Origin of the sequence: Chryseobacterium sp. BIGb0232, assembly GCF_024810195.1 — a bacterium.
Taxonomy (GTDB): Bacteria; Bacteroidota; Bacteroidia; order Flavobacteriales; family Weeksellaceae; genus Chryseobacterium; species Chryseobacterium pennae.
Genome location: NZ_JANUEH010000003.1, coordinates 346029 through 441717, shown reverse-complemented (window position 1 = coordinate 441717; position 95689 = coordinate 346029). Strand labels below are relative to the sequence as shown.

At 35.8% G+C, this 95689-nt stretch carries 80 protein-coding genes and 1 pseudogene (1 of these 81 running past the window's edge); 45 read left to right on the top strand and 36 right to left on the bottom strand.

Annotation, left to right across the window (positions count from 1 at the left end):
* Positions 1 to 475: 475 nt before the first annotated feature.
* The 8 genes from M2372_RS11490 to M2372_RS11455 form a co-directional block, all read right to left on the bottom strand.
* Positions 476 to 1612 carry a cytochrome-c peroxidase gene (locus M2372_RS11490; RefSeq protein WP_123319398.1) on the bottom strand — a complete coding sequence of 379 codons (1137 nt, stop codon included), beginning with the start codon at positions 1610 to 1612 and terminating at the stop codon, positions 476 to 478.
* 10 nt (positions 1613 to 1622) lie between these two features.
* The gene (locus M2372_RS11485) at positions 1623 to 3137 is read right to left on the bottom strand and encodes a DUF6850 family outer membrane beta-barrel protein (RefSeq protein ID WP_123319397.1); all 1515 of its coding nucleotides are present in this window, start codon (positions 3135 to 3137) and stop codon (positions 1623 to 1625) included.
* A gap of 1 nt (position 3138) precedes the next feature.
* Complete coding sequence (locus M2372_RS11480; RefSeq protein WP_123319396.1) at positions 3139 to 4359, bottom strand: DUF4876 domain-containing protein; 1221 nt, start codon at positions 4357 to 4359, stop codon at positions 3139 to 3141.
* A 20-nt stretch (positions 4360 to 4379) separates the two neighbouring features.
* Complete coding sequence (locus tag M2372_RS11475; protein WP_123319395.1) at positions 4380 to 7175, bottom strand: TonB-dependent siderophore receptor; 2796 nt, start codon at positions 7173 to 7175, stop codon at positions 4380 to 4382.
* 496 nt (positions 7176 to 7671) lie between these two features.
* Complete coding sequence (locus M2372_RS11470; RefSeq protein ID WP_123319394.1) at positions 7672 to 9627, bottom strand: T9SS type A sorting domain-containing protein; 1956 nt, start codon at positions 9625 to 9627, stop codon at positions 7672 to 7674.
* Between the two features lie 170 nt (positions 9628 to 9797).
* A complete protein-coding gene (locus M2372_RS11465) occupies positions 9798 to 10976 on the bottom strand; it encodes an acyl-CoA dehydrogenase family protein (RefSeq protein ID WP_115968945.1) in 1179 nt (392 codons plus the stop codon).
* Between the two features lie 128 nt (positions 10977 to 11104).
* Positions 11105 to 11893, bottom strand: a complete 789-nt coding sequence (locus M2372_RS11460) for an NrtR DNA-binding winged helix domain-containing protein (protein ID WP_123319393.1) — start codon at positions 11891 to 11893, stop codon at positions 11105 to 11107.
* A 17-nt stretch (positions 11894 to 11910) separates the two neighbouring features.
* The gene (locus M2372_RS11455) at positions 11911 to 13104 is read right to left on the bottom strand and encodes a sugar MFS transporter (protein ID WP_115968943.1); all 1194 of its coding nucleotides are present in this window, start codon (positions 13102 to 13104) and stop codon (positions 11911 to 11913) included.
* Positions 13105 to 13282: 178 nt separating this feature from the next.
* On the opposite strand from M2372_RS11455, the gene M2372_RS11450 reads away from it, so the two are divergent.
* From M2372_RS11450 to M2372_RS11425, 6 genes are all read left to right on the top strand, one after another.
* Positions 13283 to 16198 (top strand): TonB-dependent receptor, encoded by a 2916-nt coding sequence (locus M2372_RS11450; RefSeq protein ID WP_123319392.1) that lies wholly within the window; start codon positions 13283 to 13285, stop codon positions 16196 to 16198.
* Positions 16199 to 16209: 11 nt separating this feature from the next.
* Entirely contained in the window at positions 16210 to 17763 is a 1554-nt protein-coding gene (locus M2372_RS11445) for a RagB/SusD family nutrient uptake outer membrane protein (protein ID WP_123319391.1), read from the top strand.
* Positions 17764 to 17765: 2 nt separating this feature from the next.
* On the top strand, positions 17766 to 19190 hold the full coding sequence (locus M2372_RS11440) for a glycoside hydrolase family 30 beta sandwich domain-containing protein (protein ID WP_123319390.1): 1425 nt from the start codon (positions 17766 to 17768) through the stop codon (positions 19188 to 19190).
* A gap of 10 nt (positions 19191 to 19200) precedes the next feature.
* The gene (gene bglX, locus M2372_RS11435) at positions 19201 to 21423 is read left to right on the top strand and encodes a beta-glucosidase BglX (protein ID WP_123319389.1); all 2223 of its coding nucleotides are present in this window, start codon (positions 19201 to 19203) and stop codon (positions 21421 to 21423) included.
* A 69-nt stretch (positions 21424 to 21492) separates the two neighbouring features.
* Positions 21493 to 22302, top strand: a complete 810-nt coding sequence (locus tag M2372_RS11430; protein ID WP_123319388.1) for a family 16 glycosylhydrolase — start codon at positions 21493 to 21495, stop codon at positions 22300 to 22302.
* Between the two features lie 37 nt (positions 22303 to 22339).
* Positions 22340 to 23779, top strand: a complete 1440-nt coding sequence (locus M2372_RS11425; RefSeq protein WP_123319387.1) for a glycoside hydrolase family 30 beta sandwich domain-containing protein — start codon at positions 22340 to 22342, stop codon at positions 23777 to 23779.
* A 106-nt stretch (positions 23780 to 23885) separates the two neighbouring features.
* On the opposite strand, the gene M2372_RS11420 is transcribed toward M2372_RS11425, so the two are convergent.
* From M2372_RS11420 to M2372_RS11400, 5 genes are all read right to left on the bottom strand, one after another.
* Positions 23886 to 24446, bottom strand: a complete 561-nt coding sequence (locus M2372_RS11420; RefSeq protein ID WP_148060751.1) for a hypothetical protein — start codon at positions 24444 to 24446, stop codon at positions 23886 to 23888.
* 462 nt (positions 24447 to 24908) lie between these two features.
* A complete protein-coding gene (locus M2372_RS11415; protein ID WP_123319385.1) occupies positions 24909 to 26453 on the bottom strand; it encodes a hypothetical protein in 1545 nt (514 codons plus the stop codon).
* A gap of 3 nt (positions 26454 to 26456) precedes the next feature.
* On the bottom strand, positions 26457 to 28355 hold the full coding sequence (locus tag M2372_RS11410; protein ID WP_123320089.1) for a type VI secretion system Vgr family protein: 1899 nt from the start codon (positions 28353 to 28355) through the stop codon (positions 26457 to 26459).
* Positions 28356 to 28667: 312 nt separating this feature from the next.
* Positions 28668 to 29477, bottom strand: a complete 810-nt coding sequence (locus M2372_RS11405) for an enoyl-ACP reductase (RefSeq protein ID WP_089733984.1) — start codon at positions 29475 to 29477, stop codon at positions 28668 to 28670.
* A 120-nt stretch (positions 29478 to 29597) separates the two neighbouring features.
* The gene (locus tag M2372_RS11400; RefSeq protein WP_115968936.1) at positions 29598 to 29897 is read right to left on the bottom strand and encodes a hypothetical protein; all 300 of its coding nucleotides are present in this window, start codon (positions 29895 to 29897) and stop codon (positions 29598 to 29600) included.
* A 136-nt stretch (positions 29898 to 30033) separates the two neighbouring features.
* On the opposite strand from M2372_RS11400, the gene M2372_RS11395 reads away from it, so the two are divergent.
* The 4 genes from M2372_RS11395 to M2372_RS11380 all read left to right on the top strand — a co-directional run bounded on the left by M2372_RS11395 (position 30034) and on the right by M2372_RS11380 (position 33502).
* Positions 30034 to 30591 (top strand): DNA-3-methyladenine glycosylase I, encoded by a 558-nt coding sequence (locus M2372_RS11395; protein WP_123320088.1) that lies wholly within the window; start codon positions 30034 to 30036, stop codon positions 30589 to 30591.
* Between the two features lie 256 nt (positions 30592 to 30847).
* Positions 30848 to 32122 carry a hypothetical protein gene (locus M2372_RS11390; protein WP_123319384.1) on the top strand — a complete coding sequence of 425 codons (1275 nt, stop codon included), beginning with the start codon at positions 30848 to 30850 and terminating at the stop codon, positions 32120 to 32122.
* Positions 32123 to 32309: 187 nt separating this feature from the next.
* Complete coding sequence (locus M2372_RS11385; RefSeq protein ID WP_123319383.1) at positions 32310 to 32738, top strand: MarR family winged helix-turn-helix transcriptional regulator; 429 nt, start codon at positions 32310 to 32312, stop codon at positions 32736 to 32738.
* A complete protein-coding gene (locus tag M2372_RS11380; protein WP_123319382.1) occupies positions 32735 to 33502 on the top strand; it encodes a hypothetical protein in 768 nt (255 codons plus the stop codon). The genes M2372_RS11385 and M2372_RS11380 overlap by 4 nt, the downstream gene beginning before the upstream one ends.
* A 310-nt stretch (positions 33503 to 33812) precedes the next feature.
* On the opposite strand, the gene M2372_RS11375 is transcribed toward M2372_RS11380, so the two are convergent.
* Both M2372_RS11375 and M2372_RS11370 read right to left on the bottom strand, forming a co-directional pair.
* Positions 33813 to 34667 (bottom strand): nucleoside phosphorylase, encoded by an 855-nt coding sequence (locus M2372_RS11375; RefSeq protein WP_123319381.1) that lies wholly within the window; start codon positions 34665 to 34667, stop codon positions 33813 to 33815.
* Positions 34668 to 34687: 20 nt separating this feature from the next.
* Complete coding sequence (locus M2372_RS11370; protein WP_123319380.1) at positions 34688 to 35170, bottom strand: hypothetical protein; 483 nt, start codon at positions 35168 to 35170, stop codon at positions 34688 to 34690.
* Between the two features lie 228 nt (positions 35171 to 35398).
* Between M2372_RS11370 and M2372_RS11365 the strand changes: the two genes are divergently transcribed.
* The 3 genes from M2372_RS11365 (at position 35399) to M2372_RS11355 (ending at position 40732) form a co-directional block, all read left to right on the top strand.
* Positions 35399 to 37228, top strand: a complete 1830-nt coding sequence (locus M2372_RS11365) for a cytochrome-c peroxidase (RefSeq protein WP_123319379.1) — start codon at positions 35399 to 35401, stop codon at positions 37226 to 37228.
* Positions 37229 to 37524: 296 nt separating this feature from the next.
* Complete coding sequence (locus tag M2372_RS11360) at positions 37525 to 39690, top strand: alkaline phosphatase PhoX (RefSeq protein WP_123319378.1); 2166 nt, start codon at positions 37525 to 37527, stop codon at positions 39688 to 39690.
* 142 nt (positions 39691 to 39832) lie between these two features.
* Positions 39833 to 40732: a leucine-rich repeat domain-containing protein gene (locus tag M2372_RS11355; RefSeq protein ID WP_123319377.1), complete on the top strand. Its 900-nt coding sequence runs from the start codon at positions 39833 to 39835 to the stop codon at positions 40730 to 40732.
* A 2-nt stretch (positions 40733 to 40734) separates the two neighbouring features.
* Here M2372_RS11355 and M2372_RS11350 read toward each other — a convergent pair whose 3' ends face one another.
* The 3 genes from M2372_RS11350 to M2372_RS11340 form a co-directional block, all read right to left on the bottom strand.
* The gene (locus tag M2372_RS11350; protein ID WP_115968927.1) at positions 40735 to 41058 is read right to left on the bottom strand and encodes a translation initiation factor; all 324 of its coding nucleotides are present in this window, start codon (positions 41056 to 41058) and stop codon (positions 40735 to 40737) included.
* Positions 41059 to 41125: 67 nt separating this feature from the next.
* On the bottom strand, positions 41126 to 41449 hold the full coding sequence (locus M2372_RS11345; RefSeq protein WP_123319376.1) for a helix-turn-helix domain-containing protein: 324 nt from the start codon (positions 41447 to 41449) through the stop codon (positions 41126 to 41128).
* Between the two features lie 13 nt (positions 41450 to 41462).
* Complete coding sequence (locus M2372_RS11340; protein WP_123319375.1) at positions 41463 to 41885, bottom strand: transposase; 423 nt, start codon at positions 41883 to 41885, stop codon at positions 41463 to 41465.
* Between the two features lie 513 nt (positions 41886 to 42398).
* Between M2372_RS11340 and M2372_RS11335 the strand changes: the two genes are divergently transcribed.
* Positions 42399 to 43832 carry a lipopolysaccharide assembly protein LapB gene (locus M2372_RS11335; protein WP_123319374.1) on the top strand — a complete coding sequence of 478 codons (1434 nt, stop codon included), beginning with the start codon at positions 42399 to 42401 and terminating at the stop codon, positions 43830 to 43832.
* A gap of 621 nt (positions 43833 to 44453) precedes the next feature.
* Positions 44454 to 45218: a hypothetical protein gene (locus M2372_RS11330; RefSeq protein WP_123319373.1), complete on the top strand. Its 765-nt coding sequence runs from the start codon at positions 44454 to 44456 to the stop codon at positions 45216 to 45218.
* A gap of 298 nt (positions 45219 to 45516) precedes the next feature.
* On the opposite strand, the pseudogene M2372_RS11325 reads toward M2372_RS11330, so the two are convergent.
* Positions 45517 to 45621 (bottom strand): annotated as a pseudogene (locus M2372_RS11325) (DapH/DapD/GlmU-related protein); the annotation flags it as partial.
* 116 nt (positions 45622 to 45737) lie between these two features.
* Between M2372_RS11325 and M2372_RS11320 the strand changes: the two are divergent.
* The 6 genes from M2372_RS11320 (at position 45738) to M2372_RS11295 (ending at position 51758) form a co-directional block, all read left to right on the top strand.
* Positions 45738 to 46667: a DUF2268 domain-containing putative Zn-dependent protease gene (locus M2372_RS11320; RefSeq protein ID WP_123319372.1), complete on the top strand. Its 930-nt coding sequence runs from the start codon at positions 45738 to 45740 to the stop codon at positions 46665 to 46667.
* Positions 46668 to 46897: 230 nt separating this feature from the next.
* Positions 46898 to 48439 carry a 2,3-bisphosphoglycerate-independent phosphoglycerate mutase gene (gene gpmI, locus M2372_RS11315; protein ID WP_123319371.1) on the top strand — a complete coding sequence of 514 codons (1542 nt, stop codon included), beginning with the start codon at positions 46898 to 46900 and terminating at the stop codon, positions 48437 to 48439.
* 149 nt (positions 48440 to 48588) lie between these two features.
* Positions 48589 to 49566 (top strand): acyl-ACP desaturase, encoded by a 978-nt coding sequence (locus tag M2372_RS11310; protein ID WP_123319370.1) that lies wholly within the window; start codon positions 48589 to 48591, stop codon positions 49564 to 49566.
* A gap of 99 nt (positions 49567 to 49665) precedes the next feature.
* Complete coding sequence (locus M2372_RS11305; protein WP_115968919.1) at positions 49666 to 50097, top strand: BT0820 family HAD-type phosphatase; 432 nt, start codon at positions 49666 to 49668, stop codon at positions 50095 to 50097.
* Between the two features lie 84 nt (positions 50098 to 50181).
* Complete coding sequence (gene map, locus M2372_RS11300; RefSeq protein ID WP_115968918.1) at positions 50182 to 50991, top strand: type I methionyl aminopeptidase; 810 nt, start codon at positions 50182 to 50184, stop codon at positions 50989 to 50991.
* Positions 50991 to 51758, top strand: coding sequence for a class I SAM-dependent methyltransferase (locus M2372_RS11295; RefSeq protein WP_123319369.1), 768 nt, complete (start codon positions 50991 to 50993; stop codon positions 51756 to 51758). The genes map and M2372_RS11295 overlap by 1 nt, the downstream gene beginning before the upstream one ends.
* A gap of 132 nt (positions 51759 to 51890) precedes the next feature.
* On the opposite strand, the gene M2372_RS11290 is transcribed toward M2372_RS11295, so the two are convergent.
* A complete protein-coding gene (locus M2372_RS11290; RefSeq protein ID WP_115968916.1) occupies positions 51891 to 52223 on the bottom strand; it encodes a multidrug efflux SMR transporter in 333 nt (110 codons plus the stop codon).
* A gap of 566 nt (positions 52224 to 52789) precedes the next feature.
* The gene (locus M2372_RS11285) at positions 52790 to 53353 is read right to left on the bottom strand and encodes a Crp/Fnr family transcriptional regulator (RefSeq protein WP_123319368.1); all 564 of its coding nucleotides are present in this window, start codon (positions 53351 to 53353) and stop codon (positions 52790 to 52792) included.
* 367 nt (positions 53354 to 53720) lie between these two features.
* Between M2372_RS11285 and era the strand changes: the two genes are divergently transcribed.
* The 3 genes from era (at position 53721) to M2372_RS11270 (ending at position 57645) form a co-directional block, all read left to right on the top strand.
* The gene (gene era / locus M2372_RS11280; RefSeq protein WP_068943071.1) at positions 53721 to 54596 is read left to right on the top strand and encodes a GTPase Era; all 876 of its coding nucleotides are present in this window, start codon (positions 53721 to 53723) and stop codon (positions 54594 to 54596) included.
* A gap of 67 nt (positions 54597 to 54663) precedes the next feature.
* Positions 54664 to 55092 carry a DoxX family protein gene (locus M2372_RS11275; protein ID WP_123319367.1) on the top strand — a complete coding sequence of 143 codons (429 nt, stop codon included), beginning with the start codon at positions 54664 to 54666 and terminating at the stop codon, positions 55090 to 55092.
* 150 nt (positions 55093 to 55242) lie between these two features.
* Entirely contained in the window at positions 55243 to 57645 is a 2403-nt protein-coding gene (locus M2372_RS11270) for a S9 family peptidase (protein WP_123319366.1), read from the top strand.
* A gap of 70 nt (positions 57646 to 57715) precedes the next feature.
* Here the strand turns inward: M2372_RS11270 and M2372_RS11265 are convergent, their stop codons facing one another.
* Positions 57716 to 58405 carry an HAD family hydrolase gene (locus M2372_RS11265; RefSeq protein WP_123320087.1) on the bottom strand — a complete coding sequence of 230 codons (690 nt, stop codon included), beginning with the start codon at positions 58403 to 58405 and terminating at the stop codon, positions 57716 to 57718.
* Between the two features lie 75 nt (positions 58406 to 58480).
* On the opposite strand from M2372_RS11265, the gene M2372_RS11260 reads away from it, so the two are divergent.
* Positions 58481 to 59041 carry a Crp/Fnr family transcriptional regulator gene (locus M2372_RS11260; protein WP_115968912.1) on the top strand — a complete coding sequence of 187 codons (561 nt, stop codon included), beginning with the start codon at positions 58481 to 58483 and terminating at the stop codon, positions 59039 to 59041.
* 280 nt (positions 59042 to 59321) lie between these two features.
* Entirely contained in the window at positions 59322 to 59822 is a 501-nt protein-coding gene (locus M2372_RS11255) for a GNAT family N-acetyltransferase (protein WP_123319365.1), read from the top strand.
* Between the two features lie 53 nt (positions 59823 to 59875).
* Here the strand turns inward: M2372_RS11255 and M2372_RS11250 are convergent, their stop codons facing one another.
* From M2372_RS11250 to M2372_RS11205, 10 genes are all read right to left on the bottom strand, one after another.
* On the bottom strand, positions 59876 to 60694 hold the full coding sequence (locus M2372_RS11250) for a GLPGLI family protein (protein WP_123319364.1): 819 nt from the start codon (positions 60692 to 60694) through the stop codon (positions 59876 to 59878).
* Between the two features lie 68 nt (positions 60695 to 60762).
* On the bottom strand, positions 60763 to 62136 hold the full coding sequence (locus M2372_RS11245; RefSeq protein WP_115968909.1) for an MATE family efflux transporter: 1374 nt from the start codon (positions 62134 to 62136) through the stop codon (positions 60763 to 60765).
* 100 nt (positions 62137 to 62236) lie between these two features.
* On the bottom strand, positions 62237 to 63421 hold the full coding sequence (locus tag M2372_RS11240) for a sigma-54 dependent transcriptional regulator (protein WP_115968908.1): 1185 nt from the start codon (positions 63419 to 63421) through the stop codon (positions 62237 to 62239).
* A gap of 56 nt (positions 63422 to 63477) precedes the next feature.
* Positions 63478 to 64137 (bottom strand): YggS family pyridoxal phosphate-dependent enzyme, encoded by a 660-nt coding sequence (locus tag M2372_RS11235; protein ID WP_123319363.1) that lies wholly within the window; start codon positions 64135 to 64137, stop codon positions 63478 to 63480.
* Between the two features lie 124 nt (positions 64138 to 64261).
* Positions 64262 to 65122 (bottom strand): polysaccharide deacetylase family protein, encoded by an 861-nt coding sequence (locus tag M2372_RS11230; protein WP_123319362.1) that lies wholly within the window; start codon positions 65120 to 65122, stop codon positions 64262 to 64264.
* Between the two features lie 313 nt (positions 65123 to 65435).
* Positions 65436 to 66164, bottom strand: a complete 729-nt coding sequence (locus tag M2372_RS11225) for a DUF72 domain-containing protein (protein ID WP_123319361.1) — start codon at positions 66162 to 66164, stop codon at positions 65436 to 65438.
* 4 nt (positions 66165 to 66168) lie between these two features.
* On the bottom strand, positions 66169 to 69015 hold the full coding sequence (locus M2372_RS11220; RefSeq protein WP_123319360.1) for a heavy metal translocating P-type ATPase: 2847 nt from the start codon (positions 69013 to 69015) through the stop codon (positions 66169 to 66171).
* 178 nt (positions 69016 to 69193) lie between these two features.
* Positions 69194 to 69754, bottom strand: coding sequence for an AraC family transcriptional regulator (locus M2372_RS11215; RefSeq protein ID WP_123319359.1), 561 nt, complete (start codon positions 69752 to 69754; stop codon positions 69194 to 69196).
* The gene (locus M2372_RS11210) at positions 69751 to 70146 is read right to left on the bottom strand and encodes an acyl-CoA thioesterase (RefSeq protein ID WP_115968902.1); all 396 of its coding nucleotides are present in this window, start codon (positions 70144 to 70146) and stop codon (positions 69751 to 69753) included. Before M2372_RS11210 ends, M2372_RS11215 begins: the two co-directional genes overlap by 4 nt.
* 96 nt (positions 70147 to 70242) lie before the next feature.
* Complete coding sequence (locus M2372_RS11205) at positions 70243 to 70656, bottom strand: DUF6157 family protein (RefSeq protein WP_123319358.1); 414 nt, start codon at positions 70654 to 70656, stop codon at positions 70243 to 70245.
* 426 nt (positions 70657 to 71082) lie between these two features.
* On the opposite strand from M2372_RS11205, the gene M2372_RS11200 reads away from it, so the two are divergent.
* Positions 71083 to 71448, top strand: coding sequence for an RNA-binding protein (locus M2372_RS11200; protein ID WP_045496213.1), 366 nt, complete (start codon positions 71083 to 71085; stop codon positions 71446 to 71448).
* Between the two features lie 32 nt (positions 71449 to 71480).
* Here M2372_RS11200 and M2372_RS11195 read toward each other — a convergent pair whose 3' ends face one another.
* The gene (locus M2372_RS11195; RefSeq protein WP_123320086.1) at positions 71481 to 71981 is read right to left on the bottom strand and encodes a BlaI/MecI/CopY family transcriptional regulator; all 501 of its coding nucleotides are present in this window, start codon (positions 71979 to 71981) and stop codon (positions 71481 to 71483) included.
* An 8-nt stretch (positions 71982 to 71989) separates the two neighbouring features.
* Entirely contained in the window at positions 71990 to 72592 is a 603-nt protein-coding gene (locus M2372_RS11190) for a phosphatase PAP2 family protein (RefSeq protein ID WP_123319357.1), read from the bottom strand.
* Between the two features lie 296 nt (positions 72593 to 72888).
* Between M2372_RS11190 and M2372_RS11185 the strand changes: the two genes are divergently transcribed.
* From M2372_RS11185 to M2372_RS11135, 11 genes are all read left to right on the top strand, one after another.
* Positions 72889 to 73320, top strand: a complete 432-nt coding sequence (locus M2372_RS11185) for an NIPSNAP family protein (RefSeq protein WP_123319356.1) — start codon at positions 72889 to 72891, stop codon at positions 73318 to 73320.
* A gap of 316 nt (positions 73321 to 73636) precedes the next feature.
* Positions 73637 to 74638 carry a pyruvate dehydrogenase (acetyl-transferring) E1 component subunit alpha gene (pdhA, locus tag M2372_RS11180; protein ID WP_115968899.1) on the top strand — a complete coding sequence of 334 codons (1002 nt, stop codon included), beginning with the start codon at positions 73637 to 73639 and terminating at the stop codon, positions 74636 to 74638.
* An 84-nt stretch (positions 74639 to 74722) separates the two neighbouring features.
* The gene (locus tag M2372_RS11175; RefSeq protein WP_123319355.1) at positions 74723 to 76321 is read left to right on the top strand and encodes a pyruvate dehydrogenase complex dihydrolipoamide acetyltransferase; all 1599 of its coding nucleotides are present in this window, start codon (positions 74723 to 74725) and stop codon (positions 76319 to 76321) included.
* A 112-nt stretch (positions 76322 to 76433) separates the two neighbouring features.
* Positions 76434 to 77102: an ABC transporter ATP-binding protein gene (locus tag M2372_RS11170; RefSeq protein WP_115968897.1), complete on the top strand. Its 669-nt coding sequence runs from the start codon at positions 76434 to 76436 to the stop codon at positions 77100 to 77102.
* A gap of 13 nt (positions 77103 to 77115) precedes the next feature.
* A complete protein-coding gene (locus M2372_RS11165) occupies positions 77116 to 77694 on the top strand; it encodes a murein L,D-transpeptidase catalytic domain-containing protein (RefSeq protein ID WP_123319354.1) in 579 nt (192 codons plus the stop codon).
* 21 nt (positions 77695 to 77715) lie between these two features.
* Complete coding sequence (gene radC, locus M2372_RS11160; RefSeq protein ID WP_115968895.1) at positions 77716 to 78393, top strand: RadC family protein; 678 nt, start codon at positions 77716 to 77718, stop codon at positions 78391 to 78393.
* A complete protein-coding gene (locus tag M2372_RS11155; protein ID WP_123319353.1) occupies positions 78390 to 79301 on the top strand; it encodes a hypothetical protein in 912 nt (303 codons plus the stop codon). Before radC ends, M2372_RS11155 begins: the two co-directional genes overlap by 4 nt.
* 109 nt (positions 79302 to 79410) lie before the next feature.
* A complete protein-coding gene (locus tag M2372_RS11150) occupies positions 79411 to 80307 on the top strand; it encodes a phytanoyl-CoA dioxygenase family protein (protein WP_228455701.1) in 897 nt (298 codons plus the stop codon).
* Between the two features lie 36 nt (positions 80308 to 80343).
* Positions 80344 to 80856, top strand: a complete 513-nt coding sequence (locus M2372_RS11145) for a hypothetical protein (RefSeq protein WP_123319351.1) — start codon at positions 80344 to 80346, stop codon at positions 80854 to 80856.
* A 16-nt stretch (positions 80857 to 80872) separates the two neighbouring features.
* Positions 80873 to 81484, top strand: a complete 612-nt coding sequence (locus M2372_RS11140; protein ID WP_045496234.1) for an inorganic pyrophosphatase — start codon at positions 80873 to 80875, stop codon at positions 81482 to 81484.
* Between the two features lie 356 nt (positions 81485 to 81840).
* Positions 81841 to 84567, top strand: coding sequence for a sodium-translocating pyrophosphatase (locus M2372_RS11135; RefSeq protein WP_123319350.1), 2727 nt, complete (start codon positions 81841 to 81843; stop codon positions 84565 to 84567).
* A gap of 221 nt (positions 84568 to 84788) precedes the next feature.
* Here M2372_RS11135 and M2372_RS11130 read toward each other — a convergent pair whose 3' ends face one another.
* On the bottom strand, positions 84789 to 85928 hold the full coding sequence (locus tag M2372_RS11130; protein ID WP_123319349.1) for an aminotransferase class I/II-fold pyridoxal phosphate-dependent enzyme: 1140 nt from the start codon (positions 85926 to 85928) through the stop codon (positions 84789 to 84791).
* Between the two features lie 235 nt (positions 85929 to 86163).
* Here M2372_RS11130 and M2372_RS11125 point away from each other — a divergent pair, with 235 nt between their 5' ends.
* The 7 genes from M2372_RS11125 (at position 86164) to M2372_RS11095 (ending at position 92502) form a co-directional block, all read left to right on the top strand.
* Entirely contained in the window at positions 86164 to 87204 is a 1041-nt protein-coding gene (locus tag M2372_RS11125; RefSeq protein WP_123319348.1) for a M28 family metallopeptidase, read from the top strand.
* Positions 87205 to 87356: 152 nt separating this feature from the next.
* Positions 87357 to 87800: a GNAT family N-acetyltransferase gene (locus tag M2372_RS11120; protein ID WP_228455700.1), complete on the top strand. Its 444-nt coding sequence runs from the start codon at positions 87357 to 87359 to the stop codon at positions 87798 to 87800.
* A gap of 1 nt (position 87801) precedes the next feature.
* Positions 87802 to 88161, top strand: a complete 360-nt coding sequence (locus tag M2372_RS11115; protein ID WP_123319347.1) for a glyoxalase — start codon at positions 87802 to 87804, stop codon at positions 88159 to 88161.
* Positions 88162 to 88247: 86 nt separating this feature from the next.
* Entirely contained in the window at positions 88248 to 88748 is a 501-nt protein-coding gene (locus tag M2372_RS11110) for an endonuclease V (RefSeq protein ID WP_123319346.1), read from the top strand.
* 163 nt (positions 88749 to 88911) lie between these two features.
* Positions 88912 to 90087, top strand: coding sequence for an acetyl-CoA C-acyltransferase (locus M2372_RS11105; protein WP_123319345.1), 1176 nt, complete (start codon positions 88912 to 88914; stop codon positions 90085 to 90087).
* A gap of 65 nt (positions 90088 to 90152) precedes the next feature.
* On the top strand, positions 90153 to 91037 hold the full coding sequence (locus M2372_RS11100) for a leucine-rich repeat domain-containing protein (RefSeq protein ID WP_123319344.1): 885 nt from the start codon (positions 90153 to 90155) through the stop codon (positions 91035 to 91037).
* Between the two features lie 160 nt (positions 91038 to 91197).
* Positions 91198 to 92502: a T9SS type A sorting domain-containing protein gene (locus tag M2372_RS11095; protein ID WP_123319343.1), complete on the top strand. Its 1305-nt coding sequence runs from the start codon at positions 91198 to 91200 to the stop codon at positions 92500 to 92502.
* Between the two features lie 245 nt (positions 92503 to 92747).
* On the opposite strand, the gene M2372_RS11090 is transcribed toward M2372_RS11095, so the two are convergent.
* Positions 92748 to 95689 carry the 3' portion of a DEAD/DEAH box helicase gene (locus M2372_RS11090; protein ID WP_123319342.1) on the bottom strand. It continues 397 nt past the right edge of the window, so 2942 of the gene's 3339 nt are visible here — the last part of the coding sequence; the start codon falls outside the window, past its right edge; its stop codon occupies positions 92748 to 92750.

Below are 95689 nucleotides of genomic sequence, written 5' to 3'. Positions count from 1 at the left end.
TAAGGAAGTAAGGAAGTTGGAAGCAGGGAGAGGGAAGAGCTCGGGATTAAGGCTATAGCTGTACCTCAGTTTTATCAGTTCAAGAAAGTTTTAAGAAAGTAAGGAAGTTGGAAGCAGGGAGAGGGAAGAGCCAGAGATTAAGGCTATAGCTGTACCTCAGTTTTATCAGTTCAAGAAAGTTTTAAGGAAGTAAGGAAGTTGGGAAGTAGGGAGAGGGAAGAGCCAGAGATTAAGGCTATAGCTGTACCTCAGTTTTATCAGTTCAAGAAAGTTTTAAGAGAGTAAGAAGATGTAGGCTGGAAGAGGGAAGGAATTGTGGTTTACGGTGTCTCTGGATATTGTTTTAAGATAAGGAAGCCAGAAATTTTTGGGAGATTTTACTTATCCATTCAAATTAATGAAAAAAGGAGGCTGGAAGTGATTTCCTCAATCGCAACTTCCAGCCTCCCTCTTCCAGCTTCCAGTCAATAATTTCCTACTTTCTCGGAATTTCAGGACGTGGCATCTTGTAATAACTTCCGGATATGCTCTTCAGAAAGGCTACAATAGCCTCTGTTTCCTGATTGTTGAGCTGTAATGGTTTCATTCTCTGATCGGTAACCGGAAACTTAGGATCGGCTTTCTTTTCTTCCGGACTGGGGTTAATCATCAGCATTCCGCTATTGTATAAGTTGACCACACCGTGTAAGTCATCCATCAAGCCATTATGCATCCATGGAGCTGTATAACTCAGGTCTCTTAAAGATGGGGTTTTAAATTTGCCTACATCATCAGGATCTTTGGTGATATGATAAAGTCCAAGATCTTCATATTCACGCTGATAGTAGGTAAGTCCTATATTATGGAATGATTCATCAGTCAGATATTTACCATAATGGCAGTTCATGCATCTTGCTTTGGTGCGGAACAGGTGCATGCCGTAAATTTCCTTATCACTCATAGCTTTGTGATCACCATTGATAAATTTATCCAGTTTGCTCGGCTGACTTCTGATGGTACGCTGGAAGGTAGCCAATGCATTCGCAATGTGATTAAATGTAATTTTATCGGTATGATAAACCTCTTTAAAAAGCTGTTTGTATTCTTTATATTTTGAAAGCTTTCCGGCCAGCTTTTCCGGTTTCATATTCATTTCATTGTGAGCAGAAATAGGACCTATCAATTGTTCCTCCAGAGTTTTGGCTCTTCCGTCCCAGAAATAAGAGGTTCTATCCGCAATATTATAAAGGGATTGTGTATTTCTTTTTCCCAGCAAATGATCATTACCCAAGGCCACTTCCTGTCCGTCACTCCAGCCCAATTCAGGATTATGACAGCTGCTGCAGGAAACCTGGCTTGATGAGGATAGTTTGGGATCAAAGAATAATTTTTTTCCCAACATTACTTCGGGCAGTTCCTGGGTTTCATAATAATTGGAATCCCATTCTATAGATTCAAACTCTTTCCATTTTACATCGGCATCTACGGAAGGTTTAGGCCAGTACTGTATTGGCTTTTTATATTGTTCTATTACTTCTCCGTAATCTTTTTTAAATGTGGGTAAAGTATACTGCATGCAGAATAAAGCGATTATCCCGATCAGCAGTATTAATTTAATATTTGAAAATTTCATGTTTTTTTAATTAAAAAATACCTCCTATAGTAGCCGCAAAAAACATATTGTTGCCATTTTTGAAATCACTGTACACCATTTTACCGCCTGCATATGCATTCTTAATAACCGGAAGGCTAAAGTGAAAATTAACATCAAGTTTTGCCTGCCAGAAGTCTGAAGACTGATAGCTGTAGTTTTCCTGCAGCATTTGTTGAATGCCAGGTTTATTGGAAATACTGAACGCAGCATCTTTTTTATAAACATCAGTTACCGCAAGTCCCATGCAGACCGAAAGAGCGAGCTTGTCAGTGAATGTATTTATCCATTGATAATCCGCGCCATAGATAAGCTTATTTAAATCAATGAACGAAACAGGATTGTTATAGTTTTCTTTTTCCTGAAGCCATCCAAAGAAGGGGAGCAGTGATGATTTTGCTTTTTTATGCTCAAGTTCTAAGAATCCTTTTAATAAAATATCAGTTATCTGATGATTGTATCTTTGTGCAGAACCTATCTGTATATAATTCCTTGAATTGTCATTTAAAAACAGATTTTCAGTTCCTTTTCTGTTGATATGGTTTCCGTTTGCAGAAATTCCCCAGGAGATTCTTCCTGTTTCAAAAAACTTTCCTAATGAGAAATTAAACTGTTGTTCATCAATTCTGGAGGCATTAAGGTCTGTATATTCAGTCAGGAGTTTGTCAAGGTTGAGTTTTTTAATTCCGGCAGTAAGATACCACGATCTGTTTTCTGCTTCAAAAATCTGCAGACCACCTCCATACGACCAGCCTTCATAATATGCCTGACGAAGTTTCCCTGAAAGCAGTTCATTAGAATTACCCAGGCCACTCATATTGTAAATCATTGGAAAACCTTGGTTGCTTACAAAACTCAGATAATGCTTTTGAGTATACTTTTCAGCTTCCACATAAGCCCCGATTTTAAATTTTCCAAACATCATTTTATGAGCTCCCAGCGCCAATGAAAAATTAGCAGAGGTGTTCTTAGGCCTCGGATCAAGATCACGATAGCTCAAACTTGCTCTGTAGCTTCCTGTAATACCTATGGTGAATGAATTGAATTCCCTGGAATATCCTCCTGAAAACGCATAATTTTCAAACTTCATATCTCCACCTACACTGTCTGCTGCCACATAAGGGTAGATGATGTCATAGTCGGCATTTTCGTTCCATACTACCTGCTTGTTTTTCCCCTGTGAATAGGAAGCATTGCCCCAAACCGTAGTTTTTGGATCCAATATCTGATGGGTACGGGCTTCTGCACCCCAAATATTTTTCCCTTTGCCCTTTTGCTGTATTTCATTGGGAGTATTACTGTTTTGGGTGAATATATTAAAAACTGTAATATCATACTTCCTTGAGCCTAATACATTGGCAGGGTTGGAATTGATACTGCTTTTAAGGCTCCTTTCATAGCTGTATTCTTCATGAATCTTCTTCATGATGGTGTCATTATCCTGAGCATGCATTTCAGAACAAAGGAAAAGAACCGGCAGGATAAGTATGGATTGAAAATGTTTCATTTTAGTTGAATAATGATGGTTTTACACCGTGATCAAAATCCACAGTAGAGTTGTTGGTGTCTTTTAGAATATCTTTACCTTCTGAAGTTTTTCCAATCACTTTTCTACGGACTGCTTTTCCAAAACGGTTTTTATCTCCATCAAAAGATGTTACAGAAGTCCATCCCATATCTAAAGAAGGTGAAGTTACCAACCATTGAAAAGAATCCTGTACACTGAGATTAACTGCATCTGTGATCCATTCATTTGGAATCTTAACAGCTGTTCCGTCCATAGGATAGACATCTCCGCCAAAAGTGAGGTTATATGTGTAAGTGTATGAGTTCTGGCTTACTAACGCTTCATTGGTCATTCCTAGTGGCATACGAGCTAAAGCATAAGCATAGTATCCCTGGGTGTGAATAACCATTTTTTCAAATACATTAAGCATTTTAGGTACTGCAGGATTATCAATGTCATCAGAATCTTCCTTGAAAATCTGGAAGTTGGCCTGAGAAAGGTTAATAGAGGAAGAATTAAACTCCAGATGGTTGATAGCATCTTCTGCAATGATTATAGATGAACCTGGCAATACCGGATATGTACTTCCGTTACCGGGAATTCTGATGACCGCTCCGGCAGAGAATGTTGTTCCGATAATATTCGGGCTGTAATCCTGTTTTTCATTCGTCATAAAAGCTGACTGTATCAGCAGCATTCCGTCAGCATATAATGTTTTATCCGTATTATTTGTGATTTTAAAATACTGATCTCCAAAATACATGGCTCCCTGCGGTGTTTTTGTTCCTGCAAAAAACACCTCTTCAAGGATAAGATCACTGCTTTGCGCTTTCATTGAAATGTCAATGACTTTAGTCTGTTCAGTACCATTGATTACCACTCCGGTCTGAACTCCACCAACTTTTGCTTCTGTAGCCCCTGCATTATCAGTATACACAATACTTCCCTCTACAGTAATGTTATAAGTTCCTGTAGGAAGAACTGCTTTCAGAAGGTTGGTATTATTAAGCTCCTGAATAACTGTAAATCCGGTATTCAGTTCTTTAAAATTAACGGTAAGGTGTTTGTATTCTTTCACCTTAATGTTTTCCGGAACAACCTTCAGTTGAAGATTGAGCGTGGTCTGAGCCTGGGATTCCGGTGCGTCAGAGTCTGATGAACATGCTGCAAGACTTACTACAGCACACAGTAGTAATAGTGTTCTTAATAATTGTTTTAACATAATGTATTGAGTTGAAATTGTTATAAATTGAAATTGATTTCCATTCCGAAATAGGGATCATTTGCCCCTTTTCTGTTGATCGTGAATCCGTTAACACTATAAGGAGCATAATAGCTGAAAAGTCTGTTGGCAAACATAGAAACGATAACGGTTTTATGTCTGAAACTTTTGGTTACCTTCAGGTTAACATTGGCTTCGAGTGGCCTTCTGTTGGCGGTATATTTGTTTTCATTCTGGGCAATGATTAGCCTTTCAAGAATAGTTCCTTTGGCTGTATCAGGATTGAATGGCAATATATTCCCGTTTTGATCTACGTAGTGGCTGGGAGTTCCGTTCATAGGGTCCAGTTTTCTCATTGAATACCATGAAAACTGGAAAGAAGATGAAAATATAAGGTCCAGTTTAGGAATATAAGTATCCATCATAAGATTGGTATTCAGAATTTCGTTCACCGAATTAGGTTCCATTCCGTTGTAAAGCCCGAGGTAAGGATAAGGTCTTCCATTGAGCAATACATCAGATCTTTTATATATCGGAAGACTGTTGCCGTATGTTGTACGGAACCATGCACCACTAAGCGTAAATCTAGTGTTGATTGCAGGGATTCTGTTAGAAGAATACTGAAACTCAACACCTTCTTTATCTATTTTGCTTCCGTTTCGCTGTGCAGAATAAGTGAAGTTTTCTGTCATATCCTGATAGGGAAGTGTATTGACGTCCGGTGGAGAAGTGATAGCATCATGATTAAGTCCTGAGGTATCGTATTTTTTATACTGATAAACCGCATATTCATTCATACTACGGAATGCATTATGCATTTTTTCCCTGAAAACGGTCACAGATAATTGATGAAGTCCCAGACTGAAATCCATTCTTGCTTCAAACTTTTCATTAACAGCAGGTTCTATTTCTTTGTTTTGAGGGTTATAGATATTGGTTTTGTAGTTTACCCTTCTGTAATTCGGATTAGAGTGGAAATAATTCAATTGCTGAATATCCTTATAAACCAGTTCCGGATACAGCAGGTTAAGATCCGGGAATAAGCTCTGTTTTCCATAGCCAAGCGTTAATGTAAACTGGGCTTTTCTGTTCATAATATTAAACGCAGGAAGATCCCATTGAAGGTTGGCTCTCGGGTCCGCATAGATTTTTCCGCTCATTTTAAAATCAGAAGGCAGGTTCAGCATTGAATTTCCTCTTATTCCTAATGCTGCAGTAAGTTTATGCTTTCCGATATCTGCAGTACTTATGGTTTCAAAGAATAAAGCAGAAGTAGAATAAGCCGGAACATCACGATAAGGGCGGGGCCTGAATGTCGCTTTAGGATCTATAGGTTTATAAATGTCGAACAGCTGTCCCTGTCCCCAGTTTTTACTTAATTGCCAGTCGAATCCTGTATTGATTTCATTTTTAATGGTTTTAAAATCCCACTGGAAATTATTGATCATTTTTACAAAAATGTCAAGGGGCTTGCCATCTACGGTATAATCAGAAATATATCTGGCTTCAGGATAATATCCGTCATATTCACCTTCAATTCTGGAAAGTGGAAAGGCTGTTGCGTTTTCCAACTGAATGAATTTGGTCTGTTTTATTTTATCAAATCTTTGGTTGACTGTTGCCTGAATTTCTGTAGACCTGTAAAATGAAGGCTCGTTTTTTGTGTAATTAAAAACATTTGAAAGGCTCAAAAGGTGGTTGTTGACCTCGTAAGAGTTTAATTGCGACAAGTCAACATCCGGATCGGTCTTCGAACCATCCAGAGAACCTGTATAGCTAAGATGAGTTTGCCATCTGAAAGAGCTGTGGCTGTATTGTTTCTCCTTAGCCAGGGCAAAATTTGCTGTAATTCTTTTATAGTTTTCAAGTCTGTCTCTCGGATCAGATTTTGCATTCAGATAATCAATTCCTGTATTGATTTTCAGACCATACTTTTTATCTTCAAATCCTTTACTGACAGCAAAGAGTTTACTATAGCCATCTGCTTTAAATCTGGATTTCCATTGAGTATAGCCTGACTTGTTGGTGATTTTAACGATCCCTGAAGTTAAATTTCCATAGATAACGGAAGGAATTCCGCGCAATATTTCTACCTTCTCGATCTGATCTGTAGAAATGCTTCGCATATCAACTCCACTGGTAAGATTAAGCCTTCTTTTTAATCCATTATTGCTTTTGTCTAAAAAATCATAAGTATATTGAAGGTTTGCACCAGAATTCAATGGAGCGCCATCTACTAAAAATGTGGTTCCCATTGCAGAAGTGTTATAATCATTTCCGGGATTACCTGTTTCACGAAGGCTGATCTTATTCATCTGATTCATTACCGGATCTCCGGATCTCCCTCCAGGAAGTAATTCCAAAAGATCTGTAAAGCTTGATGGCTGTAAATGCTGCATGGCACGTTGACTGATAATAGATGAAGAAGTTAGTCCCTTACTTTCCTTAGCAGTAATAATCACTTCTTCAATAGAATTGATTTTATCTTTTAATGAGAAAGTAAATGCTTGAGAAGTTGTGATCACAATCTTCCCGGAATATTCAAGAATTCCGTTTTTGATAATCTCAATAGTGTACTGGCCGGGATTGATAGAGGCAGTTGCAATACCTTTGTCATTGGTAGATATCGAATATTTATGGTCTGTAGATAATATTTTTATTTCAGAATCTTTTAAAGGTCCCGCATGAATGGTCTTTACTTCAAATGAAATAGTGGCAGACCTGTCTTGTGAATGGACTGTTGAAAACGCACTGAAGAGAAATAAAAATGTGAGAATTTGTGTTTTAATAGGGAATCGTGGATCATTGCTTACCATCTGGTACTTTTCTTCCCGCAAAGGTAGGAGGGCTTAAATAAGATTTCTAATTTTATTTAGAATAATTTAAAATAATTGATAAAAATCATTTTACTTGCATTATTGATAATATTCATTTAGAGTTATAAATATATATTTATTTAGTTGATTTTTAATTATTTACATTTTGTTTAATTAGTGTATTTTAATATTTATTTCTAAGTTTTATTGTTGGAGTTATTTCCGTTTAAAGGATACCTACTTTCTTTACAATGGAATAATAAGAATAATTGAACGTATTTTGAGGAGGCAAAAGAGGAACCCTCTTATGAAGTTATCAAATAACTATATATTGTTATTATCAACGGCAAAGCAGAGTTTTTAGCTCACTAAAATGTAACATTTGATAATTTCATTTGCGTTTAAAAAAAGATAAAGTCAATTAGCCTTCAAAAAAAGCACTCCATTGCTGGAGTGCCAAAATTAACTTGAAAATGATATATAAAAAGGATTGATGCTATAGTTTAACTTTTTTATTGATCACTTTCCCATTGGAAAGAGTCATTTGTACCACATATACTCCGGAATCCATGTTTTTTGATTCAAATTGCTGGGAATTGACTTCCTGCTGAACAATTAAAGTTCCGGAAATGCTGTATATGCTGATATTTTTGATGTCAGTATTGGCTCTGGCTCTGATTTGTTTGTTTTGTGCAAATATATCTGTGCTGTTTACCAGTGTACGGCTTCCGATATTTTTACTGAACTGCAAATTATAATAGGAGGTCGTTACTTCGAATGTATATTTCTGAGCATCCAGATCCTGTATATTGATTCCGTCATTTTCCTGATACTGGTCTTTAGAAATCGTTTTAACAAGATTTTTATTTTCATCAAAAACATAAACTGCAGAAAGTTCATTCTGATCAATCTTCAGCTTTAAAACTGCATTATTGTCAGACTGTACAATTTCATTTTCAGCTACTTCATTAGGGGTGTTCTTAATGTATGGAAGCATTTTCTCCTGATTATTTTCTGATACTTTCAATAGATACACTCCATCTTTTAAAGAAGATAAGCTGTGGTCATCTGCTGATCGTCTGTTTGCTTTTTCTTTATTGAAATCAGTTACTTCAAGTAACTGCATATTTCCAAGGTCAGGTTTTATCTGGGATGAAAATAGAGTAGGAGTTTCTTGTGAAGCGTTTGCAGACTGTTTTCCAAAAACAGACCCTACTACAGCCCATTGATTGAACAATCCACCACTTCTTAAAGTATTGAATTTAGCATTGGATGCCAAAACAAAAGGAACAATGCCACCCACATGTCCAAGAGGACCCCAGTAAAAGGAATCCAGTTTGTATTTATTCAGATCCCACCATGCATAATAACCTCGCTGTACATCTATAGTTTTAGAGGTGTTTTCTGGCGGAATCGCAAGATCAACGGTAGAATGGCCTAATGTCATAGGGGTCTTATTATACCAGTCGTATACATCTTTAGGCTTCAGACACTGTCTGAATTTATGATTTGGATTGTTGGTAACTTCATTAACGAAATTGTTCGTGAAAAGTTTTTTCCATATAAATGGCCCCCACAACAAACCTCCGTTATCCTGAACAACGTGATAATTGTATTTGTCAAGATATTCTGCAGAAATAACTTCTGAAATATCATTAGTATAAGTTTTATAGCCCATATTGTTACAGCTATGAAGAACATTGGCAAGGAATGAGCTGAACGGATAAATATCTTTTTCTAAAACACCTTTCTTTAAAGTGGTTTCTGACATATCATAAGGTCCATCCCCCATATAGGCATACTTAAACTTTAAATTGCCTGGATTAGAGGTGTTTAACCTTTTTAAGGTTGACATAGCTGCATGTGCCCCTTGTGAATAACCCGCCAGGAAATATTCATCATAACGCTTTATTCCTAATTGTGCTAATGCTTTATTAGCTGCTGTTACAAAATCAATAGTTGCTCCGGATTCGGTAGCATAGTCTACGTAAGGATGTACCCCTTCTCCGTCTCCCATTCCTACATAGTCAGGAGCCATTAAAATATAACCATTGAGAACATAAGAGAGCTCAACCACAAATCCGGCTACCAAAGCTCCCTTAAAATTTGAAGGAACATTGTGTCTGCTATCGGTAGTCCCATGGTTGGATACGACAGTGGAAAGCTTCATATTAACATTGGGATACATGAGAAGTCCTGTAGCTTTTACAAGAACATTGTTTTCATTTTTGGTGTAATAGGTTATTTTATATCCCTTTAGTCCAACATTGAAACCATTGAGATAGCTTACAAAATCAGGGGAATTCTGTTCGCCAAGATTATTGGCAATAAAATTAACAACTCCCTGCGGTGTTAAATTCAGTTTCTGTTCGGCGCTTACAAGATCTCCTGCCTGCTGGCTGAAATAGAATGGGGCTACCAGTCCTATTAAAAAAGTTGTGATTTTCTTCATGTCGTGATTTTTTTACTAGGGTTAAGGTAATAACTTTAGTAAATTCGCAAAAATATTCAGACATTAATAACTATTCATTGAATATTAAATTCTCTGAAAGGTGAGTAAAATAAAAGAGTCTGATCAATGATCAGACTCTTTTATTTATATTTTTTCCTTTCTTTCTATTCTTAGAAAGCGTTGAGACCTGTAATATCTAAACCGGTGATTAACAAATGAACATCGTGAGTTCCTTCATACGTAATAACAGATTCCAGATTGGCTGCGTGTCTCATCATTGGGAATTCACCCATGATTCCCATACCTCCAAGGATCTGTCTTGATTCCCTTGCGATATCAATTGCCATTTTTACGTTATTACGTTTAGCCATTGAGATTTGTGCAGGAGTTGCTTTATGTGCATTTTTAAGATTTCCTAACTGAAGACATAATAACTGAGCTTTTGTAATCTCTGTTAAGAATTCAGCTAATTTTTTCTGTTGAAGCTGGAAAGAACCGATTGGCTTACCAAATTGTTTTCTTTCCTTAGAATACTGCACTGCTGTACAGTGACAATCAATAGCAGCACCAATTACGCCCCATGAAATTCCATATCTGGCAGAGTTAAGACAAGATAAAGGTCCTTTCAATCCTGTCACTCCCGGAAGCAGATTTTCTTTCGGAACTTTTACATCATTGAATACCAATTCTCCTGTTTTGGAAGCTCTTAAGCTCCATTTATTGTGCGTTTCTGGAGTCGTGAATCCTTCCATTCCTCTTTCAACAATTAATCCCTGTACTTTTCCTTCCTCATTTTTTGCCCATACTACTGCAATGTCGCAAAGTGGAGAATTGGTGATCCACATTTTAGCACCATTCAACAGGTAATGGTCACCCATATCCTTAAAATAAGTTTCCATAGAACCCGGATCAGAACCATGGTTAGGCTCAGTTAATCCAAAAGAACCAATCATTTCTCCTGCAGCAAGCTTTGGAAGATATTTTTTCTTTTGTTCTTCAGAACCGAACTCATTAATAGGAAACATAACCAAAGAGCTCTGTACTGAAGCAGCAGAACGTACTGCAGAATCTCCTCTTTCCAACTCCTGCATGATAAGACCATAAGAAATCTGATCTAATCCGGAACCTCCATACTCAACAGGAATATACGGACCTAATGCTCCAATTTTTCCTAATTCTCTCATAAGGCCAGGAAGGTCAGTATGATTTTGAGCTGCCTGATCAATCTGCGGCATTACAAAACTTTCAACCCAGTCTCTGACAGATTGGCGGATCAGTTTGTGTTCTTCAGTAAGTAAAGCATCAATTCCATAGTAATCAGGGATGCTTGTAAGAGGATAATATGACATGATTTTTTGATTTTGTTAAAAATAACATTTTTTGTGGTGTCTGGGAAATTTTTTTGAAAACTTATCTAAATGCTGGTTTTCAAATATATAATGCTGGTTTTTCCTGTTTGAGGGGTAAAACTTGTATTTTAACTCTCCTCATCATTGGAGATAGGGTACTGATTGGTTGCATTATGCACCTTGGTTTTAAATTTATACAGGTATGGCGCTTTATTGGCAGAACCGTCATAAAGCTTTTCCAGCCTGTCAAGGATGTTTAGGCTTAATATTTTTCGCTGGAAATTATTTCTCCTGAATTTCTGACCTAAAATAGTTTCATAAAGAGCCTGAAGATCCTTCATAGTAAATTTTTCCGGAAGAAGATTACTGGCGGCCACTTCGGTATTGATATTCATTCTCAGATATTCCAGACCGGTTTCTATAATTCTGTCGTGATCAAAAGCCATCTTGGGCAAATTATTCACTTCAAACCATTCACAGCTTTCATTAAAAGCATCCGGAAAAGTATTTGTCATAGAAAAATCAATAAGGCTGCAGTATCCTACAGTAATAAATCTCTGAAAGATCCAGTGATCCTCAGGGACTTCTATTCCTTTGTTTCTAAGGAGGATCTGGTGAACATTATTTTCTGTACGGTCTATTCTTCCAAAGGTGTGGAATTGTTTTAAAAACAGATCTTTAAGATGAGTACGCTCATACAAAACTCTTTCAGCAGCTTCCCTAAGGTCTTCATCATTGAAAACAAAACCACCCGGAAGTGACCACAGATCCAGATCATGATATTTTAATAATAAAACTTTTAAAATATTATTGTGAAAGCCGAATATCGTACAGTCTACAGAAATATGAGAAACAAAATCCTTTGTGTCGATCAGTTCCTGAAGTGTTTCTTTACTTTTTGTGTCTTTGATTTTCATGATTGTAAAAATAAAAACTATTTTCTATATTTTCTTTTTGAGACGTTAAAATACATCAAACTAATCACAAAAAGAAGAATTACAGAGCATAATATATATAATGGATAAAAGTTTAATAGTTGTTTTCCAAAGAGTACAGCCATAATAATAGAACTGACTGAACTTCCCAGAGAAGAAAAAATAACAATAAGAGAAGTAAACAGATTGATCTTTTCTTTGTCCACCAAAGTAATCATTTTTGAATTGACAACAGGGTAGAGTGGTGACAGGAACAATCCTATAACCGGAAATAAGAACAGAAGCATTTTTGAATCTTCAGAATCAAAATACTGAATTCCTAAGATCGCCAGCAATAAAGCGATGATTAATGAGATACATGCAACGTAATATTTTGATAATGAAAATCTACGGATGATATTAGCTGTAACAGTTCTTCCTGCGTATGAAAAAAGGGAGAGGAAGGATGTAGCCTGAAGGGCAAAAAATGAATTCACTTTCAGATGGTTCTTATAAAAAGAGGGAAGCCATGAATTAAATCCCTGTTCTACAAACACAATAAAGAAGATCACGGCAAGAAATAAAGCAACCACAGGAGTTGTAAATCTTGATAATTCAGCGAAAATATTTTTGCTTTCCGAGGGTTTCGATTCTGTTATTTCTATTTTTGAAAGAAGGAATATGGTAATGGCAGATAGCACGGCAATCAACAGAAAGCCAAATCTCCAAAATTCGGAATACTGACTGGAGATGAGCCATCCAAAACCTGTATTCACTACAAAGATTCCAATCATAAAGGAAGCTTCCACACTGTTCATGGTTTTGGCCAAAGATTTTTCATCCGAAATATTATTTCTTATAATTCCGAATACACATATTTTTCCAATTGCAAAACAAGCTCCAATGATGGCAAACCATACCTTGTAAAACCAGAATTCTTCTATAAACGGCAGTAAGCAGGAACAAAATCCTACAATAGCCAAAGCGGCGATTAATGCTTTTTTTGATCCTGTTTTATTGATGAAACCTACTGCAAAAAGAGAGATAAAAGCAATAGGCAGGTCTTTAAAAGATTCAAGAAACCCAAGCTCCCCATAGGTGATATTAGTGTCTGCAAGCTGTAGGATAATAAGTCCCATACAGTTTAACACCATAGAGAAAATAAGGAAGGTTAGTTTTAACGGGAGAGAAATTTTAGAAAGCTTAGCGGTCATTTCGGGAGTTAACTTTATTGAATTTTTATAGCTTTTTGTGAATAATTGATGCGAAGATATGGCTTTTAACCCTCAATAATAAACGAAATTTTAAAATATTTATTAATATAATGTTAATTAATTGAAAAAAAATATATTTTTATTGTCTCAATTTGAGAATTAAAACAAATAGCTGTATATGAATGTAAGAATATCGAGAAATTTAGGAGTGATTGCCGTCCTCTATTTTACGGCTAACTTCAGTGGCCAGACGAAAAAGGACACGCTTTCTAAAGAAAATAAAATAGATGAAATTGTAGTGATCGGTTATGGGACTCAGAAGAAGTCTAATGTAACCGGAGCTATTGCAAGTATTAAAGCCAGTGATATAGAAAACATACCCACCGGTAAGCCGGAACAGGTATTGCAGGGAAGGGCTGCAGGGGTTTCTGTAGTAACCAATTCCGGGCAGCCGGGTGCTGCGGCAACGGTGCGTGTCCGTGGAATTACCAGTTTCGGAGCTGGAAGTAACAGCCCGCTATGGGTGGTAGATGGTATTGTAGTAGACAATATCGGATGGCTTAACCAATCTGACATAGAAAGTATTGAAGTATTGAAGGATGGAGCTTCATCCGCAATTTATGGGGTTTCCGCTGCAAAAGGGGTAATTCTGGTTACCACGAAAAAAGGGAAAAAAGGAAAGCTTTCTCTTTCTTATAATGGATTTTACGGATTCTCAAATGCATCTAAAAAATTAGACCTTCTGGATGCCACCCAATATGCAAAAATTATCAATGAAGGTTTTGTAAACGATGGGCAAGCACCACGTTTTGCTAATCCTGAATCATTTGGAAAAGGAACAAACTGGCAGGATACTATTTTTGGAACAGGAGAAAAATCCTCTCATGAGGTAAGTATCACTGGAGGTAATGATAAATCAAGTTATTATACATCGTTTGGATATTTTGATCAGACGGGTATTGTAATGACTGATATATCCTATTATAAAAGAATCAATGCCAGATTCAACTCTACTCACAAGGTTACGGACTATTTAACTTTGGGACAAACCTTTGCTTATACCCATACCAAATCTCAGGGAGTAAGTGCCAACGAAGAATATGGTGGGCCATTGGCTTCAGCTGTTAACTTAGATCCTATTACACCGGAAGTGGTTACAGACTGGTCGAAGGTAGATCCAAGCGGGTATACCGATGAGTATATCATTCGTGATCCCAATGGCAATCCGTATGGGATTTCAAGGTATGTAAACAACGAAATGACAAACCCAAGAGCTTTCCGTACTATTCAGCAGGGAAATTACAACTGGTCTGATGATTTTGTAGGAAATGTTTTTGCTGAGCTTAAATTTCTTGATCATTTTACCTTCAAATCAAGTTTAAATGGTAAGAAATCGTATTGGGGAAGCCGCACTTTTACTCCTAAATATTATTTAAGTCCCAACTATAGAAATACAGGTTTCAATAGTCTGAATAAAGTGGATGAAAATAAGTTTGAATGGAGCATGGAAAATACATTGACCTATCAGAATAAATTTGGAGATCATAGTTTAAGCATTTTGATAGGACAAGGGGTATATCGATATAATGTATCAGGCGGAGCCAGCTTAACCTACAGTAATCTGCCTATTGATAGCTGGCAGGATGCTTCTTTTAACTTTGATATTCCTCAGGATGATATTACAGCCAAAGGATGGGATGGGATTCAAACCCGTAAAGCTTCTTATTTTGGTAGAATTATTTATGATTATGCCGATAAATATTTATTTACAGGAACCGTTCGTAGAGACGGGTCTTCAAAATTTGCAACAAATCAGCATTGGGGAACTTTCCCGTCTATGTCTTTAGGATGGAATGCTCATAAAGAAGATTTCTGGCCAGAAAATAAAGTGATTAATAGCTTGAAACTGAGAGGAGGATATGGTGTTTTAGGAAATGACGAAATGGAGAACTTCAGATTTGCAAGTTTTATGGTTTCAGGAAGTAACTATTCCAATTCTGGAAATAATATCATTATAGGATATGCGCCAAGTACCCTGGAAAATCCAAACCTTAAATGGGAACAGACCAGCCAGCTGAATATTGCAGCAGACCTGAAGCTATTCAATAATTTTACCCTTTCGGCAGACTGGTATAAGAAGAAAACTACTGATATTTTAAGACAAATCAATATTCCCGGCTATGTTGGGGTTCCTAATTTTCCTTGGTCAAACGTAGGAGATATGGAAAACTCAGGATTGGAACTTGAGTTGGGATATAAAAAGAATTGGGAAGACTTCAGTATATCTGTAAACGGAAATTTTGCAACCATCAAAAACAAAGTTTTGCGATTAGAGAATGATATTGATTATTTCAATCTTGCTTCTTTCCAGACCATGGGAGCTGTCTCAAGAGTAGCAGTAGGACAGCCTTATGGATCTTTTTACGGACAGACTTACAGTGGAGTGTTTCAGAATCAGGCACAAATTGATGCCTATGTAAATGCTAACGGTAGTAAGCTGTTACCTGGTGCTAAACCAGGAGATTTTATCTGGCAGGATAATAATGGTGATGGTAAAATTGATGAGGAAGACAAAGTGAATTTAGGAAGTTCTATTCCAAAATATACCTTTGGACTTACCGTTAACATGAATTACAAAAACTTTGATTTTATGATATTTGCTCAAGGGCAGGCTGGCAACAAAATCTTTCAGGGATTAAGAAGGCTGGATATTCTTGATGCGAATTATCAGACAAAGGTTTTAGACCGATGGACAGGAGAGGGTTCTACTAATGCAAGTCCGAGAGTTACCAGGGATGATTCTAACCATAATTATTCATGGATGTCTAACTACTATCTTCAGAAAGGAGATTATGTTCGTGTGAAAATTATTCAGTTGGGGTACACCCTTCCTCAAGACGTTACCAGCCGGTTTGGAATGAATAAAGTGAGATTATATATTACCGGAGAAAACCTTTTCACCTTTACAAAATATACTGGATATGATCCGGAAATTGCCGGAAGAAATAATTCTGAGCAGGATATTATCGGGGTAGACAGAGCTTACTATCCACAGGCAAGAACCTTCTTACTGGGGGCAAATATTCAATTTTAATACATAATAACATGAAAAATAAAAGTTTTATATATAAAGGACTTGCTGTAACTTTTTTGGCGGGTCTGAGTTTTAGCAATATGGCCTGCAGTGGTTCATATCTGGATGAAGTACAGAATTCAGGAGCTTTTAAAACGGAGACTTATTTTCAAAATGAGAGACAGTCATTTAGTGCTCTGGTTTCTGTATATGATATTTTAAGAAAATATTCCGGGGGATTTGAGAATACTGTTACCTTTTTTAATGCAGGATCTGATGATTTTTATTCCGGAGGTGGAAATTCTAATGATGGTGCAGGTATTCAGGGACTCAATAATTATTCACTGAACCCTAACACAATGCCTGCGAGCTATTGGAAAGATTATTATCAGGGTGTAGCACGTGCCAATCTTTTAATGGAGAGAGTGCCGGGAGCTAATATGGATGAAGGTCTCAAAAAAAGATACAGTGCAGAAGCTAAAGTTTTGAGATCTTTATACTACTTCGAATTGGTAAGAATGTTTGGAAATATTCCTTTGGTTCTTAAAAGTGTAAAATTTGATGATGATTATTGGAATATTCCACAGGCAAAGCCAGGCGAAGTATACACACAGATAGAAAATGATATCATTGCTGCACTTCCTGATCTGATGTTAACAGCTACAGGTAATGACAGAGGAAGAATTACACAGGGGACAGCCAGAGCAATATTAGGAAAGATCTATCTTTATGATAAGAAAATGCCGGAAGCAGCAGCACAATTTGAACAGGTGAATGGCACACCTGGAGGGACCAGCCAATATGGGTACAAATTGGTAGCAAATTATGGAGATCTATTTAAAGTAGGACCAGAAACGGTAGATCCTTATAAGTTTTCGACGGAATCTATTCTGGAAGTAATGCATACTAACAAAGGGAATTCTGACTGGGGTTTCTGGGGACAGGGAAAAGATGAAGGAAACTCTATCAATGCAATGCTTGGACCTCGTTCTTATTCCATTAACAAAAAAATTAAAGATAATGATGCTCCTGATTTATATCCGGGGTGGGCATTTAATACAGTGACTGAGGACTTGTATAATTTTATGCAGGATGACCCACGAATGAATACAACTATTTTCAATATGAAACCGTTGTTAGCAGAGGATAAAGTTAGCTATAGTCCTGCATTTTCGGATACCGGATATTTTTTAAATAAATATTTACCTACCAATGATTTGAAAAGCTCACTTCCCGGAGCCGCAGAACTCAACTTCAGACAAAATTATGTAGCCATAAGATTAGCTGATACCTATCTTATGGAGGCAGAGGCCTTAGGCGCAGCAGGAGCAAGAGCTCAGGCTTTGTTGGATGCAGTAAGAGCAAGAGTTGGTTTAGGATCAGTTCCTATTTCTATTCAGGCAATAAAAGATGAAAGAAGAAGAGAACTTGCCGGAGAAGGACACCGATGGTTTGACCTTGTAAGATGGGGAGATGCACCTATAAAGCTTGCATTCAAAGGGTTTAAAGCTGGTAAAAATGAAATTTTACCCATTCCGTTTAATGAACTGCCGAATACAGCGTTACATCAAAATCCGGGATATTAAATATGAAGTTTCACAACTTATATAGTTTCTTTAAAGGTACTGCACTGCTTTGCGGTGTGGTACTTTTTCCTTTGTCATGTACTACTGTTGCTCAGAAGAATGGTGATGAAGTTGAATATTGGCTTACCAAAGGAGATGAAAACATCAAATTACAGCCCCAGGCTCCCATCAGATTTGTAAATACATCTAATACCCTTCAGAATATTGAAATTGATGATACGCAAAAGTTTCAATATGTTGAGGGTTTCGGATATACATTAACGGGAGGAAGTGTTGAGGTTATTAATCGTTTATCTCCAGGCAAAAGAAAAGCTTTATTGAATGAACTTTTCGGAAGTGGTAAACATTCCATTTCCATCAGTTATCTGAGAGTAAGCATTGGAGCTTCGGACCTTGATGGAGAAGTTTTTTCGTATGATGATCTTCCGGAAGGACAGACGGATGTTTCTCTTTCTAAATTCAGTTTAGCAAAAGACAAGGCTCTGATTGCAATGTTGAAAGAGATTTTAGCTATTAATCCTAAGATTAAAATTATTGCAGCTCCGTGGTCACCTCCGGTTTGGATGAAAGATAACGGAAAATCTAAAGGAGGAAGTTTAAAACCTGAATTTTATGAGACATATGCCCGGTATTTTGTAAAATATATTAAGGAAATGCAGAATGAAGGGATTGTTATTGATGCCGTAACTCCTCAAAATGAACCCTTGCATCCTGGAAATAATCCGAGTATGTACATGCCATCTTATCAACAGAGGGATTTTATTAAAGGGCATTTAGGACCTGCTTTTAAGAACAATAAAATAAAAACCAAGATTGTAATATATGATCATAACTGTAACAAACCTGAGTATGCTCTTGATATTTTAAAAGATCCTGAAGCCTATCAATATATAGATGGATCTGCTTTTCATTTGTATGAAGGGGATATTTCAGCATTGAGTACGGTTCATGATGCATTTCCAGATAAAAACCTATATTTTACCGAACAGTGGACGGGTTCAAAAGGAACTTTCAATGAAGATCTGAACTGGCACACAAAGAATGTGATTATCGGTTCTATGAGAAACTGGAGTAAAACAGCACTGGAGTGGAATCTTGCCAATGACTCAAAGTATACCCCCCACACAGAGGGCGGATGTACGGAATGTAAAGGAGCAATAACCATTTCAGACAGTGAGAGCTTTACCAGAAATGTTGCCTATTATATTGTAGCACACGCCTCTAAGTTTATCCCTTCAGGATCTCAACGTATTGCTTCCACTCAGACCCAATATTTATCGACTGCTGCATTCAGAACTCCCAACGGAAAAACGGTATTGATTGTTCAGAACGATAGTAAAGAAATTGAAATTTTTAATATTAAATTTGCCGGAAAGATCGCTACAGTAAACATTCCTGGGCAATCTGCCGCCACTTATATTTTTTAATCGAATAAGTATGAAGAGAGTTTATTTCTTACTCGCATTCTCAACACTTGGAATGAATGTCTATGGACAGAAAACAACAGATCAGAGAGTTGCAGAACTTTTGTCTAAAATGACACTGGAAGAAAAAGTAGGGCAGATGGTGCAATACAGTGGATTTGAATATGCCACAGGGCCTCAGCATTCTAATTCGGCTGCAGTGCTGGACGAAATTAAAAAGGGGAAAGTGGGCTCTATGCTGAATGTTGCCGGAGCAGAAGAAACCAGAGCATTTCAGAAACTGGCCATGCAGTCCCGATTGAAGATTCCTTTACTTTTTGGACAGGATGTTATCCATGGATATAGGACAACTTTTCCTGTTAACATCGGGCAGGCTGCGAGTTGGGATCTGGGAATGATAGAAAAATCAGAAAGGATTGCAGCTACAGAAGCATCAGCGTATGGCATTCACTGGACTTTTGCCCCGATGGTAGATATTGCCAGAGACCCGAGATGGGGAAGAGTAATGGAGGGGCCAGGAGAAGACACTTATCTGGGAACTCAAATCGGATTGGCAAGAATTAAAGGATTTCAGGGGAAAGGATTAGGAAGCCTTGATGCGGTAATGGCTTGTGCAAAACATTTTGCAGCCTATGGTGCAGCGGTGGGCGGCAGAGATTATAATTCTGTTGACATGAGCCTCAGACAACTGAATGAAACCTATCTTCCACCTTTCAAAGCTGCCGCAGAAGCAGGAGTTGCTACGTTCATGAATTCTTTCAATGATATCAATGGAATTCCGGCCACAGCCAATCAATATATTCAGAGAAATTTACTAAAAGGGAAATGGAATTATAAAGGTTTTGTAGTTTCAGACTGGGGAAGTATCGGGGAAATGATTCCTCACGGATATGCAAAGGATGGCGCTGAGGCTGCTGAAAAAGCAGTACAGGGAGGCAGTGATATGGATATGGAAAGCCGGGTATATATGGCAGAACTTCCTAAACTTGTTAAAGAAGGAAAAGTAGATACTAAACTGGTGGATGATGCTGCAGGAAGAATTTTAACCAAAAAATTCGAGATGGGGCTTTTCGACGATCCTTACCGATTCAGCAATGAGAAAAGACAAAAAGAACAAGTTAATAACCAGGAAAATAGGAAATTCGGAAGGGAGTTCGGATCTAAGAGTATTGTTCTCCTTAAAAATAAAGATAATATCCTTCCCCTTTCAAAAACAGTAAAGACAGTGGCTTTGATTGGTCCATTTGGAAAAGAAACCGTAGCCAATCATGGGTTTTGGTCTATTGCTTTTAAAGATGATCCCCAAAGAATTGTTTCACAGTTTGATGGGATTAAAAATCAATTGGATAAAAATTCTACCTTATTATATGCAAAAGGCTGTAATGTAGATGATCAGGACAAAACAATGTTTGCGGAAGCAGTAGAGACCGCCAGAAAAGCAGATGTGGTGATTATGACTTTAGGAGAGGGACATGCGATGAGTGGTGAAGCAAAAAGCCGAAGTGCTATTGGTTTTTCCGGGGTACAGGAAGATCTTTTGAAAGAAGTTGCCAAAACAGGGAAACCGATTGTTCTCATGATTAATGCAGGAAGGCCTTTGATTTTCAACTGGGCGGCAGACCATATTCCTGCTATTGTTTATACGTGGTGGCTGGGAACGGAAGCAGGAAATTCTATTGCCGATATCCTGTTTGGAACCGTAAACCCAGGAGGAAAGCTTCCAATGACCTTTCCAAGAACTGAAGGACAGATTCCGATGTACTATAATCACTACAATACAGGCAGACCTGCAAAAAACAATACGGATAGAAATTATGTTTCAGCATATATTGATCTTGACAACGACCCGAAATTCCCGTTTGGATTTGGGTTAAGCTATACAGAATTTACCTATTCCGGTATGATTTTAAGTTCTGAAAACCTGAAAGGAGACCAGAAATTAAACATCAGTGTTACTGTTTCCAATACCGGGAAATATGATGGTGAGGAAGTGGTGCAACTTTATATAAGAGATCTTTTTGGGAAAGTAGTAAGACCTGTAAAAGAATTAAAGGGTTTTAAAAAAGTATTTATCAAAAAAGGAGAAGCTAAAAAAGTAGAATTTACACTGACTCCGGAAGATTTGAAATTTTTTGATGATGAACTGAATTTTGACTGGGAGGCAGGTGAATTTGATATTATGGTGGGAACCAATTCTCAGAATGTACAAACAAAAAGAGTGAATTGGGTGAAATAAATATTCTTTTAACCTGACCACAATAAAAAATATAAATGTCTTTAGCCAAAGCTTAATCATCATAACAATATGAAAATTAAATTCCGAAATACCATTCAGTTTTGTATAGCAGGAATATTAGCCTTATCTGTGGCGAATTGTGCTTCAAGCAAAGCAGATTCCAACAGAAAACTGATCTGGAGTGATGAATTTAACGGAAAAGGACTTCCGGATTCATTAAAATGGAATTACGATGTGGGAGGTGGTGGCTATGGAAATGATGAAGCTCAGTTTTATACCAAAAACAGACTGGAAAATGCCAGACTGGAAAACGGAAATCTTGTTATTGAAGCTAAAAAAGAAAATTGGGAAAAGAATAAATATACTTCAGCAAGATTGTTAACCAAGGGAAAATTTTCCTTTCAATATGGAACGGTAGAAGTTCGTGCAAAACTTCCGAAAGGCCGGGGAACATGGCCAGCCATCTGGATGATGAGTGAAAAGATGAAGAAATGGCCTGATGACGGCGAACTTGATATCATGGAACATGTAGGATTTAATCAAGGATATATCCATGCTTCGGTACATACTAAAAAATACAATCATATTCTGGGAACCCAAAAAACGGATACTTTGATGGTAAAGGATGTAAGTGAGAAATTCCATGTGTATAAAGCAGATTGGACCCCGGAAAAAATAGATGTTTACATTGATGATCAGAAAATTTTCACTTATGAAAATAAAGAAAAAGCCTATGAAGCATGGCCTTTTGACCAGCCTTATTTTATCATTTTAAATCTGGCCGTAGGTGGTTTCTGGGGCGGAAAAGAGGGAATAGATGACAGCACCTTTCCACAAAAGTATTATATAGACTATGTAAGGGTCTATCAAAATAAATAATGAAAAAGAGGACATACGGTCCACAAACAAAGAAATCATGAGAAAACTAATCGTAAGTTGTTTTGTAATAGGGATTGCCATCAATGTCAATGCCCAGAATTATTGGAAAAAACATGAAGGAAAAACAGCGAAGGTCATTCTTACCAACTCTAAAGTGAATGAAAGAATGGTAGATAAAGGTCCCGTAAAATTTGAGCAGTTCGGACAGCCAAAGGAAACGGAAGCCTGTATTTTTGTAGCTCCTGGTTTTAAATATCAAAAGCTGATCGGAATTGGAGGGGCTATTACAGATGCATCAGCAGAAACATTCTACAAAATGCCAAAGAACAAGCAAAAAGAAATTCTGGAGGCCTATTTTGGGAAAAACGGATTGGGATACACTGTGGTGCGTACCAATATGAATTCCTGTGACTTCTCCAGCGATTCCTATACCTATGTGGAAGATAACGACACTTCTCTGAAAACTTTCAACGTTGCCCACGATGAAAAGTATAAAATTCCAATGATTAAGGAAGCACAGAAAGCAATAGGAAATAATTTCACCTTTTACTTCTCTCCATGGAGTCCACCAGCCTGGATGAAGTCTAATAAAAGTTTATACAAAGGCGGAAGGCTGGAAAACCAATATTACCAGACCTGGGCAGATTACTATATTAAATTCATCAAAGAATACGAAAAAAGAGGAATTAATGTCTGGGGATTAACTGTTCAGAATGAACCTATGGCAACACAATCCTGGGAATCCTGCATTTATACAGCCGAAGAAGAAGGAGAATTTCTGAAAAACAACCTAGGTCCAACTTTATGGAAAAACGGCTATAAAGATAAAAAAGTAATGATCTGGGATCACAACAGAGACCTGATTTATCAAAGAGCAACTACCACCCTTGGTGACCCTGAAACTTCAAAATATGCCCATGGAATAGGCTATCACTGGTATGAAACCTGGAATAATAAAACCCAATTATTTGATAACCTTGCAGAAACCCACAGAGCTTTCCCAGATAAATTTCTTGCCTTCACGGAAGGCTGTAAAGAACAGTTTGCCATGGATAGAATTTATGATGTAAGCCTAGGTGAACTATACAGTAAAAATATGCTGAACGATTTTAATAAAGGAAATGCTTTGTGGACAGACTGGAATATACTGTTAGATGAGACCGGCGGACCCAACCATAAAGGAAACTTCTGTTTTGCACCCATCATTGCCGATACAAAAACAGGGGAGGTGTTCTATACTTATGAATACTACTACATCGGCCATGTATCAAAATACATCAAACCTAATGCACAAAGGATAGGTTCATCTTCAAACAGAGCGGCATTAACGTCTTCTGCTTTTATGAATGAAAACGGTCAATTGGTTACTGTAATTATGAACGATTCCGATAATGATATCGAAACTAATCTTTGGATTGAAGGCATGGCGGCTAAGGTAAATGCTCCGGCACACTCTATACAGACCGTAATTTTATAACTTCATATTAATATTATTTTAAAAGAATCGGCGGCCTCGAAGAGGCCGCCGATTTGAATTTTATTTCTTGGGTAAGGTGTTTTTTTTATAGTAAGTAGTAAGGTCTTTAAGTATATTTTTCAATAAATTGAAGATCAACAATAGATTGATGTGGAGATTCTTCATTATAATATACAGTTGTACTTTTCTGTATTTTCTTTATAAAGATTGTACTTTGTTTTGAAAAAGGGAGAATGATCTTTTTTAAAAAATCTTTTTTGCCTATTTTATATTTTAATTCTACCAAACTAAATACTTCCTCAGTTTTATTATCAACTATTTCTTTAAATGAAAAAAGAAACTCTTGAAGTATTTCAATATCTTCATTTCTTTGAGAACTTAATTCTGTAATGTCTTTTATTGCTCTTTCAAAATTAATTGTAATAGGAATACCGGTTTTTAGAAGTTTTTCAACCTGAATTTCATTATATTGAAACTCTTTTGTTGGGTTATTTGTATCTCTGAAATATTCATAAATAAAGACAAAAATATAAGGTAGTAAAAGAGGAATGGCTACATAAAGAATTTTAAGACTATCCCCAATTAACCCAAACAAAGTTAATCCTAGTAAAAATAATACTAGAAATAAAAGTTTAAGATAATCATGTTTCTGGGATGGAGTTTTCACTACTTAAATATATCTTTTATTCATAATAATAAAATGTAATATTCTTTTTCTCGCGGAATATTAACTAATATTTAATCTTGAAACTAAAATCAAACAAGAGAGTACGATGGAATGAACACCAGGTAAAATATAGTCCTCTGGATTGCTTAGATCGAAATTAAGTCCATAAACATAAATAAACAAAAACGATAATAAAAATGCAATAATTACAAGAACTAATTTATTACGTGTTATAAATTTAATTATTAACCCTAATAAAATGTATGTTGGAAGGGAAAATACTAAGCTATAAATAAAATAACCAATTTGATTATTCCAGTAAATTTGCTTCCCTTGTATGAATAATTCTATTAGTAGGATAATTATGGTTGTAATAAAAATGGTTAATATCCATAATAGTAAAGTATATAATGTGACGAATAAAAATGATTTTTTGTTCATAGATGAAATTATTTGCTTAATTTATTTTTCATATTCTTTTTCTTGCGGAATATTTCCAATTTGTAATGTAGGTGAAGTCGTAAAATTAGCATTAAAGTTCGCAAATGTTGTTCTAACAATTTCAGGTTCCATAATCTTTCCTGTACCTCCAAGCTTAATAATAAAATCTAAAACATTTTTCATATAAGTATTCCAAGTGTTATTTGCTATCGTTAAATAATCTTTTACTGTATCATCCATATCCCACGCATTTGCTAAGGAGGTTGCTCTTGATGGCCATACTCTATCAAGCGCTCTTGTATATACACGATAACATCCATCCTCGTCTTGGTGGATCCCAAATTGCCTGTGACCTGAGAAAGGTTGAGAATCACTTTTATCTGTGTATATCGTTGTAAACAACCAACACATATCACTAAATTCACTTACAACTACTGCACCATGGTCTACTAATGACTTTGCTTTGAGGTCATTAGAGCCAGCTTCAATATAAAAAATAGGATTTCCTACTTCGCTAAACCATTTTTCGACCTGTTTTTGTACATAATTAAGGTCATTTTCTTTGGGGTAAGGTCTAAATTTCCAATTCCCATTTACAACCATATCTAGCTGTCTTGCAACTATACCATGTCCTTTAAAGTCTAAAGAACCTGCTGATAATGTTAAAAAATTCTGTTTTAAAAGTTTGTACAATTGCATAACCCCTCCTTCTAATTCGGGCATTCTATCTATTCTTACGGAGAAATAATCCATGTTTACAATGGCGCTTTGTTTATCATCATTTCCTCTGATTTTTTGCTGTGTGGCTTCTATTTCTTTTAGAGATAAATTTACTGCTGATGAAACCTGATAATTTAATAAACGTACATAAATTTCTTTTATTACAGGAGGTTTAGGTTCTATATTCAAGTATAACTCTTCATCTTCAGGCAAGTCGACTGTTGCCCAATCATAAGAAACAGACATAAATAATTTTAGCTCACCTATCTCATTGAAATAAGATGACAAAGCATCACTTAGTTGAAACGAAATAACCACTTTATTGCCATTGGCCTTTTCTTCGTTATAAGGTTTTTTAGAATATTCTTCTTCCGGGTCTATTTTATCATTTTTATTTTTGTCTTCCCAGGTAACATACCTAATTTCTTTATCTTTTTGGGGTTCTTTATCTAAATATATTCTTGGCCCATAAACATACATATAGGCAATACTGTACATATTTCCAGTAAACTCATATAAGGAAAAAGTAACTTTTTGTTGCTTCTCTTTAGGAAGGGAAGCTTGTGGAAATTTATCTGTCATTTCAATTTGAAAATAAACTTTATCTCCAACTTTAGCTTTTGTTATTTTTTTATTTCCTTCATAATCTGAACTCCACCATGCTTTTTTAAAATAATGTCCGACAGATGGGGCTTTTTTAGGATTCCCAATATTAGTTCCTTTATCAGCTGTAAAATGACTTCCTTTTCCTGCGTATGCTGTAAATTTTTCTGTATAAACAATCCATTCTTCAGCCTCTATACTATTTTTACCTCCTATTATCCTTGTAATATTTCCACTTGCCATTTCTTAATGATGTTTAGAGTTTTCACCGCTGTTATTATCAAAAGTTCCTTTGGTGTGAATTTCATTTTTATTCTCAGAAGATATTGATTTTTCTTGAGATTGATCATGTACTTTTTTTGCAAACGATTGTCTTTCTCCTTGTGCTACTTCCATTATGTTTTTTGCTACCAAAGAATAGTCTAAAGTTGCATTTTGCATCATCATTCCTCCTGCAAAACTGCTGTGATTCACACCTGCTGTTTCAGAAATATTTATCCCTGCATTAGATGTAATATTCATTCCTGCAATCATACTAATGTTTTCTCCAGCATTGAAAGTCATATTCTTTGGTGCTGTCACTGAAATATTTCCTTGTCCATCCATAAAATAAGTATTACCACTTGGATCAATAATATTTACACTTCCTTCAGCATCATTCATCAAAATACGGATTCCGCTTCTGGTTTGAATGGATTTTAGGTGATTATTGACTCCGCCACCCAGTGCGACATTTCCATGGAACATTCCGCCCATTGCAAAAGGGAAATCTGGATGATGATATTCAAAACCTACCATTACTTGATCTCCAATTTCAGGAATGGCTACAAATCCTCTGTTTTGGCTTATTGCATCTGTTCCTCCTGCATCTGGACTCATCATTCTGATAAAACTTGTTGTGTCATTTAGTTGCCAATCGAATTGTACCTGTATTCTTCCCTGGTTTAAAGGATCAACATTGGAGATGACAGTTGCGATTTGTGGCTCTGCTTTAGGTATTTCAAAATGAGGCTTTGGCATAAAACCTGTTCCTTCAGCAATCGCTTCAAAACTTCCTGTATAGTATCCTCTGGCATCAACTTCGTGACTTACTTCAGTAATCATTAAAGCGGTAAAATGTGAGGTTTGATTGCTGTCAGGTTTCCTCATGGCTAAATCTGCTACACAACCAATATATAGAAATGGAACTGTTGTTTCTCCTGACACGGTAAAAACATCTACTGCCTTACTTCCTCTTGCGCTCTTTTGAGAATCATCCACATCACTAAACATATTGGCATTAATGGGAGTAGGGGTTAATGAACGGGTTTTAAAGATGCTATCATTCAATTCATAAGCTTTGGCTGATAATTCACCTAAATGCTTAATCCGACTATCAACACCTAACATTTTTGTATGACTGCTGCTGTTATAGGCAAAGTATTCAGGCTTTGTATGTACTGCCTTCAGTTCTATTGTTACATCATTTATATTACTGCCGTCAATAAGTTTAATAGACTTTTCATTAGGTGGGAGCTTCCCAAAGTGGAGTACTTCACCGTCATAATAAAACTGTTCTCCATAAGCTTCTGCAATTCTGGCAAGATAGTTATAATGAGTCTCACAATACTGTGCACTGTAGTTGATGTAGCTATTGTTTTGAGTTTCTACTCTAAAATCAAAGTCATTCGTTCCTAATACTTCCTTAATAATCCTGTCTGCAATGATGGAAGTATTAACAGACTGCCCACCCCCAAAACTTTGAGTATGTGGAGCAGAATCCATTAGAATGGTTGGACTGTAGCCTTTGAGTACAATGTTTCCGAGACTCATTTTTTCCTTGCTGAATGATACATTTGTAATAATTCCTACAAATGTTCTCTCTGGGTTTTCGTGTTCTGGATCTTTGTATTTGAACGTTACAGTCAGCCGTTTTCCCATGAACTGCCTTGCTTGTTCAAGATTGTAGTTTTGGGTTTCATTCAAAGAATCATGAGCAAGAATAAGCTCAAAACTATGATGTGTTTTAGCACTCTGTTGTAAACGGAAATGTTTAAAATGATTAATGAGCTTTCCCCCAACCACAATATCAAGCTTAATGACCCGATTGATGCCCGAAATATGGTTCTCAGAAATCTTCTCTGAGTTTGAGATATTTTTTTTCATAAGATCATGTGTGTTTTTAATTATATCACCATATATAGATAAAAACAATGCCAAAATAATTTTTTTTCAGTACTATTTTAAAAATTGTAGTAGAACTATGAGTATATGTTATCAAATAATTTAATAGATATCTTGTAATCTGTCTTTTATTTATATTTGAAATAGTAGATAAATAACAATTTTCAATTGGTCTTTAATAGGAAAGGGCCATAAAACAAAATCGCAACACATCAATAATGAGGTGTTGCGATTCTAACAAGATCGGCGGCCTCGAAGAGGCCGCCGATTTGATTTATCATATATTAAATACTGTTATTCAGTATCATATTTACCAATCACTTTTTGAGTAACTCCCGAGCTGCTGAAACCTCCATCATGGAAAAGATTCTGCATGGTTACTTTTTTAGTAAGATCAGAGAATAAAGTTACACAATAGTCTGCACATTCAAGAGCTGTAGCGTTTCCTAGTGGAGACATATCTTCAGCATAACCAAGGAATCCACCGAAACCTTTTACACCACTACCGGCAGTAGTCATTGTTGGAGACTGAGAAACCGTGTTTACACGTACTTTTCTCTCTCCCCAATAGTTTCCGAAAGTTCTTGCGATACTTTCAAGGTAAGCCTTGTTATCAGACATATCATTGTAATCAGGGAACGTTCTCTGAGCTGCAATATAAGTAAGTGCAAGGATGCTTCCCCACTCATTCATACAGTCTTTTTCCCAAGCCACACGCATTACTTTATGGAAAGAAACCGCTGAAATATCCCAGCCTTTTTCCAACCAATCGTAGTTCATTTCCGTATAATGTTTTCCTTTTCTTACATTGATAGACATTCCGATAGAATGAAGGATAAAGTCGATTTTACCAAATTTTGCAACCGCAGCATCAAAAAGTTTTTCAAGATCTTCGATAGAAGTAGCATCTGCAGCAATCACTTCAGAACCTGTTTTTTCGGCTAAACCATTAAGTTCTCCCATTCTCAAAGCGATAGGAGCGTTAGATAAGATGAATTCTGCACCTTCCTCATGACATCTCTCAGCAACTTTCCATGCGATAGATTGTTCATTAAGGGCTCCAAATATAATTCCCTTTTTGCCTTTAAGTAAACCGTATGACATAATTTTTTAATGTTTATTGAAATACAAATGTAGCAATAATTGTGGTTATGACATAATAAAAATGGAGCCTTATCAATTATAAGGCCCCATTTTCTTGAAAATATTTATATGACTGAAATTTTAATTGGTTTTCTTGTTCCATTCTGCCTTCACATCCTCTGCTGCATCTTTAGTTTTTTCCCAAGCTTCATCTGCTTTATCTTTAATATCTTCCCATGCATCGGATACATTAGCTTTTACCCTGTCTAGCCAGTCTTCCTGTTTGGCTTCTTCGTCATTATTCCGTTTTTCATTAATATAGTCCTTGGCTCTGTCTGCCAATTCATTGATTTTCCATTTGGCATTTTCCGTTGCATTCTGTAAAGAATTTTCTACATTGTTTACTGCATTTTCCGCTTTGTTGTAATCTGAATTGTTCATAATACTATAAATTTGGTTTGGTACTATTGAATAAACAATAACCATTCCTAAATCAAGATGGCTTTGTTAAACTTTTCATAATCTTTTGTTATACTTTTCTAAATCAGTTTACCTTTATCTCTATAATATGAAAATTATGGAAAAAGTACGCTGTGCATGGTGCGAAAAAGATGATCTCTACAAAAAATATCATGATGAAGAGTGGGGGAAACCTGTGTATGATGATGAAACTATATTTGAATTTCTTATTCTGGAAAGCTTTCAGGCAGGTTTGAGCTGGTATACCATTTTGTCTAAAAGAAACAACTTCAGAAAAGCTTTTGACCATTTTGATTATAAAAAAATGGCTGCTTATTCTGACCAGAAAATAGAAGAGTTAATGAATAATGCCGGAATTATCCGAAATAAGCTTAAAATATTAGCTACAATAATCAATGCACAGAAATTTATGGAAGTGCAGACAGAATTCGGAAGCTTTTCAAAATACATGTGGGGATTTATAGATGGAAAACCCATCGATAATAAACCAAAAACTTTATCAGATGTCCCGGCAACAACTGAAATTTCCGATACCATTTCTAAAGATCTTAAGAAAAGAGGATTTAAATTCATGGGTTCAACAGTTATTTATGCTCATATGCAGGCCACGGGTATGGTGAATGATCATATTGAAACTTGTTTCATTAGAAAGTGATAAATTATATTTTATTCAATTTTATGTGATGTTTTTTATTTATTGTGTAAGTGATTTATCTGGTTTATTTGATTTTAATTCACTAAATATTAATGAATAATGTGTTGCGTAAACTATTGTTAATTAGAAGTTTTTTCATTTTAAAGTGAATAGAGACTGTTTTAGTCACTTTAATGTGTTTTAAATTATTGAATTTTTAATAAAATCATGTATTTATTAAAAAGTTTGTATATTTGCACCTCCGAAAAAATAGGTGATGCAAGGAAATTATAAATTAAGATTTAGTCTTCTCTTTTTACTCTTTACTTTTTTTACGTTTGCGCAGGTTGGAATTGGTACACCAAATCCTGATACTTCTGCTATGCTTCATGTAAGTGCTAAAGATAAAGGAGTATTGCTTCCAAGCGTTGCCCTGATTTCGGATACGGATATTACTACAGTTCCTTCTCCCGCAGATGGTCTTATTGTATGGAATAACGGAAAAGCTGGATTAGCGGAAGCTGGATTTTATTATTGGTTTGCTTCCAAATGGAATAGACTGTCAACGTCTGCTAATACCAATAAAGGAATTGATGGTGCTGGATGGAATACTATGGGAGAGAATGCAGGAACATATAGTGGAGCCAATACTGCTTTGTCATTAGGAACAAAAACAATGGATGACCTGGTCTTTAAAGTAAATGCTGCCACAGCAGGAAGATTAGGAGTAGACAACTCTGTAAGTTTTGGTTTAGGGGCTAATGCTGGCCAGAACGGAATTGCTATCGGAAGTTCAAGTTCTGCATTTCAGGGGATTTCCATTGGTAGTGCTGCTGCAGTCTCAGCAAATGATGCATTAGCAATAGGAAATAAATCAACAGCTGGCGCTTTTAAGTCAACAGCTATTGGATATAATGCACAAACCAGTAAAAATGAATCCACAGCCATTGGAAACAATGCTTCAGCAGGAGGTTTCCAATCTATTGCAGTGGGATATAATGCAAAAACAAATACAAACAGTGAAACCGCTTTAGGATATAATACTGTTACTAATAAAGAAAACTCTACAGCAGTAGGTTCAGGAGCTAATGCTCTGGGACAATTTTCTACTGCCATAGGATATGGAGCAAATACCTCTCAGGCCAATGCTGTTGTGTTGGGGAATAATAATGCGAATGTAGGCATTGGCACAGGGGCTCCAAATACTTCTGCAAGATTGGATGTGAATGGGCAGTATAAGCTTGGTGAAAAAGGCAGTGTACAGAAAAACCAGATCAGTTTTGAAGTATGGCCGGGAGTTTCCATTAATAATATGCCTCCGGGAAAATCTGCTACATTGGAAATTGCAGTTCCATCAGGATTTCAATCAAGTTCTACAAGGGCCGTTGTTGTTGTCTCTCCAGCCGGAGATTTTGCAGGGAATTCAACATTCTCCATTTCTAATCCAAGAATGACTTCCACTTCAAGTATTGTGATTAACCTTACCAATATTTCCGGAAGTGCCAACAGTCTAAACTCTGGTCACTTTTATGTGATGATCAACGAGTTTTAAATTTGATAATAAGTTTTATTATAGTTGATATGGTGTTAAAGCTCTCCGGTTTCGGAGAGTTTTTTTTATAAAAATACCTATCATGTCTCTTGCAGATTATTAATTGATTGCTCATAAAGAATTAATATTTTAAACAAATATATTGTGTACAAAATAAAATAAGTATTTTTGTTTTTAAAAATAAATTATGATGGCTCTTTCAGAACACTTATGCTTTAAGACCTATGCTGTTTCAAGATATATTACAGGCTTATACAAACCTTATCTGGATGAAATTTCATTAACTTATCCTCAATATCTGGTAATGCTGGTCTTATGGGAAAATGGAGGAATGAACATAGGGAAGATCGGTGAACATCTTCATTTGGATAATGGAACTTTGACTCCATTACTTAAACGCATGGAAAAACATGGTCTTTTAAGCAGAATCCGCAGTGTGAATGATGAGAGAGTAGTGCTTATCAGCCTTACCGAAAATGGAAAATCCCTGAAAGATAAAGCTAGGCATATCCCGGAAGCCGTTCAGGAGTGTTTTCATCTGGATGAAGAAAAAAAGAAGCAATTAATGTCTGCGCTGGACGAAATATTATCAACACAATCCATTTCCAAAATATGAAGAAAGTAGGAATTATAGGCTACGGCTGTCTTGGAGAGAGAATTGCATCCGCCTTATCAGCTCACTATGAAATATATACCACCACTACCACTGGAGAAAAAGCTGAAAAACTTAATGCTAAAGGACTGCATGCTATAATTGCCAACTTTCCGGATTATCAGCTTTCCGGACCTTATCCCAAATGGGACATGATGGAAAGCCTTGATGTTTTAATTATTACCATTCCGATTTCGGAGAAAAGTTGTTGTGTAAGCTCTCTTTACAACAGAATTCAAAATTTAGCAACATTTGTCGGCGACTTTAAAGGACAGATATTTTTAATGAGTTCTACAGGTGTTTATCCCGATCTAGATAAAGAGTTTACCGAAGTTGATATTCCTGTTGAAAAAATTTCAGGAGAACGAATGATAAAAAGCAAATATTCACAGGTAAATATTCTGAGACTTGGAGGGTTGATGGGAGACAATAGGCTGCTGAAGAATTATAATATCAGTAACCTGGAAGCAGCGGTTAATCATATTCATTATGTAGATATTGCGGGTATTCTCTTAAATATGATCGAAAATGAAACAGAAGGATGTCTGTATAATGTAACAGCTCCGTTACATCCGTCAAAGTCTCAGGTAATCAATGCCCAGAAAAATATAGAGGATAGGAAAGATGCCCTTGAAGTAAAAGGAAAGAAAGTCCTGTCTTCAAAATTGGTTTCAGAACTGGGATATGATTTTCAATATCCTGATCCACGGACATTTCATAATAATTAGCTTGAATAAATTAATTTTCATCAACAATATCAAAAAGATCCCTTAAGAGAGGGCTTCTTCAAGCGAAGCTCATCTTAATATTCTTAAAATCTTAATTATAAATTCAATAGGAACGGGCTTTAGTCCGTTCTTTTTTATCAAGATTCCATTGGCTTTAGCCAAGCTTATAAAAAAGCCCCCGAAAATAATTTCCAGAGGCTTGTATTCAATAGAAACGGCATTTGCCATTTAATTTTATCTAAAATATTCCCTTTCTTCAATTCAATCTGATGATTGGTATGACATAGGAAGTGGATTGTCCTATAGAGATTTATTTAATGATTCTGTCAAGAACCCAAGTGATCAGGTTTTTTTCAGAATTATGGTGGTCAGTAGAGAATTCTCCACGTCTTCTGTTAGCAACTACATTATTTACCGTAATAGCTTTGTGGCCTAATAATTTTGAAAATGCATAGATGGCAGAAGTTTCCATTTCAAAGTTGGTAACTCCAAGATCATTTAATGTTTCAAGGAATTGATCATCCACAGCCTTTAGACGAAGCTGTCTTCCCTGTGGAGCATAGAACCCTGGAAAAGTAGCCGTATTTCCGTGATATTTGGCATCTTTATAATATTCGCCCATTTCTTCTGCCCAGTCTGAGAAGTACAACATAGGTTTGATTTTTTCGTAAGGGAATCTTTCCATGAAGTTTCTTGAAAACTCATTCTCAAAGCTATAGTCCTGATAGAAATGCATTAAACCATCTAGTCCTACTACGTTTTGAGTAACCAGCATATTGTCTACCTGTACATCAGGATTTACACTTCCACAAGTTCCCATACGGAATAATTCAAGTGCTTTGTGCTCAGTTTTGAACTCTTTATTTTTAAGATCAATGTTGACAAGAGCGTCCAGTTCGTTCATAACGATATCAATGTTCTCAGTTCCGATACCGGTAGACATTACAGTGATTCTCTCTCCACGAAGAGTTCCTGTATGGGTGTAAAATTCTCTTTTGTTTTTTTTGATCTCTACGGTATCAAAGTATTTTGAAACCTTTGCCACTCTGTCCGGGTCACCCACAAGAATAATTTTATCAGCAATATCTTCAGGTAAAAGATTCAAGTGGTATACACTTCCGTCTTCATTCAGAATAAGTTCTGAAGCAGCAAGTTTGTTTAGCATAATTTATATTTTTTGTTTTTTTAATTAATGAAAATTGCTTCTTTGTAAGGTGAAGCCATAAGTTGATAAATAGAATCATATTCCTCAACAATCCTTTTCTGACCGTTTATTACTTCATACACCGTAACCACTGTTTTTTCAAAATTTTTAGGGTCTTTTCTTTGTGAAGTAATTTCATAGAAATGATTATCTTTCTTAAGAATGGAAACCAATTCTTCTTTAGTAGAGTTATTGGATGACATCATTCCGGGAAATTCTATAACAACATCTTTAAGTTCTGTGTAGTTTTTATAGGGCTTGGTTACCCCATTAGAATATACATAAACATTGGGTACTGGTTTATCCTGTTCAAGACGGATCAAATAATAATCATTCCCTTTTTTTTCTGCATATACTGCCATTTCCTGTTGCTTTGCAGGCTGTGCCGCTGGTTTTTTCTTTTGTGAAAATGCGGTTAGCGAAAGGAAACTTGCCGTAACTGCAAACAATAATTTTGTTTTCATACTCTTATTTTAGCTTTGATGTGTTGAATTTAATTAAAAAAATCCTCTCCCAATAACCTCGCACCATTATTTTGTCGGTATTTTAGAATAAACCGTCTCTTAAGAATAATGAATCTGATTTCGGGGTTTAAAATTAGTGAAAAATATTGTATCAGAAATATAAACATTATTTAATCTGCTATTAAAGTTAAGATAATATCAGATTAATAGCTTTGCCGCTAAAAATTCATGAGATCTTATCCACTGCTTGTGGTCATCCTTTTAATAGGATTCGCAGTAATGTCCTTTAATCCTGTTTACAAAGGAAAAGAAAGTGAGAATACATATATTAATAAAGGCTTAACTGATTTTAAAGGTAAGCTCGAGCAGCTGAAGTCGGATGTACGGGAGTTCTCAGAAGATCGTATTTCTCTGGAAGAATTGCAGGCATCATTGAAGAATACGAGAAATTCATTTAAGGAAATAGAGTTCTATATTGCCTATCATTATCCTGAATTTACCAAAACCCACCTTAATGCGGCTCCTCTTTTTCATATTGAGGCAGCAGGTACCTCTGCCTATACACTTCCGCCTGAAGGATTACAGGTTTTAGATGAACTGATATTTTCTGAAGAAGCGGGAAATGAAAAAGAAAAGATCAAAACCATTACCGATTTTTTATATAACAGTTATTCAGGGTTCTACCTGAGTGCCATGAAAAATGGAATGAGTAAAGGAAACAACAAGACTTTGCCCTTGCGTATAGAATTAATCAGAATATATTCCCTTGGGGTAACAGGTTTCGATACTCCGGGTTCCTTAAATATTTCCGAAGAAGCCAGCCACGCATTTTCAGGAATGCAGAAATATATTAATGATGATCCTTATTTTAAAAATTATAATACCCAAAAAGCAGATCAGACCTTAACGCAAGCCATCAGCTATCTTTCAAAAAATAAAGATTTTGAAACCTTTGACCGGATTGAATTTTATAAAAAATATATTCAGCCTTTGTATGAAGAACTGGGAAAATGGGACGGAAAAGCTGATGACCTGAAAGAGTTTTCCGGCTGGAATGCCAGCAATAAAAACTTTTTCAGCAGTGATTTTCTGGATCCTTATTTTTATACATTGCTGAAGTCTTCGGAAGATAATCCGGATCTTAGAAGCCTTGGGAAATCAATTTTCTATGATGAGAATCTAAGTGGTAACGGTAAAATGAGCTGTGCAACCTGCCATCTTCAGGAAAATGCCTTTACTGATCTTAAAACCAAGTCTCCAAGCAATGTGGAAGGGAAAACTGTACTGAGAAATTCACCGTCTCTGTATAATGCTGTTTTTGCAAAAAGATTTTTCTATGATCTGCGTGCTTTTTATCTTGAACAGCAGGCCGAACACGTAATTTATAATGAAGATGAGTTTAATACAAGCTATGAAAGTATTATTCAGAAGCTAAAAACAAAACCTGAATATAAAAAGGCTTTCCGTACTGCCTTCAAAGATGGTAAGATCAATAAAGAAAACTTTTCAAAGGCCCTAAGCTCTTATGTAGCCTCGTTGTATTCTTTTGACAGTGATTTTGACCGTTTTATGAGAAATGAAAAGAATGTTTCTGAAGAGGTGAAAAAAGGGTTCAACCTGTTCATGGGAAAAGCGAATTGTGCCACCTGCCATTTTGCTCCTCATTTTTCAGGGTTGGTTCCTCCATTTTTTAATGAAAATGAGTCTGAGGTTCTGGGGGTGACTGCAAAACCTATTAAACAACTTCCTATAGAACTGGATCAGGATCCCGGAAGGGGAAATAGTCCGGTGAAAAAGGAAAAATCATGGATCTATGATTATTCATTCAAAACGGTTACTGTCAGAAATATTGCGCTTACAAAACCTTATTTCCATAATGGGGCTTTCAGTACTCTGGAAGAGGTTCTGGATTTTTACAATGAAGGTGGTGGAGAAGGGCTAGGACTAAAAATGAAGAATCAGACCCTTGCACCGGATAAATTAAACCTTACCCAGACAGAAATAAATCAGATTATTGCCTTTCTGAATGCTCTTACGGATGTGAGTAAAGCGAAGTAAGCGAATTTCAGGATAGATAAGCTAGAATTTTACCATATCTAATTAAACCTAACAGATTTCTAAAACCTGTTAGGTTTTCTTGTCTATGAAGTAAGAGTATTCCCGAAAACAAAAGGCTTTTTCTATTCCCACACCCGCATCACTAAAAATAGATGCTGATTATTTAACAGAAATTTAATCCCCTTAACATTAGGTTTTAAATTAATTAATATTCTCCCACCCATATTTAAAGTCCTATTAACAGGAACGTGCTCTTTAAAAAATAGTTTTGCAAGGTCTAATAAATCAAATTAAAAATGAAGAAAAAACTACTAACAATCGGAGCTTTGGCTCTATTTGCTGGGTCAACCATTCAGGCGCAGACCATTATTTTTGATAAAGGAACATCCTGGAGCTATCAAGACCTTGAGCAGGCACAACCTGATGCATGGAAGACCAAGAACTACGATATCTCTTCCTGGCCTGCTGGTAATAGCCCATTAGGATATGGTGATCCTGTTACTACTACCATTCATGGCGGTACTACTGGTCTGATTACAGCATATTTTGCAAAGGATTTTACCGTAAACCTTTCAACACTTTCCGATAATATGGAGCTTGGAGTAATGAGAGATGATGGTATTGTAGTTTATCTTAATGGAGAGGAGGTAGTAAGAGATAATATGCCTGCAGGTACAATTACATACAATACTTTCTCAAGTACAACAATTGATGGTGCAGCTGAGAATGTATATAATATTTTCTCTATTCCAAAATCAAAATTTGCAAATGGAGTTAACAGAATTTCTGTTGAATTACATAACAGAAGTGTAAGCAGTTCAGATCTTAGAATTGATGCTTACCTGAAAACAACATCTAATACTACACCTACACCTGTTGTATGTAACGGATCACACATTAGCTGCTTTACTTCAATTGTTCCTACTGCACAAACCAATAAACTTATTATTCCTGCAGAGCATAAATATCAGCTTATTTTAAAAGAAGGTGATAACTATACTGAAGGTGGAGGTCTAGTAGGCGGTCAGAACGACTTTACAGCATATGTTGCCAAATCAGGAAGCAGTACAAATGGTTACCTTTCAGTAAACCATGAAACCAATCCGGGAGGGGTTACTATGGCTGAGGTTAATTATAATGTTGGTACAAAGCTTTGGCAGTTGACAAGATCAAGAGCGGTAAGTTTCTCAGATCCTAGTTTAGTGCAAACAATCAGAAACTGTTCGGGAGGAGTTACTCCTTGGGGAACTGTAGTGACAGCAGAAGAATCTGTAACTTCTAATGATTCAAACAGTGACGGATACAAAGATTACGGATGGTTGGTAGAAATTGATCCTGCAACAGCTCAGGTTATTTCTAAAAATACAGACGGTTCTAAAGGGAAACTTTGGCAGATGGGAATTATGAACCATGAAAATGTGGTGATTAATAATGCTGGAACCACTGCATATTATGGTGAGGATGGTGGAACTCACATGGTGTATAAATATGTGATGGATACACCAAACAATCTTGCTTCAGGAAATCTTTATGTATTAAAACTGGATCAGGGATTAACAGCAGCAGGAGATCCGGCTGGAACTACCGCAACATGGATTCAGGTTCCTAACAAAACTAAAGCAGATCAAAATAATACAGCATCACTTGCTCAATCATTAGGAGGAACAAGGTTTAATGGAGTAGAAGATGTAGATATCAGCCCTCTGGATGGTAAGATTTATTTTACAGCAAAGGGATTAGATAAGGTTTACCGTTTACAGGACAACGGAGCAACAGCTTCTCAGGTGGAGACATTCGTAGGAGGTGCTAACTCTGTATACTCTTTTGAAACAGCACAAGGTTCAAAATCTGAAGCATGGGGCGATGGAAATGACAACCTTACTTTTGATGAACTTGGAAACCTTTGGGTGCTTCAGGATGGTGGTAAAAACTATATCTGGGTAATTGCTCCGGATCATACACAGGCCAATCCGAAAGTGAAATTATTTGCATCTATGCCGGCAGGATCTGAACCTACAGGATTAACATTTACTCCTGACCATAAATTCGGGTTCTTCTCTATCCAGCATCCGGATTCTACCATCTCTACAGATGTTGATGCTACAGGAAATACGATTGACTATAGAGGGAAATCAGCTACAATAGTTATTGCTCTTAAAGGAAACCTAGGAACACAAGGTTCTTTAGGAACAATTGAAAACGTAGCTTCTGAAAATACAGTAACAGTAGCACCGAACCCAACCTTAGGAATGGTGAAAATCAATTCGCCAAAAGGCTTAAAAGATATTTCTGTAACTGCTTATAGTATGGACGGAAAAATTGTTTATACCAAGAAGTTCAATGGAACGAACAAAGCATTAGACCTTGATTTTACACAGCAATTGGAAGGGTCTAGAGTTTTAATTCTGAATATTGAAGCAGAAGGAGGATTCCAGAAAACGATAAAACTTTTAAAGAAATAAATTATTTATAATTCTGCCTGTTGGTGACGAAAGTTACTGGCAGGCATTTTCTGTTTATGAAATCGCCATGACTTGCAAACACAAACATATGCCAGAATGATGTGATTTCCTATGGCTTTTAAAAAACTATCAACATCTTCATATGAAAAAGCTTATCCTGTTTATTTCCATTTTATCTTTGTCCAAGGTTAATGCTCAGATTGACCCAGTTAAATATCCTACTTTTACAAATATTGAAGACGCTCTGAACAGCAAAAAAGCTGTTTACAGTATGAGTTTTAGGGAAAAAGGAATGTTTAATCTTCCTCCTCAAATCGTAAAACTGGATTCATTGTTCTTTTTAAATGTAATGGCAAATAAGCTTGAGAAAATGGATCAGGAGCTCTTTAGGTTAAAAGAACTGGAATTTTTGAATGTGAACGAAAACAGCATCAAATATATTCCCGATGAAATCAGTCAGCTCAGAAAACTCACCACATTCTCTATGAATTTGAATAGTCTGACAAGCATCAATCCTAATATAGCAAAGCTGCAAAATCTTAAGGTAGTTCATTTTGATGCCAATAATCTTAATACTTTTCCCGAGGCACTTATGAAAATTCCTACCTTGGAAGAAATAAATTTACAGGGAAATCAGATAAGTTTTATTGCCAACCGGTTATATCAGATCAAAAATCTGAAGTTTTTAAACCTGGCAAATAATCAGATCAATGATATGGGAGACCTATCATTTCCCCAAAATTTAAAATATCTTGAATTACAGCAGAATGCAATTGGCAGGCTTCCGGAAAATCTTTTTAAAGCCCGGGAACTTGAATTTCTGAATGCAAGTGATAACAATATCACTGAAATTTCATCCAGAGTAAAAGGATTAAAGAACATTGTAAGTATGAATCTGGCTAACAATAATCTGAAAGATATTCCTGTAGAAATCAGTCAGCTTAAAAATCTGAAAACTTTGATTCTTACAGGAAATCCTATAGAAAAATCCAGAATTGAAAAGTTAAAAACCTTACTTCCGGAAACCCAGGTCTATTTCTAGGCCTATCCGCCAACACGTTTGGTTTTATAACCCATATCTTTAAGGATAGCCATTATTTTATCACGGTTGTCACCCTGGATGATAATCGTTCCATCCTTCTCAGAACCGCCTATTCCTAAGGTGGTTTTTATTTTCTTTGAGATTTTTTTAAGGTCTTCTTCACTGCCTTCCCAACCCTCAACTACCGTTACAGGCTTTCCGTTTCTTCCCTTCTTCTCAAATTTGCATACCAATGGTTCTTTCTGCTTGAATTCTTCTTCAGGCATTTCAAAATCCTGCTCTTCATGTGCAGGAAAAAGATTCTTCAATTGATCACGTAAGTCCATACCGCAAAATTAAATAATAATTCATAAAAGTACGCAAGCTTGTCCAAAAATTAGCTCTAAAAGGACTTTAAACAAGATATTTTTTCTTCCATTTTGCAAGGCTATTGCGACTCATTTTGAATTCTAAGGCAACCTGGGTGTTATTAAGATTATTTTTTTTCTGATATTCAAGAATTTCTTTTATTGTCTTTTCACAGTAAGAACGGTGTCTTTGGTTAAATTTTTGTGATTCTTTATCCTGCTCTCCAAATATTATCTTATTTAATGTAATGATATCTAAAGTAGAAAGTATCTTTTTTTCTAATATTCTTTGGCATATTTCTACTTTGTGAGGATACTTTTTATCTAAAATATCAATATAAATCTTTTTATAATTGGGAGTAGTAATCATATTTATAACTTTTTCATTTTTTATATTTGCTGACCCATTTATAAAGGGTGGTCTTGGGGATCCCATATTCCTTTATTATTTCTGCTTTGGATTTTTGTTTTGTTTCTAAAAGATCCAGAATAAATTCAATGATTTCCTTGGTATAAATATTCTTTTTGAAGAAGGGTAACTTTGTTGTTTTGCTGTTGTACGCAACGGATGCTAGTGATGAATACAAAATAAGATGTTGTGAATACAGCCTGAAAAAATCATATTCTAACAATTTGCTTAATTTTAAGAGCTGCTCAGTTTCTATAGATTCTTTTTTATATATTTTTTCAACTTCTTCTTCTGTACATTTAAGAAATTTACATATTCTGTTTACAGAAATATCACATTCTGAAACTCTTTGCTTTATTAGATGTCCGAGATAAATTTCTTTGAGGTCTGTTGTCATTTTGTGTTTCTATGAAAGATTATTTAAAATTTGATTGGTGGAAATAATAATAATTTAAGGATCCCTTATGCTTGTTAAAAAAATCTTACAATGTTACATCTTTACAGGTAGTAGGGCAAAAAAAAGGGCTATACTTACATATAACATTTGAATATTTCCATTGTTTTTTTTAATAATGATTTGATTATTATATACTTGAATTTGTTTTTTGTAAGAAAATTGAAATTTCTTGAGATGGATAAATATCACACAAAAATAGTCAATGTAATAGGTATGTAATAGTTTAAAAAGTTCAATATTTATCTGTGAATTTTTAATATTGTTAAAATAAAGTTGCTGTTATCTGTTAATTCTATAAAAAAAACATAAATGATTAAATAAAACATATATATGTCACGAGTGAAATGAATTATTTTTCATAATTATTATTAAATTTATATATGTAATGTTGTTATAATGATTTATTTGTTTTTAAGTTCATTAAAAAATACAATTGAATAAAACCTCTGCAATATGATGAGACTACTCATTTTCTTTTTTCCTTTGTTTCTGTTTGCCCAACAAAAGATTACTACAAAATCTATTGACAATAAACTGGAAAAGTCTAATGCTCTTCTTTTTGAAGGTCATACAGATAATATGGTTAAGTTAAATCTTTCCATACTGGAAGACTCAAAACATATTAATTATCCAAAAGGAAAAGTATATGCATGTTATAACTTAGCTCTTGCTTTTTCTATGCAATACAGATATAATAAAAGTAATTCCTATTTAAAATTAATGGAATCTGAGTTTAAAAATTTAGATGATGATGATGAAGAAATTTCTTTGAATTTATTATACAGCATAAATTATAGAGGAATTAAAATGTATGATGAAGCATTAAAAAAACTCAAAAAGAATTTAGTATTGGCAAATCATATAAAAATAGACTCCATCAGATATTCCTCAAATACTATGACTCTGGTTGAAATGGCTAAAAGCTATATTGAGAAAAAGAGTTATGATTCTGCTACTTATTACTGCAAGAGGGTTATTGAAGAAGTGGGGAAGTCTAAAAAGCAGAATTCAGGTTTGAATACAAGTTTAAAGATCGCATTATTAACTCTAACTGAAGCAAAGCTCAAAGAGAATAAAATTGATTCTGCAGAATTTTATGTAAAATCAGCTCAATCTGTGCCTATTGTATTAGGTAATAATGAATTTAGAACATTTAAACTTTTAGGTGATATTAAAGGAGCGAAAAAACAGTATGATTCTGCCATTGTAGAGTATAAAAAAGCAATAGAGCTCGCTGCAAAAGTAAAAAATATAAGAAAACTATTAGAATTATATGACTTAATATCTCAGGCTTACGAAAAAACAGGTCAGGTGGATAATGAAAAAAAAAATAAGCTTAAATACAATGCGCTTAGCGATAGTTTAAAGATAATAGAGGATGAGAATCTAAAAGATACTGTCGGGCTTTTAGTAGAAGAAAAGCAAAATCATTTGGAAGATAGAAATAACCTTTTACTTTCAGTTATATTAATAGGATGTACGGGCTCTATTCTTATTATTTTCTTAGTAAATAATATAATACGCAAAAAAAATAAAATTCTAAATGTAAAAGAGCAGGAAACTAAAATATTGACTCAAAAGTTAAATGTTGCTTTTGAAGAAGTGGTTCAATTGGCTAAAAGTAATGACCCGGAGTTTATGACAAGATTCCAGGAAGTCTATCCTGATTTTTTTCCAAAACTACTACAAATTGAGCCTCAATTGCAAAACAGCGAATTAAAATTCTGCGCTTTATTATTTCTGAACTTTTCTTCAAAAGACATTGCTGAATATACATTCGTACAACCTCAGTCAATACAGATCAGAAAGAATAGACTGAGAAAAAGACTCAATATTTCTTCAGAAGAAGATCTGTATATCTGGATGAAAAACATCAATAGTAATTAATAAAAAATTAAACCTGGTTTTTCATTAAGCCTATGAAGGATGAAGGTTTTCATTTTTCCATAACATTATACAAGAAAATAAAGCAATAGTATTTTCGTGTTATTTTATATTGATTATCAATAGTTTGCGCTGATGTTATATCTGTGTAATATCCGTTTTTTTTGAATATGAGGATGAATAATTCAAATTTGCACCAAGATTTTTAAAGTGCTGTACAATTAAGAAAAATACAGTTGGAAAATTAATGGAGTAACAACATAATTTTGGTTGTAGTTCTAAAAGCTATCAGATAGTTACCGCTACAGGCAAAAGATTACTTTTTAATAGTATCCAATTAAAAAATCCAAAACCAAAAGATTATATATTGATTGCTTTTAAACTTGGCAATCTACTACACCAAAAACTTACCGATACATTGAAATGGTTGAAAAACTGTTCATCATTAAAAAATGTTTAGAAAGACATTTTAAGGGACTTTTTGTCTCAAATTTTAAATAAAAATAGGATCAGGAAACTAAAAACAAAGAAATGGAATCGTGACTCTATACTGAATAAAGATTGATTGTAAAGAAATGATAAAAACAGATTACAATAAATATTAACAACAAAAAGAAAAACATAATGAAAACAAAACTTTTATTTTTAGCTGCCATCACAGCATCTTCTGTAAATTTATTCTCACAGGTAGGAATAAATACCACAACACCCAATCCCTCTTCAATTTTAGATGTAGTTTCCACTAATAAAGGATTATTAATTCCCCGTGTATCATTAACTGGAAATACTGATGTTATCACTATACCTAATCCTGCTAATGGATTGTTAGTTTATAATCTGGTAAATGCAGGAGGAGCTAATCCTGTGAAGAAAGACAATTTTTATAAGTTCAATACTACTACTAATAAATGGCAATTATTGCTGGATGAAACAAGTTTATCTACAATGGCTCCTGCGGTATTTAGGTTAGAAAATAACATTGATAATTTTTTAAATGGATTGACACCAGGAAATTCTTCAGTGGTTCCAATGGCGTTGGTATCTAATAGTATTACTGGACTCAGTTATAATGCTGCTACTTCTACTATAACCTTTCCTGCTGGGATTTTCAAAATGGAATTTATATATGAAGGCGATCATGATAGTAAAGGTTGTACTCTTAGTTCTTATATTGTTGATTTTCCCGATGCAACTAGAATACATTCTACCTCTTCTCATATCGAAGGAGGTTTATCTAATCATGGTGGGATAATAACGTATACAGCAAGTCTTTCAGCTGGAAAAACATGGACAATAAAATTAGGTAGAGGACAGTCTGGAAATTGTACTGGCACAGGAAATACATTAGTAGGAAAAAGTACAGAGTTATTAATTTTTAAAATGAATTAATACAGCTTACTCAGACTGTGTATAAACTAAAACAAGTAGAAATCATATATTGCTTTACTCATCAACCTTAGTTTTCAAAACCTGGTTTAGATTCTAAGCTCACAAATGATAGTCCCTCAAAACCTGGTTAGGAGTAGAGCTCTTTAGATAATTTTTGGAAGATACGGAACATTCCGGATGTAAATATTTTTATGAATTTTGTTAAACTGACGTATTTCTACGTCAGTTTTTTATAGGCTAGGAAGAATAGAATTCACATAGAGCTGCAGATTAAAGTTGTGCAGTACTTTTAGCTAATTTATTTATTGCCGGATGAATGTTTTGAAACTACAGCACCTGCGGCAACTATTGAATTTTCACCAATGGTTACTCCTGATAAAATGGTAATATTTGCTCCAATCCATTCATTTGTAAGACTTTTATGATGAGGTTATTTTGTTGTGCAGCTCAATTATTCTGATAGAATTCTATATTGGTAACAATTTTTTATATTTTTGATCGTTACCTTTAAAAACTAATATGAAGACCAATCACATTCTTCCTGCTTTACTTTTAGCTTTCGGGATGACAAACGCTCAAACCGGTTTTTCCACAGATCCATTGAATGCTATTTTTGAAACAAAAGATACTGAAAACTTCTGGAAAGCATTTGATAAAATGGATACCTCAAAACAAAATCCATTCATAGACTATATGAAAAATGGTTCTCCCGGAGTGAAGGGCTTCACCGAAAACAGAATCATCAATGCAGACTCTTTACACACAATGGTAAAAAAGAGAAAAGCAGATTACCTGGAAAGCCGCAATATTTTATCAGGGTTAAAACAAAAAGAAAAAAGAATCCGATCCATTTACGCAGGAATGAAGTACTGGTATCCTGAAGCTAAGTTTCCACCCATCTATTTTGTATACGGAAGATTCAATGCCGGAGGTACATTCTCCAAAGACGGTGTGATGATCGGAACTGAAAACCTTAGAAATCTGGATGGTATTGTAGGCCTTATTTCCCATGAGCAGGTTCATTTTCAGCAGGATATTAAAGGGAAAGATAATTTGCTGAAATATTGCCTTATGGAAGGGAGTGCAGATTTTATCAGTGAGCTGGTTTCAGGAGAAACGAATAACAGTCCGTTTTATCAGTATGGTGAGGCTCATTCTGACAAATTATACAGAGAATTTGTAACGGTATTAAAAACAAGCAGTCCTATGGATTGGCTTTACGGGACCACCAAGAAAGACGACCGTCCCAATGACCTCGGATATTGGATGGGATATAAAATTTCTGAAGCCTATTTCAATAAACAGACAGATAAGCATAAAGCAATTCGGGATATTTTAAATATTAACGATCCTTTATTGTTCTTAAAAGAAAGTGGCTTCTTAGATTCCTATATCAAAGAATACACAAAGAAAAACAATATGAAATTCGAAGACTTTTTTAAAGAATAATTTCTCTTAAATTAGAGTGAAAGCCTTTGTAATCATATATAAGTTTTTTGAAAATCTCCGATTTTCCTATCCATAAACATCCGTGTAAATCTGTGGGATCTGTGGGAACATAAAATCGTTCACTGTTTTTTTCTTTTTATTCGGAATAGATGAGTAGAAAGAAATTTCAAGGTTTCAAATTCTTCTATTCATCGGAAATTAGGTAAATTTGTGTACTAAAGTTTTACAAAATGTCAAAAAAAGCAATATTAGCAATCCTTGACGGATGGGGACTGGGAACAAACCCTGAAGTTTCTGCCATAGACAAAGCAAATACACCATTTATAGATAGCTGTTATCAAAAATTTCCACACACAACCCTTGAAGCAAGCGGCTTGGCTGTTGGTCTTCCTGCGGGGCAGATGGGAAATTCCGAAGTAGGACATATGAACCTTGGAGCCGGAAGAGTTGTTTATCAAAATCTGGTAAAACTGAATATGGCTGTTGAAAACGGAACTCTGGGACAGGAAAAAGTGATCCAGGATGCTTTCGGATACGCTAAAAAAGAAAATAAAAAAATACATTTCATCGGATTGGTTTCCAATGGAGGAGTACACTCACATATCAATCACCTGAAAGGTTTACTGACTGCTGCAAAAGAATTCGGTTTGAATGAAAATGTATTTGTACATGCATTCACTGACGGAAGAGACTGTGATCCGCATTCCGGTTTAGGTTTCATTGAAGAACTTCAGGACCATATGGAAGCAACCACCGGAAAACTGGCTACCATCGTAGGAAGGTATTACGCAATGGACAGAGATAAGAGATGGGAGCGTGTAAAGCTGGCTTATGATGCTCTTGTAGAAGGAGTAGGAGAGCAGAGTACAGATGCATTGGCATCTATCCGCGCTTCTTATGAGAATAAGGTAACGGATGAATTTCTGAAACCTGTCATCTTAATGAATACAACAGCTACAGGAAACATTGTACCGGTAGCAAAAATTATTGATAATGATGTAGTGATCTGCTTCAACTTCCGTACAGACAGAGGAAGAGAAATTACAGAAGTTCTTTCCCAAAAGGATTTCCCGGAATATTCAATGAAAAAATTGAACCTTAACTATATTACGTTAACCAACTACGATAAAACATTCCAGAATGTTCAGGTTGTTTTTGATGAGAATATTTTAACGGAAACAATGGGTGAAGTTTTGGAGAAGAATGGGAAAACTCAGATCAGAATTGCTGAAACCGAAAAATATCCCCACGTTACATTCTTCTTCTCAGGAGGAAGGGAAGAGGAATACAATGGGGAGAAAAGATTATTGTGCCCAAGTCCAAAAGACGTTCCTACCTATGATTTAAAACCTGAAATGTCTGCGTACGATATTACTAATGCTATTGTTCCGGAACTGGAGCAAGGAAGAGCAGATTTTGTATGCCTGAACTTTGCCAATACAGATATGGTAGGGCATACAGGTGTGTTTGAAGCTGCAGTAAAAGCTGCAGAAACAGTTGATGCATGTATCGAAAAAGTAGCTACAGCAGCCTATGAAAATGGATATGCAGTGTTCATTCTGGCAGACCACGGAAATTCAGATGTTATGCTGAATCCTGATGGCACTCCTAATACCCAGCACTCAACAAATCTGGTTCCTTTTATTGTGATGGATAAAGATCATACATGGAGCTTAAAGCCCGGTAAATTGGGGGATGTAGCCCCTACAATCCTTAATGTAATGGGGGTTGAAATACCAAATGCAATGACAGGAGATATTTTAGTTAGCTAAAATTCAATAATATTGTTAAAAAAATGCCGTTATAGTTGTATATCGGCATTTTTTTATGATTTATGTCAGATAAAGTATGAGTTGCATACTTTATTATGCGCTAAATAATAAATAAATCATATCTTTGTTAATTAAAACTGAATATAAAAATGTATCAAAAGCTTGTTAGGAAAGAAGTAATGGGATTATTGGAAAAGGAAGTAGGTTCTTTTCTTGATAAATTTTTAACTCCAATTGAAAAAATTTGGCAGCCTTCTGATTATTTACCAGACCCTTCAAGCGACGAATTTAAACATGATCTGGAAGAAATTCAGACTTTTGCCCGTGAAATGCCTTACGATCTTTTTGTAACATTGATTGGAGACTGTATTACGGAAGAAGCTCTTCCTTCTTATGAATCTTGGTTAATGGGTGTTGACGGAATTAATCAGGAAGAAAAAGTAGGCTGGGCAAACTGGGTAAGAGCTTGGACTGCAGAAGAGAACAGACACGGAGACTTATTAAATAAATACCTTTACCTATGCGGTAGAGTAAATATGAGAGAGGTAGAAATTACCACTCAATATCTTATTAATGATGGATTCGACTTGGGAACAAGCATGGATCCATACAGAAACTTTATTTATACAAGTTTCCAGGAAACAGCAACCAATATCTCTCACAGAAGAGTAGGCACATTGGCTAAACAGTCCGGAAACGGAAAATTAGCTAAAATGTGTGGTGTAATTGCTGCTGATGAAGCAAGACACGCAAAAGCTTACAAGCATTTCGTAGCTAAAATCCTTGAAGTAGATCCATCAGAAATGATTCTTGCCTTCGAAGATATGATGCGTAAGAAGATCGTAATGCCAGCTCACCTGATGAGACAGTCAGGACAGAAAGCAGGTGAACTTTGGGGGCATTTCTCAGATGCAGCACAAAGATGTATGGTATATACCGGTCAGGATTATATCAATATTATGAAAGATTTGTTAGATGAATGGAAGATTGAGCACGTAAAAGGTCTTACAGAAAAAGCTGAAAAAGCTCAGGAATACCTGATGAAGCTTCCTGGAAGACTACAGAAGATTACCGACAGAGTTTCTACTCCGGATCTTCAGTTCCAGTTTAACTGGGTTAAGAGCTAGTAGCCCATATTATTATTTTAAATTATAAAAGTATTGAGTGCCTTTCTTTTTGGCACTCTTTTTTATTTCTTATCTTTGCAAAGCTAAAAAAAGAACAAAATGTTAAATAATAAAAAGATTGCTGTTGACTTTGACGGAACTATTGTTGATGATGCTTATCCGGGGATTGGGAAGGCAAAGATCTTCGCTTTCGAGACCTTGAAAAGATTGCAGGCAGAAGGATACAGACTTATTCTTTGGACATACAGACACGGAGAAACATTAGAAGATGCAATAGAATTCTGCAAAAAGAATGGAGTAGAATTTTATGCAGTGAACTCAAGTTTCGAAGGAGAAGTTTTCGATTCTGAAAACCAATCCAGAAAGTTGGATGCAGACTGGTTCATTGATGATAGAAATTTAGGCGGATTCCCTGGATGGGGTGAAATCTACAATATCATTCAGGAAAGAATAGAATTCCGTGTAGAAGGTAAAGAAGTTTTAGCCTATTCAAAACTTAAAAAAGAAAAGAAAAAAGGCCTTTTCTGGTAGAATAAAAAATAACAATTTAACAGTGCACCGATTGAGCAATCATATTGTTACACTGATATATTAATACATTGGTAAATTAATACAATGATTCAATTAAAAACAATAGACGAACTGCGTCTGATGAAGGAGAGCGCCCGATTGGTTTCTAAAACATTGGGAATGTTGGCAAAAGAAATTAAACCGGGAATTACGACTTTATATTTAGATAAGTTAGCACACGATTTTATTAAAGATCATGGTGCTCACCCTGCATTCTTAGGATATGGAGGTTTCCCGAATTCTCTGTGTATCTCTCCGAATGAGCAGGTAGTTCACGGCTTCCCGAATAATGAAGTGGTAAAAGAAGGAGACGTTCTTTCCGTAGACTGCGGAGTAATACTTAACGGATTTGTGGGAGACCACGCTTATACTTTCGAAATCGGAGAAGTAAAACCAGAGGTTAAAAAACTATTGAAAGTTGCTAAAGAATCTCTTTATAAAGGTATTGAGCAGTGTGTAAGAGGAAAAAGAATCGGAGATATTTCTAATGCTATCCAGAAACATTGTGAAAAAGAAGGATATGGAGTGGTAAAAGAATTGGTAGGACATGGTTTGGGAAGACAGATGCATGAAGATCCTCAGGTTCCTAACTATGGAAAACAGGGAAGTGGAAAGGTGATTAAAGACGGTTTGGCAATTGCTATTGAACCTATGATCAACCTTGGAACAGAAAAAGTAAAGTTCCACAGCGATGGCTGGACGGTAACGACTTTAGATAACCTTCCTTCTGCACACTTCGAGCATGATGTAGCAGTAATCAATGGTAAGCCGGTATTGCTTTCCACATTTGATTATGTGTATGAAGCATTAGGGATTGTAAGTGATGAAGAAAAAGCTTTCCAACTGGACTTTTAATGAAAAAGATAACTAAGCTTTTACTGAACAAAATTCCACGTCCGATGCTTATTAAAATGAGCATCTGGGCAAGACCGCTTATTTATCAGTTTTTCAAAGGAGATCAGTTTTATGATCCTATCGATGGAAGATCTTACCGAAAGTTTCTGCCTTATGGGTACGGGAAGCAAAGGGAAAATGCCCTTTCTCCGGGAACCCTAAGTCTGGAGAGACACCGCCAGATGTGGCTGTATCTTCAGAATGAAACCGATTTCTTCATTAAAAGTTATAAAGTTCTGCATATTGCTCCCGAACAGGAATTTTTAAGGAAATTCAAGAGAATGAGCAATCTGAATTATATATCGGCAGATTTATATTCTCCCATTGTTGATGTAAAAGCCGATATTCTTGATTTACCTTTTGAGGATAACAGTTTTGATATCATTTTCTGTAACCACGTTCTGGAACACATTGAAGATGATGCAAAGGCAATGAGTGAACTATACAGAGTAATGAAGCCAAGTGGATGGGGAATCCTTCAGGTTCCGATGAAAAATTCACTGGAAAAAACCTATGAAGATTTTACCATCAAAGATCCAAAGGAACGCCAGAAACATTTTGGCCAATATGATCACGTTCGTTGGTACGGAATGGATTATTTTGACCGTTTAAAAAAAGTAGGCTTTGAAACAGATGCGAACTTCTATTCGCAGAAATTTTCTGAAGAAGAAATAAAGAAGTACGGGTTGAGAAGCAATGAAATCTTACCTTTAGTCTTCAAAAAATAATAAGAAATATAAATATGGATACAAACAAAGCTAAGGTTGCAAAGTATCCTGAAATATAATCAAAAAACAAAACCGTCTTCATATCGAAGGCGGTTTCATTTTTAAATATAGATAGAAGTTTATATTTTTATCTTAGTGTGATGAAGACACAGCTTTTAAACCTACAACAGAACCAATAAGAGTCATAATAAAGAATACTCTCCAGAAGCTTACAGGGTCTTTAAAGAAGATGATTCCCATTAAAGCAGTTCCTACCGCTCCAATTCCTGTCCATACCGCATAAGCAGTTCCAATAGGTAACGTTTGTGTTGCTTTAATCAGAAGAAGCATACTGATAGTCATCGTTATCAGAAAACCGGTATACCAAAGATACATTTCCGTTCCTGATGTCTCTTTTGCCTTTCCTAAACAAGAGGCAAAGGCAACCTCAAATAATCCTGCGATAACTAATATTATCCAATTCATTTTTTAAAATTTTTCTACTGCAAATTTCAGGATTTGAATGGAGAAAACATTTTACAATTGTTAAAAAATGATGTTTTATATAAGAGGGAAGCTGGAGGCTGGAAGCGGGAGGTTATGGTAGTTGGAATAGGGGATGTTCTGATGTTTAATTAATGGAGTTATTATTTGAAGGGAAGCTGGAAGCGGGAGGTTATGGTAGTTGGAATGGGTGATGTTCTGATGTTTAATCAATAGGGGGCTTTTTGATAGGAAGCTGGAGGCTGGGAGAGGGAAGTTATGACAGTTGGAATGAGTGGTATTCTGTTGCTTAACTAATGAGAGCTTTTTAGATAAAAGCTATTACTGCTTCCTTTTATTTCAATAAATAATCATCAATATTGAGATCATGTACAATATAATATCAATAGGAGCGGACTTTAGTCCGCTCTCAATATAAATAACCATTCCTTCGGCTTTAGCCAAAACCTAAAATGACATTTAGATTAATTAATAAAACAGATACGTTTTTAGAGACTGTCATAAACTTCCATCCTCCCTCTTCCAGCTTCCATCCTCAAACACCCACTTTATTTAATCTCCGCCCGGATTCTGCTCAAACTCACCTGTGTAATTCCAAGATAGGACGCAATATGCCCAAGCTGAACTCTTTTAAGCAGATCAGGTTGATACTGGATAATATCTTTGTATCGCTCCAGAGACGTTTTGAATTGTCTTGAAATAATCAGTTCTTCAGATTTTATCATTTCTGCTTCAGCTAGTTTTCTTCCCCAGTTGGCAATATGAATATCTTCATTAAACAGCTTTTTGAGATTATCTGTTTCAAGTCTGTACAGATCACAGTCTTCCAGTAATTCAATGCTTTCATAACCCGGTTTGTCTTCCACATAGCTTTTCATAGAAAGGACGCATTGGCCTTCACTTCCAAACCAGAATGTAATATCATTATCCGATGTGGATGAATAGGCGCGGGCAATTCCTTTCCTTATAAAATAGACATAGGGAATTACCTTATCAGCTTCCATCAGACAATACCCTTTCGGGTGTGAAACTTCGGTTATATATGCTTTTAAGCTATTTTTGGAGGGCTCCGGAAGGATATAAATTTGGTCAAGAATCTGGTCTATATTCATAAAAGATGAATTTTAATATTCAAAAGTATCAGTTTTAAGTAATGCGATACAAAATTATTTTATGGTTTTTGTGAGAACTATATCAGCTGTCGGATAAAGAAAAGATTATGACGGGTATTGCGGTAAGGTTTATCTTTCGACAGGAGTCTCTACAAAGTATTTGAATAATGTTAAATTGTTTAGATCTTTACAGGATGATAAATAGAATGTTTTAGAAACCGCGGATCTTTTTATCATATCATACCATATAATTCTTCTTAGTAAAATAATATAAAAACAAATAACTCTCTTTTTTCTTTTAAATATTGAGATTAACCGTAAAGACCAATTTTGTTTTACTAACTTTGCAGTTCGTAATATTATTTTTATGCACAAAGCTGGATTTGTAAATATAGTTGGAAAGCCCAATGCCGGAAAATCGACACTACTCAACCAATTAATGGGAGAGAAACTGGCGATTGTAACGCAGAAAGCCCAGACAACCCGTCACCGAATTTTTGGTATTTATAATGAAGAGGACCTTCAGATTGTATTTTCAGATACTCCCGGAGTATTGGATCCAAAATACGGATTGCAGGAGAAGATGATGGATTTTGTAAAAGATTCCCTACAGGATGCGGATGTATTCCTGTTTATCGTTGATGTAACCGATAAAGCTGAACCTTCCGAATTTTTAATTGATAAATTAAATAAAATCCCTGTTCCTGTACTTTTACTATTAAATAAAGTAGATCAGACTGATCAGGCAGGCCTTGAAACATTGGTAGAAACCTGGCATAATAGGATTCCAAAAGCGGAAATACTTCCTATTTCTGCTCTGAATGCCTTTAATACTGAGGTTATTTTACCTAAACTAAAATCTTTATTGCCTGAAAATCCACCTTATTATGATAAGGATCAGTATACAGATAAACCAGAAAGGTTCTTCGTAAATGAGGCAATCCGTGAGAAAATCCTTTTAAACTATGATAAGGAAATTCCATATTCTGTGGAAGTAGTGACGGAGCAGTTCAAAGAAAAAGAAGGAATTATCTTCATTGATTCTATTATTTATGTGGAAAGAGATACCCAAAAAGGAATCATTATCGGACATAAAGGAGAAGCTATCAAAAAAGTAGGAACAGAAGCCAGATTAGACCTGGAGAAGTTCTTTTCCAAGAAAATTCACTTAAATTTATTTGTTAAGGTGAAAAAAGATTGGAGAAAGAACGATAGAGACCTTAAGAATTTTGGCTACAGATAGACTAAAAATGCTGTAAAGCCCCTTGTATTAAAAGATTTTTATTACCTTAGTCTAAATTTTTTAGTAGATGAACTATAATAATTCAAATTCGAGCTCAATACCTAAAGATATTATTTTATTAGTAGTAAGAGTATTTGTGGGTTTTGCAATGCTATCTCACGGATACCCGAAACTACAAATGTTGTTGGCAGGTGGAAAAATCGAATTCTTTGATTTTCTTGGCATGGGACCTCAGATTACTCTGGTTCTTACAGTACTTGCCGAATTTGTTTGTTCAATTCTGCTGATATTAGGGCTTTTCACAAGGGTTTCCTTAGGTTTCCTGATCTTTACAATGATCATTGCCGGATTTGTAGTTCATGGAGCAGATCCTTTTGAAAAAAGAGAAATGAGCCTTATTTATCTTTCGGTATACCTTCTTCTGATGATGACAGGAGCCGGAAAAGTTTCTGTAGATCATTTGATTGAGAGAAGAAAAAGAGCTTCAGACTGGTAAAAACTTACAATATATAATCAAAAGAGCATCTTAAGATGCTCTTTTTTATTGGAGTTATTTTTATAAATCTCTTTATTATTAGGGTTTATAGGTGGTTTTTTATGCCAGATTTATCTCAAAAATCACTACATTCGTAGAAAATGAATCTATATGAAGATAAAACTGACAATCTGCCTTCTGGCATTTCTCAATTTTTATGATGCCCAGGAGAATATTACTTATCAGAAACCCTCTGCCGAAATTTTAAAACTGGCAGATTATGAAAGACCACCATCAGTTCTAATGAACAATAAAAAAGATTGGGTGGTTTTTACCTACCGTCCAACTTATAAAACGTTGGATGATCTTAATCAGCAGGAAATGAAGCTGGGTGGATTAAGGATCAACCCGGTTACCAATATAGCAAGCACTGTTACTTATTTCAACAATCTTAAAGTAAGAAAGTTCAGTGATAAAAATGAGGTTCAGGTGAAGAATCTGCCTGCAGGCGCCAAAATTGCCTATGTACAGTTTTCACCGGACGAAAAAAAACTCACTTTTACCAATACAACGAATAAGGGAGTAGAGTTGTGGATTGTAGATATGGAAACAGCTACAGCCAAAAAGATTACAGGAGATATTCTGAATGCCAATTTAGGAACTCCATATCTTTGGTATAATGATTCCCAAAGTTTACTAATCAGAACGCTGCCTCAAAACAGACCTGCTTTGATTGATTCAGGAAAAGATCTTCCCACAGGACCCATTGTCTCTACAGCAGATGGAAAAGTATCCCAAAACAGAACATACCAGGATCTTTTAAAGAATCCGCAGGATGAAAAGAACTTCGAGACATTAGTAACTTCTGAAGTATTCAATGTAGATCTGAACGGGAACCTTAAAAAGGTAATGGACCAGGATATGTATACAGGATTAAGTTTTTCTCCTGATGGAAATTACCTGTTGTCTTCAGTCATTAAAAAGCCATTTTCTTATATTGTTCCACTGAACAGATTTCCTATGACCACAACTGTATCTGATACAAAAGGAAATACAGTAAAAGTTGTCAATGAAATTCCTCTGAATGAAATTATGCCTAAAGGTTTTTCATCAGTAAGAACAGGAAAGAGAGAAATGTCCTGGAGAAATGATGTTCCGGCTACATTAGTCTTTACTGAAGCTCTTGATGGTGGAGATCAATATAAAACTTCAGAATACAGAGATGAAATTTTTACCTGGGATGCGCCATTTACAGCTGCTCCTAAATCATTCTTCAAAATCAAACAGAGATTTGAGGATGTAGATTGGACGAATGACCACTATGCCTTAGTATCTGAAGAATGGTATGATACAAGAAATACCAAAACATTCCTGGTTGATCTTAACAATGGTGAATCAAAGATAATTGATGACAGAAATTCTCAGGACGTTTACAGCGATCCGGGAAAATTCAATACAGTGAAAAACCAATACGGTAGATCCGTTGTTGATATGAAAGGAGGTAAAGCTTTTCTGATAGGAGAAGGATTTACCAAAGAAGGTCAGCATCCGTTTATTGATGAGATGGATATTAAATCATTGAAAAAGAAAAGGTTATACACTTCTAATCTTAAAGGCGCTAAAGAAAATATTGTAGATATTTTAAATCCGTCAAAAGGAGAAATCTTAACAACGCAGGAATCTTCAAGCCAATATCCGAACTTTTTCAAAAAGAATATCAAATCTAGCAAAGCTGAAGCGGTAACTCATTTTACCAATCCTTTTGAAAGTATCAAAGATGTTCACAAAGAAGTAATTACTTACAAAAGAAATGATGGTGTTACATTAACGGGAACTCTTTATCTGCCGGCAAACTATGACAGAAAGGCGAAGAAAGAAAAATTACCTTTATTGATCTGGGCTTATCCAAGAGAATTTAAGGATAAGAATACAGCAGGGCAGAGTACTCAGAATGATAATGACTTTACTTTCCCTTATTATGGCTCTTTCGTGTACTGGGTGACTAAAGGATATGCTGTTTTAGATAATGCTGCATTCCCGATCATCGGAGAAGGAAAAACAGAACCCAATGATACCTTTATTACGCAATTGGTAGCTGATGCTGATGCTGCGATTAATGCAGTAGATCAGTTAGGGTATATCGATAAAAAGAAAGTTGCTGTTGGAGGTCACTCATATGGGGCATTTATGACGGCTAACTTATTGACACACTCTAATCTTTTTGCATGTGGAATTGCAAGAAGTGGTGCTTACAACAGAACACTTACTCCATTTGGATTCCAAACTGAGCAAAGAAACTATTGGGATGTTCCGGAGATCTATAATACCATGTCTCCGTTTATGAACGCAGATAAAATGAAAACCCCATTGCTTCTGATTCATGGTGATGCAGATAACAATCCGGGAACTTTTACATTGCAGACGGAAAGGTATTTCCAGGCTTTGAAAAACCTTGGAGCATCAGTAAGAATGGTTCTTCTTCCGAAAGAATCACACGGATATCAGGCTAAAGAGAATATATTTCACGTTTTATGGGAACAGGATCAGTTCCTAGAAAAATGTCTGAAAAAATAATATTAAAGGCTGTCCCATTTCTGGGACAGCCTTTATTTTTACAGAATGACAATGAAAGTTAATTGGAGGATTAAAGAAATTCTAAGATCTCATCAATATTTTTTAATTCCATAAAACGGTCATGTTCAAGGTTTAGATCATGTTGTTCATGGCTCCAGGTCACATGGTAAGGAATATGAGCTGCTGATCCTCCGATTTCCAATACAGGCAGAATATCAGACTTAATTGAATTTCCGAGCATAAGGAAATTTTCCGGCTGGCAGTCAAGATGCTTCAGTAATTTTTTGTAATCATTTTCCTTTTTATCACTCATGATCTCAATATGGTGGAAATAGTCCTGTAATCCTGAATTTTTAAGCTTGCGTTCCTGATCCAGAAGGTCTCCTTTGGTGGCAACAACCAGCCTGTATTTTCCCTTTAGACTTTCCAGGGTTTCCGTTACTCCGTCTAAAAGCTCAATCGGTTTCTGAAGAAGCTCCTGTCCCAATTCAATAGCTTTGTTGACCAGTCGGAGAGGAGCTGTATTGTCAGAAGCTCTTCCGATAGTTTCAACCATACACAGCATAAATCCTTTGACTCCATAACCATATAAATGGAGATTTTTCATCTCTGTTTTAAACAATTCCTGAGAGACAGAATGCTGAGGAAGATAGTCTTCAAGCAGTATACAGAATTCTTTTTCGGCTTCCTGAAAATAAGGCTCATTGATCCAAAGTGTATCATCCGCATCGAAAGCTATTGTTGTAATATGATTATTCATTTTTGTTTTGTAAATTTCTGGTTCAAATTTCTGTATAAAAAATAAATCAGCAAAGGACAATTGTCCCGAAGACCTATGTTACGAACAAATCAATCTTTTTTAAGCCATCTGGAAACACTTTATCAAAAACAATCCGGAGAAAATATAGTTCTGGAATCATTCTTCATAGGTCAGAAATTATTAATCCAGGATCACTCTGTTTCTAAAGTAATGCTGATTAAAGAAGGAATTACGAAATGCTACTTTGAAGAAGAAAATGGAAAAGAATACATTGTTGAATTTCTGGGAAGTGGTGAAATCATGGGGGAAGTGGAACTGATTAAAAATATCCCTTGTCTATGCGGTATTGAAGCATTAACGGAAGTTGTGGTATATACGATCAGCCTGTCATATTTTAATGAGCTGATTCAAAAAGATCTTATTTTAAATAACCTATTATTGAATTCCTTTGCAGAACGTATTATCAATACTTCCAGCAGAGCTTCATATCAGCAGCTTTATACTGTAGAACACACATTGACGCAGTTGCTTAAAATGCAGTCTAAACAGAATATTCAGATTTCCAAAGAAGATATGGCTGCATATTTAGGAATCACAGTACGGAGCCTGAACAGAATTTTGAAAGATTTGAAATAATAGTTGTTGGTAAGCGTAAAGATTTTAAACCAACTTTATATCTATTTAAGAAGCAAGAGAATCAAAGATTCTCAGCAAGAAAAATACGTTCAACTTATTTTTTCTATTACAATATTCTAAGTCCCTATGGAACTTTAAAACGGATTTTAAGTACATTGACTTATAGTTTTTATAGGGGTTAGATGATTTTTATTAATTAAATTTAAATAAACTGTTCAATTAAATAGGGGGTATTTTTTAAATTTATTACTTTTGCATAATAAAATTGAATACAATACCAATGGGGAATTTAAAATTCAGAAATGCAGAATTAGCCGATTTAAATAAAATTGTAGCGATTTACAACTCAACAATTGCTTCGAGAATGGTGACTGCAGACGTTGAAGAAGTTTCTGTAGAAAGTAAAGTACAATGGTTCAGTGAGCATAATACTGAAACAAGACCACTTTGGGTTGTAGAAGATACAGATGGTCAAATGATAGGCTGGGTGAGTTTCAGTTCATTCCATGAAAGGTCGGCCTACAGTGGGACTGTGGAAGTGAGTATTTATCTGGATGAGAGCTGTAGAGGAAAAGGGTATGGCAAAATGATTCTTCAATATTGTATAGATAATGCAGGAAAATTTGGGGTGAATAACCTGGTTGCACTTATTTTTCTTCATAATGAACCGAGTTTAAAGCTGTTCAGGTACTTTGGATTTGAAGATTGGGGAAACCTTCCTAATGTAGCCGTTCTGGATGGAATAGAAAGAAGCCTTGTAATATTGGGGAAAAGGATTTAAATAAAAAAGCGACCTTGTTAGGATCGCTTTTATGATTAGTATTACATTGAGTCTCAGAAGACAGGCTGCTTATCTTTTTCAATATAAACATATCGGCCTTTTATTCCTTTCTGAAGCATTTCTTTTTTACTGTTAAGAGCTTCAATAGATTCTATCGTTTCATTCTTAAAGGTTGATTTTTGCCCGTTCTTTATTCCTTCCGAAAACATCCTTGTAGGGTTTTGATAAATATCTTCGATATACTTATTGAACTTCTCATTGGTGATAGGAATAGCCTGTTTTCCATAATGGGTTTCTACGAAATCCTGAGTATCATAATCTGAACTTAGTTTTTCATTGTTGATAAGCTTATATACAAAATTCTGATCTATATCTTCCAGCATAAAGATGAGACCGGGAAGTCCTCTGAATTTATAGGGGCCTTCTTTGATGTTGATCTCATTAGAAAACCATGCAATCCAGCTTCTGCCTCCAAATTCTGTGGTAGCTTTTTGAAGTTTATAACCATTGTATTCTTTGGTTTCAGGGATGACCTGCCATTTCATTTCATCATTTGTTTTTACCACAAAATAGTCAAAAAAATCTCTGTACCAATTATTTTTGAAAGATTCAGGTTTTCTTTCAATTACCTGGTCTGTTCTTGTACTGTAATGCGATATTGATTGGTTGTTTTCTTTATTTTTTACATCATAGTCGGCAAAACTTTTATCATAAAATTTAACAGATCTGGAGCTTACATCCAGATTCATCAGGTTGGTGATGTATTCCTGGGAAGAATCGTTTCGGTATCGAAGTTCGTAAGTGAATCTGTTCGTTTGAGATTGATATAGAGCACCTGCATACAGAGCGAAGATGATCAGTGTTTTTTTCATGCTTATTAATTAATGTCGTCAAAAATAATAAAAAAACGCAGAGTTTTTATCTCTGCGTTTTTTTATTATTATGCTTTAACCTCAATATTTTGTTTGATTCTCTTTGCTGACATATTTAAGAACCGTTTAACAAGGAATACGGCTGAAATCGTTAATCCCAATCCTAGAGCGATCCACATTCCGAAAGCTCCCATTTCCAATGTTACACAGAAGAAATATCCCAGTGGAATGGTAATCACCCAATAGGCAATAAAGGTGTAGATTGATGGAATTTTCACATCCTGTAACCCTCTCAGCATTCCTAAAGCTGTTACCTGGATTCCATCAGAAAGCTGGAATAAAGCTGCAATGATCATCAGCTTTGAAGCCAGGGTGATCACTTCTACTTCTTCTTTTTTCGTAAAGAAAGTAGGCAGTATATTTCTTCCAAGAATGAAGACCAATCCACAGATGCACATGAAAATAAAAGCGATCTTTAAATTATTGATCCCTACTTTTCTGAGTTCCACAAAGTTTTGTTCACCCAGTTTTCTTCCGATCATTACGGTAGAAGCTACACTGAATCCAACACAAAGGTTGAAGGTGAATGAAGCCATACTCAGGGCGATCTGGTGAGAGGCAATATCGTGTGCAGAAATTAATCCGCAGATAAATGCTGCTCCTGCAAAAGCTGTTACTTCGAAAAACATCTGTAATGCGGTAGGCAATCCCAGTCTTACCATTTTATCAAACATCGCTTTTGAGAAACTTTGGATTTTTAATGAAAAATCCTTGATATAACGTCTCGTTCTCTTTTCCTTCAACAATACAAAATAAAGGAAAACTACCATGAAGATTCTAGAGATTAAAGTTGCTAAAGCAGAACCTTGTACTCCCATTGGCGGAATACCCCAAAGCCCTTTGATAAAAACGTAGTTTAGAACAATATTGATGATGTTAGCAATAATGGTAGCCTTGGTAACTCCAATTGTATAAGATAAGCCTTCTGAAACCTCACGAAGTGTCTGAAAAGCCATAATAGGTATCATACTGACCACCATAATACTTAAAAAGCCTATCGTATCAGGAATGATCTTCTCTGGCTGCCCGGAATGATAGAGTAGTGGCATTACTGCGAATAATACCAACATAAGAATAACACCCACAGCCATATTGATGATAAAACCATGACTAAAAACAGAATTAATAGTAGCATGATCCTCCTTTGAATGTGCTTCCGAAACCAATGGTGGTATCGCGAATGAAAATCCAAGAGCCAATACAAATATAGAGAAGAACACTGCATTACCTAATGAAACGGACGCTAATGCATCAGCGCCTAAAAGTTTTCCAACAATAATATTGTCGAATAAATTCACTGAAACTTGCCCTACCTGGGTAAGCATTACAGGTAGAGCCAAAGTCAGGCATTCTTTTGTGTGGTTTTTGTTTAAAAATTTCATAATATTTTAAGATTCATATAGTTTATCATTCAAAATAGTCCAAAAAAAAAATTTGCAGTAGTGTACTGCAAATTTTTATAATATTGTAATAATAGCTTTATTATTTCCTTACAAAACTTGCAACGTCACTTTCAGAAACAGTATTTCCACCAAGAATAATCAATCTTTCCACAACATTCCTTAACTCCCTGATATTTCCAGTCCATGAAAGAGCTTTTAAAGCGTCGATAGCTTTATCTTCAAACTTTTTCATAGCAGTACCATGCTCATCAGCAATCATACCGGAGAAATGCTCAACCAGCAATTTGATATCGTCTTTTCTGTCATCCAATGGCGGAACATAGATTTCAATTACAGAAAGTCTGTGGTAAAGGTCTTCTCTGAATTTTCCTTCTTCAATCTCTTTCTGCATATTTTTATTCGTTGCTGCAATTACTCTTACATCAACTTTTATTTCTTTATCGCTTCCCACAGGAGATACTTTACTTTCCTGAAGTGCTCTTAATACCTTAGCCTGAGCGATAAGGCTCATGTCTCCGATCTCATCAAGGAAAATAGTTCCTCCGTTAGCCTGTTCAAATTTTCCCTGCTTATCTTTAATTGCACCTGTAAAAGAACCTTTTACGTGTCCGAAAAGTTCAGATTCAATAAGTTCAGATGGGATGGCCGCGCAGTTTACCTCAATCATTGGTCCTCTTGCACGCTCACTTTGATTGTGAATAGCATGAGCTACCAATTCTTTTCCCGCACCGTTAGGCCCTGTAATCAGAACTCTGGCATCAGAAACAGCTACCTTTTCGATCATATCCTGAATCTTCTGCAAAGCAGGAGAATTTCCGATCATCTGGTATTTTTTATTTACTTTTCTCTTTAGCGTTTTATTTTCAGTCTGAAGGTTTTTGTTTTCTTTCTTCAGGGTTTCTTTTACTAAAGCATTCTTTACACTCGTAATAAGCCTGTTGATATCAATTGGCTTAGAGATAAAGTCGTATGCACCTTCTTTCAGGCAGGAAACGGCAGAATCAATGTCTGCGTGACCTGAAATCATGATAAAAGTAGTTTCAGGCTTTAATAACAGACTCTGCTTCAAAAGCTCGGTTCCTGAAAGTTTAGGCATTTTGATATCAGAAATCACCAACGCGAAATCTTCTTTTTCTACCTGTTTGTAACCTTCAAGGCCGTCTTCGGCAATAACAAATTCATAATCTGTAAGTTCGTCAGAAAGAATACTGTGAAGTACTCCTGAGATTGCTTTTTCGTCTTCTACTATAAGGATTTTTTGCATAGTTGCAAATTTAAATTTTTTGTTTCAATTATTAGCAAAAACCATACCTAAATATTCTATTGAGAATAGTCTCTTCTTCCAAAAATTGCAGATCCCACTCTCACAGAGTTGGCTCCACATTTAATAGCCACAGGGAAATCATCACTCATTCCCATTGATAAGGTTTTTAAAGATTTTAGTTGATTTAATTCATCAAAAAGCACTTTTAGAGTTAAAAATTCTTTTCTGATCTGGGACTCATTATCCGTAAAGGTAGCCATTCCCATCAAACCGGTAATTGCAATATGTGGATAATTTCCATCAATATACTGTTGGAAAAGAGCTTTGGCTTCAGAAATTTCAAGCCCAAATTTACTTTCCTCTGCAGCAATTTTTACCTGAAGCAAAACTTTAATGCTTCTATTGTTTTTACCAGCTTCCTTATTGATTTCAGTCAATAATTTTTCTGAATCCACACTTTGGATGGTATCTATAAACGGAGCGATGTATTTTACTTTATTGGTCTGTAGGTGTCCGATCAGATGCCATTGGATATCTTCAGGCATGAGAGGAGCCTTTTCCATCAGTTCCTGAACTTTGTTTTCTCCAAAAACTCTTTGCCCAAGATCATACACCTCCTGAATAGAAGCAACCGGATGCGTTTTTGAAACGGCAACCAGTTGAACATCTGATGTAAGCTGACCTTGTATTGCTTTATAATTTTCCTTAATACTCATACATGCAAATTTCCGAAATTTAGTTCAAGGTTCAAAGCTTTAAGTTGAAAGTGGTGGAAAAACAGATGTTTTCCTATAGGTATCTGCTTTTCATGAATTTTTTGACTTCACTTTAATGCCTGAATTAATTCAGGATCTCATTGATCTTCGGATACTGAGAGATCTTTCTGAAAACAAACTTGTTGCTTTTCTGTAGTTTCTCGATAAACAGATCCAGCTCATTGATAGAATCAGTGTCTCTAAGGTATTGGTCATGAGTAAGGAAAACCAGATGTCTTGATGTTTTTTCAAGATCGTTCAGAAAGATGCTGTCTACTTTTTTCAGCATGGCTTCATGGCTTCCTTTTAAGGTCATTTTTTGAGAAGGTCTCCATTCAAGATCCCAGCCAATGACTTTATAGCCTGCTCTTTTAAGACCATCTGCAGCTGCAGTGGAGCTTTTAATATCCGTTACATTAATATTGTTCAGTCTCCAGATATTTCTTCCCGGAGTTCTTGCTATTTTATCATGAAGTTTCAGACTGTCTTTGGCAATATCAAAATCATGAACCACGGCATCAGCATTCTTATAAAAATCACTGTATTTGTTATGGGCATGGGTAAAACTGTGATTGGCCAGCTCAATCCTAGGATTTTCCTTTAAAAGGGTAAAGTCATTTTTTTGTTTTGTGCTTCCATAGGCGTGTCTTCCCACTAAAAAAGCTGTGGCACATACATTTCTTTTATCAAGGATCTTTAAAAGATTTTCTGTTCCCTGATTGGGGCCATCGTCGAAGGTAAGGTAGATCACTCTTTTATCCGGATCTACGTTTTCATCGTCCATCGTGGGAACTGTTTTTGCGGTAGGATGTTCCGGTGAGCTCATAGTGTCGTTCACGTCGCTTTTAAAATTACAGCTGTTTAATACTACTGAAGTTGCACTCATCAATGCAAACATCCCGAGAAAAGTCCTGTTTTTTGACTTTCCCGCAAAAATTTTTCTCATAAAAGTAATGGAAATTTAAATTGTTAAAAATCGTTAAAAATAACGGTAGAATGTTAACAAATTATATGCCATATTTCTCGGTAATTTTCCTTTTTAAGGTTATTTTAAGAACTTTATTTTAAAGGTGATTTCCGTTAAATTACTGATTATTGTATAATGGTTTTGTTTTCTACAATTCTTAACATTTATAAATACTAAAGCGATAGTCTTTTTCTATTTATGTTGAAGTAATAATATTCTTCCTTTACTTGGGAATTATTTTATTTTAACAAACGTAAGACATATTATGGGAATGATTTTGACAGTATGATATTCATTTTAAAATGCTTTTCAGGTACAAAGCATTTTCAATGGCAGCGGTTCCCCATGTATTGTTAAAGAATATAAATACAGTCTGTTGGGTATTTGCTGTACTTTCTGCAAGATGATTAAGAAAACCTTCGGTATAAGCAGATTTGTAGAGAACTGGTTTTCCATGAAGTCTATAGTATATTACCTCAGAATGATTAATGATAATGTCTTCAGGAAGATTTCCGGGGAAACTTACTCCTGAGAATACAATATTATTGCTTTTTAAAAGATCAAAAATCTCCTTCTTCCACCAGGATTCGTGACGGAACTCAATAACATTTAAAAATCGATTGTCAATATTGTTAATGATCAAATCTATATTTTCCTGAGTATGTTTAAAAGAGGGTGGAAACTGATACAGGAAGCCGGAAAGTTTTTGTTGAAGATGTTCATGAATATGTCTGCAGAAGACGGTGATTTCGTCTTTTGAATCTGCAAGACGTTTTTGATGGGTAATTGTTTTAGGAATTTTAATAAAAAACCTGAACGATTCGTGTGTTTCGTTATGCCATTTTAAGAGTGTCTTGGCAGTGGGTATTCTATAGAATGTAGAATTGATCTCTACGGCATTAAAAGTTCTGGTATATAAGGAAAGAAAATCTTTACCAGGGGTATTCTCAGGATATAAAGACCCTTTCCAGTCATTATTATAAAACCCTGAGCATCCTATGTAAAGATTTTCTTTTTTCATGCTGTTATTTTATATCCAGATCCACCGAATTTAATCTTAATGAATTTAAAATCACGGATAATGAACTTACGCTCATTGCTGCTGCGGCAATCATCGGTGATAAGAGGATTCCAAAAAATGGATACAATAATCCTGCCGCAACCGGAATTCCCAGGACATTATAAATAAAGGCAAAGAACAGATTCTCTTTAATATTTTTAAGAAGTTTTTCGCTTAATAATTTTGCTTTTGCTACTCCTAAAATATCTCCTTTTAATAAGGTGATTTCAGCGCTTTCAATAGCAACATCGGTACCGGTTCCCATAGCAATTCCTATATCCGACTGGGCAAGGGCAGGGGAGTCGTTGATTCCATCACCGGTCATCGCTACAACTTTACCTTGTTGCTGTAGTTTTTTTACTTCATTCAGCTTATCTTCAGGAAGGCAATTGGCTTTAAAATGTTTGATTCCTAATTCTTCAGCAACAGCTTTGGCGGTATGTTCATTATCTCCGGTCATCATAATAATGTCAACACCTTCGCTCATTAATCTATCTATTGCTTTTTTTGAACTTGCTTTAATTTTATCCGTAAAGCTGATGAATCCTAATACTTTCTGATCCTGAGCAATATAAGAAATAGTATGTGCTTTTGACTGTACTTCTGTAGCTTTCTGCTTTAATGTTGCTGGAATCTGGATCTGATGGGAGATTAATAGATTTTCATTTCCAAGATAGGCTGTTTTCCCATTGACGTTTCCTTTTACCCCTTTTCCTGAAATGTTTTCAAACTGATCTACTTTTTCAGCGGATACATTTTCATCCTTTGCTTTCTTGATAACAGCGTTTGAAAGTGGGTGTTCCGAATTTTGATTCAGTGAAAAGGCAAGTTTTAAAATATGATTTTTATCTTCGTTATTTACTGTCTCTATATACTCTACAGAAGGTTTTCCTTCCGTTAAAGTTCCCGTTTTGTCGGTGATCAGAACGTTTACCTTATTCATTTGTTCAAGAGCTTCTGCGTTTTTGATCAGAATACCGTTTTTAGCTCCTTTTCCGATGCCTACCATCAAGGACATTGGAGTAGCCAGTCCTAAAGCACAGGGACATGCTACAATTAGAACTGCTACAGCATTCACGAAAGCGAATAAACTTCTTTTCCCTTCCGGGCCAAAGAACTGCCATAAAACAAAAGTAAGAACAGCAATAAGGATTACTACAGGAACAAAAACCTTTGATACTTTATCTGTCAGTTTTTGGATAGGTGCTCTGCTTCGGCTGGCTTCATTCACCATTTTAATGATTTGTGAAAGCAATGTTTCATCACCTACTTTTTCGGCTTTCATGATGAATACCTGATTTCCGTTAATTGTTCCTGAAGAAACTTTGTCATCAACGGTTTTTTCAACGGGAACAGGCTCGCCTGTAATCATACTTTCGTCTACGATAGAGTTTCCTTCTGTAATTTTTCCGTCAACCGGAATTTTTTCACCCGGTTTTACCTTTAAAAGATCTCCGATTTTCACCTGAGAAAGCAATACTTTTTTTTCTTCGCCATTCACGATAAGATTCGCTTCATCTGGTGAAAGGTTCATCAATTCCTTGATGGCATTTCCTGTCTTTTTATGTGCAGCGGCTTCCATCAGCTGTCCAAGAATAACAAGGGTAAGAATCACACAGACTGCTTCAAAATACAGTGGGATTTCATGATTGTGTCCACGAATTTCATGAGGGATAATGTCAGGGAAAGCTAATGCTGCAATACTGAAAATAAAGGCAGCAGCCACACCCAGTGCAATTAAGCTAAACATATTCAGATTCCAGGTTTTGAAGGAAACCCAACCTCTTTTTAACAGAAACCAACCGGAATAAAACATCACAGGAAGTGTTAAAGCAAGCTCAATAAATCCCTGTACCTGATGTGAAAACGGAAAGTCTATAAACATTCCACCCATAGAGAGAATGAAAACAGGAATGGTGAATGCCAGTGAAATCAGAAATTTTCTTTTCAGAATGTTGTAGGTTTCATCTTCATCATCTTCTCCACTGTCGGGCATTCTTACCAGATCCATTCCACAAATTGAGCAGCTTCCCGGTTCATCACTGATGATTTCAGGATGCATCGGACAAGTGTATTTTGCGGTTTTCTTCTCCGGGTATTTTACCAGGTCCATTCCACAAACCGGACATCCCACGTTGGAATCATAGGTTTTATCTCCTTCACAGTACATTGGACAGTAGTATCTTCCTGCCATTTCATCAGTGACCTTAGGGGCTTCATGATGGTTGTGATTATGTGAATGTGAATGATTGTGGTGTGAAACTGCGTTTTTAGCCATATCGTCGGAGATTTCCTCTAAACGCATATGACATACAGGGCAGTCTCCTTTTTCATCATATACTTTATCTCCTTCGCAGAACATCGGGCAATAGTATTTGCCAATACTGTCTTTAAAGATTTCAGGAAGATGGGTAGATGAGTAAGTGGGCTTATGATTAGGATCTTTTGCAAGTTTTTCTTCAATCGGAACCAGATACATATTGCAGTCAGGACATCTTTCTCCCTGTTTGAAATATACTTTATCCCCTTCACATTCCATAGGGCAATAATATACTGAAGATGGGGATACACGATCCTGAGGTTTTACAAAAGCTTTTTCAGGATTGTTTGGGTCTTCAAGTCTGTACTTTCCTATTTCTGCCAGGGAATCGTTTAAAACTGAAAGGGCAATTGCGTGATCAGAAGTGATCGTAGCCGTGTTGTTTTCCAGATTTACATCGGCAGTAACGCCTTCAATACTGTTCAGTTGGTTAGAGATCTTTTTCTGGCAACCGGAACAGGTCATTCCGAGTATTTTATACTGTTGGTCCATGATTCTTAAATTTATACTACAAATTTCCAAAATGAAAATATAAGGCTGTTATAAATTTAAGGATAATAGTTATAGAATTTAGGTTTGAGAGTGGGAGAGTATTAGAGGAGCAGGGAATTGATACATTATTATAATATCAAATATTCTGACACTCATACTCAAATACTCTCCAACTCAATTAAAGAGTATCGAGGGGTTTTCTATGATGATCTTTTAATTTTTTAAACTCAGTAGGTGTGAATCCGGTAACGTTACGGAATTGGGTAGAAAGATGCTGAACGCTTTTATAGCCCAGTTTTCCTGCAATTTCCGTAAGATTAAATTCATTATATAAAAGAAGCTCCTTTACCTTTTCTATTTTTTGAAGAATAAAAAACTGTTCCAGTGTGATGTTTTCATTCTGGGAGAATGTTTTTGAAAGGGAACTGTAATCTTTATGAAGTTTTGAACTTAAAAATTCAGAAAGAAGAAAATCCTCATCAATGTCAAGGTCACTGACTTTTACAATAATAAGATTTTTAATTTTCTCAATAAGTTGATGGGCAGAATCCATGATTCTTTCAAAACCGGTTTCAAGCAGTTTTTCTTCAATGGACTGCATGATCGTTGCAGAAACATCCGACTCTGTTTCTACTTCTCCCAAGATAACAGAACTTGTGTTTACATTTGCATTATTGAAGATGGTTTCTACAGCGGAAATACATCTGCTGCAGACCATATTCTTTATGAATATCTTCATAGTTCGCTGTTTAACCTGTCTTTTACAAACTCAATTTTGGTTTTGCCATGAGGAGCTGGGTTTCCGTCACTGTCCAGATTAACCATGACGATTTTATCTACGGTAATGATCGTCTGATGGGTCATTTTATTACGGACATCACATCTTAAAGTAATAGAGGAGGATCCAAAGTGATTGGCTTCAATACCAATTTCTATAATGTCTCCCTGTTTTGCGGAACTTACAAAGTTGATCTCAGAAATAAATTTAGTTACTACTTTAGTGTTTTCAAGCTGGATGATTGCATATAATGCTGCTTCTTCATCAATCCATTGTAATAGTCTTCCTCCGAATAGTGAATGATTAGGATTTAAATCTTCGGGTTTTACCCATTTTCTTGTATGGTAGTTCATATTCTTAATAATTTACAGTACAAATTTAGTGTTAAAAGCTGGTGTTGTCAAAAGAATTGCATTTATGAATCTGAAGAGAATTATTCATTTTCTCAATTATTTTCTTTTGGAGCGCATTGCTTTCGTTTTTGCGATGTCGGGATCGGTTAAGAATTTTTGGTATTCTTTACTTTCTACGGGGAATATTGCTACTTTCCCTTCCTTATTATGATGAAATCCGAATCCATATCTTTTGGCGAGGGGAGAAGAGCGGAGGCAGGCTTGACCTTTGGAAAAGAATTGCTCTCTTACTTTCTGTTTTTCATTTTCTGAAATATCATTTTTAAAGGCATAGCCATCAAAAATAATATCATCTGATGAATATTGATAAGGATGTTTACTGATCTTTTCATATTGAAGGTTCGCCAGAGTTTTTTCTTTCTTATCAGGGGGAACCTGTGCATGGGAGACGGGGCAGTCTTCGGCAACTTCTATGAAAGTATTCGTGTAATTGGTGCTATGTTGTTTCATAATAAAATCCCATTAAAGGCTTCATGAATGTAATGTTAAAAAGGGATTATAAATATACTAATATCTGTTTGTATTCTAAAATATAGGTTGTCGGCAGCCAATGAGTCTTACATGGGGTGTGATTATTCCAAACAATTACACCTTATTTATATATAATACTAAAAGAATTTTATTATGTTAACTAACTTTAACTTTTTAATATGTTTCAGGGTTAATTTATTGATAATCAGTTTTTTAATGTTTGATTTTTAGTGAAATTAAACATTAAATTCAAACCAATGTGAGAAAGAGATAAAAAAAGCTTTGATTTAACGTTTTTAATTGTATCTTGCATACGTTTATATTTGGAATCAATATTTGTTCATTAATTTATGTTGCTTTTCTTTTATATACCAAATTTTTATTAATTTTTTAATTTATTTTAAAATGAACATTTTTGTTTCAAACATCAATTACGCAACTAAAGAGTATGAGTTGCACGATCTATTTGCAGAATTTGGTGATGTATCATCAGCTAAAATCGTAACAGACAGAGAAACTGGCCGTTCTAGAGGTTTTGGTTTCATCGAGATGGGTGATGAAGAAGGACAGCAGGCTATTGAAGCTCTTAATCAAAAAGAATTCAACGGAAAAACATTAAACGTATCTGAAGCTAAGCCAAGAGAAGAGAAGCCAAGAAGAAGCTTCGATAACAACAGAGGTGGAGGTTACGGTGGTAACAACCGTGGAAATGGTGGCGGTGGCTACGGCGGTGGAAACCGTGGTGGTAACGGCGGCGGAAATCGTTGGTAAAAAATATGAAGCGGCTTTTTAAGCCGCTTTTTTTATGGTTTCTTTTTCTTTTTCTTCTTTTCTTTATCCTTATCTTTTTCTTTGCTGATTTTTGCCTTTTTGTCTTTTTCTTTCTTCGGATTTAATATCTCGTCAGCAACCTCAAATTTTGGTTCTTCAACTTTCGCAGGTTTGATTTCAATTTTAAGATCAAAATAGCCTTTAAGATCGTTCTGTGTAAGCAGCTTCTCACTGAACAAAAACTCAAGGATTTCCTTTCCTGAATCATTGAAAAAATTGTGTGTAAGTTCTTTTAATAAAAACTTCCTGTATTCCTCAGACGGAACAAGTACCGTATACTTGAAGATTCTCCCTTCTTTTACAGTAGATAAATAGCCCTTTTCAACCAATATTTTCAAATATGTGGAAACCGTATTTTGGTGTGGTTTGGGTTCCGGGTGCTGCTCCATAACGTCCTTCAGATAGAAAGATTCCATTGTCCAAAACAGCTTCATAAAGTTTTCTTCTGCGGCAGTAAGATGATTGATTTTCATATATTCTTCTAATGTTGAAATTGTATATTGCAATAAAGATAAATAAAAGATACCATAAAAGCTATTCCAGCTCCCATAAATACTTCTTTTACCGTATGCCTTTTTAAAATAATTCTGGTGAGTCCCACCAGGCTGGCGATCCCTAACCATACAAGACCCATTTTCCAGTCTAAGGTGAAAAATAATGCCGCTACAAATATATTAAATGCAGTGTGCATCGAACTTTTAATGAAAAAATTGCTGATCTGAAGGGCAAAAAGCAGGATTAAAATAAAAAGCATTACCAGATCAATATACCCGTTTCTGATATAATGGAAAATAAGGTAAACCACAACACAGGCAGCAATAAATACATACAGTGTTTTTCGCTGTACCCGGTTAGAAACATCCATATTGGTGTATCTTCCGGTTTTCACATTCCATATCAGCCAGATAACAACTGGAGCAATAATCATTAATAATATAGGCAGAAAATAAAGCAGAGATTCCTTAAAAGTATACTCCCTGGTGCTCATATACACAAAAAAGATAATCAGAGAAACCAGTGGATTGAAGAAATCTGAGATAACCTTTGAGATTTTGTGAAGAAGCGAAGACTTTTTTTCTTCCATATTTAAGTTTAAAGACCAAATATAAGATTATAAGCCCAAAAAACAAACGAAGACCGGATGATGATAACGTTTTTGAGATACTGAAAATGCAGATAAGTGCTGATGCTTCTTATTATACAGAATGTTTTTTTTGTTTTTTTTGAAAATAATCCGCTTTATTTCCGGAAATATTTAATTTTAATCACTTCTGTTTTTGAAGATAAAAGGAATGATTAAAATTGAATATTTTTTGAAATATCAGATATAATAAAGGCTGATACAAAGGATTAATAAACTAATATCAATACTTATATATAATGAAACAACTATTTACATTATTCATATTTGTTCTGGGTGGATTTGTTTTTGGACAAACTTATTCTTCAACAGATTCTCCGCCCTCACTACTTCCTGTTCACCAGTTGAGAATTTATGAAATTCCAAAAGAAAACAGACAGGTGTTTTTAGACCGGTTCAGAGATCATGCCTTGAGAATTATGAAAAAATATGGATTCAATATTGTGTCAATCTGGGAGTCAGAGTCTGAAGAAAAAACAGAGTTTGTCTATCTGCTGGAATGGAAGGATGAAAACACAATGAAAATAGCATGGCAGGGTTTTATGGCAGATAAAGAATGGAAAGAGATTAAGGTTCAGACCGCAAAACTACATGGTGATTTTGTCAATAATATTGAAGACAGAACACTGAAGCTTACAGATTTTTCACCGGAAAAGAAGCTGTTGAAATAACCAAAAGATATGTTAACAATAATTAAAGAGGAAAGAGGAAGGGAATAAAATCAAGTGGTTTTTTGATAGTCTGTTTCATTTATGATGCCCGGAAGACTATACTGACAGGCTGATTTCTTATGTATTGCAATAAGAAAATAACAGACAAATTGCTGTTTTATGGGGGGTTCTAAGGGTCGAAAATTAAGAATAATCTGTTCCGCCTGCAAATAGATTTTAGAGAAAAAAGGAAAAGTTACTTATGCATACAATAAAAACAAAGTTTTTTTCATAATTTTGCTCAACTATTTCATCATAAAAAAGCAAGAGCTAACACATGAAAGAATTTTCTAAAGAGGTATACCTGAAGTGGTATGAAGATATGACAATGTGGAGAAGGTTTGAAGACAAATGCCGTTCTCTTTACCTAAAACAAAAGATCAGAGGATTTTTACATTTGTATAATGGTCAGGAAGCAATCCCTGCCGGATTTACACATGCAATGGACCTTACTAAAGACAGTATGATTACTGCTTACAGATGTCACATTCATCCAATGGCGATGGGTGTAGATCCTAAGAGAATCATGGCTGAACTTTGTGGTAAAGCTACAGGGACATCCGGAGGTATGGGTGGATCTATGCACATTTTCAGTAAAGAGCACCGTTTCTACGGAGGTCATGGTATTGTTGGAGGACAAATTCCTTTGGGAGCAGGTATTGCTTTTGCAGATAAATATTTTGACAGAAAAGCTGTAAATATCTGTTTCTTCGGAGATGGTGCTGCAAGACAAGGTTCATTACATGAAACATTCAACATGGCAATGAACTGGAAACTTCCTGTAGTATTTGTGGTAGAAAACAACCAATACGCCATGGGAACTTCTGTAAAAAGAACAGCCAACCATGAAGATATCTATAAATTAGGATTAGGATATGAAATGCCTTGTCTTGCTGTAGATGCAATGGATCCTGTAAAAGTAGCGGAAGCTGCTTACGAAGCTATCGAAAGAGCAAGAAGAGGAGACGGACCAACGTTTATCGAAGCAAGAACTTACCGTTACAGAGGACACTCTATGTCTGACGCTGAGCCTTATAGATCTAAAGAAGAAGTAGCTGTTCACAAGAATGATGACCCAATCGAATTGGTGAAACACAGAATTCTTGAAAACGGATGGGCTACAGAAGCTGAATTGGAAGTTATGGATAACAAGTCAAGAGACTTTGTTGAAGAGTGCATCGAATTCATGGAAAATTCTCCATATCCGGATGTTGAGAAAATTTATGAGTATGTGTATGCTCAGGAAGATTATCCATTCTTAGACAAATTAGAAAATTAAAAAATAAAAATTAATTTGAAATTTGAAGTTTGAAATTTCTGAAATCTCAAATCTCAAATCTCGAATCTCAAATCAATATAGATTATGGCAGAAGTAATTACGATGCCCCGCCTTTCCGACACTATGACGGAAGGTAAGGTGGCGAAATGGCATAAAAAAGTAGGAGATAAAGTAAAGGAAGGAGATATTTTAGCTGAAATTGAAACTGACAAAGCAGTTCAGGATTTCGAATCTGAAATAGAAGGAACCCTTTTATACATTGGTGTAGAAGAAGGTGCCGCAGCTGCTGTAGATTCAGTTTTAGCAATTATTGGTAATGAAGGAGAAGATATTTCAGGATTAACAGGTGGAGCTGCTGCTCCGGCTGCAAGTGCTGAAGAAACAAAATCAGAAGAACAGCCTAAAGCAGAAGCTGTGGAAACAGCTTCCGCAGAAGTTCCGGCTGGAGTAGAAGTGATTACAATGCCTAGACTTTCTGATACAATGACAGAAGGGAAGGTTGCTAAATGGCACAAAAATGTTGGCGATACAGTAAAAGAAGGTGATCTTCTTGCTGAAATCGAAACAGATAAAGCAGTACAGGATTTCGAATCTGAGTTCAATGGTGTACTATTGAAGCAAGGTGTGGAAGAAGGTGGTGCTTCTCCGGTTGACACAGTATTGGCAATTATTGGCCCTGCAGGAACAGATGTTTCAGCAGTAGGAGCTCCTAAAGCAGCAGCTCCGGCATCAGAGAAACCAGCTGAGCAGAAAGCAGAAGCTAAAACCGAAGAAAAAGCTGCTCCGGCTGCTAACACTTCATCTTCTGACAGAGTGGCAATTTCTCCATTGGCTAAGAAAATGGCTCAGGATAAAGGAGTTGATATCAATGCTGTTCAAGGCTCAGGTGAAAATGGAAGAATCGTTAAAAAAGATATTGAAAACTATCAGCCAGCTGCAAAACCAGCTGCTTCAGCTCCGGCTGCAAGCGCTGCTGCTCAGGTTGCGGTAAACTTCGTACAGGGAGAAGATACAGAGACTCAAAACTCACAGGTAAGAAATATTATTGCAAAACGTCTTTCTGAAAGTAAGTTCTCTGCTCCGCACTACTATCTTATGGTTGAAATCAATATGGATAAAGCGATCGAAGCTAGAAAAGAGATCAATTCTATTCCAGATACGAAGATTTCATTCAACGATATGATCATTAAAGCAACAGCTATTGCTTTAAGAAAGCACCCTCAGGTAAATTCAAGCTGGGCAGGTGATAAGATCATTCACAGAGGAAATATTAACGTTGGAGTGGCTGTAGCTATTCCTGACGGACTGGTAGTTCCTGTATTGAAGAATACTGACCAGATGTCTTACACTCAGATCTCTGCATCTGTAAAAGATATGGCTTCAAGAGCTAAGAGCAAAGGTCTTAAGGCTAATGAAATGGAAGGATCTACATTCTCTATCTCTAACCTTGGAATGTTCGGAATTGAAACGTTTACAAGTATCATCAACCAACCAAACTCTGCAATCCTTTCAGTAGGAGCAATCATTGAGAAACCAATCGTTAAGGATGGTCAGATTGTAGTGGGTAACACAATGAAGCTTTCATTAGCATGTGACCACAGAGTGGTAGATGGAGCTACAGGGGCTCAATTCTTACAAACTTTAAGAACATATTTAGAAAATCCATTAACTTTGTTACTGTAATTTCTAGAATGAAAATAATAAAACCTCCCAATTTGGGAGGTTTTTTGTTTTAATACAAATAATGTTATGACAATTTGTTGTAAAATCAACAATATGTTACTATTTTTGACTCATGATTAAAGCGAGAAATATCCATAAATCTTATGGGAATTTAGAAGTACTGAAAGGAGTTGATATTCACATCAAAGTAGGGGAAGTGGTTTCTATTGTAGGAGAATCCGGTGCAGGTAAATCAACATTGCTGCAGATTCTGGGAACTTTGGATCATCCTACTCAATCCGGGAAATATGATACTGAAATTGAGATTGCAGGAGAATCATTTATCAATATGAATGATAAGCAGTTATCGAAATTCAGAAACCAGAATATTGGTTTTGTATTTCAGTTTCATCAGCTGCTTCCTGAGTTTACTGCTTTGGAAAATGTTTTGCTTCCTACCAGAATAGCGGGAGCTAATGAAAGAGAGGCTATGGAGAAGGCATATGCCCTATTTGAGGATCTTAAAATTGAACAACGACTGAATCATAAACCCAATCAGCTTTCCGGTGGAGAAGCACAAAGGGTAGCTGTAGCAAGAGCTTTAATCAATTCACCAAAAATTATCTTTGCTGATGAACCTACGGGAAACCTGGACTCAAAAAATGCGGATGACCTTCACAGACTGTTTTTTGACCTTAGAGATAAGTATAATCAAACCTTTGTGATTGTAACCCACAACCCGAATCTGGCTGAAATTACCGACCGTAAACTCGTTATGAAAGATGGAATGATTATAGAATAGCCTTCTTACACATATGATGAAACACTTTATTTTTCTTTTTATACTTTTAGTTTCCTGCTCAAAAGCTGAATCTCAGCAGGTAGAAGTATTGGGTATACCCCAATCCAGAATTTCAGAAATTAAAACTTTTATTAAAGATAAAGCCTACAATCAGGATCTGGCCATTTTTATTAACTTTAAAATTCCATCCGGAAAATACCGTTACTTCATTTACGACCTGAAAAATAATAAAATAGTACAAAAAGCAATTGTTGCTCATGGCTCCGGTTCTGTAATTTCGGGATCAAATGCTTTGAAATTCAGTAATATTGAGGGGTCTTATCAGTCTTCCCTTGGGAAATATGCAGTTGGAGGAAGCTATGTTGGACAATTTGGAAAAGCTTACCGCTTAAAAGGACTGGATCCTACCAATGATAATGCGATGCTAAGAGCTATTGTCCTGCATTCCTTTAGCAGTGTTTCTGATGTAGAATCGGAAAAACCTGCCACTTTGAGCCTGGGATGCCCAATGCTTTCAATCAATGCTTTTAAAGAAACAGCAAAATATATTGACAAATCAGAGAAACCTATTATCTTATACACTTTCTATTAACCTATAATTTATCTTAATTCTATGTCCTTGAAATTTTTGGCAGAAGACGACAGACCCCGGGAAAAATTCTTGCAAAAAGGTAAGAGTGCACTTTCCGATTCTGAACTTTTAGCCATTATTATGGGAAGCGGAAATAGAGAAGAGAGCGTTTTGGAACTGTCAAGGAAAATTTTAGCATCCGTCAATAATAACTGGCATCAGCTAAGCTTACTTTCTGTTCAGGATCTGATGAAATTCAAAGGCATAGGAGAGGCAAAAGCTATTTCTATTATTACAGCGCTTGAAATCGGAAGAAGAAGAGCCGGACAGGAAATTCCTGAAAAATCAATTATCGGTAACAGTCATGATGCTTATGCAATTCTGAAAAACCAATTATCAGATTTAAGAACTGAAGAATTTTGGGCCATTTTTCTGAATAACAGCAATAAGGTGATACATATTTCGCAGCTTACCCAGGGAGGAATCAGTCAGTCTATTGTAGACGTAAGGGTGCTGTTTAAAACAGCCCTTGAACATTTTTCAACAGGAGTGATTATCGCCCATAATCATCCTTCAGGAAGCCTTAAACCAAGCAAAGAAGATATTAACATTACACAAAAAATAAAAGAAGCGGGAAAAGTATTAAGCATCCAGCTTTTAGACCATATTATCATTACACAGAATTCCTATTTTAGCTTTTCAGACGCAGGATTATTATGATTAGAAGATTGAAATACAATGAAATTGATTTTGTGAAATATTCTCAGTGTTTAGACCGTTCTGAACAAAGAAAATACTCTGCTGCAAAAGACTTTTTGGATACCACTGCACCGAAACAGTGGGAAATACTTGTATATAACGATTATGAAGCAGTAATGCCCGTTCCTTTTGTGAGGAAATATGGTGTCAAAATAGTTCATAATCCTAAGCTTTGTCAACAGCTAGGAGTTTTTTCCGAAAAGGATGATGTGAATCTTAATGAGAAATTTTTAGATTATCTGGAAAGTCACTATCTGATAAGAGCATATCCTTTTAATGATGGCAATGAACTTCGTACACCTTTCAGAATAAAGAAAAATTTTTTGATTTATCCTGATGCCTATGAGGATGTCTATACAAGATATTCACCCAAAAGGAAGAGAAAACTGAGGCTGGATCAGGAAGTTTGGGATCATTCGGAATTGAGAAGCGTTTCTTATGGTGAAGTGAAACCTTTTATAGAATCCAATATTATAGGATTGAGTAAAGAAAGTGATCTAGCCGGATTTATGGATATCTATGAAACTTTCTACAATCTGAAATATCTGAAGTTTCTAGCTTTCTACTATCAAGGGAAAATCATCAATGTTATTGCTACTTATTCAGACTGTGGTATGGTGGCGCTTTTAGGGAATTTCAGTGATAAAGAATATGTAAAGCTATCCGGAGCTTCTGTTCTGATTGACCGGATGATTAAAGAAACCATTGCAACCCATATCTTTGATTTTGAAGGGGGAGATATTCCAAATATAGAAGAGTTTTTCAGAGGATTTCGCCCAGAGCTGAAACCTTATGCCATTATTGAGCGTTCCAAAAAAGACCTTTTTAAAAAATTAGGATCTTTATTTTTAAAAGGAAGGATTTTTTAATGATAAAAAGCATTGTTTAGATTGGTTCTAATGTAGTATTATTCCGTACCTTTATAACAGTTATATAACCGTCATGTTACAACAAATTCGTAATTATAAATTATCCTATATGCTTTATAATTTCTTTAAAAAAAGTAAATTAAAGCATAATATTCCATTATATAAAAAATACGGGATCAGCAAAAGCTATTTTTCGAGCATTTCAAGTAAAGATTTTTCACACCTTCCGCAGACAGAAAGAAGTATTGCTGAAGAAAAGCTTTCTTCTACTGCCTTTTTTAAAAAACTATCAGAAGAAAATAAAGAAAGTGCTCTTCATTATGATGATAACGGCTACATGATTCTGAGAAACTTTATTACCCCGGAAACAGCAGAAAATATCAATCTTGAGATTGAAAAGCTGATGAAAGACGGAACCTTAAAATTTCGTTACGGTGGGAAACTGATGTTTGCAATTCACCATTCGGAAATTCTCAGAAATATCGGAAGCGATAAAAATTTCCTTGAATTTCTATCTGTTTTGCTTGATGGTAAGGCTAAATTGTTTCAAAGTATCAATTTTATTAACGGAAGCCAGCAGAAGACCCATTCCGACAGTATTCACATGACAACATTTCCTTTGGGAGGACTTTTAGGAGTATGGATTGCATTAGAAGATGTAGATGAAACCAATGGCGCATTGCATTATATTCCGGGAAGCCATAAACTGCCTTATTTCCTGAACTCGGACTATGATAATGAAGGAACTGCTTTAAAAATAGGGAAGAAAAGCTATAAGGCATATGAAGAATTTCTTGAAAATAAAGTCAAAGAATTGGGTTTGAAAAAAGAAATTTTCAGGGCGAAAAAAGGAGATATGCTGATCTGGCATGCTAATATTCTTCACGGGGGAGAGCCACATACTGATAAAAACAGAACCCGGAAAAGCCTGGTATATCACTTTTTTGACGAAAACAGTGTATGCTACCATGAAGTTACACAAAGACCCGCATTATTTGAACTGTAATATCAGAAAATATTAGTAATTTTGCATCCTAAAATTATGACGAGTCTTTCAGGATATCTACCGTATGCATTTGCATTAATTATTGCAATTCCTTTTCTGGTTTTGCTGAGACAATTTGTACACTCGTATATTACTCTTAAAAACCAGGAACTCAAATTACTTACTGTGAAATCTAATTCAGAAAACAAAGCTCACTCTTATGAGAGGATGACTTTATTTCTGGACAGGATAAAGCCTTCCAACCTGATTCAGCGATTTGATAAAGGATTGGCGGTTCATGAGTTTATTTTCCTTACAGAAAAAGCAATTAATGAAGAATTTGAATACAATTCCTCTCAGCAGCTTTATATAACGAAGAATTCCTGGAAGAATATTGTAGACTCTAAAAATGCCATTATTGACCTTCTTCATAAGACTTATGATGGGTTGAAGGGTGAAGTGAAACTGGATGAGTTCAAAACCATTTTCATCATGAATTATATGGAAAGCAATGATTACGTTGCTGAAACAATTGAAGATTTAAGAAAAGAAATTTTAATAATAACTTAAAAATAACAGATAAATAATGATTCCAAATTTTAAAGCACATCCATGGCATGGAATTTCTGCAGGAGAAGATGCGCCAAATGTTGTAAACGTATTTGTGGAAATTGTTCCTTCAGATACTATTAAATATGAAGTAGATAAAGAAACAGGATATTTAAAAGTAGACAGGCCTCAGAAATTCTCTAACATCATCCCGGCTTTGTATGGTTTTGTTCCAAGAACATATTGTGATAAAGAAGTGATGAGACTTGCTGTAGAAGCAGGGGCTACTGATGTAACAATGGGAGATCATGACCCGCTTGATATTTGTGTTTTAAGTTCTCACAATATCCACGCTGGAGGTTTATTGATGGAAGCTATTCCAATCGGTGGTTTTAAAATGATTGACGGTGGTGAAGCTGATGATAAAATTGTTGCTGTAATGATCAATGACCATGCTTTCGGACACTTCAGAGATATTACTGAGTTACCGGAAGCAGAAGTAAAAAGATTGATGCACTATTTCCTAACCTATAAAAACCTGCCGGACGAGCCTGCAAAATGCAGAATTCAGGAGGTTTACGGTGCTGAGCATGCTAGAAAAGTAATCAAAGCTTCTCAAACAGACTATGCAGATAAATTCGGAGGATAAGATTCTCTGATGTAAATAATACAAGAAGGATAAACGGGAAACTGTTTATCCTTTTTTGTTAATTAAGAAAACTGGGGGCTGGAAGAAGGAAGTTATTGAAGGATTTAATGATGAAAGGCTGTCCCTTTGAAGTGCTTTTTATTGCTTAAATCTTAATTGTTTACAAAATCAAAACCATTTTCAGTCCTCATTCTATAAGCTTTTATATTGATTCTCATATTGCATATTTTTAAGAGAAATCAATATTCATATTTAAAATTCTTTTGATTGATAATGATAAGTCCATGTTTTTTTTGATGCTTTGATGGTAATTATTTATTATATTTAATTTTCTATTACCAAAAAAATATTAAACTATGGATCTATTTGTGTTAGTGCCAATTTTTGGTGTCGTAGCTTTGGTGTATACATTTCTTCAGAGCAACTGGGTAAGTAAACAGAATGCCGGAAATGAAAAAATGAAAACAATCAGCGGACATATTGCTGATGGTGCCATGGCTTTCTTAAAAGCTGAATATAAAGTCTTAGCCTATTTTGTCGTCATTGTCGCCATTCTTTTGGCAGTAATGGGATCAAGCAATGCCAATTCTCACTGGAGTATAGGGCTTGCCTTTGTGATGGGAGCTATTTTTTCTGCAGCAGCTGGTTTTATAGGGATGAAAATCGCGACTAAAGCCAATGTAAGAACTGCAGAAGCAGCAAGAACTTCGCTATCAAAGGCTCTTAAAGTTTCTTTTACAGGAGGTTCCGTTATGGGAATGGGAGTTGCAGGACTTGCGGTGTTAGGGTTAGGAGCTTTGTTTTTAATTATTAAACAGATCTTTGCACCGGAAGCCACAGTAGACTCTCACGAAATGGAAACAACCATAGAGATTCTTACAGGATTTTCCCTTGGAGCTGAATCCATTGCTCTTTTTGCAAGAGTAGGTGGTGGTATTTATACAAAAGCAGCAGACGTTGGAGCTGACCTGGTAGGAAAAGTAGAAGCAGGAATTCCGGAGGATGATCCAAGAAACCCTGCTACTATTGCAGACAACGTAGGAGATAATGTAGGGGATGTTGCAGGAATGGGAGCCGATCTTTTCGGATCTTATGTAGCTACCGTGCTGGCAACAATGGTATTGGGAAGGGAAACAATTTCTGATGATTCATTCGGAGGTTTTGCTCCAATTCTTCTGCCTATGCTTATTGCAGGAACAGGAATTATCTTTTCAATGATAGGAACTTTATTTGTGAAGATCAATGATAATGAAGGGTCATCTACTTCCAGTGTACAGAATGCATTGAATTTAGGAAACTGGGGTAGTATTGTCATTACAGCTATATCCTCTTATTTTCTGGTTACTTATATTCTCCCTGAAAAAATGATTCTAAGAGGTCATGAATTTACTAAAATGGGTGTGTTTGGAGCCATAATGGTTGGTCTGGTTGTTGGAACCCTCATGAGTATTATCACCGAATATTATACCGCTATGGGAAAAAGACCGGTTTCCAGTATTGTGAGACAGTCTTCAACCGGACATGCTACCAATATTATCGGTGGACTTTCCGTGGGAATGGAATCAACATTACTTCCGATTATTGTACTGGCAGGTGGAATCTACGGATCTTATTTATGTGCCGGGCTTTACGGAGTTGCTATCGCAGCAGCCGGAATGATGGCAACAACAGCCATGCAGCTGGCAATTGATGCCTTTGGACCTATTGCAGATAATGCAGGAGGTATTGCCGAAATGAGTGAACTCCCGAAAGAAGTCCGTGAAAGAACAGATATCCTGGATGCTGTAGGAAATACAACAGCTGCTACGGGAAAAGGATTTGCGATTGCTTCTGCAGCATTAACAGCTCTGGCCTTATTTGCAGCCTTTGTTGGAATTGCAGGTATTGACGGGATTGATATCTATAGGGCAGATGTTTTGGCAGGGCTGTTCGTTGGTGGAATGATTCCGTTTATATTCTCTTCCTTAGCCATTACTGCAGTGGGGCAGGCGGCTATGGCCATGGTGGAAGAAGTAAGAAGACAGTTCCGTGAAATCCCTGGAATTTTAGAAGGAAAAGCCCAACCTGAATACGAAAAATGTGTTGCCATCTCTACCGATGCCTCCATCCGGAAGATGATGCTACCGGGAGCTATTGCCATTATTTCACCATTATTGATCGGATTTATCTTTGGGCCTGAAGTGCTTGGTGGATTTCTTGCCGGAGCTACCGTGTGTGGTGTATTGATGGGAATGTTCCAGAATAATGCGGGTGGCGCTTGGGATAATGCGAAAAAATCATTTGAAAAAGGTGTTGATATCAATGGTCAGACCTATTACAAAGGTTCTGAGCCTCATAAAGCTTCAGTAACAGGAGATACGGTGGGAGATCCGTTTAAAGATACTTCAGGACCGTCAATGAATATTCTGATTAAGCTGATGTCAATTGTTTCCTTGGTTATTGCACCTACTTTAGCCGTTTTACATAAAGATAAAATTGAAGCGAACAGAAAAGCTAAAATAGAAAGTTTAACAGGAGTTTCAGCAGCAGCTGGAACAGCTTCAGATCTTAAAGTTCCCGCAGCTCCTGGTGAGGTGAAAGGGCATTTAAATGAAAACGGAGACTTTGTATATGAAACCGGAAATCTGCAAAAAGTAAAACTGAAAGGTGGGAAAATAATAGAATTGGGAGAAACCAGCCAGCTGTATCAACTTTACAATGCTGTTAATCAGAAAGACAAAACTGTTCTGGATCCTAATAAATGGTATACGATTGAAAACCTCTATTTTGAAACAGGATCAAGTGACCTGAAAGCAGGGTACGAGCTACAGCTGAATAATCTGACAGAAATTCTGAACGCTTATCCTGATCTGAAAATAAAATTAGGAGGATATACTGATAATAGTGGTAATGAAGAAAGTAACCAAAAATTATCTAATCTGAGAGCACAAACAGCTAAACTTAAGCTATTGGAATTGGGAGTATCTGCAGATAGAATAGAAGCTGAAGGGTATGGATCCCTACATCCGGTTTGTGAAGCTAATGATACTGACGAATGTAAGGCTAAAAATAGAAGAATTGATGTAAGGGTTCTGGCTCTTTAATGTCAATATAGACAATAGTAAAGCATCGCATGAGCGATGCTTTTTTTATGCTTTTTGGATAAAGATTTAGGTCATTACAACCTGAATTTTAACATGATCATTTTATTTGCCACGGATTCACGAATTTTTTATTTGGTATTCTTGGCAAAAATATATTGTGTCCTTTACTGAGAACCTTTTTATCCCTGGGATATGTCCAGCCCAAAAAAGTTAGTTTATTATTATAGATTTTTTTTAAGATGTTCCAGTGCCTGGATGATCACTTCATCCTTTTTAGCAAAGCTGAACCGGATGTAATCTGAATTCTGTCTGGAGTTATAGAAGGCAGAAAGTGGGAGGCAGGCTACTTTTTTATCAATGGTTAGCCATTTTGAAAACTCCACATCAGTCATTGTTTTGGAAACATTTCTGAAGTTGACTACCTGAAAAACACTTCCTTCAGCTTGTTTTTCAATTTGTAAGGGGGTTTCTTTAAGCATTTCATCAAAGATATCCCGTTTTTTCTGCATCATTGCTTTATTTTCCGAAGGATCAAATACTTCAAGATACTTTGCCAGTGCATACTGAGCGGGAGCATTAGCACTATAGGAAATATATTGCTGGTGGATTCTGAATAAAGCAGTTAATTTTTCAGAGGCAAGCATATAACTGACTTTCCATCCTGAGGTATGAAACATTTTACCAAAAGAAAAAATACAAAATGTTCTTTCTTTGAGCTCAGGATGAATAAATGAACTGTAATGCTCAGCATCATCATAACAATATGTGTCATATATTTCTTCTGAAATCAGATAGGCATCCCGGTCTTTTATCAGTTCATATAACCGATTCCAGTCCTCCTGCTTCCATATTTTACCGGTTGGATTCTGTGGAGAATTGACGATAATTGCTTTCGTTTTTTCAGAAATGCAGGTCTTCAAGAGGTCCCAGTTTATGGTAAAGTCAGGCTCCAGGTCATAATAAACAGGTATGCCTCCGTTCATCACAACAGCCGGTGCATAAGTGTAATAGGAAGGTTGGATAATGATAACTTCATCATGTTGATTTAAAATAGATTTGAGTGCGGTATATAAAGCAAAGGTTGCGCAGGGTACAATAGTAATTTCATTTGATTGTAAGGAAATACTGTTTTTCCTTTTTGTATTAAAACCGATAATATTTGTAATCAGCAAAGGATTTCCTGCAAGAGGCTCGTAGTTATGAGTGTCCAGATCTGCAGATTCTTTTAAAAAGGATTTTAAGCGTTCATCAATATCAAAATCAGGCAGGCCTAAAGAAAGATCAAAGCTTTTATGTTGTAAAGCCAGTTCAGACATTTCTGTAAAAAAGGAATAATGAGTAAATCCGAAAATTTCTTTCATTTATTTTGTTTTTGTTCAAATGTAATAAAAAATTGATATCGTATTGGATGTATATTTTAAAATATGCTAATGTTTGTTTTGATTTTTTAAATATTTCCTATTGGTAGGGAAGTATTTAATAATAGACGGAGAGTTTTATTAATGATACCTGAAAAACTGGTATTCTTTATCGTGATATTGCATTATATGTTTCAGATTCAATAAAAAATGTTATTTTTAAGAAATTTATGTCTGTATGAAAAAACTACTTATTCCGTTATTTGCCCTTAGTCTGGTGACGAGTTGCGGAACAGCGAAGGTTGCTGATGGTGCATCCTCAAATCCGGTTTCTAAAAATCATAATAAAGCGTTTACGAATGCCTATAGCATGATCAAAGCTGAGAATTTAAAGAAAAACTTATACGTTATTGCTGCTGACGATATGGAAGGCCGTGATACAGGAAGTAAAGGACAGAAAAAAGCGGGGGAGTATATTGTTAACTACTATAAAAGCCTAGGCGTTTCTCATCCTAAAGCCTTAGGTTCTTATTATCAGAAAGTTCCTTCAGAGTTTATGAAGAAAAGAGGCGGAGGTAATCTTCCGGATTCTGAAAATATCCTGGCCTTTATCGAAGGAAGCGAAAAGCCTGAAGAAATTGTAGTGGTCTCTGCACATTATGACCATGTAGGAACAAAAAATGGCGTAGTATATAATGGTGCTGATGATGACGGAAGTGGAACCGTTGCCGTTATGGAAATGGCTAAAGCTTTCCAGGAAGCTAAAAAAGCGGGTAATGGACCTAAAAGATCTGTTTTATTTCTTCATGTAACAGGAGAAGAACATGGGTTATTCGGTTCGGAATATTATACAGACAATCCTGTCTTCCCATTGGCGAATACGGTTGTAGATCTTAATATTGATATGATCGGGCGTGATGATCCGGATAACAGAGGAAAACAGTACGTCTATGTAATAGGCTCTGATATGCTAAGTTCCCAGCTTAAAGTAATTAACGAAGCTGCTAATAAAAGAACCAATAATCTTGAGCTGAACTATAAATATGATGATCTTAATGATCCTCAACAGTTATACTACCGTTCAGATCATTATAATTTCGCTAAAAACAATGTTCCTGTAGCATTTTTCTTTGACGGAATTCATGAAGACTATCACAAACCAACAGATGACCCAGACAAGATCGACTATAATCTGTTGGAAAAAAGAACTCAGCTTGTATTTACCACTGCATGGGATATTGCCAACAGAGCAGAAAGGATTGTGGTAGATAAAAAATAAAGATAACCAGTGTAAGCTGGAAGATAATAATACATGCAGAGGTGCAGGATTTCATGGATTCAGATTTTTAAGACTAGTTATTTTCTTGGAAATCAATTGAATTAACATGTTTTTTGCACCTTTGTTTTATGCTGAACTCAATTTAATTTATCATGAATATGATCATCCGTGAAGCCAGACCAGAAGATATTCCACAAATTCAGATCGTTAGAAACTCTGTGAAAGAAAATGCCTTATCAGATCCAGGTTTGGTTACAGACAGAGATTGTGAACTGTTTATGTTTCAAAGAGGAAAAGGCTGGGTGAGTGAAGTAAATCACAAAATTGTAGGATTTTCTATTGTTGATCTGAAAGAACATAATATCTGGGCATTATTTGTACATCCTGATTTTGAAAACAAAGGCATTGGAAGAAAACTTCACAATACAATGCTCGATTGGTATTTTGAACATACAAAAGAGAACATTTGGCTTGGAACTTCACCGCAGACAAGAGCAGAAACTTTCTACCGAAAATCAGGCTGGGAAGAAATCGGAATGCACGGGAAAAAAGAAATCAAGTTTGAAATGACCCTCAAGAGTTGGAAAAATAAATAATATGAGACAATTGAAATCCATCAGACCTTTTATCGGAGCGAAGAACTTCGGGGTCAGCAGAAATTTTTACAGAGATCTGGGATTTGAAGAAGTTATCCTTGAGCCTAAGCTGTCATTGTTTATAAGAGAAGAAACAGGGTTTTATCTTCAGGACTATTATGCAAAAGACTGGATTGATAATACGATGATTTTTATGGAAGTTGCTGATACAGAAGAATTCTGGAAAGAACTTCTTATCTTAGGGCTTCAGGATAAATATGAAAATGTAAGAATTATTCCTGTAAAAACTATGGATTGGGGAAAAGAATGCTTTGTACATGATCCTTCAGGGATATTATGGCATTTTGGTGAATTTTTTTAATCCTGAGAATTCTGCATTCATTACCTGTACAGACTTTTTGTTTGCGATCAATAGTTAATGTATCTTGTCAGCACAATTAGAACAAAATGATTTACGCATTTGATACCTATTATTATGAAGATTATGCCAATACTGTATGTATTGCATTTGAAGACTGGAAATCCGGTCGTGAAGTGGAGATCTTTACAGAACAGACGCCTATTACTTCAGAATATGAAAGCGGAGCCTTTTACAAGAGGGAATTGCCTTGTATCCTGAGTTTATTAAGTAAAATAGTTTTAAAAGAAGAAGATATCATTATTGTGGACGGATATGTCACTCTTGATGATGAAGGTAAAATTGGTTTAGGAGGGCATCTCTATGAAGTTCTGCAGGGTAAGGTTCCTATAGTGGGAGTTGCCAAGAATGAGTTTACCACTCCAGATTCTCAAAGAAGAAGTGTATTTCGTGGAGATAGTAAAACACCACTTTTTGTAACTGCCAAAGGGGTTGATGTTGATCAGATTAAACTTGATATAGAGCAGATGCATGGCCCTTTCAGAATTCCTACCTTACTGAAAAAGCTTGATCAGCTCAGCAGAGAATAGTTCAATACTTTGTCTTATCTATTTTTGGGTAAGATTTTTTTACCTTATCAATATACCGATTGGTATATTTTATTATATTTGTAATTAAATCCGTTTGAATATAAGAGCGGAATTTTTTTAACTATAAATATACCGATTGGTATTTATTTTAATAAACAAAACTATGAAAGAAGTATTTATCATTGCAGCAAAAAGAACTCCTATCGGAGGTTTTATGGGAAGTTTATCTGGTTTTACTGCCCCTCAGTTGGGAGCGATAGTTATACAGAAAACCTATGAAAGTGTATTGATTTCTCCAGAAAATATAGACAGTGTATACATGGGAAACGTATTGAGTGCAGGGGTGGGGCAGTCACCGGCGAGGCAGGCCGCTATTTTTTCAAAAATTCCGGTAGATAAAGATGCTACCACTGTAAATAAAGTATGTGCTTCCGGAATGAAGGCCACGATGATCGGAGCACAACAAATCCAGCTCGGAATGGAAAATCTTGTGATAACGGGAGGAATGGAAAGTATGAGCAATGTGCCTCATTACCATTATCTCCGTCATGGGAGGAAACTAGGAGATGCCACCCTTACAGATGGGCTGATTAAAGACGGGTTATGGGATGTATATCATGATTTACATATGGGAAGTGCTGCGGAATTGGGAGTGAAAAAATATGGATTAACAAGACAACAGCTGGATGATTATGCATTACTGTCTTATAAAAGAGCTCAGGAAGCAGCGTCGGCTAACAAGTTCAATTCGGAACTGATCAGGATATCTGCTGAAAATAAGAAAGGGACCATAATTATGGATCGGGATGAAGATATTGATAAACTTATTCCTGAAAAAATTTCTCTCTTGAAGCCTGCGTTTGAAAATGACGGTATGCTCACAGCAGCCAATTCAAGCAATCTGAATGATGGTGCCGCTGCCATTTTGTTGGGCTCTTCGGAAGCTGTACAGCAGTATCATCTCAAACCACTGGCAAAGATTATAGCCTATGCAGATGCTGCCCAATCTCCTGAATGGTTTACAACATCTCCCTCCGTTGCTATTCATAAGATTTTGAAAAATACCGGACTTAGCTTAGCTGATATTGATTATTTTGAAATCAATGAAGCGTATTCCTCGGTGATTTTATCCAATCAGCAGATTCTGGAATATGATGTGGACCGGGTAAATGTATATGGTGGAGCAGTGGCACTAGGACATCCGATTGGGGCATCAGGAGCGAGAATAATGGCAACATTAGTGAATGTACTGCGCCAGGAAGGCGGAAAATATGGAATTGCGGCGATTTGTAATGGCGGTGGTGGTGCATCTGCGGTTCTTATTGAGAATTTGAATTAAAAAACATAATTTTATAGGATAAAAGACTGTTAAAAGAATTTATTCCAATAAAGAAATATGAAGTTATGGAACAGGAATCTGAAGGATTATTAGGTAATATAGATCATTATTGGAAAATAATTCCAACCCATCATTCTGCGTCTTATTCTGTAGACAAAGAAATGACAGATATAAAATCAGTTAAAGTTTTAACAGTAGGCAAGCACCATCAAAACTGGAAGCTCATCTTTGATTGTCCCAATCTTGAAGAAATAACCCTGGATCAACCTACTCCTGATCAGGCTCAAGCTGTCAGTGAGATAAAGAGTCTTAAAAGGTTAAGAATAAAATCATTCCGTACTAAAGATATAGGCTTTATCAGTACTTTGGAAAACTTAGAAGAAGTGTCTTTGGAATATGTCTCAGGCTTTTCAGACCTTTCTCCACTGCAAAAACTTTCGGAGCTGAAAGCACTTCATCTTGAAAATCTGAGAAAGGTCTCCGGTTTTGATGGGTTAAGAGGAATTAAGAACCTGAAATACCTTCATATTGATGGTACTTTAGACTGGAAGCAGCCTATAGAAAGCTTCTCCTTTTTAGAAGATCTTCCCAAACTTGAAATTCTCAGTGTTATGTCTGTTACTCTTAAGGCTTCTTTTCCAGCCTTTACATCTCTTTTAAGACTGGAAAAGCTTTTAGAGATAAGAATACCAAGAGAAACCTTAGATAGCAGAGAATACGCTTTTTTAGAAGTTGCAAAACCAGAAATCATAAAAGGCTTTGTAAATGAAACTTCATGGCCTTTGTTTGCCAATAAGGATTATACAGATCAAGGATATGTAAGTTTACTTGGTAAAGGTGAGGGGAGAATTAAGCGTAATCATCCTGATTTTAATAAGAAATTAAAAGCTTATTCTGAAAAATATGAGGAATTTAAACAGAAGGCCAGAGAAATTATTTCATCTCGATAATGAATTAAGATATTGATAATTATATAATTAATTTAAATTTTATTGTTTGTTTTAAAATAATTTAAAGCTAAATATCAGTAAACTGATAAATATCATCACGTTCTTATTTTTATTGATTCTAAATAAATATAAATTTGTCTCATCAAAAATTAAGAACTCTATGAAAAAAATAACTACTCTTTCTGCTGTCATTTTATGTGGGCTGATGGATGCCCAGTATTGCACTCCAACATTTCAATATGATGCAGGCAGTAATATGATCAGTAATGTTACTTTTGGTAACATCAACAATAATTCAACCACCAATTCATCCACTGTACAGGAATATGAGGATTTTACTTCACTCGCAACTGATCTGGTGGCAGGAAATACCTATCCGATATCAGTAAAAGGTCCTTCCAGTACATTTCCAAGTGATGTAATGGTTTATATCGACTTTAATGGGAATGGAAACTTTGATGATGCCGGTGAAGGCTTTTATATAGGAAGGCTGGAAGCTGCTAATCCGGCAAATGCTTTCACAATTGATAACACGATTACGGTTCCGGCCAACGCATCTGGTGGAAGTAAAAGAATGAGAGTCCTTAAAAATACAAATGTATTGGCCTATTCAGATCCCAATGCTGAAAACTCTATTCATTCTGCCTGTGATTCAGGGTTAAGAGCTGGTCAGACCGAAGATTATACAGTGAATATTTCCGGAAATAATACTTCTTTTCCATTTCCTTATTGCGGTGCTGAGGGGATAACAAGCCTTACCGTAAGTGAAATAAGCAAGGTGGAATTCGCAGGAATAACAAATGAAAGCCAGATTGACGGAAATTCAAGTGTTATTGAAGACTTTACGGGAACTATTTTTAATGCCAGCCGTGGAAATGCATATCCGATAACCGTAACAGGTGGAACTCATGGTCAGACAACGGTTTCTGCTTATGCTTATATTGATTTTAATCATAATAATCAGTTTGATGCTGATGAAAAATTTAATCTGGGATATTTGGATGCTTCAAATCCGGTTTCAGGTCATGAATCAGGAATTACATCCGAAACAATCACTATTCCAGCTAATGCATTATTGGGAAATACACGTTTCAGACTGGTAAAAGCATATGAATCCAACTCATGGATGGGAACACTGGAAAATCTACCGTGTCCTTCAGGATGGGTTATCGGTCAGGTGGAAGATTATACCATCAATATTAAGCCGGAAAGTCTTTCCACTGCTGAAGTTGCTAAAGACAAATCTATTGAAATAAAAATATATCCGAATCCTACCCATGAAAATATAACCATCAGAGTAAAAGAAGGACTGGAGAAGTATGAGATTTATACTGTTGCAGGCCAGAAAATTTCAGAAGGAAATTCTGATACGGTAAATATGAACGGCTTTATTCCGGGAACTTACCTGATTAAAATTCAGACAAAAAATAAAAAAATAATCACCGAAAAGGTTATAAAAAAGTAAAACACATATCTAATCATATCCATATCAATTTTTGTTTTTTACCGGCAGATTCTATCTGTCGGTTTTGTTTTGTATGTATTTGAAAATTAAATGGATATGTATAGTGTGTCTGCAGGAATTTTACCGATTTTAAATTAATCAGGCACAAACAACAGGATATTCTTCCCGGAAATGAATTGGGAATGTTACTTGTATAATAGCTCTAGCTAGGTCTTAAAGATTCTTCAGTCAGTAATCCCAATCCTTTATTTCTGATCCAGAATATTCAGCAGGTCCTGTTTTGATAGCCCCTGAAATTTAGTTCCATCAGTCTTAAGAAGATTTTCAGCCAATAGCTTCTTCTTTTTCTGAAGGGCGAGGATTTTCTCTTCCACTGTATTGGAGCAGATCATACGGACAGCAATGACATTTTTAGTCTGTCCTATACGGTAACTTCGGTCTATAGCCTGATTCTCAGTAGCAGGATTCCACCATGGATCAATCAGGTAAATATAATCAGCTTGGGTAAGATTAAGTCCGACACCCCCGGCTTTTAGACTTATCAAAAATACACGCACATCTTCATTTTCCTGAAAATTAGCCACTTTTTTACCTCTGTCTTTGGTTTGTCCGGTAAGATATTCAAAAGGAATTCCGTGCCGTTCCAGTTCTGGCTTTAATAAATCAAGCATTCCTACGAATTGAGAGAATACAAGAATCTTGTGGTCTCTTGATTTTCCAAGGATCTGTTCCATCAGAATTTCAATTTTTACGGCATGCTCTCCGGAATACCCTTCTTTAATCAGTACAGGAGAGTTACAGATTTGTCTGAGCCTTGTAAGGCCTGTAAGAACGTGTATACTGTTTTTGTTGAGATCATCGTCATCATTAGCAGCAATGAATTCACGGAGTTCTTTTTCATATGCATCATAAATTCTGCGCTGTTCAGCATTCATTTCGCAATAAATAACTGTTTCCGTTTTCTCCGGAAGTTCTTTGGCCACCTGTTTTTTTGTTCTGCGGAGAATAAATGGTTTTATTTTGTTCTGAAGCTCCAGGGCCCGTTTGCTGTATTCAAATTTATCAATAGGAATAGCATAGATATCTTTAAAGTACTGTTTGCTTCCCAATAATCCGGGGCAGGCAAAGGAAAGCTGGCTGTAAAGGTCAAAGGTGCTGTTTTCAACCGGAGTTCCGGTGAGTACAATTCTGTTTCTGGACTGGAGCAACCGGGCTGCTTTATATCTCTCGGAATTAGGGTTTTTAATGGTTTGTGACTCATCAAGGAAAACATAATTGAAACTGAATGTTTTCAGGAAACGGATATCAGAAAGCAACATTCCGTAGCTGGTAAGTACAACTTCATAATCTGAAAAATGATTGATTGATTTTTGCCTGTCTGGACCATAATGTAACAATACTTTGATGGAAGGAGCAAACCTGCTGATCTCTTCCTGCCAGTTGAAAAGCAGGGAAGTAGGAACCACAACGAGATTGGCGGTTTTTCCTCTTTTTTCTCTCTGAGAGAGAATAAAAGCAATGATCTGAAGGGTTTTTCCGAGTCCCATATCATCGGCGAGACATCCTCCGAAATTAAAACCATCAAGGAAATTGAGCCAATTGAGTCCATCATGCTGATAATCTCTTAGCTCAGCTCTTAATTCAGTAGGGATACTGACCTGGGGAATATTCTTAACCGTTGAAAACTGGGTGGAATAGGTGGAAATCTCATCCTGTACTTCAGTGCTCAGTATTTCTTTTTCAAAAAGAGAAGAGACTTCGGTAAAATTGATTTTGGGGATTTTTAGGAGTTCTTCATCTATTTCTCCAGCCTGGAAGTAAGCTGCAATTTTATCCATCCATTCTTCAGGAAGAATACCAAGGCTGCCATCATCCAGTTGAACAAATTTACTTTTATTGCGGATTGTTCGGTGTAGTTGTTTCAATGTGGCTTCTTTCTGTCCAAAGCCTACTTTTAGCTTAGCATTAAACCAATCCAGTCCGCTGGTGATCTGAATATTGATCTTTGCACGATGAGGATTCAGTTTGTTATTTCTTAATTCATTAAAGCCTAAAATAATGACACCTTCATTTCTCCATGTTTCAAATGCATTCAGAAACCAATTGTCATCAAGGAATTTATCCCGGTGCAGATAGAAATACTGATAGCCATCCATTTGCTCTTCAAAGTCAGGATGCTGCTGCATCACCAAAGAAGTGAAACGTGCTTCTGCGGCATCGTTTCTTTCTATTTTGAACGGATTTCCGTTTTGATCAGTATCAAAAATCTGTTTTCTGGAATACACAGGAACCTCCACCTCTCCATACTTCATCACTGGGGTAATCCCAATATAATTTTCCTGCTGGCGAAGGTAAATAATTTTTTCTGTCCCGAAATTCTTTTCTTTAAGCTGTACTTTCGTTGCGGTCTGTATGTAGCTGTAATTTATATGGATACGTTCTTCAAGCGTAGATAGGATTCCCTGCATAAACCCTTCATATTTTGAAGAATGAATGAGCAAAATCTCATTATTTGCTTTGAAAAATCTGATAACCCTGAGCATGTCAGTGTTGTCTACTAAGTTGAATGTCTGGTTGTTATAGATGAAATACTCATTCCTGATCACTACATTTTTAAATGGGACAGAAGAATCATTAAAGAGTAATTCTCCGGTAATTTCATAAAATGGATCTTTCTTAAATACAGAGAGTTGTATCTCGGCATCTAAAGTATTAAGTTTAATGGAGGTCAGGGATTTTGCGGAGATTGTTTCTGCGATTTCACGATCGTGAAAATATATATCCAGATCAAGAGGATTCTTTACAATAAGTTTTAAAGCCTCCAGTTCAGCGGAATTATAGTCTTCATTGTAATTGTTCTGAAATGAAGAAATAGCGGTATAGAACTTTATATCCTGAGGTTTCTCGGCTTTCCATATTAATTGCATAGCATCTACCGGAGTTACAGGATTTTTAATTTTGCCGGCTTGTGTAATTTCTGCTTCCATAAGGGAAAATACAAGATGATTGTAGTAACGGTGTTTACCGATAACCAATATCTGTTTTTTACCTGTTTCTGAAATAGCCAGCTCATCTAATTTAGATGGAAGTTGAGGCAGAAGGTCTCTTTGGAACATCAGCTCATCCATGGGAAGCATTTCCCTGATCTTTGGAGAAATTTCAAGTTTGCCATCTGAGATCTGCAGTT

What these genes read in the sequence shown, in the direction of transcription:
- M2372_RS11490 (WP_123319398.1), bottom strand. Translation starts at nt 1,612, where the DNA reads ATGAAATTTTCAAATATTAAATTAATACTGCTGATCGGGATAATCGCT.
- M2372_RS11485 (WP_123319397.1), bottom strand. Translation starts at nt 3,137, where the DNA reads ATGAAACATTTTCAATCCATACTTATCCTGCCGGTTCTTTTCCTTTGT.
- M2372_RS11480 (WP_123319396.1), bottom strand. Translation starts at nt 4,359, where the DNA reads ATGTTAAAACAATTATTAAGAACACTATTACTACTGTGTGCTGTAGTA.
- M2372_RS11475 (WP_123319395.1), bottom strand. Translation starts at nt 7,175, where the DNA reads ATGGTAAGCAATGATCCACGATTCCCTATTAAAACACAAATTCTCACA.
- M2372_RS11470 (WP_123319394.1), bottom strand. Translation starts at nt 9,627, where the DNA reads ATGAAGAAAATCACAACTTTTTTAATAGGACTGGTAGCCCCATTCTAT.
- M2372_RS11465 (WP_115968945.1), bottom strand. Translation starts at nt 10,976, where the DNA reads ATGTCATATTATCCTCTTACAAGCATCCCTGATTACTATGGAATTGAT.
- M2372_RS11460 (WP_123319393.1), bottom strand. Translation starts at nt 11,893, where the DNA reads ATGAAAATCAAAGACACAAAAAGTAAAGAAACACTTCAGGAACTGATC.
- M2372_RS11455 (WP_115968943.1), bottom strand. Translation starts at nt 13,104, where the DNA reads ATGACCGCTAAGCTTTCTAAAATTTCTCTCCCGTTAAAACTAACCTTC.
- M2372_RS11450 (WP_123319392.1), top strand. Translation starts at nt 13,283, where the DNA reads ATGAATGTAAGAATATCGAGAAATTTAGGAGTGATTGCCGTCCTCTAT.
- M2372_RS11445 (WP_123319391.1), top strand. Translation starts at nt 16,210, where the DNA reads ATGAAAAATAAAAGTTTTATATATAAAGGACTTGCTGTAACTTTTTTG.
- M2372_RS11440 (WP_123319390.1), top strand. Translation starts at nt 17,766, where the DNA reads ATGAAGTTTCACAACTTATATAGTTTCTTTAAAGGTACTGCACTGCTT.
- bglX (WP_123319389.1), top strand. Translation starts at nt 19,201, where the DNA reads ATGAAGAGAGTTTATTTCTTACTCGCATTCTCAACACTTGGAATGAAT.
- M2372_RS11430 (WP_123319388.1), top strand. Translation starts at nt 21,493, where the DNA reads ATGAAAATTAAATTCCGAAATACCATTCAGTTTTGTATAGCAGGAATA.
- M2372_RS11425 (WP_123319387.1), top strand. Translation starts at nt 22,340, where the DNA reads ATGAGAAAACTAATCGTAAGTTGTTTTGTAATAGGGATTGCCATCAAT.
- M2372_RS11415 (WP_123319385.1), bottom strand. Translation starts at nt 26,453, where the DNA reads ATGGCAAGTGGAAATATTACAAGGATAATAGGAGGTAAAAATAGTATA.
- M2372_RS11410 (WP_123320089.1), bottom strand. Translation starts at nt 28,355, where the DNA reads ATGAAAAAAAATATCTCAAACTCAGAGAAGATTTCTGAGAACCATATT.
- M2372_RS11405 (WP_089733984.1), bottom strand. Translation starts at nt 29,477, where the DNA reads ATGTCATACGGTTTACTTAAAGGCAAAAAGGGAATTATATTTGGAGCC.
- M2372_RS11400 (WP_115968936.1), bottom strand. Translation starts at nt 29,897, where the DNA reads ATGAACAATTCAGATTACAACAAAGCGGAAAATGCAGTAAACAATGTA.
- M2372_RS11395 (WP_123320088.1), top strand. Translation starts at nt 30,034, where the DNA reads ATGGAAAAAGTACGCTGTGCATGGTGCGAAAAAGATGATCTCTACAAA.
- M2372_RS11390 (WP_123319384.1), top strand. Translation starts at nt 30,848, where the DNA reads ATGCAAGGAAATTATAAATTAAGATTTAGTCTTCTCTTTTTACTCTTT.
- M2372_RS11385 (WP_123319383.1), top strand. Translation starts at nt 32,310, where the DNA reads ATGATGGCTCTTTCAGAACACTTATGCTTTAAGACCTATGCTGTTTCA.
- M2372_RS11380 (WP_123319382.1), top strand. Translation starts at nt 32,735, where the DNA reads ATGAAGAAAGTAGGAATTATAGGCTACGGCTGTCTTGGAGAGAGAATT.
- M2372_RS11375 (WP_123319381.1), bottom strand. Translation starts at nt 34,667, where the DNA reads ATGCTAAACAAACTTGCTGCTTCAGAACTTATTCTGAATGAAGACGGA.
- M2372_RS11370 (WP_123319380.1), bottom strand. Translation starts at nt 35,170, where the DNA reads ATGAAAACAAAATTATTGTTTGCAGTTACGGCAAGTTTCCTTTCGCTA.
- M2372_RS11365 (WP_123319379.1), top strand. Translation starts at nt 35,399, where the DNA reads ATGAGATCTTATCCACTGCTTGTGGTCATCCTTTTAATAGGATTCGCA.
- M2372_RS11360 (WP_123319378.1), top strand. Translation starts at nt 37,525, where the DNA reads ATGAAGAAAAAACTACTAACAATCGGAGCTTTGGCTCTATTTGCTGGG.
- M2372_RS11355 (WP_123319377.1), top strand. Translation starts at nt 39,833, where the DNA reads ATGAAAAAGCTTATCCTGTTTATTTCCATTTTATCTTTGTCCAAGGTT.
- M2372_RS11350 (WP_115968927.1), bottom strand. Translation starts at nt 41,058, where the DNA reads ATGGACTTACGTGATCAATTGAAGAATCTTTTTCCTGCACATGAAGAG.
- M2372_RS11345 (WP_123319376.1), bottom strand. Translation starts at nt 41,449, where the DNA reads ATGATTACTACTCCCAATTATAAAAAGATTTATATTGATATTTTAGAT.
- M2372_RS11340 (WP_123319375.1), bottom strand. Translation starts at nt 41,885, where the DNA reads ATGACAACAGACCTCAAAGAAATTTATCTCGGACATCTAATAAAGCAA.
- M2372_RS11335 (WP_123319374.1), top strand. Translation starts at nt 42,399, where the DNA reads ATGATGAGACTACTCATTTTCTTTTTTCCTTTGTTTCTGTTTGCCCAA.
- M2372_RS11330 (WP_123319373.1), top strand. Translation starts at nt 44,454, where the DNA reads ATGAAAACAAAACTTTTATTTTTAGCTGCCATCACAGCATCTTCTGTA.
- M2372_RS11320 (WP_123319372.1), top strand. Translation starts at nt 45,738, where the DNA reads ATGAAGACCAATCACATTCTTCCTGCTTTACTTTTAGCTTTCGGGATG.
- gpmI (WP_123319371.1), top strand. Translation starts at nt 46,898, where the DNA reads ATGTCAAAAAAAGCAATATTAGCAATCCTTGACGGATGGGGACTGGGA.
- M2372_RS11310 (WP_123319370.1), top strand. Translation starts at nt 48,589, where the DNA reads ATGTATCAAAAGCTTGTTAGGAAAGAAGTAATGGGATTATTGGAAAAG.
- M2372_RS11305 (WP_115968919.1), top strand. Translation starts at nt 49,666, where the DNA reads ATGTTAAATAATAAAAAGATTGCTGTTGACTTTGACGGAACTATTGTT.
- map (WP_115968918.1), top strand. Translation starts at nt 50,182, where the DNA reads ATGATTCAATTAAAAACAATAGACGAACTGCGTCTGATGAAGGAGAGC.
- M2372_RS11295 (WP_123319369.1), top strand. Translation starts at nt 50,991, where the DNA reads ATGAAAAAGATAACTAAGCTTTTACTGAACAAAATTCCACGTCCGATG.
- M2372_RS11290 (WP_115968916.1), bottom strand. Translation starts at nt 52,223, where the DNA reads ATGAATTGGATAATATTAGTTATCGCAGGATTATTTGAGGTTGCCTTT.
- M2372_RS11285 (WP_123319368.1), bottom strand. Translation starts at nt 53,353, where the DNA reads ATGAATATAGACCAGATTCTTGACCAAATTTATATCCTTCCGGAGCCC.
- era (WP_068943071.1), top strand. Translation starts at nt 53,721, where the DNA reads ATGCACAAAGCTGGATTTGTAAATATAGTTGGAAAGCCCAATGCCGGA.
- M2372_RS11275 (WP_123319367.1), top strand. Translation starts at nt 54,664, where the DNA reads ATGAACTATAATAATTCAAATTCGAGCTCAATACCTAAAGATATTATT.
- M2372_RS11270 (WP_123319366.1), top strand. Translation starts at nt 55,243, where the DNA reads ATGAAGATAAAACTGACAATCTGCCTTCTGGCATTTCTCAATTTTTAT.
- M2372_RS11265 (WP_123320087.1), bottom strand. Translation starts at nt 58,405, where the DNA reads ATGAATAATCATATTACAACAATAGCTTTCGATGCGGATGATACACTT.
- M2372_RS11260 (WP_115968912.1), top strand. Translation starts at nt 58,481, where the DNA reads ATGTTACGAACAAATCAATCTTTTTTAAGCCATCTGGAAACACTTTAT.
- M2372_RS11255 (WP_123319365.1), top strand. Translation starts at nt 59,322, where the DNA reads ATGGGGAATTTAAAATTCAGAAATGCAGAATTAGCCGATTTAAATAAA.
- M2372_RS11250 (WP_123319364.1), bottom strand. Translation starts at nt 60,694, where the DNA reads ATGAAAAAAACACTGATCATCTTCGCTCTGTATGCAGGTGCTCTATAT.
- M2372_RS11245 (WP_115968909.1), bottom strand. Translation starts at nt 62,136, where the DNA reads ATGAAATTTTTAAACAAAAACCACACAAAAGAATGCCTGACTTTGGCT.
- M2372_RS11240 (WP_115968908.1), bottom strand. Translation starts at nt 63,421, where the DNA reads ATGCAAAAAATCCTTATAGTAGAAGACGAAAAAGCAATCTCAGGAGTA.
- M2372_RS11235 (WP_123319363.1), bottom strand. Translation starts at nt 64,137, where the DNA reads ATGAGTATTAAGGAAAATTATAAAGCAATACAAGGTCAGCTTACATCA.
- M2372_RS11230 (WP_123319362.1), bottom strand. Translation starts at nt 65,122, where the DNA reads ATGAGAAAAATTTTTGCGGGAAAGTCAAAAAACAGGACTTTTCTCGGG.
- M2372_RS11225 (WP_123319361.1), bottom strand. Translation starts at nt 66,164, where the DNA reads ATGAAAAAAGAAAATCTTTACATAGGATGCTCAGGGTTTTATAATAAT.
- M2372_RS11220 (WP_123319360.1), bottom strand. Translation starts at nt 69,015, where the DNA reads ATGGACCAACAGTATAAAATACTCGGAATGACCTGTTCCGGTTGCCAG.
- M2372_RS11215 (WP_123319359.1), bottom strand. Translation starts at nt 69,754, where the DNA reads ATGAAGATATTCATAAAGAATATGGTCTGCAGCAGATGTATTTCCGCT.
- M2372_RS11210 (WP_115968902.1), bottom strand. Translation starts at nt 70,146, where the DNA reads ATGAACTACCATACAAGAAAATGGGTAAAACCCGAAGATTTAAATCCT.
- M2372_RS11205 (WP_123319358.1), bottom strand. Translation starts at nt 70,656, where the DNA reads ATGAAACAACATAGCACCAATTACACGAATACTTTCATAGAAGTTGCC.
- M2372_RS11200 (WP_045496213.1), top strand. Translation starts at nt 71,083, where the DNA reads ATGAACATTTTTGTTTCAAACATCAATTACGCAACTAAAGAGTATGAG.
- M2372_RS11195 (WP_123320086.1), bottom strand. Translation starts at nt 71,981, where the DNA reads ATGAAAATCAATCATCTTACTGCCGCAGAAGAAAACTTTATGAAGCTG.
- M2372_RS11190 (WP_123319357.1), bottom strand. Translation starts at nt 72,592, where the DNA reads ATGGAAGAAAAAAAGTCTTCGCTTCTTCACAAAATCTCAAAGGTTATC.
- M2372_RS11185 (WP_123319356.1), top strand. Translation starts at nt 72,889, where the DNA reads ATGAAACAACTATTTACATTATTCATATTTGTTCTGGGTGGATTTGTT.
- pdhA (WP_115968899.1), top strand. Translation starts at nt 73,637, where the DNA reads ATGAAAGAATTTTCTAAAGAGGTATACCTGAAGTGGTATGAAGATATG.
- M2372_RS11175 (WP_123319355.1), top strand. Translation starts at nt 74,723, where the DNA reads ATGGCAGAAGTAATTACGATGCCCCGCCTTTCCGACACTATGACGGAA.
- M2372_RS11170 (WP_115968897.1), top strand. Translation starts at nt 76,434, where the DNA reads ATGATTAAAGCGAGAAATATCCATAAATCTTATGGGAATTTAGAAGTA.
- M2372_RS11165 (WP_123319354.1), top strand. Translation starts at nt 77,116, where the DNA reads ATGATGAAACACTTTATTTTTCTTTTTATACTTTTAGTTTCCTGCTCA.
- radC (WP_115968895.1), top strand. Translation starts at nt 77,716, where the DNA reads ATGTCCTTGAAATTTTTGGCAGAAGACGACAGACCCCGGGAAAAATTC.
- M2372_RS11155 (WP_123319353.1), top strand. Translation starts at nt 78,390, where the DNA reads ATGATTAGAAGATTGAAATACAATGAAATTGATTTTGTGAAATATTCT.
- M2372_RS11150 (WP_228455701.1), top strand. Translation starts at nt 79,411, where the DNA reads ATGCTTTATAATTTCTTTAAAAAAAGTAAATTAAAGCATAATATTCCA.
- M2372_RS11145 (WP_123319351.1), top strand. Translation starts at nt 80,344, where the DNA reads ATGACGAGTCTTTCAGGATATCTACCGTATGCATTTGCATTAATTATT.
- M2372_RS11140 (WP_045496234.1), top strand. Translation starts at nt 80,873, where the DNA reads ATGATTCCAAATTTTAAAGCACATCCATGGCATGGAATTTCTGCAGGA.
- M2372_RS11135 (WP_123319350.1), top strand. Translation starts at nt 81,841, where the DNA reads ATGGATCTATTTGTGTTAGTGCCAATTTTTGGTGTCGTAGCTTTGGTG.
- M2372_RS11130 (WP_123319349.1), bottom strand. Translation starts at nt 85,928, where the DNA reads ATGAAAGAAATTTTCGGATTTACTCATTATTCCTTTTTTACAGAAATG.
- M2372_RS11125 (WP_123319348.1), top strand. Translation starts at nt 86,164, where the DNA reads ATGAAAAAACTACTTATTCCGTTATTTGCCCTTAGTCTGGTGACGAGT.
- M2372_RS11120 (WP_228455700.1), top strand. Translation starts at nt 87,357, where the DNA reads ATGAATATGATCATCCGTGAAGCCAGACCAGAAGATATTCCACAAATT.
- M2372_RS11115 (WP_123319347.1), top strand. Translation starts at nt 87,802, where the DNA reads ATGAGACAATTGAAATCCATCAGACCTTTTATCGGAGCGAAGAACTTC.
- M2372_RS11110 (WP_123319346.1), top strand. Translation starts at nt 88,248, where the DNA reads ATGATTTACGCATTTGATACCTATTATTATGAAGATTATGCCAATACT.
- M2372_RS11105 (WP_123319345.1), top strand. Translation starts at nt 88,912, where the DNA reads ATGAAAGAAGTATTTATCATTGCAGCAAAAAGAACTCCTATCGGAGGT.
- M2372_RS11100 (WP_123319344.1), top strand. Translation starts at nt 90,153, where the DNA reads ATGGAACAGGAATCTGAAGGATTATTAGGTAATATAGATCATTATTGG.
- M2372_RS11095 (WP_123319343.1), top strand. Translation starts at nt 91,198, where the DNA reads ATGAAAAAAATAACTACTCTTTCTGCTGTCATTTTATGTGGGCTGATG.